Annotated in this window: 86 protein-coding genes, 2 tRNA genes, 1 pseudogene, 1 riboswitch and 1 other annotated feature; of the genes and pseudogenes, 17 read left to right on the forward strand and 72 right to left on the reverse strand. The window is 50.9% G+C overall.

Features of this window, described 5'->3' with window-relative positions; genetic code table 11:
- Window positions 1–199: 199 nt before the first annotated feature.
- Together KQI79_RS12015 and KQI79_RS12020 are read left to right on the forward strand one after the other, a co-directional pair.
- Window positions 200–376 carry a YvrJ family protein gene (locus KQI79_RS12015; RefSeq protein WP_216538483.1) on the forward strand — a complete coding sequence of 59 codons (177 nt, stop codon included), beginning with the start codon at window positions 200–202 and terminating at the stop codon, window positions 374–376.
- Window positions 373–624, forward strand: a complete 252-nt coding sequence (locus KQI79_RS12020; protein WP_216538484.1) for a helix-turn-helix domain-containing protein — start codon at window positions 373–375, stop codon at window positions 622–624. The genes KQI79_RS12015 and KQI79_RS12020 overlap by 4 nt, the downstream gene beginning before the upstream one ends.
- Window positions 625–769: 145 nt before the next feature.
- Here the strand turns inward: KQI79_RS12020 and KQI79_RS12025 are convergent, their stop codons facing one another.
- Together KQI79_RS12025 and KQI79_RS12030 are read right to left on the reverse strand one after the other, a co-directional pair.
- The gene (locus tag KQI79_RS12025; protein WP_216538485.1) at window positions 770–1,561 is read right to left on the reverse strand and encodes a peptidase; all 792 of its coding nucleotides are present in this window, start codon (window positions 1,559–1,561) and stop codon (window positions 770–772) included.
- A gap of 58 nt (window positions 1,562–1,619) precedes the next feature.
- Window positions 1,620–2,006: a hypothetical protein gene (locus KQI79_RS12030; RefSeq protein WP_216538486.1), complete on the reverse strand. Its 387-nt coding sequence runs from the start codon at window positions 2,004–2,006 to the stop codon at window positions 1,620–1,622.
- A gap of 915 nt (window positions 2,007–2,921) precedes the next feature.
- Here KQI79_RS12030 and KQI79_RS12035 point away from each other — a divergent pair.
- Entirely contained in the window at window positions 2,922–4,070 is a 1,149-nt protein-coding gene (locus KQI79_RS12035; RefSeq protein ID WP_216538487.1) for a copper amine oxidase N-terminal domain-containing protein, read from the forward strand.
- 189 nt (window positions 4,071–4,259) lie between these two features.
- Here KQI79_RS12035 and KQI79_RS12040 read toward each other — a convergent pair whose 3' ends face one another.
- Genes KQI79_RS12040 through KQI79_RS12050 form a run of 3 tightly spaced genes read right to left on the reverse strand, consistent with a single transcriptional unit; the run spans window position 4,260 to window position 8,281 of the window.
- Complete coding sequence (locus KQI79_RS12040; protein ID WP_216538488.1) at window positions 4,260–4,925, reverse strand: class II aldolase/adducin family protein; 666 nt, start codon at window positions 4,923–4,925, stop codon at window positions 4,260–4,262.
- Between the two features lie 20 nt (window positions 4,926–4,945).
- A complete protein-coding gene (locus tag KQI79_RS12045) occupies window positions 4,946–6,433 on the reverse strand; it encodes a rhamnulokinase (protein ID WP_367398173.1) in 1,488 nt (495 codons plus the stop codon).
- A 57-nt stretch (window positions 6,434–6,490) separates the two neighbouring features.
- Window positions 6,491–8,281 (reverse strand): L-fucose isomerase, encoded by a 1,791-nt coding sequence (locus KQI79_RS12050; protein ID WP_216538490.1) that lies wholly within the window; start codon window positions 8,279–8,281, stop codon window positions 6,491–6,493.
- Between the two features lie 213 nt (window positions 8,282–8,494).
- On the opposite strand from KQI79_RS12050, the gene KQI79_RS12055 reads away from it, so the two are divergent.
- On the forward strand, window positions 8,495–9,502 hold the full coding sequence (locus KQI79_RS12055; protein ID WP_216538491.1) for a LacI family DNA-binding transcriptional regulator: 1,008 nt from the start codon (window positions 8,495–8,497) through the stop codon (window positions 9,500–9,502).
- Window positions 9,503–9,562: 60 nt separating this feature from the next.
- Here the strand turns inward: KQI79_RS12055 and KQI79_RS12060 are convergent, their stop codons facing one another.
- From KQI79_RS12060 to KQI79_RS12070, 3 genes are all read right to left on the reverse strand, one after another.
- Window positions 9,563–10,567, reverse strand: coding sequence for a globin-coupled sensor protein (locus KQI79_RS12060; protein ID WP_216538492.1), 1,005 nt, complete (start codon window positions 10,565–10,567; stop codon window positions 9,563–9,565).
- 205 nt (window positions 10,568–10,772) lie between these two features.
- Window positions 10,773–11,198, reverse strand: coding sequence for a hypothetical protein (locus KQI79_RS12065; protein ID WP_216538493.1), 426 nt, complete (start codon window positions 11,196–11,198; stop codon window positions 10,773–10,775).
- Window positions 11,199–11,384: 186 nt separating this feature from the next.
- Complete coding sequence (locus KQI79_RS12070) at window positions 11,385–13,280, reverse strand: PrkA family serine protein kinase (RefSeq protein ID WP_216538494.1); 1,896 nt, start codon at window positions 13,278–13,280, stop codon at window positions 11,385–11,387.
- A gap of 181 nt (window positions 13,281–13,461) precedes the next feature.
- Here KQI79_RS12070 and KQI79_RS12075 point away from each other — a divergent pair, with 181 nt between their 5' ends.
- A complete protein-coding gene (locus KQI79_RS12075; RefSeq protein WP_216538495.1) occupies window positions 13,462–14,235 on the forward strand; it encodes a DUF2161 domain-containing phosphodiesterase in 774 nt (257 codons plus the stop codon).
- A 57-nt stretch (window positions 14,236–14,292) separates the two neighbouring features.
- Here the strand turns inward: KQI79_RS12075 and KQI79_RS12080 are convergent, their stop codons facing one another.
- Both KQI79_RS12080 and KQI79_RS12085 read right to left on the reverse strand, forming a co-directional pair.
- Window positions 14,293–15,498 (reverse strand): aminotransferase-like domain-containing protein, encoded by a 1,206-nt coding sequence (locus KQI79_RS12080; protein ID WP_216538559.1) that lies wholly within the window; start codon window positions 15,496–15,498, stop codon window positions 14,293–14,295.
- A gap of 30 nt (window positions 15,499–15,528) precedes the next feature.
- A complete protein-coding gene (locus KQI79_RS12085) occupies window positions 15,529–16,776 on the reverse strand; it encodes an MFS transporter (protein WP_230190757.1) in 1,248 nt (415 codons plus the stop codon).
- Window positions 16,777–17,256: 480 nt separating this feature from the next.
- Between KQI79_RS12085 and KQI79_RS12090 the strand changes: the two genes are divergently transcribed.
- Both KQI79_RS12090 and KQI79_RS12095 read left to right on the forward strand, forming a co-directional pair.
- Window positions 17,257–17,634 (forward strand): hypothetical protein, encoded by a 378-nt coding sequence (locus KQI79_RS12090; protein ID WP_483311382.1) that lies wholly within the window; start codon window positions 17,257–17,259, stop codon window positions 17,632–17,634.
- A complete protein-coding gene (locus tag KQI79_RS12095) occupies window positions 17,631–18,701 on the forward strand; it encodes a phosphodiester glycosidase family protein (protein ID WP_216538496.1) in 1,071 nt (356 codons plus the stop codon). The genes KQI79_RS12090 and KQI79_RS12095 overlap by 4 nt, the downstream gene beginning before the upstream one ends.
- Before the next feature lie 279 nt (window positions 18,702–18,980).
- On the opposite strand, the gene KQI79_RS12100 is transcribed toward KQI79_RS12095, so the two are convergent.
- On the reverse strand, window positions 18,981–19,235 hold the full coding sequence (locus tag KQI79_RS12100) for an AbrB/MazE/SpoVT family DNA-binding domain-containing protein (protein ID WP_216538497.1): 255 nt from the start codon (window positions 19,233–19,235) through the stop codon (window positions 18,981–18,983).
- A gap of 112 nt (window positions 19,236–19,347) precedes the next feature.
- Window positions 19,348–19,815 (reverse strand): tRNA (uridine(34)/cytosine(34)/5-carboxymethylaminomethyluridine(34)-2'-O)-methyltransferase TrmL, encoded by a 468-nt coding sequence (gene trmL / locus KQI79_RS12105; RefSeq protein WP_216538498.1) that lies wholly within the window; start codon window positions 19,813–19,815, stop codon window positions 19,348–19,350.
- Window positions 19,816–20,094: 279 nt separating this feature from the next.
- Between trmL and rsgA the strand changes: the two genes are divergently transcribed.
- Window positions 20,095–21,156 carry a ribosome small subunit-dependent GTPase A gene (rsgA, locus tag KQI79_RS12110; protein WP_216538499.1) on the forward strand — a complete coding sequence of 354 codons (1,062 nt, stop codon included), beginning with the start codon at window positions 20,095–20,097 and terminating at the stop codon, window positions 21,154–21,156.
- 10 nt (window positions 21,157–21,166) lie between these two features.
- A pseudogene (locus KQI79_RS28460) lies at window positions 21,167–21,265 on the forward strand (carboxymuconolactone decarboxylase family protein); the annotation flags it as partial.
- Between the two features lie 68 nt (window positions 21,266–21,333).
- Here the strand turns inward: KQI79_RS28460 and serC are convergent.
- The 17 genes from serC to metA form a co-directional block, all read right to left on the reverse strand.
- A complete protein-coding gene (serC, locus tag KQI79_RS12115) occupies window positions 21,334–22,422 on the reverse strand; it encodes a 3-phosphoserine/phosphohydroxythreonine transaminase (RefSeq protein WP_216538500.1) in 1,089 nt (362 codons plus the stop codon).
- A gap of 167 nt (window positions 22,423–22,589) precedes the next feature.
- Entirely contained in the window at window positions 22,590–23,654 is a 1,065-nt protein-coding gene (aroF, locus tag KQI79_RS12120) for a 3-deoxy-7-phosphoheptulonate synthase (protein WP_216538501.1), read from the reverse strand.
- A 595-nt stretch (window positions 23,655–24,249) separates the two neighbouring features.
- Window positions 24,250–25,197, reverse strand: coding sequence for a 4-hydroxy-3-methylbut-2-enyl diphosphate reductase (locus tag KQI79_RS12125; RefSeq protein WP_216538502.1), 948 nt, complete (start codon window positions 25,195–25,197; stop codon window positions 24,250–24,252).
- Between the two features lie 91 nt (window positions 25,198–25,288).
- Window positions 25,289–26,725 (reverse strand): sensor histidine kinase, encoded by a 1,437-nt coding sequence (locus KQI79_RS12130; RefSeq protein WP_216538503.1) that lies wholly within the window; start codon window positions 26,723–26,725, stop codon window positions 25,289–25,291.
- A 2-nt stretch (window positions 26,726–26,727) separates the two neighbouring features.
- Entirely contained in the window at window positions 26,728–27,420 is a 693-nt protein-coding gene (locus KQI79_RS12135; protein WP_216538504.1) for a response regulator transcription factor, read from the reverse strand.
- An 87-nt stretch (window positions 27,421–27,507) separates the two neighbouring features.
- Entirely contained in the window at window positions 27,508–29,100 is a 1,593-nt protein-coding gene (locus tag KQI79_RS12140) for a S1C family serine protease (protein ID WP_216538505.1), read from the reverse strand.
- Window positions 29,101–29,388: 288 nt separating this feature from the next.
- Window positions 29,389–30,039 carry a response regulator gene (locus tag KQI79_RS12145; protein WP_216538506.1) on the reverse strand — a complete coding sequence of 217 codons (651 nt, stop codon included), beginning with the start codon at window positions 30,037–30,039 and terminating at the stop codon, window positions 29,389–29,391.
- Window positions 30,011–31,069: a sensor histidine kinase gene (locus KQI79_RS12150; RefSeq protein ID WP_216538507.1), complete on the reverse strand. Its 1,059-nt coding sequence runs from the start codon at window positions 31,067–31,069 to the stop codon at window positions 30,011–30,013. The genes KQI79_RS12145 and KQI79_RS12150 overlap by 29 nt, the downstream gene beginning before the upstream one ends.
- Complete coding sequence (gene liaF / locus KQI79_RS12155) at window positions 31,070–31,897, reverse strand: cell wall-active antibiotics response protein LiaF (protein WP_216538508.1); 828 nt, start codon at window positions 31,895–31,897, stop codon at window positions 31,070–31,072.
- 158 nt (window positions 31,898–32,055) lie between these two features.
- A complete protein-coding gene (locus KQI79_RS12160) occupies window positions 32,056–32,193 on the reverse strand; it encodes a hypothetical protein (protein ID WP_216538509.1) in 138 nt (45 codons plus the stop codon).
- Between the two features lie 21 nt (window positions 32,194–32,214).
- Entirely contained in the window at window positions 32,215–32,706 is a 492-nt protein-coding gene (locus KQI79_RS12165) for a 3D domain-containing protein (protein ID WP_253298110.1), read from the reverse strand.
- Window positions 32,707–32,975: 269 nt separating this feature from the next.
- On the reverse strand, window positions 32,976–34,916 hold the full coding sequence (gene thrS / locus KQI79_RS12170) for a threonine--tRNA ligase (protein ID WP_216538510.1): 1,941 nt from the start codon (window positions 34,914–34,916) through the stop codon (window positions 32,976–32,978).
- A 402-nt stretch (window positions 34,917–35,318) separates the two neighbouring features.
- Window positions 35,319–36,245 (reverse strand): putative sporulation protein YtxC, encoded by a 927-nt coding sequence (ytxC, locus tag KQI79_RS12175; RefSeq protein ID WP_216538511.1) that lies wholly within the window; start codon window positions 36,243–36,245, stop codon window positions 35,319–35,321.
- Between the two features lie 186 nt (window positions 36,246–36,431).
- Window positions 36,432–37,565, reverse strand: coding sequence for a cyclic dehypoxanthinyl futalosine synthase (gene mqnC, locus KQI79_RS12180; protein WP_216538512.1), 1,134 nt, complete (start codon window positions 37,563–37,565; stop codon window positions 36,432–36,434).
- 164 nt (window positions 37,566–37,729) lie between these two features.
- Entirely contained in the window at window positions 37,730–38,905 is a 1,176-nt protein-coding gene (locus KQI79_RS12185) for a trans-sulfuration enzyme family protein (RefSeq protein ID WP_216538513.1), read from the reverse strand.
- A 5-nt stretch (window positions 38,906–38,910) separates the two neighbouring features.
- Entirely contained in the window at window positions 38,911–40,080 is a 1,170-nt protein-coding gene (locus KQI79_RS12190; protein WP_216538514.1) for a PLP-dependent transferase, read from the reverse strand.
- A 32-nt stretch (window positions 40,081–40,112) separates the two neighbouring features.
- Window positions 40,113–41,054, reverse strand: a complete 942-nt coding sequence (metA, locus tag KQI79_RS12195) for a homoserine O-acetyltransferase MetA (RefSeq protein WP_216538515.1) — start codon at window positions 41,052–41,054, stop codon at window positions 40,113–40,115.
- Window positions 41,055–41,136: 82 nt separating this feature from the next.
- A riboswitch (SAM riboswitch) is annotated at window positions 41,137–41,245 on the reverse strand.
- Window positions 41,246–41,697: 452 nt separating this feature from the next.
- Between metA and corA the strand changes: the two genes are divergently transcribed.
- On the forward strand, window positions 41,698–42,633 hold the full coding sequence (corA, locus tag KQI79_RS12200) for a magnesium/cobalt transporter CorA (RefSeq protein WP_216538516.1): 936 nt from the start codon (window positions 41,698–41,700) through the stop codon (window positions 42,631–42,633).
- Window positions 42,634–42,743: 110 nt separating this feature from the next.
- Here the strand turns inward: corA and KQI79_RS12205 are convergent, their stop codons facing one another.
- The gene (locus tag KQI79_RS12205) at window positions 42,744–43,751 is read right to left on the reverse strand and encodes an HRDC domain-containing protein (RefSeq protein WP_216538517.1); all 1,008 of its coding nucleotides are present in this window, start codon (window positions 43,749–43,751) and stop codon (window positions 42,744–42,746) included.
- 248 nt (window positions 43,752–43,999) lie between these two features.
- On the opposite strand from KQI79_RS12205, the gene KQI79_RS12210 reads away from it, so the two are divergent.
- Window positions 44,000–44,290: a DUF3055 domain-containing protein gene (locus tag KQI79_RS12210; RefSeq protein WP_216538563.1), complete on the forward strand. Its 291-nt coding sequence runs from the start codon at window positions 44,000–44,002 to the stop codon at window positions 44,288–44,290.
- Window positions 44,291–44,779: 489 nt separating this feature from the next.
- On the opposite strand, the gene KQI79_RS12215 is transcribed toward KQI79_RS12210, so the two are convergent.
- From KQI79_RS12215 to KQI79_RS12275, 13 genes are all read right to left on the reverse strand, one after another.
- Window positions 44,780–45,661, reverse strand: coding sequence for an ROK family protein (locus tag KQI79_RS12215; RefSeq protein WP_253298107.1), 882 nt, complete (start codon window positions 45,659–45,661; stop codon window positions 44,780–44,782).
- A 47-nt stretch (window positions 45,662–45,708) separates the two neighbouring features.
- Window positions 45,709–46,842, reverse strand: a complete 1,134-nt coding sequence (locus tag KQI79_RS12220; protein WP_216538518.1) for a phosphodiester glycosidase family protein — start codon at window positions 46,840–46,842, stop codon at window positions 45,709–45,711.
- Between the two features lie 10 nt (window positions 46,843–46,852).
- On the reverse strand, window positions 46,853–47,731 hold the full coding sequence (locus tag KQI79_RS12225; RefSeq protein WP_216538519.1) for a 5'-3' exonuclease: 879 nt from the start codon (window positions 47,729–47,731) through the stop codon (window positions 46,853–46,855).
- 180 nt (window positions 47,732–47,911) lie between these two features.
- A complete protein-coding gene (locus KQI79_RS12230) occupies window positions 47,912–49,123 on the reverse strand; it encodes an aminotransferase class I/II-fold pyridoxal phosphate-dependent enzyme (protein WP_216538565.1) in 1,212 nt (403 codons plus the stop codon).
- An 8-nt stretch (window positions 49,124–49,131) separates the two neighbouring features.
- Complete coding sequence (locus tag KQI79_RS12235) at window positions 49,132–49,491, reverse strand: arsenate reductase family protein (RefSeq protein ID WP_216538520.1); 360 nt, start codon at window positions 49,489–49,491, stop codon at window positions 49,132–49,134.
- A 12-nt stretch (window positions 49,492–49,503) separates the two neighbouring features.
- Window positions 49,504–50,484 (reverse strand): RluA family pseudouridine synthase, encoded by a 981-nt coding sequence (locus KQI79_RS12240; RefSeq protein WP_216538521.1) that lies wholly within the window; start codon window positions 50,482–50,484, stop codon window positions 49,504–49,506.
- A gap of 41 nt (window positions 50,485–50,525) precedes the next feature.
- Window positions 50,526–51,074, reverse strand: a complete 549-nt coding sequence (locus tag KQI79_RS12245; RefSeq protein ID WP_253298112.1) for a bifunctional adenosylcobinamide kinase/adenosylcobinamide-phosphate guanylyltransferase — start codon at window positions 51,072–51,074, stop codon at window positions 50,526–50,528.
- Between the two features lie 171 nt (window positions 51,075–51,245).
- Window positions 51,246–51,458, reverse strand: a complete 213-nt coding sequence (locus tag KQI79_RS12250; protein WP_230190810.1) for an aspartyl-phosphate phosphatase Spo0E family protein — start codon at window positions 51,456–51,458, stop codon at window positions 51,246–51,248.
- A 120-nt stretch (window positions 51,459–51,578) separates the two neighbouring features.
- The gene (locus tag KQI79_RS12255) at window positions 51,579–52,784 is read right to left on the reverse strand and encodes an aminotransferase class I/II-fold pyridoxal phosphate-dependent enzyme (protein ID WP_216538524.1); all 1,206 of its coding nucleotides are present in this window, start codon (window positions 52,782–52,784) and stop codon (window positions 51,579–51,581) included.
- A gap of 13 nt (window positions 52,785–52,797) precedes the next feature.
- On the reverse strand, window positions 52,798–53,289 hold the full coding sequence (locus tag KQI79_RS12260) for an Lrp/AsnC family transcriptional regulator (RefSeq protein WP_216538525.1): 492 nt from the start codon (window positions 53,287–53,289) through the stop codon (window positions 52,798–52,800).
- A 160-nt stretch (window positions 53,290–53,449) separates the two neighbouring features.
- The gene (locus KQI79_RS12265; protein WP_216538526.1) at window positions 53,450–53,866 is read right to left on the reverse strand and encodes a hypothetical protein; all 417 of its coding nucleotides are present in this window, start codon (window positions 53,864–53,866) and stop codon (window positions 53,450–53,452) included.
- Window positions 53,867–54,005: 139 nt separating this feature from the next.
- Window positions 54,006–54,425, reverse strand: coding sequence for a DUF350 domain-containing protein (locus tag KQI79_RS12270; protein WP_216538527.1), 420 nt, complete (start codon window positions 54,423–54,425; stop codon window positions 54,006–54,008).
- A 22-nt stretch (window positions 54,426–54,447) separates the two neighbouring features.
- A complete protein-coding gene (locus tag KQI79_RS12275; protein ID WP_216538528.1) occupies window positions 54,448–56,811 on the reverse strand; it encodes an endonuclease MutS2 in 2,364 nt (787 codons plus the stop codon).
- A 188-nt stretch (window positions 56,812–56,999) separates the two neighbouring features.
- On the opposite strand from KQI79_RS12275, the gene KQI79_RS12280 reads away from it, so the two are divergent.
- Both KQI79_RS12280 and KQI79_RS12285 read left to right on the forward strand, forming a co-directional pair.
- Window positions 57,000–57,347 carry a phage holin family protein gene (locus KQI79_RS12280; protein WP_216538529.1) on the forward strand — a complete coding sequence of 116 codons (348 nt, stop codon included), beginning with the start codon at window positions 57,000–57,002 and terminating at the stop codon, window positions 57,345–57,347.
- A 156-nt stretch (window positions 57,348–57,503) separates the two neighbouring features.
- On the forward strand, window positions 57,504–58,181 hold the full coding sequence (locus KQI79_RS12285) for an SDR family NAD(P)-dependent oxidoreductase (RefSeq protein WP_216538530.1): 678 nt from the start codon (window positions 57,504–57,506) through the stop codon (window positions 58,179–58,181).
- On the opposite strand, the gene KQI79_RS12290 is transcribed toward KQI79_RS12285, so the two are convergent.
- The 17 genes from KQI79_RS12290 to KQI79_RS12370 form a co-directional block, all read right to left on the reverse strand.
- Complete coding sequence (locus tag KQI79_RS12290) at window positions 58,168–58,668, reverse strand: CvpA family protein (RefSeq protein ID WP_216538531.1); 501 nt, start codon at window positions 58,666–58,668, stop codon at window positions 58,168–58,170. The genes KQI79_RS12285 and KQI79_RS12290 overlap by 14 nt on opposite strands.
- A 78-nt stretch (window positions 58,669–58,746) precedes the next feature.
- Window positions 58,747–60,126 carry a cell division protein ZapA gene (zapA, locus tag KQI79_RS12295; RefSeq protein WP_216538532.1) on the reverse strand — a complete coding sequence of 460 codons (1,380 nt, stop codon included), beginning with the start codon at window positions 60,124–60,126 and terminating at the stop codon, window positions 58,747–58,749.
- 86 nt (window positions 60,127–60,212) lie between these two features.
- Window positions 60,213–62,660, reverse strand: a complete 2,448-nt coding sequence (gene pheT / locus KQI79_RS12300; protein ID WP_216538533.1) for a phenylalanine--tRNA ligase subunit beta — start codon at window positions 62,658–62,660, stop codon at window positions 60,213–60,215.
- Between the two features lie 28 nt (window positions 62,661–62,688).
- On the reverse strand, window positions 62,689–63,723 hold the full coding sequence (gene pheS, locus KQI79_RS12305) for a phenylalanine--tRNA ligase subunit alpha (protein ID WP_216538534.1): 1,035 nt from the start codon (window positions 63,721–63,723) through the stop codon (window positions 62,689–62,691).
- Window positions 63,724–63,816: 93 nt separating this feature from the next.
- Window positions 63,817–64,089: a binding site (T-box leader), on the reverse strand.
- A 330-nt stretch (window positions 64,090–64,419) separates the two neighbouring features.
- Window positions 64,420–64,854, reverse strand: a complete 435-nt coding sequence (locus KQI79_RS12310; protein WP_216538535.1) for a GreA/GreB family elongation factor — start codon at window positions 64,852–64,854, stop codon at window positions 64,420–64,422.
- Between the two features lie 43 nt (window positions 64,855–64,897).
- A complete protein-coding gene (locus KQI79_RS12315; RefSeq protein WP_216538536.1) occupies window positions 64,898–65,083 on the reverse strand; it encodes a cold-inducible protein YdjO-related protein in 186 nt (61 codons plus the stop codon).
- 262 nt (window positions 65,084–65,345) lie between these two features.
- The gene (locus tag KQI79_RS12320; RefSeq protein ID WP_216538537.1) at window positions 65,346–66,212 is read right to left on the reverse strand and encodes a protein phosphatase 2C domain-containing protein; all 867 of its coding nucleotides are present in this window, start codon (window positions 66,210–66,212) and stop codon (window positions 65,346–65,348) included.
- A gap of 31 nt (window positions 66,213–66,243) precedes the next feature.
- Window positions 66,244–67,530 (reverse strand): extracellular solute-binding protein, encoded by a 1,287-nt coding sequence (locus tag KQI79_RS12325; RefSeq protein WP_216538538.1) that lies wholly within the window; start codon window positions 67,528–67,530, stop codon window positions 66,244–66,246.
- A gap of 68 nt (window positions 67,531–67,598) precedes the next feature.
- Window positions 67,599–69,287 carry an ABC transporter permease gene (locus KQI79_RS12330; RefSeq protein ID WP_216538539.1) on the reverse strand — a complete coding sequence of 563 codons (1,689 nt, stop codon included), beginning with the start codon at window positions 69,285–69,287 and terminating at the stop codon, window positions 67,599–67,601.
- Window positions 69,238–70,377: an ABC transporter ATP-binding protein gene (locus KQI79_RS12335; protein WP_216538540.1), complete on the reverse strand. Its 1,140-nt coding sequence runs from the start codon at window positions 70,375–70,377 to the stop codon at window positions 69,238–69,240. The genes KQI79_RS12330 and KQI79_RS12335 overlap by 50 nt, the downstream gene beginning before the upstream one ends.
- Before the next feature lie 103 nt (window positions 70,378–70,480).
- On the reverse strand, window positions 70,481–71,545 hold the full coding sequence (locus KQI79_RS12340; RefSeq protein WP_230190776.1) for an ABC transporter substrate-binding protein: 1,065 nt from the start codon (window positions 71,543–71,545) through the stop codon (window positions 70,481–70,483).
- 674 nt (window positions 71,546–72,219) lie between these two features.
- On the reverse strand, window positions 72,220–73,017 hold the full coding sequence (locus tag KQI79_RS12345) for a response regulator transcription factor (protein WP_216538541.1): 798 nt from the start codon (window positions 73,015–73,017) through the stop codon (window positions 72,220–72,222).
- Window positions 72,992–74,818: a sensor histidine kinase gene (locus tag KQI79_RS12350; protein ID WP_216538542.1), complete on the reverse strand. Its 1,827-nt coding sequence runs from the start codon at window positions 74,816–74,818 to the stop codon at window positions 72,992–72,994. Before KQI79_RS12350 ends, KQI79_RS12345 begins: the two co-directional genes overlap by 26 nt.
- 12 nt (window positions 74,819–74,830) lie before the next feature.
- Complete coding sequence (locus KQI79_RS12355) at window positions 74,831–75,448, reverse strand: NUDIX hydrolase (protein ID WP_216538543.1); 618 nt, start codon at window positions 75,446–75,448, stop codon at window positions 74,831–74,833.
- A 240-nt stretch (window positions 75,449–75,688) separates the two neighbouring features.
- Window positions 75,689–76,639, reverse strand: coding sequence for a metallophosphoesterase family protein (locus KQI79_RS12360; RefSeq protein WP_216538544.1), 951 nt, complete (start codon window positions 76,637–76,639; stop codon window positions 75,689–75,691).
- A 103-nt stretch (window positions 76,640–76,742) separates the two neighbouring features.
- Window positions 76,743–77,510 carry a DeoR/GlpR family DNA-binding transcription regulator gene (locus KQI79_RS12365; protein ID WP_216538545.1) on the reverse strand — a complete coding sequence of 256 codons (768 nt, stop codon included), beginning with the start codon at window positions 77,508–77,510 and terminating at the stop codon, window positions 76,743–76,745.
- A gap of 147 nt (window positions 77,511–77,657) precedes the next feature.
- Window positions 77,658–78,563 (reverse strand): LysR family transcriptional regulator, encoded by a 906-nt coding sequence (locus tag KQI79_RS12370; protein WP_216538546.1) that lies wholly within the window; start codon window positions 78,561–78,563, stop codon window positions 77,658–77,660.
- 142 nt (window positions 78,564–78,705) lie between these two features.
- Between KQI79_RS12370 and KQI79_RS12375 the strand changes: the two genes are divergently transcribed.
- A complete protein-coding gene (locus KQI79_RS12375; RefSeq protein ID WP_216538547.1) occupies window positions 78,706–79,077 on the forward strand; it encodes a CidA/LrgA family protein in 372 nt (123 codons plus the stop codon).
- On the forward strand, window positions 79,074–79,751 hold the full coding sequence (locus KQI79_RS12380) for an LrgB family protein (protein WP_216538548.1): 678 nt from the start codon (window positions 79,074–79,076) through the stop codon (window positions 79,749–79,751). The genes KQI79_RS12375 and KQI79_RS12380 overlap by 4 nt, the downstream gene beginning before the upstream one ends.
- Before the next feature lie 62 nt (window positions 79,752–79,813).
- On the opposite strand, the gene KQI79_RS12385 is transcribed toward KQI79_RS12380, so the two are convergent.
- The 6 genes from KQI79_RS12385 to KQI79_RS12410 form a co-directional block, all read right to left on the reverse strand.
- Window positions 79,814–81,145, reverse strand: coding sequence for an extracellular solute-binding protein (locus KQI79_RS12385; protein WP_216538549.1), 1,332 nt, complete (start codon window positions 81,143–81,145; stop codon window positions 79,814–79,816).
- 37 nt (window positions 81,146–81,182) lie between these two features.
- On the reverse strand, window positions 81,183–82,340 hold the full coding sequence (locus tag KQI79_RS12390) for an efflux RND transporter periplasmic adaptor subunit (protein ID WP_216538567.1): 1,158 nt from the start codon (window positions 82,338–82,340) through the stop codon (window positions 81,183–81,185).
- Window positions 82,341–82,411: 71 nt separating this feature from the next.
- Window positions 82,412–83,245, reverse strand: coding sequence for a carbohydrate ABC transporter permease (locus KQI79_RS12395; RefSeq protein ID WP_216538568.1), 834 nt, complete (start codon window positions 83,243–83,245; stop codon window positions 82,412–82,414).
- Window positions 83,246–83,325: 80 nt separating this feature from the next.
- On the reverse strand, window positions 83,326–84,231 hold the full coding sequence (locus tag KQI79_RS12400) for a carbohydrate ABC transporter permease (protein WP_216538550.1): 906 nt from the start codon (window positions 84,229–84,231) through the stop codon (window positions 83,326–83,328).
- Window positions 84,232–84,332: 101 nt separating this feature from the next.
- Complete coding sequence (locus KQI79_RS12405; RefSeq protein WP_216538551.1) at window positions 84,333–85,445, reverse strand: sensor histidine kinase; 1,113 nt, start codon at window positions 85,443–85,445, stop codon at window positions 84,333–84,335.
- The gene (locus tag KQI79_RS12410) at window positions 85,438–86,136 is read right to left on the reverse strand and encodes a response regulator transcription factor (RefSeq protein ID WP_216538552.1); all 699 of its coding nucleotides are present in this window, start codon (window positions 86,134–86,136) and stop codon (window positions 85,438–85,440) included. Before KQI79_RS12410 ends, KQI79_RS12405 begins: the two co-directional genes overlap by 8 nt.
- A 636-nt stretch (window positions 86,137–86,772) precedes the next feature.
- Here KQI79_RS12410 and KQI79_RS12415 point away from each other — a divergent pair.
- Together KQI79_RS12415 and KQI79_RS12420 are read left to right on the forward strand one after the other, a co-directional pair.
- A tRNA-Pro gene (locus KQI79_RS12415) sits at window positions 86,773–86,849 on the forward strand.
- A gap of 11 nt (window positions 86,850–86,860) precedes the next feature.
- Window positions 86,861–86,934 (forward strand) — tRNA-Gly (locus KQI79_RS12420).
- Between the two features lie 705 nt (window positions 86,935–87,639).
- Here the strand turns inward: KQI79_RS12420 and KQI79_RS12425 are convergent.
- From KQI79_RS12425 to KQI79_RS12450, 6 genes are all read right to left on the reverse strand, one after another.
- A complete protein-coding gene (locus KQI79_RS12425; protein ID WP_216538553.1) occupies window positions 87,640–88,296 on the reverse strand; it encodes a YcnI family copper-binding membrane protein in 657 nt (218 codons plus the stop codon).
- A gap of 118 nt (window positions 88,297–88,414) precedes the next feature.
- Window positions 88,415–89,062, reverse strand: coding sequence for a response regulator (locus KQI79_RS12430; RefSeq protein ID WP_216538554.1), 648 nt, complete (start codon window positions 89,060–89,062; stop codon window positions 88,415–88,417).
- A 17-nt stretch (window positions 89,063–89,079) separates the two neighbouring features.
- On the reverse strand, window positions 89,080–89,901 hold the full coding sequence (locus tag KQI79_RS12435) for a sensor histidine kinase (protein ID WP_216538555.1): 822 nt from the start codon (window positions 89,899–89,901) through the stop codon (window positions 89,080–89,082).
- Window positions 89,901–91,457, reverse strand: a complete 1,557-nt coding sequence (locus tag KQI79_RS12440) for a copper resistance CopC/CopD family protein (protein WP_216538556.1) — start codon at window positions 91,455–91,457, stop codon at window positions 89,901–89,903. Before KQI79_RS12440 ends, KQI79_RS12435 begins: the two co-directional genes overlap by 1 nt.
- Window positions 91,458–91,783: 326 nt before the next feature.
- Entirely contained in the window at window positions 91,784–92,776 is a 993-nt protein-coding gene (locus tag KQI79_RS12445; RefSeq protein WP_216538557.1) for a LacI family DNA-binding transcriptional regulator, read from the reverse strand.
- A gap of 172 nt (window positions 92,777–92,948) precedes the next feature.
- Complete coding sequence (locus KQI79_RS12450) at window positions 92,949–94,634, reverse strand: extracellular solute-binding protein (protein WP_216538558.1); 1,686 nt, start codon at window positions 94,632–94,634, stop codon at window positions 92,949–92,951.
- Window positions 94,635–94,789 lie beyond the last annotated feature (155 nt).

Raw genomic sequence — 94,789 nt, forward strand, 5'->3', positions numbered from 1 at the left:
TTCATGAAAATCACCCAATTCATTAGAAATAAAAAAAGCCTTCTCGGCGATTATTGGGGTGATTTTGAAAAGTCAAGAGGAATGTTTGTTCGCACCCCATGTTTGGGGGTGAAACAATAAAGACCCTAGCTAGGAGGCTAGAGCCTACAACGGAATGTGAATTCCGAGAAGCTTATATATTAAGAAGGGGGTGATTTATTTGGAAAATACACAATTTCTTTCGTATATATTAACTGCTGTTAGTCAGGTTGGATTTCCCATTGTTATTACCGGTTACTTACTTTTTCGTTTTGAAAAAAAACTAGAAGTACTAACAAAAAGCATTTCTCTGTTAACTGACGTTATCATTAAAAAAGGAGAACATAAAAAACTATGAGAAAAAATGATTTGTTCGAACTGGTGCATCTTGCTCAAAACGGTAATCGTGATGCATTATATGAGGTTATTTCAATTTTTCTCCCAGCTATTCGCTCAGCTAGCTATAAGGTTAAATATGATCGTCAGGAAGATCTTATGCAGCATATTTTGGAGGTTGTGATTAAAAAAATATTATCATATGATATGAGTCGAATACCCAATTTTTCAGAATTTTGCGAGAACTTAAAGACTATGAGTAGTAGTTAAAACTTTCTCATGCGATCAAGGCGAACCTGTCATTACGATCATGGAGCGCGAGGAGGAGGGTAACAAATCCTCACCTTCTCACTAGGCTTACATAAATAATAGAAGCCTAAGGCACCCTTAGGCTTCTATTATTGAATTGAAATCATTATTGCTCAATATGAGATTCTGGCAATAATTCATTTTCAATAGTTACTAGCTTGAAAACACCAATTTGTGTTTCCCCATTTACATCATAAAGAGGAATCGTCCGATCAGAAGTTTTGTTTTGTTCTAGGGCTGCTTCAGGCGAATCTACTTCCGGTACTAGATCAGAAGACTTTACATAGCCTGAAATTCCATTTGTCCCAACTGCTAAAATCAAGTCTGGATCAGTATTAGAAGAGACTGCAGACCCATATGTGTCCCCATTGATATTCATAGCATATTTATCCTTAATATAATCAATTTGTTTTGAGTTTTGAATGAAAGTAGCTTCACCTAGTGGAGATTTATAAGCAGTATATTCAGTATATGTACCGTTAGCATTATAAAACATTGCTTTTCCTTGAGAATAAAATTTTTCACCTTTCCATCCAGAAGTTTCTACCGACCATCGCACCGTTGGAGAAGGATTATATTTCATTTCACTAGATTCATATAATTCTCCTTTCTCGTTGTATATACGAGCCTGTGCACCCATATATCCAGCTGGAACATTACCTGATGGGCTACTATCAGATTTATTAATATCAGTCATTGCCCTAATGTTAGCATTACTTCCAGATCCATACACATAGGTAATTGATGTTATATTATAGGAATAACCATTATGAACTCCAGTCGGATACGGGTTTGATTCTGTCCAAGCAAATACACTACTTGTCATCAGAGTCAATGATAATATACCTGCAGCCAACCAAGTCCTTTTTCTTCTAATAACCCCTATTTTTTCTCTCATTTTTTGATTCCTCCAACAGTTTTTTATTAGATTATGTTTAATTAACATTAATCCAATATTAGTGAGAAGTCATACTAAACTCCCCAATAATCGTTTTACCGTCAGATTTATAAATAGGTATTTTGTTGGATTTAGGAGTATTTTGATACTTTAAGGCTTCTTCAGGCGAGTTAAATGATGGATTTAAGTCGGAAGATTTTACATATCCCTTAACTCCATTATCTCCAACAACTTTGATTAAATCTGGTTCTTGTGATACTCCTGGCTCAAATGGACCTTGTCCATAAGTTTGACCTTGATCGTTGACTTCGTAATTCGGAACTTTTTCCTTAATCAAATCTATAAATTCTACCCCGGAAGGTTTTGAAGCAAAAGCAGACGGTACAATAACAATTAAAAACAGTGCCAATAGTAATCCCGCTAGAGATTTCTTTTTCATTTGCATGATGGATACCACCCTCACAGTTGTATTTTTTATCAAAAAATAATCTCCGAAAATTTATATAGTTGAATTCCAATTATTACTTCACACTAACCAATTTTAAAAGTAATATTTTAGGTATAATTACTTTATATTTATATTTAGTAACATTTTACCATCACCAACTTCCAGTGTAAAGGATTTTTTACATTATTATGTGTTATATAAGGTTCGAGGAAGGAGTATTATAACATCCCGCTTTAACTGCACCTATTTAAGGTACTTTTCCTTTTTAGAACTTGCGTACCTTCATAATACTTGCCACCTCCGTCATTTTTTAAGTCCATTCCTCCAACGACCGATATACCCTGGAAGGACCTGACTCGGTTGTATTAGCTCTAACTTTATTGTTCTTCCGTCTTTTAGCGGTTTAATGATTCTACGCTCACGCTGTCCCATGTTCGATTCGTCATTTCATAAAATTCCCCTTTGTTCATTCAATCTACATGTCCCAAATTTCCGGCTCCCTTCTAGGTATATCTACTACTATAACGATCTATCCCAAGCAAACTTGACGAAAAACTTGACGAAACGAGCATGTCAAAATAGCGAATTATCCACATCCCCTTATTAATTTTTAGAATTTTCATTGGAAGGTTGTTTTTTTATGATCGAACTAACTATCAAGCAACAGGGTACACTCCACCACTAAACCATGGAATGTTAAACATAATCAAGTGAGGGCTTATCAAATGAAATATAAAAATAGCTCAAATAATTGGGTTCCCTTTACAACAGGTAGTAAATTAACACAGTAGAATGGCCATTAGGGGTAGCAACCCCTGACGGAGTGGTGTACAATTTGGATAAGTCATATATTGGAAATTTTGACATATATGCATCTTTAAAATAAAAAGTTCATTATTGAGAGGTGTAGTAATGAAAGTGAAAATTATCCTCACATTATTCACTTTTACATTGGTCCTAGCTCTTGGTTATACTGCACACGCGGAAAATCTTCATGACTATTATGAAGATGTAACAGAAGATGACTTAAAAAATAGTATGATTCTTTCTCCTGAAAGCTCCATGGCATTTATTAATGGGCAGAAGGTATCAGCCGTTCGGCCGATTGTTAAAGATGGAAGAACATTAGTACCCCTTCGTTTTATATCTGAAGGATTTGGTGCAAAGGTAGATTTTAATACAAAAAATCAGTCCATTACTATTAAATACGCTAATAAAACCATTTTCTTGAAAATAGGAAAGAACAATATTTCTATAAACGGTAAATCGAGCGAAATGGATGTGGCCGCAAGCATTTACAACAATTCAACGTATATTCCTTTAAGGTATATTGGCGAGGCATTTAATAAAAAAGTAGTCTATTTAAAAAATGCAGAGATTCAACCACATAGTTTGATTATAATTAGGGATGTTAACGCCACGGCGATCGAAAACCTTAATCTTATCCGCGTTTATGAATTACTAAACCAAGGAAAATCCATTGTCTATAGTGACCGTTTTATGGTAGTCATCAAAGAAAACGGTCAATTATTATTAAGCGATGATTTTTATAATTTCAAGCCTTTTATTTACCAGGAATTGATTGAGGATGAAAACTCGGTTCGACTTGGGGACATATGGTTTAATACAGATATGGGCCATTTTTATTTGAATTATGCCTATGCCACAACGCAGGAATTTATTTTATACCGTGTGGATGGAGAAGCGATTACAAGGGTAGCGATTGAAAAAGCACCGATAAAGGCGGTAAAAACATATCTAAACGATATCTATTATTTGACGAGATATGAGCGTGGTATACTCGATGCTCATGAAACAAGCAATTTAAAATTTGCAACGTTTAACAATGGACAATGGTTTTCTGATTATTTAGGCAAGCCTGGATTTTATTATGGCTTTGACACATTAGGTAAGGTCTATGATTGGCAAATTAATGATAACGGCATCTCTACATTTGGCTATCAACGCTCTGGCGATTTAAGCTCTGATGAAAGGAAAAAAACGTTTGGACTTTATAGAATCGAGCTGAAGGGGCATCACCATGAGCTTGTAACGCCATAAAGTAGATGGCTAGTTGAAGTTTTAATTTAGTGTAAAGACACCTCCGTAATATTGGTACTTTACAACCATAACGTTATCTACTAAGAAATATTGCCGATGTTTAATTACAAATTAATAGCTTTTGAATCATTTCCTACCCACAAAAAAAAGCGGCCGGGACTCGTGCTCCCGACCGCTTTTTATCAAGGCTTATTTCATCTTCTGCAACAGTTCCACCCGGTACGCTTCGCTCTCCAGCGAGGCGATTTCCTTATATTCCTCTTCCGTCAGCACCTTCGGATTGCCGACCGATTTGGCGATCAAATAAATTTTGGAGCTCTCCTCCACGACTTCCGTTCTGTAGTAAGCCTCCCGTAAATTTTTGCCGACCGTAACGAGACCGTGGTTTTCCAGAATGATCGACGTAAACTCCGGCACCTTGGCGGCCACGGCGTCCGCGAGCAAATCCGTCGTCGGCAGCACGTACGGCACGAACGTTAAATCGCCGACAAGCGCCGCCTGGTCGGGAAACAAGGTGGGCAGTTCGTTCGCCACAAGGCTTAATGCGATACAATACGGCGGATGCGTATGAACGATCGCCGTCATATCTTGGCGCGCGCGGTAACAGTATAGATGCATCAGAACTTCCGAAGAAGGACGGAACGTCTTATCCAAGATTTCTCCCGTCTTGACCGAGACCGGAACCCATTGGTCCGGCTCGATCTCCTCCAAAGCGAATCCGCTCGGGGAGATATACATCGTATCCCCCCGGATCGCGCTTATGTTGCCGCCGGGGCCGACGACGAGTCCTTTATCGACGATTTTTTTCGCATATTTGCTTAATTCCAATCTTATTTTCACATCTGCGTTTTGCATTTCTGACATCCTTTCTACGATCATAAAGCGATTTGCCGCACGACCGCTTTATACCGTTCGTATCCTTCTTCCCAATGCGCCGCATGTTCCGGTTCGTAGCGGACGATCGGGAAGGAGTTGCGCACCACTTGCCGAATTTCTTCGATCGTGCCGATCTCCCCATGGGCCATCGCTTGAATTAATATATTGCCCGCGGAAGTCGCTTCGACAGGTCCGGCGATAACCGGCCTTCCCGTCGCATTCGCCGTCAATTGGCATAGCAATTCGTTCTGAATGCCGCCCCCTACCATATGAATGACGGGAAGACGATAGCCGACCAGCTCTTCCAATTCGTCCAACGTTTGCCTGTATTTCAGAGCCAAGCTGTCTACGATGCAGCGAATCAGTTCCGCCTTGCTATGCGGAACCCGCTGCCCGGTATCCGAGCAGAAGGCTTGAATCCGCGCGGCCATTCCTCCCGGAGCCATAAACCGGTCGCTGTTCGGATCGACGAAGCAAGCCAGCGGCGTTGCCCGCGCGGCTAGCGACTGCATATCGCCGTAGGACAGCCCGCTTCCCGCGGCATCCCATTCGCGCTTGCATTCCTGCAGCAGCCATAGGCCGGTTATATTTTTCATGAACAATAACTTCCCCGCAGCCCCTCCCTCGTTGGTAAAGGACAACCGGGCCCGATCGTTAATAATCGGAGTATCGCTTTCCACTCCCATCAGCGACCAAGTTCCGCAGCTGATATAAGCGTAAGACGAACTTTCCGCCGGTACGGCGGCCACGGCGGAGGCCGTATCGTGGGAAGCGGTGTTTACGACTTTCATATCGCCTGCAAGCAGTTCCTCCCTTACCTTCTTGTCCAGCGATCCCAAGACAGCGCCCGGGAAAGCGATCGGCGACAGCAAAGACGGCGGGATGTTCAACCGCTCCAGCACTTCCGTCGACCATGTCTTCGAGTAAGGGTCCAATAAACCGCTCGTACTTGCGATGCTGTATTCCGCCGCCTTCTCCCCCGTCAAGAAGTATTGGAACAAATCCGGCGTAAAGAGAAGCGATTCGGCGGCCGCGAGCATCGGCGAAGAACCGCGGATCATCGAGTACAGTTGAAACACGGTATTAATCTGCATCGTTTGAATTCCGGTCAGCGCGTACAGCCGGTCTTCAGGCAATAATTGAAAGACTTGCTCCATGATGCCGTCCGTGCGCGTATCCCGGTAATGATACGGGTTGCCCAGCAAATGGCCGTCCCGATCCAGCAATCCGAAATCGACGCCCCATGTATCTACCGCCAGCGAAGCGGCCGAACCGCCGGTTTCCGCCGCGAAGCGCCGGATGCTTTGCTTCAATTCATGGAACAGTCTCGGAAAGTCCCAGATCAGCCCCGATCCGATGTGCACCGGTTCGTTCTGGAACCTGTGAATTTCCCGAAGCGCCACCTTATTCCCGTCATAGCTCCCGACGACCGCCCGTCCGCTGCTCGCGCCGTAATCGACGGCGAGCATATTGAGCGTTTGACTCACGTTACTCACTCCCATGCATAGTAATGCGCGATCGCGCGATGAACCGCCAGGCTGTTCTTAACGGTACAGCGGTCCGAACGCGGAGCAAGCTCGGAAATCGGCCGATTCAGGCGATTCCGTGCCGAACGATCCCCATACGCGCGGACGGAATAATTGATCATCGGCCACATTATGCATCGCGACAGGAATGCGCAGAATGGAAGCGAGCGTTATCAAATCCGCTCCGATATGGCCGTAGCTGATCGAACCGTGGTTGGAGCCCCAATGGTTCATGACCGAGTACACATCGGTAAAGGCGCCCTTGCCCGTAATATTCGGGGCAAACCAGGTAGTTGGCCAGGTCGGATCCGTCCTTTGATCCAAAATGTCATGCACCTTCTCGGGAAGATCGACCGTGTAGCCTTCCGCAATTTGCAAGACGGGACCGAGCCCCTTCACCAAATTGAGGCGGGACATCGTGACCGGCATGCCGCCTTTGGTCAAGAAATCCGAAGAGAACCCGCCGCCGCGGAAATATTCGACAGATGCCGGTCTCCACGAAGTCGCTTTCAAGCATTTATCCGCTTCTTCCTGCGTAATTTCCCAGAACGGCTTCATGACAGGTTGGCCGTCCCGCGTCTGTTCTCCCGTCCCGTCCAATGTCGCCGGACCGGAATTGATCAAATGAAGGATTCCGCCTGCGGCTTTGCCGCTTAGCGTATGTCCCGTCACTCTTTGCACCGCTTCCGGACTCCAGTACGTTCTTACGTCGGCGAATATTTGCGCCGTATTCGTCAGCAAATACCCGAACAGCATCACGACGCCGTTAAGGCTGTCGTTCTCCGTCGCTACCAAATACGGCGCGCGAATTCCGTTCCAGTCGAACGAGGTGTTAAGCATCGCTTCCATGAAGTCCCCGTTCGGGAAATGATCCGTCCATTGCCGCTGCCCCTGAAAACCGGACAAAATCGCATTATGGCCAAGCGCTTCTTCCCCGAAGCCCAACTCTTCCAATTTCGGGTTGCCTACCATCAAATCTCGGGTAATGATCGTCATCTTCACGACCGTTTCCCAGTCCGCGTCTTTCTTCTCGCGCGACTGCCGCAGATGCGCCGGATTGTTGTCCGGTCCTTCCGCGCAATTCTCCTTAACCCACGCGAGCGCTCTCTCAAGCTCTTCTTTATCGTATATTTCCTCTTCGATTCTGCGAATCAATTCGGAACTGTCGACATATTCGTTGCGCATGCCGAGATATTCTTGGAAAAACGTATCGTTGACGATGGAGCCTGCTATTCCCATCGAGACCGAGCCGATCGAGAGATACGATTTGCCGCGCATCATTGCGGCGGCCAGTCCCGCCTTGGCGAAACGAAGCAATTTGTCCCGCACGTCCGCCGGAATGGAAGTGTCGGAGGAATCTTGCACGTCCTTCCCGTATATCCCGAACGCGGGCAAGCCTTTCTGGGCGTGGCCTGCAAGCACGGCAGCCAAATAAACGGCGCCGGGCCGTTCCGTTCCGTTAAATCCCCAGATGGCCTTCGGCACGAGAGGATCCATATCCATCGTTTCCGTGCCGTAGCACCAGCAAGGAGTCACGGTAATGGATACGCCGACCCCTTCTTTCCGGAATTTGTCCGCCGTCTGGGACGCCTCGGCCACACCGCCGATGCAGCTGTCTGCAACCACGCATTCGACCGGTTCCCCGTTCGGATATCGCAGCGACTCGCTCAACAGCGCGGCCACCGATTGCGCCATCGCCATTGTTTGCGCTTCCAAAGATTCTCTTACCCCTTTGCGCCGTCCGTCAATCGTCGGCCGAATCCCGATTTTCGGAAATCCTTGCTTCCATCTGAAATGCTCGTTTGCCATCTTAACATGCTCCTCCCTATCGATTGATTGTTCGACTTCAATGTAATACAATGATGTTATCGATAACCCTATATACATGAATAATAATTGAATAAATAAAATTAAAACAAACATTATAATAGAGTTACCGATATCCCTAAAATACCAATTCGTTCTTTGTTCGTCAAGAAAAATCTGTTATGATAATGAACAGTACTTTTTAGAGGTGGGTTCATGGTTACGATTTACGATATTGCCAAAAAAGCGAACGTCTCGCCGATGACCGTGTCGCGCGTGCTCAACAATACCGGCCGGATTAGCGAAGCGACGAGAGCCAGAGTGAAAAAGATCATGGAAGAATATAATTATGTCCCGAACTCGATGGCTAGAAGCCTTGTGAAACAAGAAACGAAAATTTTCTCGCTTCTGATCACCGACATTACGAATCCGTTCTATACGACGCTCGCGCGGGGAGCGGAAGACGCCGCCAAACGGTACGGCTATAAAGTGATGTTCAGCAATAGCGATGAAGAGTTGGACAAGGAAAGCGATTATTTGGAGGCAATTCTTTCCACCAAAGTGGACGGCGTATTGTTCGCGCCCTCAGGCGACCGTTCGCTTGAGCATTTGCAAATGCTGCGCAAACATAACATACCCTTCGTCTTGCTGGACCGCGAAGTTCCCGGCATCGAATTCGACGCCGTCGTGGGAGACAGCAAAGAAGGAGCCAAAAACCTCGTCCACCATTTAATCGGTTTAGGGCACCGGAATATCGCCTTTATTAACGGATCGCTCGAAGTGTCGACGGCCAGACTGCGGCAGGAAGGATATGTAGAGGCGCTGATCTTAAACGGCATTTCCGTGAATAACGAGTGGATCATGGAAGCCGGATACAAGCAATTTGACGCGGACGCTTGCGTTGACCGCTTGCTGGCGAACGAAGAGCGGCCGACCGCCATATTTGCCGCCAACAACTTGATTGCCGTACGTGTCATTCGCACGCTGCGCAAACGCGGATTGCTCGTGCCGGACGATATGTCCGTCGTCTGTTTCGACGATTTGGACCCGGATATGGTCGTCGATCCGTTTCTGACGGTGGCGGCGCAGCCGGCTTACGATTTCGGCAGCATCGGCATCGGGCTTCTGATGGAACGAATTCAGGGTGTGGCAGGCAAGGAATGGAGAAAGGTTATTCTTCCTTCCAAACTGATTATCCGCGATTCGGCGCAACCGCCGAAATAACGGAACAACATGAATAACCCCGTCCGGCAACCGGGCGGGGCTAATTTATGTATCAGTTCATTACCTTTCTTGCAATTGTTTGAGATCCGAGGCCACTTTTTCGATCATTTGCACGAAAGCGTGAAGTTCTTCCGAGCTTGCCGCCTGATGGCGCGCATTGACGGAAGTTTGCTCCGATTCTTGCTTAACAGTGACGAGCTTTTCCGAAATTTGCTCCAGCTTCGCTTGAATTTGCTCTTGCGCCTGGCGGGACGTTAGCGCCAATTTTCTCACTTCGTTGGCCACCACTTCGAATCCCCTGCCATGTTCGCCTGCGTGGGCCGCTTCAATGGCGGCATTCAATCCGAGAAGATGCGTTTGATTGGATATATCGCGAATCATGGTGCCCATTTCGTTGATTTCTTCCACTTCCGCGTTCAAGCTTTCAATCAATTCATGCGCATGATCTTGCGATTCCGCCGTCGTAATCGCCGTTTCGGCGATCGATTGCGCGCTTCCATCCAATTCTTCCATCATCGCAGCCAGTTCTTGCACGATTTGATTGATCGCGGTGAGCATATGCTGCTTTTCGTCGACCATCGACTGAATTTTGGCCGTCTCCTTCTCATCGTATGCTTCCAAGACGAGTTGGGAATCAAAGTTAAACATTTTCGTCAACGCGTGAATGATGCTGATCCATTCGTACGGCACTTCGTTTTTTAGCAAATCTGCCGCAATCTCCAAATAGATCATATACATGCCCAAATACCAATTCGTCGTAAGTCCGATCCGGGAATGGACCGCGCCGACGCGAATCCGGTTTTGGATGAACGCTTCGTCGATCGTACCGGAGCATAACGACAGCCAGTATTCGCTTTGCGTATTTTTCAAACGTTCGATCGTGCTGAACCGGTCGATAATGAGCATTAGTTCCGGCTGCTTCTCGATATGGGAGTAAAACCGTTCCACAACTTGATCCACCACTTTTTGAAAAACGGGTTGATGACTGGCAAGCAGCTTCAGATCTTCTTCCGTAATACCCGTATAATCCAATTGCTTTTTGCGCTCCGCAGAGACGTTGATCATTCTACTCTCCCCTTTTCTTAACGCTTTTGCCGTTTCCTATAATCCGTATCCGCTTACAAAGGAAATCCAGCCGCTCTTTTCTTAAATATCGGATCGATCTATCTATTTTGCAATAGAAATCGGAAATATTCAACAAAAAATTGCAATAGCCAAATGAAACGACGTAAAAAAAGGCGCTTCCCAGCGCCTTCTCATTACGATCGAATTAATGGCCCATATAGCCGGTTTGGCTTCCCGTTTGGCTTCCGATCTGGCTTCCGGTTTGGCTGCCCATTGGCGTACGGTATTGGCTGCCGAGTTGGTTATTCATATAGCTGCCGGATTGTGTACCGTAGACGTTAGCAGATTGCATCTGTTGGGAATAGCTCGAAAACGTGTGCTCCAGTTGGTTGCAAATTTGCGAAATTTGCTGCAGCTGTTGGATGGCCGTATGATGTCCTTGCAATACGGACTGAATCGTTTGGACCGCTTGTCTTTCGCGTTGTGCAATCTGCTCCAATTGCACGGCATTTTGCTGCTCTTGCTGCATTAATTGCTGATACGTCTGGCTCGCTTGATTCGTTTGCTGAATCATTTGCCGAACGATGTCCTGGCATTGATGCAATTGCTGATTTCCGCCCATCATATGCATGTCGAATCCTCCTTGGAAATGTAAAATAGGCACCTTGAGTATTGTGCCACGGTACAACGCTTTTCTATGCCTCGCCGCCTTTAGCAAAATATAGAAACAACCGTTGGATCGCGCGCAAAATAAAAACACCCCCTTGCGGGAGTGCGGAGTTGCCGCGATATACTTCACGGCGAATCATCGATGCCGCTATCGGTTTAACAAGCTTCCGACATAGCGGAGCAATTCGTTCGAGCAGACGGGACAATAGCCGTGTTCGTCCATCAAACGTTTCGAGACTTCGTTGATGCGCTTTAATTGCTTCTCGTCCGGCGTTTTGGTCGAGGTCGTAATTTTGACAATATCTTTCAAGTCGGCAAACAGCTTTTTCTCGATTGCTTCCCGCAGCCTGTCATGGTTGTTGTACTCGAATTTGCGGCCTTTGCGCGAATAAGCCGAGATGCGAATCAATATTTCCTCGCGAAACGCTTTCTTCGCGTTTTCCGAAATTCCGATTTGCTCTTCGATCGAACGCATCAGCCTTTCGTCCGGTTCCATCTCTTCATCCGTAAGGGGATCGCGAATTTTGGTCCAATTGCAAAACGCTTCGATATTGTCCAAATAGTTTTCGAACAAGGTCTTGGCCGATTCTTCGAACGAATAGACGAATGCTTTCTGCACTTCTTTTTTGGCCAAGTTATCGAATTCTTTCCGGGCGATCGCTATAAAATTCAAATAACGTTCGCGCTCTTCTTTCGTAATGGAGGCGTGCTGATCCAATCCGTCCTTCAACGCCCGGAGCACGTCGAGCGCGTTGATGCACTGCAAGTCCTGCTTGATGAGCGCGCTGGAAATGCGGTTGATGACATAACGCGGATCGACGCCCGACATACCTTCCTCCACATATTCGCTCTGCATTTCTTTTAAATCCGCTTCCTTATATCCTTCCACTTCCTCGCCGTCGTACATCCGCATTTTTTTGACGAGATCCATCCCCTGTTTTTTCGTCTCCTTCAAGCGGGTTAGGATGGAGAAGATCGCCGCGGCGCGCAGCGCATGCGGAGCGATATGGATATGTTTCATATCGCTTTGCTTGATCAGCTTGGCGTATATTTTCTCTTCCTCGGACACTTTCAAATTGTACGGAATCGGCATGACGATCATGCGCGATTGGAGCGCTTCATTTTTTTTGTTGGCGATGAATGCCTTATATTCCGCCTCGTTCGTATGCGCCACGATTAGTTCATCCGCCGAAATGAGCGCAAATCTGCCTGCCTTGAAATTGCCTTCCTGCGTCAAGGACAGCAAATTCCATAGAAATTTCTCATCGCATTTCAGCATTTCCTGGAATTCCATCAACCCCCGGTTCGCCTTGTTCAATTCCCCGTCAAAACGGTACGCTCTCGGATCGGACTCCGAGCCGTATTCCGTAATGGTGGAAAAATCGATGCTTCCGGTTAAATCGGCAATATCTTGCGATTTCGGATCCGACGGGCTGAACGTTCCGATTCCGATGCGGTTATCTTCGGAGATGAGCACTCGCTCGACCAAGACTTGTTCGATATCCCCGCCGTACTCCGTCTTCAGCCGCATTTGGCAGGAAGGACATAAATTCCCTTCGATTCTTACGCCGAGCTCTTCCTCCACATCCTGCCGCAGCTCATGGGGAATGAGATGAAGCGGCTCCTCCTGCATCGGGCAGCCTTTTATCGCATAGACGGCGCCGCGCTCGGTCCTTGAGAATTGCTCCAAACCGCGCTTCAGCATCGTCACGATGGTCGATTTTCCGCCGCTTACCGGCCCCATCAACAACAAAATGCGTTTGCGGACATCGAGTCTGCGGGCGGCGGAATGAAAGTATTCTTCTACCAATTTTTCAATAGCCCGATCCAAACCGAATATTTCTTTGCGAAAGAAATTGTATTGTTTATGACCGTTGGCCTCTTCCACCCCATAAGAAACGATCATTTCGTGAACTCTGGCGTGGGCGGTCATAGCCGGAGCCGGATTGTCGCGAAGCAGTTCGATATAATCCCGAAACGTTCCCGTCCAAGCTAACCTTTCACTTTCAGCCCGATGTTCCGAAATTCGTTTAAAAATGTCCATCCATCTAACCTCCCATGCTTGACGTTTCCTACTAATATCACCGGCCCTGAGGTTATCGCTGCATTCGATTAATAATAAAGTGTATTACATAACTATGCGAAGTTATTGGATTAGTTGCTCGAAATTTTGAAGCGTATGCTATAATGATGGCATTCATATGTGACGGAAGAGGGGAAGTATCGTGGCCGTTCAACATGAAACGGAGCTGTATGGTCCGATCAAACAATATTTCGAAGGATTCGGCTATGAAGTCAAGGGAGAGGTGCGGCATTGCGATTTGGTCGCCGTTGCGCCGGGGGATGGCGGCGAAGACGACGATATCGTTATCGTTGAAATGAAAAAAACGTTCAATCTCGCCCTGCTGCTGCAAGGGATCGAACGCCTGAAATCAACCGACCAAGTCTATTTGGCCGTCGAACGCAATCGGACAAAGCGCGGCGCCGTAAACCAGCGTTGGTCGGCATTGACGGGGCTATGCCGCAGGCTGGGTCTCGGGCTTATCACCGTAACGTTCTATAAAACGAAAAAACCGTTCGTGGAAGTGCTCTGCAAACCGGAGAACGCCATGAACGGGGCAAGACGGAACAAATATCGCCAATCGCGGCTCATGCTCGAGTTCAAGGAGCGCAGCGGCGATTATAATGTAGGCGGAAGCACGAAGCGCAAGCTCGTAACGGCATACCGCGAGAAGGCGCTGCACGTTGCGGCGCAGCTTCGGGAGCACGGGCAGCTCAGTCCGCGCCGGCTGCGCGATTTAACCGGGATCGGCAGCGCCGCCGCCATTCTGCAGCATAACTATTACGGCTGGTTCGAGCGGGTTTCCCGCGGCGTTTACCGGCTGACGCCGAGCGGCGAGCAGGCGCTCGCGCAATACTCCCACGTCGTGAGCGAGCTTGCGGCTGCGGAGGGCAGCGGCAACCGCCAAGAAGACGGCGGTCCGGAAGAAGTCGAATAAACGATCTTCCCGGGGCCGATTGCCGCTCGCGGCTCATACATAACCTTTCACATCAGGTCAGCTGCGCGCCGTAAATTCCTCCACCGCTTCGCTCAGCAAATTCATTCCCCGCGCCAACTGTTCGCGCGACGAATGCGTGAAATTAAGCCGCATCGTATTCCGCTTCGGTTCCGCCGCGTAGAAATCGGTGCCCGGCACGAACGCGACGCCTTTCGGGACGCTTGCGCGCAGGAGCGCCTCCGCGTCGAGGCCTTCCGGCAGCTCGACCCAAATAAACATGCCGCCCTTCGGCTCGATCCAACGCGCGTCCTGCCACACGTCCTGACGCAGCAAGCCTGCCATCACCTTCATGCGCTCCTCATATTCGTGACGAATCTTCGCAATATGGTCGTCCAGCTTGAAATGTTCCAGGCGGAGCAGTTCGCTTAGTATTTGCTGATCGATCATGCTCGAATGCAAATCGGTCGACTGCTTCGCGCGAGCCATCATTTGAATGACGCGGCGGTCGCCGATCGCCCAACCGGTGCGCAGCGCAGGCGCAACGGTTTTGCTGAACGTGCTCGTATAGACGACGGCGCTGTCTTCCGGCTGTCCGTCCAGCGACAGCAGCGTCGGCACAGGCTCATAATCGCCGAAGCTGATTTCGCCGTACGGATCGTCCTCAACAATTAAGATGTTATTCGCTTTGCATTGCCGAAGCAATTCCTTGCGTCTCTCCAAACTCCAAACTTTCCCCGCCGGATTCGAGAACGTCGGAACGACGTACGCCATTTTCGGCGAGAAACGTTTTATTTTGTCCGCCAAATCGCCAGGATCCATGCCGTCCGCATCGCTCACCACCGGAACAATGCGCGCTCCTCGGAACCGCAATGCCTGCAAACAGGCCAAATACGTAGGGTTTTCCACCAATACCGTATCTCCAGGCTCCAAATATACGCGCGCCAGCAAATCGATCGCCTGCTGCGAACCGGTCGTCAGAATCGTTTCGTCAACGCCCGCTTTCACTTGCTCGGCGGCAGCGAGACGCTCGCCGATTTGCTCCCGCAGCGTCACATATCCTTCGGTCAGCCCATACTGCAGCGCCCCGTTTCCAAGCGCGAAAATGCGCTGCGCCGCTTCCCGAATCGCTTCCGCCGGAAACAGCTCCTCGGCGGGCAATCCGCCCGCAAACGAAATCACCGATCCTCCCTGCGTCAATTTCAAGATTTCGCGCACCGACGAAGCCTTCATTTGCCGAACGCTTTCATTGAATAAATACTGCATGCCGTTCACTTCTCCCTCTCCAATCTGAAATTACTCGCTAATCTCCGTCTTTTCCATAAAAGCAACCGTCGCGAACTGGATCAGCGAAACGGCCAGCAAAATCCACGGGATCGCCCCGGCCTCCAAATTGCTTGCAAACGACAGAAAAATCACGATAGAGCAAATCCGCCCCGTATTCAAAAACGTCTCCCGCAAGATAATCGTTTCGACCCGAACGTTGTCCTTGAGCGGAAGATTGCCGATAATGCGGTACGTATACGCCGAATACGTATTCCCTTGCACCGGATTGAATATCGAGTATAATGCCAAGAAGACAAGCACCGTCCATACCGATGTATGCATAAACAGCAAGAGCGAGCCGAACGTGAAACCGAGCGCAGCCGCCGCCATATATTTGCGGGCCGAATGTTCATTGCCGATACGGGTCAGAACGTAGCTTGACGCGATGACCAATCCTGTCAGGAATACGCCGGTATAGCCGACCAAGCTTTCCTGCTTTAATTCATTATACAATAAAATGTTGGGCAGGAATAACATCGTTCCTTGCAATAAGCCGATCACGAGCCATCCGCACAGCGATTTGAGCCATCTTTTATCCCTTTTCATAATCTTCGGCACCAAATGCAAGTAATATTTGCGGTGCAGCGAAGATTTCGATTTCAAGCGGAAGCTGCCGAGCGCCGTCAAGAAAAACATGACGAACGCAATGCCGAACACGACGACATATCCGTTCAGCCCTTGGCTTAAGCTGATCAGGAAGCCGGCCAATGCGGGCCCGGCCAATCCGGCGAAATTGAAGAGAACCGAATTCATGCCCAAGTATCGAATCCGGTTTCGATTGGTTGAGACGTCGTACATCAACGTCAAATACCCTAGCCAATAAAAGGAATTCGCAATGCCGTTCAGTACGGCGAAGACGGGCATATACTCGACGACTTTCTCCCGCGCGATCAGCACAAGCAAATAAAATAGTACGGTAAAGACGATACCGAGCCGGTAAACGAGCAGCCGGTCTTTCGTCTTGGCGATCCAGCCGCCTAGCATAAAAACAATCGGAGAAACGAAGTACAGAATGATGTTGTACATTCCGTTCACGAAAATATCTTCGGTCAAACGCCATAAATACAAACTTAAAAAGACTCCTGCCATCGAAGCGCCGAGCTGATACAACCCGTGAATGGCAATCGACACTTTCGCTTCCTTTGAAAGCTTCTTATCCGGCGGCAACGGCATGCGGCTTCCGAACAGTTTCGTATTTCTCCAATTGAGAGCAAGCATCTCGCAATATCCCCTTCGCTGCCTGAAGGCAAGCATGTTGTCAAAATCTTAAGGCGATTGTATATCAGCCCCCTGTTTCCCGCAACCTCCTTTTTCACGTCAAATAAAGCGGATTCATAGACATTCGATCCCTTTGCGGGGGTCGGATGCCGTTTTTCACTGCCTGATAAGAAATTGCTTGCAAATGATGCCATTTTGACGAGCCTTGGCGGATCGTGATAAAATATGTAGCTATAAGTGCGTGTTCAAAAAGTCGACTTTTCAGCACCGAGAAGGTTGCGAGAACCCGAAGAAGGAGGAGCGGAGTGTAGGCAAAACCTACATGAGCACCGGACTTCGAGGGTGAACGCAAGATTCGATGTCGAGTTCGCTCCCAGTTCACCTTCGTGATCAAAAGTGGGCTTTTTGAACAACCTCTATAATGTGGAGTTGGGAGTGATAGAATTGGATTCTTCTTTGGAGCCGAATACCGACCAGCAAATGCAACATCGCCGGGCGACAAAGCGGAAAGGTTCCGCCAAAATCTTTTTACTAATATGGGTGTTGATGATTGGCGGCGGCGTACTCGCCACTTATCTATATAGCAATCATATGAAAGAGGAAATGCTGCAAACAATGAAAACGCAAACGGACGAACAAATCGCCGTCATGAGAGCGGATTACGAAAGCCGGATGAATACGATCGCGGGGCAACTGGATACGTTGCAGAGCAAAGTGGACTCATTTAACGAACTTCTTACCTTTACGAAAGATAACGCAAGCGATAAAACCGATAACAGCAATAAGCTGTATACCCAATTGGCCGAAGTGAAGAAGAAGCTCGATCAGCTTCAGAAACAGATGGATTTGTTAAAATGAATGTTTCCGTCAAAGAGGTCAATCGGTTTTTTATGCTTGCAAGCGCCCCGTTTCTAGGCATGCTGTTATTTATGCTGTTCTCTTCGCAGACGCTGCAGATTCGTTACGATCCCGGAGAGCCGGCAACGACCGCTGAATTCGAAGCCAGAGCGGCGCAAATCGCCGGCGATCTGGATGACGCGGCGCAAACGGCGCTTTATGTGTCGGAATCCATCCGCAATATATCGGCGCTCTATCAGAAGACGACGCAAACGATGGCTGCGATCGTCAAAGTTGCCGGCGCGCAAGCCGACCGTCCGGCGAAAATCTATAATGACCGGATCACCTCCAAGCTCGGCAAAGCATCGCAAAAGATCGAGTCGGATAAAATCCGGATGGAATTGTTTTATCTGAATCAAGATACATACAAAGGATACGCGTTAAAGGTAAAATTGAAAGATCCGAAGGCGATGACGATGGCGCTCGGCAAAGATAAGGTCGGCGGCGCGGAAACGACGCTGCAAGCGGTGAAACGGTACGGGGCGGCGGCCGGCATCAACGCGGGCGGCTTTGCCGACGGCAAAGGAAATCGTTATCCGCTCAGCACGACGGTTCTAAACGGGAAATATATCAACGGCGGATTTGAAGCGAGCTATAAAGATTTAAGCTTTGTCGGCTTAAACGAACAGGGCAAATTAATCGGCGGGAAATTCCAATCGCAGCAGCAATTGGACAAGCTGAAGCCGTCGTTTGGGGCGACATTCGTCCCCGTCTTACTGAAAAACGGCGTGAAGCTCGCTATTCCCGACAAATGGAAGTCTTCGCCCAAACGGGCGCCGCGCACCGTCATAGGCAATTATAAGGACGACCAGTTATTAATCATCGTCGCCGACGGCTACGACGAGAAAGGAAAATCGGGAGCAACGCTTGAAGAACTGCAAAATAAACTGAGCAATCTCGGCGTCATCGACGCATATAATTTGGACGGCGGCGGATCTTCCACGCTGATCTTTAACGGCAAAATCGTAAACAAACCGTCCGACGGCAAGCTTCGCCCGGTGCCGACGCATTTTTTGTTTTTCAAATAAGCATCACATAATTGCGGACATCATCGGTAAAAATAGTTCTATGAAAAAGTTCACACAATTATAATTTCCTTCATGGAACATTTTAGGTATAATAGACGTATAGTTGGAGGTGGGCGCATCGTGTCGATCAAATTTATCATTGTATTGCTCGTCATGCTCCTTTTTTTGACGGCCATATTAACATCTTCTTATAACGAAGACAAAACGAAAGGCCTGTAAACAAACGATAATGCAAAAAGCTTCCCCGCGAACCTTGTTGGGGAAGCTTTTTTCGTTGTGCTACGCATGTCTTTGCAGATGATTCATTTCGCCTAAACAGCCGGAGCAAATATGCCGCTCTTTAAATTCGTTCACACTCGTCATCGAGCCGCAAAAAATGCACTTCGGCCGATACCGTTCCAAAATAATGTGATCTCCTTGCACTAAAATCTCTACCGGATCTCCTTCATTCATTTGGTACCTTCTTCGCAACGATTTCGGCAAAACGATGCGCCCTAGTTGATCCACTTTCCTAACTACACCGGCAGGTTTCATAAGTACTGTCACCCCTCTTGTTCGATCTGAATATCGCATACCCTTGAAAACTCTACACCTACTACTTTCGCTGCCGTCTGACAAAATCCTGCTTTTCCGGCAATTTTATCTGTTACGTTTCCGAAAAATTGAAATCAAGCTGGCGCAGCGCTTCATACACGACGATCGCCGCCGAGTTGGACAAATTCAAGGAACGAACTTTGTCCGTCATCGGAATTTTCATGCATGTTTCAGCGTTGGCCGTTATCAATTCCATCGGCAAACCTTTCGTTTCTTTGCCGAACACGAGAAAATCGCCGTCTTGAAATTGAAAATCGCAGTATCGCTTGCTTGCTTTCGTCGTGGCATAAAAAAAGCGGCTACCCGCATACTTTTCTTTCAGCTCCGCAAAGGAGTCATGATACTCAATATGAACCGCGTACCAATAATCCAGGCCCGCCCGCTTTAACGTCGCGTCGTCGGTACGGAAACCGAGCGGCCGCACCAAATGCAGATGCGTTCCCGTCGCTGCGCAAGTTCTGGCGATATTGCCCGTATTCGCGGGAATTTCCGGTTCAACCAATACAATATGCAATGCCATCCGTCTATTCACCTCACATCCTTATTATTATACAACATGTCCTGTGGAATATCGATGCATATGCGTGAACGGGAGGCGATTGAATTTTTTATTGAATGTCCTTATAATATAAGCAATTCGTTGGAAGGAGTGATGTAGTATGAGCAAGACTTATACGATGGATACGATGTCACATGTCGGTGAGGCTGCGGAACTCCTCGATTGAACACCCGGACAATCGGGGACTCTCCGTAGCTTGGCTCAATTTCGCTTTTCAAGCTTTCGGAGGAGGAAACCTGATTGAATTTAAACGATTTAGGCTGGAATACGGCGTTTGCGGACGCATTTGCGCCCTATTCGGAGCAAGGATACAGCGCGGGAAGAGTGGCGCTGGAGCATAAACATTTATATACCGTCTACACGGAACAAGGAGAACTGCTTGCGGAAGTGTCGGGCAAATTCCGGTATAACGCCTACGAGCGCGGGGATTATCCCGCGGTCGGCGACTGGGTCGCGCTCGATGCGCGGCCGGCGGAAGGCAAAGGGACGATCCATGCCGTTCTGCCGCGAATGAGCAAATTTTCGCGCAAAACGGCAGGCCAGACGACGGACGAACAAATCGTCGCCGCCAATATCGATACCGTCTTTTTGGTCAATGCGTTAAATCACGATTTCAACGTGCGCAGAATCGAGCGCTATTTGATTTTAGCTTGGGAAAGCGGAGCCAATCCGGTTATTATTTTAAGCAAAAGCGATTTATGCGACGATCTATACATGCGCAAGGAACAGGTAGAGGCGATCGCTTTCGGCGTACCGATTCATGCGGTCAGTTCTACGGCGGATATCGGCTTCGACGAGCTTGCCCGTTATTTGCAGCCTGGGAAGACGGTCGCGCTGCTCGGTTCGTCCGGCGCAGGCAAATCGTCGATGGTGAACCGGCTCATCGGCCGGGAAATCCAGAAAGTAAGCGAGATTCGTACGGGAGACGACCGCGGACGGCATACGACGACGCATCGCGAATTGTTTCCGCTGCAGAGCGGCGGAATCGTCGTCGATACGCCGGGCATGCGGGAGATCCAGTTATGGGACGCGGAGGAAGGGCTGTCCGATTCCTTCCGCGATATCGAAGAGCTTGCGGCGCAATGCCATTTCAACGATTGCCGCCACGAACGGGAACCGTTATGCGCGGTCAGGGCGGCGCTGGAAGCCGGGCAACTCGATGCGCGCAGATACGCCAATTTTAATAAAATGAAAGCGGAGCTCGCCTACTTGGCGCGCAAAGAGGATACGAAATTGAAATTGTTGGAGAAGGAACGCACGAAACGATTGCATAAATCTTTGAAGCATCAACCGCATCGATGAAATCACCGTCGAAACCGAATTTGTGGACTTGATTATGGCGATCGATGCGATCAACTGCTGGAACCGAAAAGCCGTCTCCACGGGGATGTTCCCCGGTTGTTTCTCATAATATGCCGAAAAGCCGTCAGGGCAGTGCGCCCCGACGGCTTTATTGTATGGATGGACGGCAATTGGCAATTATCCGTTTCGGCGCGCAAAATCCGCCATAAAATCCGCGAGCGCCTTGCAGCTCTCGTAAGGAACGGCATTATAGGCCGAAGCGCGCAAGCCTCCTACGCTGCGATGCCCTTTCAAGCCTACAAAACCTTGCTGCTCCGAATCTTTGATGAATTGCTTCTCCAATGCCTCGCTTTGCAGGCGGAATGTGATGTTCATGATCGAACGGCTGCCCGTTTGCGCGCATCCGCGATAGAAACCTCCGCTTTGATCGATCGCATCGTAAATAAGATTCGCCTTATCCCGGTTTTTACGTTCGACTGCCGTTAATCCGCCTTGTTCCGTCAACCATTTCAAGACAAGATTGACCATATAAATCGAGAATGCAGGCGGCGTATTGTATAGGGAATTGTTGGCATAGTGCGTATCGTAACGAAGCATCGTCGGGACGTTCTTCGGCGATTCGGCAATCAAGTCTTCGCGCGCGATCACGACAGTGACGCCCGACGGGCCGAGATTTTTTTGCGCACCGGCATAGATCATGCCGAATTTGGAGACGTCGACCGGACGGCATAAAATGTCGCTCGACATATCCGCAATCAACGGTACGTCGCCGGTTTCCGGATACTGTTGAAACTGCGTTCCTTCGATCGTCTCGTTGGACGTAATGTGCAAATAGGCGGCGTTATCCGCAATTTCAATCTCGCCCGTTTCCGGAATGCGCATATAGTTGTCCGCTTCGGAGGATGCTGCGATATGGGTCTCGCCGACCAGCTTCGCTTCTTTGATCGCTTTGTTCGCCCAGCTTCCCGTCTTCACATAGCTTGCCGTTTTGCCTTCGGACAGCAGGTTTAACGGTATCATCGCAAATTGCGTGCTCGCCCCGCCCTGCAAGAACAAAATTCGATACCCTTCCGGTATGCCGAACAATTGTTGCAGCAACGTTTGGGCTTCGTTATGCACCTGCTCGTAAATGGCGCCGCGATGAGACATTTCCATAATGGACATTCCCGAATTTTGAAACTCTACAAATTCCGATTGCGCCTTTTGCAATACTTCCAACGGAAGCGCAGCCGGTCCGGCATTGAAGTTAAACGCTCTTTGACTCATATCGTCCTCTCCACCTTGTCTCTATTTTCACAAATTAGATATGGATATGATAGCAATATTCCTATCTTCGTTCAAGTAGTATTTTTACACAAATGCAGCGGATAGAAACGGCAAATTCCCGCTGCCCGGAGCCGGGCCTTTGCGGGAATTTGAAACCGAACGTACGATTATACTTTTTTCCACGTTTGAAACGCTTCGGCCGGCTCTTTCGGAGTATCGAATGTTTTGCCCATCAGAGCGGCGAGCTTCTCCAAATCTTTGAGCAAATTGGCGAATTGGTCCGGGAACAAGGATTGTACCCCGTCTCCCGTCATCGAGTTGTCGGGATCGGTATGCATTTCGATAATCAAGCCGTTCGCTCCGGCCGCCACCGACGCTTTGGACATCGTTTCAACCAATTCCCGGCGGCCCGTACCGTGGCTCGGATCGGAGATGACCGGCAAATGGCTTAATTGCTGCAATACGGGGATGGCCGTCAAATCGAGCGTGTTGCGAGTATACGTTTCGAACGTGCGGATGCCGCGTTCGCACAGCATAACGTTAGGGTTGCCACCGGCAAGAATATATTCGGCCGCATTCAATAGCTCGTCGTACGTAGCGCTGAATCCGCGCTTCAGCAGCACCGGCGCATTCGTTTGCCCGAGCTTGCGCAGCAAGTCGAAGTTCTGCATATTGCGCGTCCCTACTTGCAAAATATCCGCGTATTCCGCGCAAATGTCCACATATTCCGGCGTCATGACTTCCGTGATCGTAAGCAAGCCGTGTTTCTTGCCCGCTTCGGCCATCATGACGAGTCCTTCCACGCCGACGCCTTGGAAGCTGTAAGGGCCGGTTCTCGGCTTGAACGCTCCGCCCCGCAGCACTTGGCCGCCGGCAGCCTTGACCAGGCGGGCGATCTCGTCGATTTGCTCGGGCGATTCGACCGCGCATGGCCCGCCCATGACGGTCAGATTGTTCCCCCCGATTTTCACGCCTTTGATCTCGATAATCGTATCGTCCGGATGGAAATCGCGGCTTGCCAATTTATACGATTTCGATATTTTAATGACGTTCTCCACGTCTTTCATTTGCCGTAAATGCTCGGCCAGCGTCGGCTCCGCTGAGCCGATAATGCCGATGACCGTTCGGTCCGTGCCGCGCGATACATGCGCCTGTACGCCTGCCTTTTCAATGACGCGGACAATTTCCGCCACCCGTTCTTCCGATGTTTTGTTGGATACAATCGCGATCATGTTTAGCTCTCCCCCATGTTTCATAATTAATTCCGGTACAGCGTTTTATGGAACTTGCTTTTTACCGTTCGCTAACTCGCTTAAACGCTTCGACGCTTATACGCTTTTAAGTATTAAAGTAATTATATAAAAAGATGCGTTGAACGTCAACCTGAAATGTTGGAATCGAGAAAAAGGGGCGCAGCGCCGTGTTCCCCTGGAAAGGTCGCGCTGTGGCTCCCGCACGTTGTATGGAGTGTTTTGCTTGCGTTTCAAGCCGATTGTTCTTCAAAACACCCCCTACTGCTGCCAACGCAATGTTGTATAGAATACAACATTTGAGGACGTTTAGAGCGGAAATGGGACGTTATGTTGTAGAAATTACAATATAATCTTTTGAAAATAGTCGAGATGGCTCCCAACCTGCTTCAACTGTTGCACTTTATGCAACATACGCCCGTCCGGTGCGCCTGTTAATCGTTTTATATTGCACTTTATACAACATGCGCGCGATGACGTGGCGGCATATGACTCCGCCAAGGGAACGTTACGCAAATCAAGCCGTCCGCCATGGAGTTCCATTGCGAACGGCTTGCGCTTTGAATTCTAACGTTACTTACTTTGCTTTCTCACGGACCGTCGGAAGCAGCTTCTTCATATTGACCGTTCGGCGTAGTTCCCACGTTTCCGGATTGTCCGGATCGTATTGCTCCAAGTAGGCGATCACTTCTTTCGTGATCGGCGTCGGAGTCGAAGCTCCGGAGGTAACGCCCACTTTGCGCACGCCTTTCAGCCATTCCAAGTTCAATTCCGTAATATCCGCAATCCGGTACGCTTTCACTCCGGCGATTTCTTCGGATACTTGCGCCAAACGGTTGGAATTGTTGCTGCGCGGATCGCCGACGACGATGACCAGATCGGTTTCCTTCGCTTGTTCGGCCACCGCTTCCTGCCTTGTTTGCGTCGCGAGGCAAATTTCGTTATGAATTTCCGCGGTCGGAAACTTCTCGATCAAGCGGTTCATCAAATGCTTGATATCCCATTGGCTCATCGTCGTTTGATTCGTGATGACGATTCGTTCCGTATTTAGCGACAGTTCCGCAATTTCCTGCTCCTTCTCGATGAGATGGACATGCTCGGGCGCAATGCCGATCGCGCCTTCCGGCTCCGGATGCCCTTTTTTCCCGATATAGACGATCTCGTATCCGTCCGCCACCTTGTCGCGGATCAAATCATGGGTTCGCGTCACGTCCGGACATGTCGCGTCGACGGTCGTCAATCCCTTCTCGCGGGCAATCCGCCTTACCTCCGGCGAAACGCCGTGCGCGGTAAAAATGACCGTCCCCCGGTCTACCTGATTCAAGATGTCGAGACGGTTGTTTCCGTCCAGCGTAATGATTCCTTCCCGTTCGAACGCCTCAGTTACGTGGCTGTTATGAACGATCATTCCCAATATATAAATCGGACGCGGCAAATCCAAATTTTTGGCCGTTTGCATAGCGAGCACCATCGCGTCGACAACGCCGTAGCAATAGCCGCGGGGCGTTATTTTGACAACTTCCATCGTCGCACCTGCTTTCTATTAACGAAACTTCCACTATAATAACGATTAACGTGTTCAAAAAGGGGGCTTCTTGAACTTCCTCTATTATAGCCTATTCGAGGGCGGGAAGGGAAGCGATGGGCAGCCACACAATGAACGTCGTGCCTTTCCCGAGCGTCGTCAATACTTCCACGGAACCTTTATGCTCGTCAATAATCCATTTTGCGATCGAAAGCCCGAGCCCGGTGCCCGCAATTTTGCCGCGCGACTCGTCGGCGCGGTAGAAACGGTCGAAAATATGCGGAACCTCCTCGCGATCCATTCCGATTCCCGTATCAGCGATCCGGATCCCGATCTGGTCGCCATGGCGGACCGTATCCATCGTCACACTGCCTTCCGGCGTAAATTTAAAGGCATTTTCGATAAAAATAAACAGCATTTGCTGCAAATATTCTTTCTGCCCGTTCACGAATATCCCTTCCAAACCGGAAAAGTCGCCTGTGATCCATTCCGCCTTCCGCTCTAAAAATTGCGCCCGCCGCGCTACTTCCTCCACGATCGGTTTCAGCTCAAGCTGCTCCATCTCCATCGTAAAACCGGCGTCGGCACGCGCCAGCGCCAGCAAATCGTTCACGAGCCGGCTCATGCGCTTCGCCTCGTCGGCGATATCCCGAATCGCTTCGGCCGACATATGTTTGAGCGTCTCCTCATCCCAACGCGATTCCTGCAGTTGATTCGGTTCCCACATTTTTTCGAGCAGATCGACATTGCCGCGAATCGTCGTGAGCGGCGTACGCAATTCATGCGACGCGTCGGATACGAAGCGGCGCTGCGTCTTGTAAGCATCGTCCAGTTCGTTATAGAACGTCTCCATCCTCGACAGCATGCTATTCACCGTATCCACCAGCCGTCCGATTTCATCGTTCGGCCCTTCCCGCTTAATGCGCACGCTTAAATCGGTGCCGCTCTCGATCTGATTGGCCGCCCGGATAACATTGTCGATCGGTTTCAACGATTTGCGGGCAAGGAATAATCCGAGCGAGAAAGCGATCATAAGCGCCAGGATGGAAACGCCCGTCAATATGTTTTTCAGTTTCGCCAGCAGCAGCTCTTCCTTCACCGACAGCACGCCGATTTGAACGAGTCCGACCACCTGATTGTTCGAAGTGAGCGGCATATTGTAAATGAGGAAAGGTGCGCCCTCCACAGTAACATGTTGAAACGCTTGTACCGCTTTCGAATTTTTTTGCGGATAAGGAAAATGGAACGGTTTCAAATTAGCCGACGTCTGAATGTTGGCATTCAAATAGTTTACCGTCTGCACAAAAAATTCCTGGCTAATGAATTTGCCGACCCGGAGTTCGAACGAACCGTTCCAAAAATCGATATTCACATCGAACGGTCTTTGACTGGCCTGCGCCACGATTTTGGACTTCAAATCGCCGTATATGTTCTGGGCGACAAACCAATAAACGGCGAAGCCGCATACGATAAACGTAAACGCAACAATCGCCGAATACCATAACGTCAAGCGTAAACGAATCGACATCGTTACGAATCTCCCCTCAATACATAGCCCGCACCGCGAATCGTCTGAATGATCCGTTTGCCTCCATGCTCCTCCGTTTTTTGCCGCAGCATCGCGATATAGACTTCCAGCACGTTCGATTCGCCGCTGAAATCGTATCCCCAAATTTTTTCCATAATGATATCTCTGGCCAGCACCCGGTTCGGATTTTGCATCAGCAAATGCAGCAGTTCGAATTCCTTTGTCGTCAATTCGATTTTATGCCCGCCGCGCGTCGCTTCCCGCGTATCGAGATCAAGCGCCAAATCTTCGAACGCAAGTCTGCGGACAGGCGTCTCCGCTGCCGGCTCCGCTTTGCGGCGCAACAATGCGCGCACTCTTGCCAGCAACTCTTCCAGCGCAAACGGCTTGACCAAATAATCGTCCGCGCCGAGATCGAGCCCTTTCACCCGCGACTGCACCTCGTCCTTCGCCGTCAGCATCAAGATCGGCACGGAACTGCCCGCTTCCCTGACCCTGCGGCATACTTCCCATCCGTCAAGCTGCGGCATCATGACATCCAATATCATAATATCCGGCTCGCTCTCCGCGATCAATTTCAATCCTTCGGCGCCGTTGCGCGCCGTTACGACATGATATCCTTCGAACGCCAAACCTCTGCGCAGCATCGAGGTGATTTTCTCGTCGTCGTCGACGACCAATACGTTTGACCGCATCGGACCAACTCCCTTCCTCTCTATAATAGCGAAAAGGAAGCGAAGAAGATATGACTCCCCCGCTTCCCGTCAACACGCTTTTTGCAATTATTGCTCAATCGCGCCGAATTTGTTTTTGTCACCGATCGTCACTTTCAAGTCCATCGTTTTGCCGTCGCGGATAATATGCAGCGTAATTTGTTCGCCGACTTTTTTCGTTTGAATCGTATCGATCAAATCCTGATTCGTTTTATACTTGGTGCCGTCAATGCCTGTAATGATATCGTACGGACGAAGATCCGCATTGTATGCCGGCGATTTGAAATAGACCCGCGATACGATGGAGCCTTCTTTAAAGTCGACTCCCAATTCCTTGGCAATATCCTCAGTCATCGTTGCTAGATCCGCTCCGATGAACGGAACCGGCTCCTTGGGAATCTCTTTGTTCGCCTTGAGCGGCTCGACCACTTCCAGGATCGTTTTCGAAGGAATCGCAAAACCAATGCCTTGCCCTTGCGCGCTAACGGCAACGTTCATGCCGATCACTTCGCCGTTCGTATTGAGCAGCGGGCCGCCGGAGTTGCCCGGATTGATCGAAGCGTCCGTTTGCAGCAAATTTTTGTAATTGCGGTTTTTACGGGCTTCCTGATCCGGAATGCTGATTTTGCGGTCTTTCGCGCTTAATACCCCGGCCGTCACCGTATGGTCGAATCCGAGCGGATTCCCGATCGCAACGACCCAATCGCCGACTTGGATTTGGTCCGAATCGCCCAAGTTAACGGAAGGAAAATCTTTATCCCCTTCAATTTTCAGTACGGCCAAGTCCAGATCGAAGTTGGATCCGAGCAGTTTCGCCGTAAACGGCTCTTTGTAATCCTGCAGCGTCACTTTGATCGAGTCCGCATTTCCGATCACATGCTGGTTCGTCAATATATAGCCGCTTTTATCGAAAATGAACCCCGAGCCGATACCGACTTGAACCAACGAATCGTTCTTGCCGCTATCTCCGTTATCCGACTGGCCGGGGTAATTATCTCCGAAAAATTGCCGGAAAAACGGATCGTCAAAAAACGGATTGTTCGAGAAGCTCCGCCCGCCGCTGCTTTGCTTCTGGAACGTCTCGATCAGTACGACCGCCGGACTCGCCTGCTTCGCAATCGCCGCTACGTTGCCCGGTTTGTCGATCGTAAGACCGCTCGGATTGGCGCTCGCCGTCACGGCGTTCTCGCCGTTGCCGTTGCCGTTCGGCAAAGCCGTCTCGCCCGGAGTGAACCAGTTGCCGCGATCGGCGGCAAACATGAGCGTACCGACAACAAGCATTCCGGCCAAAAACGAAGCGACGATCGATTTAAACGGCGACTTCGCTTTGCCGCTGTACTGCCAATTGGGGTTCACTTGCCCCGGCGCCGGATATCCTCCGTGATTGGCGCCGCCGTTTCCCGCGGGGGCGGAAGAGTTGTAATAGGACCGCACCGGAATCGAGCGAATCGGCTCGGGCGGCGTTATATCCACATCGGACGTTTCGCCGTCTCCGGAAACCGATTTCGTTGCCTGAGGCGACTCCGGTTGAACGGACTTGAACGGTCCGTAAGAATAGTAATAGGATGGTCTTTCCTGTTCCTCTTCTTTCGCAGGCTCTTGGTCTAGGTCTTTATGATTATGAAATAAACCTTGTTCATCATTGCGTTTGTCTTCGCTCATCACGAAAACCTCCTTCAACATCGACTATATCTTCTTTACAATGATTATCATGTACTATAAACCTTAAACCAACCTTAAAAATGAGTAAAAAGAAAATAAAAGTGCGTGTTCAAAAAGTCGACTTTTCAGCACCGAGAAGGCTGCGAGAACCCGAAGAAGGAGGAGCGCAGTGTAGGCAAAACCTACATGAGCACCGGACTTCGAGGGTGAACGCAAGATTCGATGTCGAGTTCGCTCCCAGTTCATCTCCGTGATCAAAAAGGGGCTTTTTGAACAACCTCTAAAAAGCTATTCTACCCAGCCTTTGCGGTGCGCATAGATGGCAAGCTGCGTCCTGTCCTCCAGCTCGCATTTCATCAATAAATTGCTGACATGCGTTTTCACCGTCTTAATGCTGATATGGAGTTCTTCGGCAATATCTTTATTCGTTTTCCCTTCCGCGATCAAGAGCAGCACTTCTTTTTCCCTATCGGTAAGACCTTCGTCCTCCCCTTTGGCCGTTCGGGACCGTAGGCCCCGCGACAACGCCTGCGATACGTCCCCCGTCATGACCGGCATGTTGCGGTAAGCGCCTTGCAATGCGTAGATCAGCTCTTCCGCGGACACCGTTTTGAGCACATAGCTGACGGCTCCCGCCTCGATCGCTTCGACAACTTGCTCATCTTCCAAAAAGCTGGTCAAAATGACGATCCGCATATTCGGAAACTGTTCCATGATCGCCTTCGTCGCTTCAACGCCGTTCATCTTCGGCATCATCAAGTCCATCAGAATGACGTCGGGCAATCCGTCGTCAAATCCCTTCCGCAACGCGGCCAATGCTTCTTCTCCGTCTCCCGCCTCGCCGATCACTTTACATTTCGGCTCCAACATCAAATAGGTGCGAAGTCCCATACGCACCATCTCATGATCGTCAACGATCATGACTTTCATCTGTTCCATGTCCGTCTCGCTCCTCCTCGAATTTAGGGATATGCACGCGAATGGTCGTTCCCGCGCCGGGTTTGCTAATAATTTCGGCATCTCCGCCTAATTTCTCCGCTCGTTCGCGCATCGTGGACAAACCGTATGAGCCGGTTTTGTTCTCCATTTGTTGAAAGCCTTGCCCGTCGTCGCTAATAATTAACGAATATTGGCTGCCCCGCTCCGTCAACGACAAACTGACATGTTTCGCCGAAGCGTGCTTGACGATATTGGCCATCGCTTCCTGGATAATAAGAAATAACTGATGCTCCTTCCCTTCCGACATTTCCCCTTGCAGGTCGATATCTTTCTTGCCCTGCAATCCGTTCTGGCGGCAATAATCGGGAAACCAACGGTCGAGCGCTTCGGCCAGCGTCTTGTCCTCCAATTCGAGCGGGCGGAGCTGGGCGATCAAGCCGCGCATTTGCTTTTGCGCCAAATACGACATATTGATCAATTGCGCAAGCACCGCTTTAGCCCGATCCATATCCAGATCGAGCACCTTCGGCAAAGACGAGGCGGACATATGAATCGCGAACAAATGCTGGCTTACCGTATCGTGCAAATCTCTTGCCAGCCGCTTGCGTTCTTCCAGCACAGCCGTTTCCGCTGTTTTCTCCAGCTCCAACGCCTCTTGCTCGCCCAATTTTTGCAGCAATTTCATCTTCTTCTCCATCGAATCTACCATCGCGTTAAATTCATAGTATAGCCACGAAAAGGTAGGATCGTCCGAAGGGGGAATCCGTTCGGACAAATTCCCCTTGGATACTTGAAGCATGCTCAGATGAAGCGTGTCGATCCGGCGTTGAATCGCCCGCGAGACCACATAACCGATAAAGACGTTCAAAATGACGATTCCGAGCAAGTAATAGATCCAAGCATGGGATTGGAAAAGTTCATCATACCATTTCAACCAACCGACGAATAAGGCCGCAATAGTCAGAACGCTTGACAAAGCGAAATATAGCAGCAATCTCCATTTCGTGCTTTTCAATATCCGTGTGATCATCTATCCTACCCTGCTCACTTTCACGTCGCCGATAAAGGTGCTGACAATGATCCGCACTTTTTTGCCGGCTTCCATGTAGTAAGGCGTTTCCGATTGCACGCTTCGCATAAAGCCTCCTTGCGATTGATCCAGCACCTTCACATCTCCGATAAAAGCGCTGGAGGAGACCGTAACGCCGACTTCCACATCGTTCGGAACGAATACTTTGACATCGCATATAAACGCTGAAATATTCACTTTTGTTTCGCCGTAAGGAATTTGCGCTTTCGTTAAATCAAGCACGGTGTCACCGATGAAATGGGAAATGTTCATCGGCCGCAACTCCCAATAATCCTGCCCCATGTGGACCTCGCCGATAAAGCCCGATTTGTTGATCGCTTTCGAATCCCATCCCCAATCGGTCCAATCGTCATGATGACTTTGGTGATGAGGATCGTCGCCGATCGGCGGCATGGACGAATCGTAATGCCGCTCTCTTGAGCGCGGTTTCAGCAGCACATATAATCCTATGAGAATCAATCCCGCCGGAATGATATATTTAATCATATCCCCGATCGAAAAGGTGTACCAACCCAAATTTTGTCCGAGAAAATAACATCCGATCGCAATCATGATGAAACCGAATAGGGAAATGGAGCGGTTGTTAGGGTGCCTGCCCGTCCCGACGAGATTGCATAACCCGATTACGATCAAAATAACCGGCCAAAACGTTCTAATCAAATCTCCTATGCTGAATGGGAGAATGCCCATTTGCCGCAATAGAAACAGTACGCCAATGCCGACAAGAAACAGTCCTCCGATCAGCCTGGAAAAAATATTTGAATTCATCTGCAACGCCCTCCGCTTGATAAACATCTTTCATTATATACAGTGTAAAGGTTGTTCAAGCAAAAAGACAGCGCCCCGGGGTTGAACTGTAAATCGGTCTCGAGACCGATTTACAAAAAGAGAGGGCATATCGTCGTTATGCCCTCTCGTCTGACAATTTATTTATTATTGTTACGTTCCGCCGTACGCCCCGCCCGTTTCGCGGCGGCATTCGTAGAAGCGGCGTCAGCCTCTTCCGCAAATTCCGCGTTAAATTTTTGGTTCACGCCCATTTTCGTATTTTTATTTTTAGCCATTTGCGCTCACCTCCACGGATATTATGCGGCGTCTTTTGGCGTTTTATGCGTAATGAAGGCTTCCTTGACCTGTTCGACCAGTTCCTCGGTCACTTTGCCGTCGCCGCGCTTCAGCACTTGGACGTTGACCGTTTTTTTGCCCCATTCTTTATATACTTGCTTCGTCGTATTATAGTAAAGATCGATTTTTTTGCCTTTAATGGCCGAGCCCGTATCGGCGACGATTCCGTAGCCGTAGCCTGGAATATAAAGAATCGTTCCCATCGGAAACACTTTCGGATCGGCGGCAATTGTCGAAATGCCCGCTTGATCGCGCCTTACTTTAATGCCCGAATACGTAATGCCGTATTCCGGATGGCCCGGTTTTTTCCCCGTCGATTCCACGCCTGCGGTATAACCGGTTGCAACGACTTTCACCGTCTCCAACACTTGATCCTGGCTCGGCGCGCTCACCGTCGTCGATTGCGGCTCCTTAGGCTTTTCTTTAACCTCCGGCGCTTCTTGCGCAATCATAAGATGGTTGCGGATATCGGATGTGTAATACGTTTCCTGAAATTTCTGTTGTTTCAAATATGAAACGACATCCGGCGGCAAACTTTGCGAATAGACGCGGCTTTCCGCCATTCCGAACATCGCAACCGCAACGGCCGCGATCACAACGATCAAGATTCGCCTCGGCAAATCGCAACATTTGGTTATCATATGGATACCTCCCCCTTATTGCGAAGGATGTCCAGGGATAACGCAAATTATACGCCGGGGCGAAATTTTTTATCTATTCCTTAGAAAATGCTGTGCGTGCGGATTTCTTCGGACAACTCGGCGATCGTCTCCTCGACCGGCTTCATGCCAATATCGCCCTGGCCCCGTTTTCGCACGGAAACGGAGCCCGCGTTCTGCTCGTTCTCGCCCACAATGAACATGTAAGGCACTTTCTCCAACTGGCCTTCGCGAATTTTGTAGCCGAGCTTTTCGTTCCGCAAATCGGCTTCTACGCGAATGCCCGCTTCTTTCAACCGCTCTTCGACCCGCTTCGCATAATCGTCGAACGCCATCGAAACCGGGAGCACCTTCGCTTGAACCGGAGCAAGCCAAAGCGGCAGCGCGCCGGCGAAGTTCTCCAGCAAAAAGGCGGTCATCCGCTCCATTGTGCTAACGATGCCGCGGTGGATCACGACAGGACGATGTTTCTGACCGTCATCGCCGACATATTCCAATTCGAACCGCTCCGGAAGCAGGAAATCAAGCTGCGCGGTGGAAAGCGTTTCTTCCTTGCCGAGCGCGGTGCGAATTTGCACGTCCAGCTTCGGGCCGTAGAACGCCGCCTCTCCTTCCGCCTCGAAGAACGGAAGCTCCAATTCCTCGACGACCTCGCGCAGCATCCGCTGCGACATTTCCCACATCTCGTCGTTTTGAAAATATTTTTCCGTATCTTGCGGATCGCGGTAAGACAACCGGAAACGGTAATCTTGAATGCCGAAATCTTCATATACTGTCCGGATCAGATTGACGACGCGGGCGAATTCTTCTTTGATCTGATCGGGACGGCAAAAGATATGCGCGTCGTTCAGCGTCATCGCGCGCACGCGATGCAAGCCCGTAAGCGCGCCGGACATTTCATAGCGATGCATCGTGCCGAGCTCCGCAATTCGGATCGGCAAGTCGCGGTAGCTTCGCATTTCGCTCTTGAACACCATCATATGATGCGGGCAGTTCATCGGGCGAAGCACCAATTCCTCGTTGTCCATGACCATGGTCGGGAACATATCTTCCTGATAATGATCCCAATGTCCCGATGTTTTGTATAATTCGACATTGGCCAGAACCGGGGTATATACGTGCTGGTATCCGAGACGTTCTTCCAAATCGACGATATAACGTTCCAGCGTGCGCCGAAGCTTCGCGCCGTTCGGCAGCCATAGCGGCAAGCCTTGTCCCACTTCGCGCGAGAAGCCGAATATTTTCAGTTCTTTGCCAAGCTTGCGATGATCCCGTTTTTTCGCTTCCTCCAAAAAATGCAAATGCTGTTCCAACTCGGATTTTTTCGCAAAGGCCGTTCCATAAATCCGCTGAAGCATTTTGTTCTTCGAATCGCCCCGCCAATAAGCGCCGGCTACGCTAAGAAGCTTGAACGCTTTGATCCGGCCGGTCGAAGGCAAATGCGGCCCGCGGCACAGATCGAAGAATTCCCCTTGATCGTACATAGTAATGACGGAATCTTCCGGCAAATCGCGAATTAGCTCCAGCTTTAAGTGATCTTGAAGCTCCGTATAAATGCGGAGCGCCTCCTCGCGGCTGACGACTCTGCGGCGGATCGGCAAATTTTCCTGCACAATCTTCTCCATTTCTTTCTCGATCTTCGCCAAGTCTTCGGGATTGAGCGAATGCTCCATATCGATATCGTAATAAAACCCGTCTTCGATGACCGGACCGATGCCGAGCTTGACGGCCTGATTGCCGTAAATCCGTTTGATCGCTTGCGCCATCAAATGCGCCGTACTATGACGGTATACTTCCAAACCGTCCTTTGAATCGAGCGTTACGATTTCGACCGCGGCGTCTTCCGTAAGCGGCGTATATAAATCGACCGTTTTACCGTTTATTTTTCCTGCGATCGCATTTTTCTTCAAGCCGCTGCTAATCGAGCCGGCTACGTCCTCAATGGTGCTTCCGCTCTCGTATTCCCGCACCGCGCCGTCCGGCAAAGTAACTTTAACTGACATGGATTTAACCTCCTCAACGTAGTGAAAGGACCTTGAAAAACAATCCTCCCTGTAGTCGCTTGAACGCAAAAAAACCCGTCCCGCAAAGGGACGAGTTGTCGACTCGTGGTTCCACCCTAATTCGATCCGGCGCTGTCCTGCAGCGGCATCGGATCCTTAAGCGCATTCGGTAACGGGAATGAATCGGCACGCCTTACTGCTCTTTCGCCCGCGGCAATCCATCCGCCTGGCGCGCAAGGTTCAAACGTGCAGCTACAAAGGGGTAAACCGCCGGCGGTTACTGGAGGAAATTGCAGCCTACGTTTCCTCTCTCTGGACAGACCGAAGGGCGATTCGTTTCTTTGTCAACGCTGTTCAAGCTCCATATAATATCAGTTATTATAAATCCATTTGCGCCGGCGGTCAAGTGCATTGATCCTGGTGCTGCTTGTCGGTATGCAAATACGGCGCGCAGTCCGAGCAATACACGCATACTTGGACCCTGTTCTCGAATATTTGCCGAATCGTTTGAATGACCTGCTCTTCGGGATGGCGCGTATGAATATAAATGTTTTGCGGCGAAACGGAAATGAGCGTGCTGACGATCATATCCTCCATCTCCAGCTCTTGATCGGGGAGCTCGATCACGATTCCTTCCGTTTGCGTCGTTTCGATTTGAACCATATGCTCGTTGAGCAATTCGAATTGATGTCCGCCTTTATGCATCAAATGCGCGACCGGAATTTTCGTTTCCTGCAAATACACGAAATATTTCAAGAGTGCGATAAATTCGTGGTATTGCTGGTCCAATATATATTCGTCCACGGCATATTCGACGATTTCGCGCAGCTCTTTCGCATACTGTTCCATCCGAAAATGAATAAATCCGTCCAAATGCACTTTCGTATGCTTATCGCGAAAATATTGCAGAAACGAAGAGGCTACCGTTCTTTTCCGGCGATCCCGGTTTTCGTACTCGCTCATTTCGAGATCCGTCCCATTCAACAAACGCATACAGTACTCCTCGACTTGCTCTACCGCATCTGTTCCTTCGAAGCGGCATTGTTTCGCGATCATTTTCCGCAGCAGCATGCTTTCCTTTTCCTTCAAGACGTATTCCGCCAACGCATTTGCCGCTTTTTTATATATTTCTTCCGTACCGGAATCGCCGTTTGCATCGGATGAAGGTCCGTAACAGATGAAATTCGTTTCACCCGCTCGCGTCGCGAAACGAAAGTGGACTCCTTCCTCTTCTGTATGTAAATCGTCGAATTCACGGGTGAAGCAATCGTATAATTTGGAAATGTCTCTCGCGGAAGTTTCCGTCATCGATACTGTAAAAAGTTCCATGGACTCACTCCTCAACGTTTGGTATATCCGTTAACGCGATTTCTTTGATGCCTTATTCAGTATATGGGGTTTCCGAAACAGATATACGACGATGAATTTGGAAACTCCGCCGCAAGAAACAGGAAAAAACCCCGGAAAGCGTCAAGCTATCCAGGGTTAAAAGCGTAATCTAATCCGTCGAACTATTTAATTTTGCATGACGAAATCGCGCTCGACCTTCGCATTCTCGTCAAAGATTCGCAATATATTATATTTGGTATCGCGCTGCGCCGGCGTTTTCCCCGCTTCGCGGATGATTTGCAACGTCGAACCGATGTTGACTTTATGCGTTGCCCCGGCCGCGGATACGACATTCTCTTCGATCATCGTGCTGCCGAAGTCGTTGCAGCCGTAAGACAACGTTAATTTGCCGATTTCCGGCCCCATCGTAACCCAGGAAGATTGGAAATTCGGGATATTGTCAAGCGTAATGCGGCTGATCGCGAGCGTCTTCAAATATTCTTCCGGCGTCGCGCGCTCGACCCGAATATTGGTGTTATCGGGTTGGAACGTCCACGGGATGAATGCCAGGAACCCGGCGGACGGGTATTTATTCGCAATGCATTCGTCCTGCGCCTCGCGGACGCGCAGCAAATGCAGCGCACGCTCTTCCATCGATTCTCCGAATCCGATGACCATTGTGGCCGTCGTATTCATGCCGATTTTATGCGCCGTTTGCATAACGTCCATCCAATCGCGCCAGGAGCCTTTTAATTTGCTTATTTTGCTGCGCGTGCGGTCGTCCAATATTTCCGCTCCGCCGCCCGGCAACGAATCGAGTCCCGCTTCGTGAAGCTCGCGAATGACTTCTTCCAGCGACAAACCGTCGGATACCTCTTTCATCTTCAAAATTTCCGCGGGAGAAAAGGAATGCATCGTAATATCGAACCGTTTCTTAATTTCCCGCAGCAAATTCGTATAGTAGCTGAACGGCAAATTCGGGTTGGTTCCGCCTTGCATCAATATTTCCGTTCCGTTCACGTCGATCGTTTCTTGTATTTTTTGGAAAATCGTCTCATCCGGCAATACATAGCCTTCCTCATGCCCCGGACGACGATAAAATGCGCAAAAGCGGCAATATACGTCGCAAATGTTGGTGTAATTAATATTTCGGCCGATAACGAACGTCGTTATCGGTTCGGGATGCCATCGCTTCATGACTTCGTTGGCGACATGGCCCATTTTCTCGACTTGATCCGATTCGAACAGCGCGATACATTCCTCCAGGCCGATCCGTTCCCCTTGCAAAGCTTTATCCAGTATACGATCTATCGAACCCATCGTAGTATAGCATCTCCCTTGTTATGAATTTTACAATATACGAATTCCGTCCGTTTGTTTCATCGTAACATAATTTGCAAAGAAAAACAGCACCTTTCGGCGCTGTCGCTTATCGAAAAAATGCAAGGTTCCTGCGCGGACTTCCTTGAAATCCTTATACAAGATCAATCTTGCAGCGCTTGGGATAAATCGTCGATCAAATCGCCGATATGCTCCAATCCTACCGAAAACCGCAGCAATCCGTCGCCGATCCCCCGCTCCAACCGAACTTCGCGCGGCATCGCCGCATGAGACATCATCGCCGGGTAGGACAAGATGCTTTCCACCGCGCCCAAGCTAACGGCAACAAGCGGAATCTGCACTTTGCCGAGCACTTGCTTCGCCTTCTCTCCCGATCCGACGTCGAAGGACACGACGGCCCCGTAGCCGGACGATTGCTTCTCGTGAATGGCCCGTCCCGGGTGATCTTCCAATCCCGGATAGTATACTTTGACGATATTCGGATGTTCCGTAAGCCAAGCCGCCAGCTTGCGGGCGCTCTCTTCCGAATGAGCCATACGGGCTTCGAGCGTTTTCATCCCTCGCATAAGGAGCCACGACTCCTGTACGCTGAGCACCGTCCCCATCCCGTTCTGCAGCTGCTTCAGCCGGCGGCCGAGGGACTCGCTGCCGGCGACGGCCAGCCCGGCCAGCACATCGCTATGGCCGCCTAGAAATTTGGTCGCGCTATGCAGCACGATGTCGACGCCGAGCTCGATCGGCCGTTGATGATACGGTGTCATGAACGTATTGTCGAGCAGCGTGAGCAGCCCATGCGATTTCGCCCATGTTGCGACCGCTTCGATATCTGTAATTTTCAACGTAGGATTGGACGGCGTTTCCAGGAAGACCGCTTTCGTATTCGGTTGCAAAGCCGCCTTCACCCGGTCGAGATCCGTCATATCGACAAACGTCGTTGCAATGTTCATTCGATTCAAAATCGTCGTCAGAAAACGGTAAGTCCCCCCGTAAACGTCTTCCGTCACAATGACATGATCGCCGCTGGAAAACAACATGAACGCCGTTGAAATGGCCGCCATGCCCGAAGCGAACGCGAAACCGCCCGCCCCTCCTTCCAAAACGGCAATGTATTGCTCCAAAGCGTCCCTCGTAGGATTGCCGGAACGGGAATAGTCGAACGGGGGCGGATCGTTAATGTCGCGATGATGAAATGTCGACGCTTGATATATCGGCACGCTGGACGCGCCGGTCGCCCCGTCGATCTCCCCGCCGAAATGCAACAGCCGGGTTGCGAAGCTGCGCTGCCGATCCGAAGTTTGCTTCTTGTTCTGATCTGTCATATCGTCTATTCTCCTTCGATTTCCCGTCTTGCCGCTTCGATCGCCCGGCCAAGATCTTGAATGAGGTCGTCTACATGTTCGATGCCTACGGAAAAACGCAGCAAACGATCGTCGACGCCTACTTTTTCCCGTATTTCGGGCGGAATGTCGGCATGCGTTTGCACGGCCGGATAAGTCATAAGCGATTCGACGCCGCCCAAGCTTTCCGCAAAGGCGATTAAACGAATATGGCGCAGTATCGGCTCGATATACCGTTTATCTTTCATTTTGAACGAGAAGATGCCGGTGTTGCCGGAAGATTGCTTGTTCTGCACCTCGTAACCGGGATGATCCGGCAGCGCGGGATAATACACTTGTTCCACTTGCGGATGCTCCCGCAAATAGTCGGCAATGCGGAGCGCGTTATATTGATGCCTTTCCATCCGCAAAGCCAGCGTTTTCATGCCCCGCATCAATTGATAGGAATCGGAAGGGCCCAACACCGCGCCGATCGAGTTGTGCAGAAACGCCATTTGTTCGGATAACGACTGTCCTTTCGTCACAATTATGCCTGCCAACACATCGTTATGGCCGCCCAAATATTTACTCGCGCTGTGTATGACGATATCCGCGCCGAGTTCTAGCGGACGCTGGAAGAAAGGCGTCAGAAGCGTATTGTCCACAATGGTGAGAATTTGCTTTTTGCGGGCCCATGCCGCCACCGCCCCGATATCGGTAATCATCATAAGCGGGTTCGTCGGAGTCTCGATCAGCACCGCTTTCGTATTCGGCAAACAGCTCGCCTCGAGCGCGTCGAAATCGTTCGTATCCACATAAGTGGCCGTTACGCCGAACCGGCTCATCACGCGTTCCAACAAGCGGTAGGTTCCTCCGTATAAATCGAGGGAAACGATCAGGTGATCGCCTTGCCCGAACAATGCGAATATCGTCTGCAGCGCCGCCATCCCGGAGCTGCAAGCGAATCCCGCGTCTCCGCGCTCCAAATCCGCAATCGCTTCCTCCAGCACCGCGCGGGTCGGATTTTTCGTGCGGGAATAATCGAATCCCGTGCTTTCTCCCAACCGCGGATGCCGAAAGGCAGTCGCTTGATAGATGGGAAAGTTAACGGCCCCGGTTGCCGGTTCGTTTACGGAGCCGATTTGCGCCAAGCGGCTCTCTATTTTTAAATCTGACATAGGATGGTGCTCCCCCCGATCGTGGTATTCGCTCAAATCCAAGCGCCGTAGTCGACTTCGACTCCCGCATTCAGATCGTATGGCGTTTCTTGATAGACATAGTAGTTCAGCCAATTCGAGAACAACAGGTTTGCATGCGACCGCCAAGTGGAAAGCGGCGGCTTTGTCGGATCGTCGTCCGGATAATAATTTTTCGGAACCGCAATTGGAAGCCCTTTGCTAACGTCGCGGTCATACTCCCATTTTAAAGTACAAGGATCGTATTCGGAATGGCCTGTGACGAAAATTTGTTTGCCGTCTTTCGTCGCGGCGATATAGACGCCCGCTTCTTCGGATTCCGACAGAATTTCCAGCGACTCGACCGATTCGATGTCCTCTTTGCGCACTTCCGTATGCCGCGACTGCGGCACGTAGAAAATGTCGTCAAAACCGCGCAGCAGCTTGACGTTCTGCTTATTGACCGTATGGGCGAACACGCCGAAGCATTTTTCCGCGAGCGGATATTTCCGAATTCCGTAATGGTAGTACAGCCCCGCTTGGGAAGCCCAACATATGTGCATGGTCGAAGTAACGTTCGACTTGCTCCATTCGAGAATTTCTTTTAATTCTTCCCAATAATTCACTTCTTCGAACTCCATTTGTTCGACCGGCGCCCCGGTGACGATCATCCCGTCAAACCGCAAATGGCGGATCTCATCAAACGTTTTATAAAAGGTTTCCAAATGTTCGGCCGACGTGTTTTTCGACTTATGCGACTTCGGATGAAGCAGCACAAATTCCACCTGCAGCGGCGTATTGCCGATTAAGCGCAATATTTGCGTTTCGGTCGTTTCTTTCGTAGGCATCAAATTTAAAATAGCAATGCGCAAAGGCCGTATATCTTGATGGTATGCCCGCGATTCATCCATAACGAAAATATTTTCTTGAATCAACACTTCTTTGGCCGGAAGCGAATCCGGAATTTTGATCGGCATAAAGCTCACTCCTTTGTCTCAAATATAAAATGAGAAAAACCTTTCTCATACGAGAAAGGTTGTCATGTTCGTTCATGAGCCTTTCTCATCTGTCAGAAGCTACGCTTCCGCAAGAATTAGCACCGTACTATACTTAATAGCCGGTTGCCGGGTTTCATTGGGCTAGTCCCTCCACCTACTCTTGATAAGAATTGCTATGCAATATTCAGTTAATTTTAATAACTACTTTAATCGAAATACAGGCGGCAGTCAAGACTTTTTCGAGCATCCGGCGTGCGAACGATTCGGCCTTGCAAACCGCCGCACATTTTGCCGGCGGACGCCATAATTTATGATAGGTCGGCGTCATGATTTTGTCTTGAAACATCAATGGACGCGCGTTATACTAAACAAGTGCTTGAATAACGAAATGGAGAGGTGAAGCCGGAATGGATGGCGATCCGAGGCCGAAAGGGGTTCGCAACTTCCCGCAACTGCATAGGAACGAAGTCAGCGTTCGATGTCTGACGTCCGGTGGAACGAACCGTTATCGTTATTGCTTGCATATTCGGTAAACCGCGGCGTTATATTCGCATGCCTGATTTCTTCCTCTGCTCTTGCGCGCAATGCAAGCAGTAAGGCAATCGAAGAGGAGTGAAATCGGATGAAAATACGTTTGGTACACGACGGCGCGTTTACATTGATCGATAACATCCATCAAGCGTTGGATGCGCCGAGTCAAGGTTTTTACTGGATTGACGCCGACGTCGACGATCTTGTCGTTTTGCAGCCGTTGTTCGGCATGCATGATTTGGCGGTGGAGGATTGTTTAAGCGAAGAAGAACAACGCCCGAAAATCGAAATTCATGAGAGCCATTATTTTATCGTCATAAACAGCATTCGTTTTGACGATGAGGAAATTTTCCTGCGCGCGCTGAATATATTTCTGGGCAGGCATTACATCATTACCGTTACAAAGCAAAAAATCAACGAGCTTCGAGCGGTCAAACCGCTGCTCTGGGAACAAGAAGTCGACAAGCCCGACCGGTTCTTGTATCATCTCGTCGACCTGGTCGTAGACAACTACTTTTCCGTCGGCGATCGGATCGAAGTCCGGATCGAGAATTTGGAAGAAGATATATTGATGCATACGAAGAAAACGCATCTGAATGAAATTATCGGATTGCGAAGCGAAATTTTATGGTTGAAAAAAGTGCTTAACCCGCAAAAAGAAGTGATCGCTACATTAAATAAGAAAGATTTGAAATTGATTGACGACGAGTTGCAAAAATATTTCAGCGACATTTACGAAAACGCGGTCAAAATCTCGGAAACATTCGAGACGTACCGCGACTTGATGAGCAACTTGCGCGAAGCTTACCAATCGAGCATCGCGAACCGCGCCAACGATATTATGCGCGTATTCACCGCGATGACCGTCATCTTCCTGCCCCTAACGATTATAACGGGCATATACGGGATGAATTTCGACAATATGCCGGAGCTTCATTGGAATTTCAGCTACTACGTTGTACTAGGCTTCATGCTGACGTTAGGCCTCGGCATGTTCTATATATTTCGCAAGAAGGATTGGTTGTAAAAGGCTATCAGCCGATATATCGGCTGATCTCGGATAAGGCCGTCCCCATCGGCAAGTTGAACCGCCGCCAGGGGACGGCCTTATGCCGGCTTATGCCGGTATGAATGGCGCTACACCGCCTGTTTCACCGCTTCGCCTTGGCGCCGGAAACGAAGCCGCAGCAAGCGAATCCGCTCATATAACAAATCGATATTGTCCGCTTTCATAATATCGTCTCCGTACGCTTGCAATAAGACAGGCTTTACATATTTATCGCCCCTCGTTTGCATCGCCTCCCAGATCAAAGCCTGTTCTTCCGCCGGCATATCCCGAAGCTCGCGTTCGATCACCGGTTCTACATCGTAGCCGTCCCGTTCAAGCTCTTCCAGCATTTGCACCAATTCGCGGCGCTGCATGCCGCACTGTTCTTGCAGTTCCGCAATGGACCGGCCTTGCTGGACCCCCTCGAGAAGGCGGCGACGCCCGGTTAGCTTGTCCATTTCCTGCTTATATTTCACTTCCTTCTGCTTGTACAGCCACTGCGTAAATTCCAGCGGATCGAGTTTCTCCTTCACCCAATCGAGCGGAAAACGATGCTCGCGCGGTACCTCTTTCGTAATTTCGATAATGCCCGTTCCGTACAATTCGACTTTGTTCTCGCCGAAACCGGGGATTTGCAGCAATTCCTCCGGCGTTTGCGGAATAAACGTGCCGATTAAGCGCAGCATTCGATTGGTGGCGACGAAATAAGGGGCTTTCTTCACGGCGGCGGCCTGCGAACGCCTCCATTGGGTCAACGCCGTATACAGCGCTTCGTTCGGATTCAAATCGCTATAGCATGCGAGCATTTGCGCGCCGTACATTTTCGACGTTTTGTCCGTACGGTCGTCCAACATCCCGTCAATAACCGGCGAATATCCTTCTCCAAGCTTCACCGCGATTCCATGGCGAAATACCGACAGAAGCTCTTGCCAAGATCCCCCCTCGTACCACACGGTTTGCTCCGCATGGCCGTCCGGTTTCGGCTCGTCCCAGAACAAATGCCACTCACCGTGCCGTTCGCAGATCGACACCTGAGCCGTAACGATCCGGTCGTGCTCCGTCCGTTTCTCCAAACTGTTCAAAAACACAATATTCATACTGCTTGCTCCTCCTTTATTATCGTTTGAAAAAATTCCGGACAAACAAAAAACACCCCTCCTACGTCATGTAAGAGAGGTGCTTCCCCCGTCCGATTTTTCAATTACCCTTATTATACCATGCAACCGCTTCCTGTCAATCCTCCATCGAAAACTTCCGTCATGCCTCTTCGGATTGGCATCGCAGAAGGTTTATAATATAATGAGTACGAATCTACGAAACCTTAAAGGAGCTTAATGCGATGTCCATGCTGGAATTTGATTTTTTATCCGATCATACGGAAGATACGTCCACCCGATTCGTTACCTTTATCGGAAACAGCTATAAACGATTCGATCTGGCCATTACGAAAACGAACCGCTTCTACGGCAAACAACTGGTGGTCGATCTGCAAAACGGAATTACGGCCATTATCGGGCCTGACGACTTGGAAGAAGAAGGCTATTTGGAGCATGTGTATAAATTATCCGAGGAAGAAGCGGCAGAATTGCGCGAATTTTTATCCCAAATCGTCGGAACGGTCAATTTTACGGATTGATTGAAGCGCAAGGCGAAGGTTCGGTCGTTTAACGGGGTATCGCTTCGACCGAAGCGATTCGCTTTCGTCCGATGCGGCCGGCCTTGGCAGCGGATGAATGCGCCGCTCCCCTTTTGTCGAAATCCCCGTCGTTCAGACGGGGTTTTTATCGTTTCCGGGCTGGGGAAGGAACGCTTCCAATCCGGCGGCATTGCTTCGATTCTTAGTCGGATGAAGCGCTCGTTATCCAACATGATAGCGCAGCCCCCTGCGTCTCCCCCTATCTCGAAATAGCTCCGAAATCCGGCGTTATCTGCGACTCGATCGCCGAATCCGGTCATTAAAAGGAAAAACCGGAGCTAGCCCATAGCAGATTCGCCAATTCATGAAATCCGCACGAAATTAACTCCGTAAAATACCGCAAAATCTCACTTTCCACTCGACGAGAACAAAATAACTCCAAGTTTTACCGTTAAATAAAAGGTTCGTTCCTTATGCGTACGTCGGGCGCTATTGTTCAAGGAGCGTCTGTCTGGCCAGCGCGAGCCCGCCGCATAAGCCGGCGTTGTCCCCCAGTTTCGGCGGAACGATATATTGATCGATCCGTTCCAAAATGGCGGCATGATGCACATAACCGTTCAACAGATGCTGCACTTTCGTATGGATGAGGGGGAACATTTGCTCCTGCTTCATGACGCCGCCCCCCATGACGATAATTTCCGGCGACAGCATCAATATGCTGTTCATGAGCGCCTGCGCCAAATAATCGGCTTCCATCTCCCATGCGGGATGATCCAAGCCGAGTTCGAACCCTTTCTTGCCCCAACGCTGCTCGATCGCCGGCCCTGCCGCCACGCCTTCCAGGCAATCGCGATGATACGGGCACTTGCCCTCATATGTATCGTCCGGATGACGGCGCACAAGAATATGTCCCATCTCCGGATGCGATAAACCGTGCAGCAGGCGGCCTTCCACAATCATCCCCGCCCCGATTCCCGTGCCAACCGTAATGTACATACAGCTATCGTGACCTTGCGCCGCCCCCCAAGTCCATTCGCCCAAGGCGGCGACGTTAACGTCCGTATCGAAGCCGATCGGAACGGAAATCCGCTCTTGCAGCGCACCGAGGAAATTGTAATGTCCCCAATGCGGTTTCGGCGTACTCGTTACATAACCGTAAGTCGGGCTGTTCTTCTTCGGATCGATCGGACCGAACGATCCTACGCCAAGCGCCGCGATGTCTTTCCCGTCGAAATAATCGAATACCCGGCCGATCGTCTCTTCCGGCGTTGTGGTCGGAAAGCTGATCCGGTCGAGCACTTTGCCGTCATCCGTCCCGATTCCGCACACGAATTTCGTTCCGCCCGCTTCAATTGCTCCTAGAATGCTCATGTACCTGTTCTCCTCCTATTGTCATATCCGAACCTTCGTCATATCCGCTATTTCGATTCGTTTTTCCCGAACACCAACGCGTTGCCGATCAAGCGTCCGGGAGCGGTTACCGTTTTGCCGTCGGCAAACAGTCCGGACGAAGCTCCGCCGTCCAAATTCATCGCTTGCTGAGCTCCAAGCTTCAGCATAATTTCCGCCCATTGCTTCATCGTAGCGCCGCCGACGGTCGCCAGTACGACGCTGCCGTCCTTCTTCACGGCGATACCGCTGCGCGCCCCGCCGTCCGTTACTATTTTGGAAGACGTGAAGCCTTCTTCCTTCGGATTAACGGCCAGTTTCCCGTCCTTCACAAGACGCGGGCCGGCTCCGATCGCCGTCGTTACGTTTTCCCAAGGAATTTCTTCTCCCTTAAGATTTTGATAGCTTACTTTATATTCAACGGTAGATCCGACCTCGAACCGGTCCGCCATCGAAGCTTCCACACCGACGAACACGAGCACGTAGCCGTTTTTCGGAATAGCGGCATTTTCATTATTCGTCACCTTGGTAACGACGCCGTCCTCGACGACAACGGCGTTGCCGAATTTGAAACCGATATTCGCGCCTCGCTTGGGCGTAAATAAGATGGCGCCGTTTCCGTTCTCCTTGGGCGTACGGTTCACAAAGTAGACGTACCAACTCGCCTTCTTCTCCGCAGGCGAAGTTACCGTTCCCGATATTTTGATCCGCAAATGATCCATAAGAACGTTGCCGTCATCGGTAAAGCCGACCGCCGTTCCCGTATTGCCGATATGTTCGACCTGTCCGTTCGCTATGATCGTTCCCCACGGTTCGGGGGCGCCGCCGTACGCTTCGAAATACGTTCCGTTAATTCCGAACCGCGCGCCGGATAATTTGACGATATCTTTTAAATGCCCCGTTTTGCCGACCACATGATTGGGCAGTCCGACGCTTGCCTGCATTTCCTTGGGCAGCGTTACGGTTTGTACGGTAAACGTGCGCTTGCCCACCGTTACTTTTTTCGTTTCCACTTTCGGTTGGAAGGACAGTTTCGCTTGCGCTGCCGCCTGTTTCGTCTCCTGCTTCGCGTTCTGTTTCCGCGGCGTTTCCGCGGCGAATGCCGTAGACGCGCATAATAGACTGAATATAGCGATCGCTGCCGCCCATTTTATTGTTGTCATAACGATTCTGCTACACCTCAATCAATTTTTGTAAGCTCTCCATTTCAAGTTCTTCGAACTTGCGTCTGATTTCGCCATGGTCCACGTTGAAAAAACACGATTCCAGATCGCATTGTACCGGCGCGTCGCAACGGATCCGCGCCAAATCGCGCGATAGATGGAGCATGTCCAAATCGCTCTCGATCTTCGTCCGAACCGATTTGCTGAGCTGATCGAGATTGCTCAAAATGCCTTCGATCGACTCGAACTGCTGTATCAGCTTCAACGCCGTTTTCTCCCCGATGCCGCGCACGCCGGGATAATTGTCGCTCGTGTCGCCCATAAGCCCTTTCAAATCGACGATTTGCCGCGGCGTCAGCTGCTTCTCCTCCATTAACGATTCCACGCCATACACCATATAGTTGCCATGGCCTTTCTTCATAATGATGACGCGGATTCGCTCGTCGATCAATTGCAGCATGTCGTGATCGCCCGTCAAGATCAGCACTTCCATTTGCGGAGCGTACAATCTGGCCAACGTGCCGATGCAATCGTCCGCTTCATAGCCTTCGATGCCGACATTCGGAATGCCGAAGCTTTCCATCACTTCTTTGATCAAACTGAACTGGGGAATTAATTCGTCCGGCGCTTCCGCCCGGTTCGCCTTATAATCGTCGAATTTATCCGTCCGGAACGTCCTGCCGCCCATATCCCAGCAGCAGGCGATATGCGTCGGCTTGAACTTGCCGACCGCGTCCCAGAAATAGCGGATAAATCCATGCACCGCATTCGTCGGGACGCCGGCGCGCGTCTTCCGTATGTATCCGCCGTAAGCCGTCGCGTAGTACGCCCGAAACAGAAGGGCCATTCCGTCCACAAGCAGCAATCGCCGTTCATTCGTTTCGTTCACTCGAACTCTCTCCCAACATTGTTAACTCTAAAAAATTCGCAAAACATAGGCTAGAAGTCTAGTATATCATAATTTATAGCGGAAACAGCATGATAGAATCGGCAGCCATGCTCCAAATAACGGTAAGCCGCGAAGGGGAAGAGAACATGGCGAACATCCGGTACTGACCGAAGCTTAACTCTACCGGTCGCGCAAAAATTGTCCGATCCGCTCCACCGCCTCCAGCAATCGTTCTTCCTCCTGAACGAGCGCGATTCTAACATAGCCTTCGCCTTCCTTGCCGAAGGCGTCGCCGGGCACAACGGCCACACCCGCCCGTTCCAGCAAATCCCGCGCGAATTGGCGGGAAGACCGCTCATCCGGAATCGGAGCCCAAATAAACATCGTCGCCTTCGGGTTCGGCACGTTCCACCCGATGCTGCGCATGCCCGCGACGAGCGCGTCTCTCCTCGCTTCATATACGCCCGCCGCCGAGCCGTCCGGCCCGCTTCCGCCGGACGCGGAGGAAGACGCTTCCATTCTTGCGATATCGTCGCGCAGCGCCTTGACGCCGGCAGCCTGCACCGCCGCGAACACGCCGAAATCGATCCCGTTCTTCAGCGCGGCGATCGCATCGAGGACGTCCGCGTTGCCGACGGCGAACCCCAGCCTTACGCCTGCCATATGAAAGCTCTTCGACAACGAGTGAAGCTCGATGCTTATTTCTTTGGCTCCCTCGATTTCGAGAATGCTCGTCGGATGGAAGCCGTCGAACGCCAATTCCGAATAGGCCAAATCATGCACGATAAGCAGACCGGACTTGCGCGCGAAAGCGACCAAATCTCCAAAAAAAGCACGGTCCGCCACCGCCGCGGTCGGGTTGCCGGGATAGTTCAGCAATATATATTTCGCGCGCTCCGCCGTTTCTTGCGGTATTTGATCCAATTGCGGCAGAAAGCCGTTTGCCGCGCGAAGCGGCACATAGTAAGGCCGGACCCCGGCTACCGCCAATGCCGCCGCATATATCGGATAACCCGGATCGGGCACGATCGCCGTATCGCCCGGGTCGGTCAAAGCGAGCGCCAAATGGGCGAGGCCGTCCTGCGAGCCCATCAGCGCCAACACTTCGCGCTCCGGGTCCAGGCTGGCGCCAAAGCGCCGCTTGTACCATTCGGCCGCTGCGGCGCGAAACTCCCGGCTGCCGCGCGAGCCCGGATAGCCGTAGTTCTCCGGATCGCGCGCCGCTTCCGAGAGCGCGTCCATAATCCTCGCGGATGGAGGACGGTCGGGACTGCCGATGGACAAATCGATCACGTCGATTCCCCGGGCGCGCGCCGCTTCTTTCCATTGCGCCACTTCGGCGAATATGCCGCTCGCCATTCGGTTCAAGCGGGAGGAGCGCAATTGTTTCATTCTCGAAGTCAAGTCCATTGGCGTTCGTACTCCTCCGGTTTATATCCGACGGTTACCCGCTTCCCGTCGGTTACGAGCGGGCGTTTGATCAGCATGCCGTTAGAGGAAAGCAGGCGTATTTTTTCCTCTTCGGATAGGTTCGGCAGCTTGTCCTTGAGCTGCAACGCTTTATATACTTCGCCCGATGTATTAAAAAACTTTTTAATATCCAATCCGCTGATTCGAATGATTTCCGTTAATTCGGAAGGAGTCGGCGTTTCTTCGACAATATGGCGCAATTCCAGCGTTTTCCCTTTATTTTGCAACCACTTCACCGCACTGCGGCATGTACTGCATTTCGGATATTGGTATACGGTCAAATGACTCATCTCTTCACTCCATTAACATATGATTTCGTCTTGGCCTGCGGACAATATTCGGCGCAGACGCCGCATGTCTTGCGGCAAATCCGCCGTAAACCGAATGTCGCGCCGCGTGATCGGATGAATGAATCCGATGCTGCATGCATGCAGCGCATGCCGGTCGATCAAACCGTCCAAAGAAGCCATTCGCTTCGCCCGTCCATCCTCCGCCAGCCTGTCGGCATCCCATGTCTTGTACATTTTGTCGCCGATAAGCGGGCATCCGATATGTCGCATATGTACGCGTATTTGATGCGTTCTCCCCGTTTCAAGCCGCAATCCGACCAAAGAAGCATGCGAATAGGCTTCCTTCGTCTCATAATGCGTCACCGCCGCATAGCCGTCCGCGGTCACGATTCTCACATGCGGATTGCCGGGATCGCGATCGATCGGACCGGTTACGACGCCTTGCGGCTGCTCAGGATGTCCGTGTACGAGAGCGACGTATTCCTTCAACACGGCCCCGTCTATCATTTGCTCGGAAATATGCTGATGTACGTAGGGATTTTTGGCGATAACAAGCACGCCGCTCGTCTCCTGATCCAGACGGTGGACGGGTCGAAACCGGTATTTCTCGCCGCGTTCCGCCCAATAATGCACAACTCCGTTCGCAAGCGTATCCACGTAATGGCCGTGGGTCGGGTGAACGATCCTGCCCGCTTCTTTATTGACAACGAGCAAATGCTCATCTTCATATATGATTTCGAAATCGATCGGCTGCGCCAATATATCTTCCGACGTTTCCCGCTCCATGCGAATTTGCACGCAATCTCCCGCGGCGACGCGAACGCTAATATAACGGCGTTCTCCGTTGACGGTAATGCCCCGTTCCGTCAATTTCAGGCGGGAAAGCAGTTTGCGCGACACCTTCAGCCGCTTTTGCAAAATCGTCTTTAATAAAAATCCGTCCTCTTCCGGCGGAACCGAATAAGAGATCGGATCGTAATAATCGTTCGTCATGATCGTTCTCCGTAAGCATATTTTGTGTGGAACCGGTACAGTTAGCGGCTGCGCATGCGTTTCAGCTCGACGGGAATGCCTGAGGTCAGCAGAAACAACTCGGCGCATTCCGCGGCAAGCCGCCGGTTGACCGCAGCTGCGGTATGGAAAAAAGCGGACTTCTCCGGCAGCGGATCGTCCCATCCGCCATAAAGTTCGTTGGAAACGACAACGATCATCCCTTGAAACGACATAACCGCCTCGATCATCGCTTCCGCCCGCGCCGACAGTTCGGCTTCCAACGTCGAAACGAGCGCATGGATGCGCGACAAATGCCGGTACTCCTCATAAAGCCACGACGCAATGCTATCGACGACGACAACCCGCCGCTGCGCGCGATAAATATTCGATTCCCGGTTGATTTGATCGATAACGTGCGGCAACTCGAGCCCGGCATGCATTACTTTCCATAGGAAACCGTTCGGAGCGGAACGTTCGGCTTCTCCATTCGGCTCACGGGTCGCGATATAAATGCCTTCTCTTCCCAAACCTGCAGCGTAGCGAAGCGCAAAATCCGTTTTTCCGCTGCCGATCCCGCCCGTTACCATCATCAGCAAATCGAACCCCTCCATCGTCAATTATTTTGGAACGGCTTCTCGCACGCGTCGTTATCATCGTTCTTTTAAACAATATAACATAAATGCGGAAATCAAAAAAAGAAGAAGGTTCCGGCGGAACCTTCCTCGGGAAGTCTATCGTTCGAACGATTGCCTAGCGTTAGCTTATTTTCTCGGATTATTTCTCATATATTCATTTATCTTCAAATCCAGCAGACTGCTTATCTGTATGACGGTGTCCGACGTGAAGGATTGTTCTTGCAATACCATTTGTTCCATTTGAATACGCAAAAACTGAATTTCGTCTTCCAGAGTAACCGCTGACGAAGATGACTTATTTGCATCACTTATGAGCAAATCATTTTCTACACAAATCAACACGATCCCCCCCCGGAGTAAAAATTGCCCGCCAAAATCCAATTATAGCATTTCAAAAAGACAACAAAAAGGAAAATATATGCTATATTATAACAAAATAATCCTATGATTGGTACCTTATTATAAATTATTTCTCACTTTATCCATGAATTTCCCAATTCTTTCCAAAGATTCGTTTAATTGGGAGATCGAAGTCGCATACGAGCAGCGCAAAAATCCTTCTCCGCCCAAACCGAACACATCGCCCGGCACCGCCGCCACTTTCGCTTCTTCCAACAACCGATTCGCGAATTGTTCCGAGGTCATGCCGCTCGCTTGAATCGAAGGGAAAGCATAAAACGCCCCTTGCGGCTCATGGCATTCCAGGCCGATCTCGCGGAATCCTTTCACGACGAGACGCCGGCGCTGGTTGTACGATTCGATCATCCGGTCCTTCTCTTCCATCCCGTTGCGGAGCGCCTCCAATGCGGCGACTTGCCCCATGACCGGAGCGCACATGACGGTATACTGATGAATTTTCAACATGGCGGAAATCAAATCGGGATGTCCGCAAGCGTATCCCATACGCCAGCCGGTCATCGCGAACGCTTTGGAAAATCCGCTGACGAGAATCGTCCGATCTTTCATCCCCGGCACCGAAGCGACGCTGACATGTTTCCGGTCGTATGTCAATTCGGCGTAAATTTCGTCGGAAATGACGATCAAATCGTGCTCTTCGACGACTTTCGCGATCGGAAGCAAATCTTCGTAAGACATAATGGCGCCCGTCGGATTGCTCGGGTAACATAAAATTAAAATTTTGGAGCGCGGCGTCAATTTCGCTTTTAACGATTCGGCCGTGAGCTTGAACTCGTCTTTCGCGAACGTTTCAATGCCTACCACTTTGCCGCCGCCGATCGACGCAATCGGCGAATAGGATATATAGGACGGCTCGGGAATCAATATTTCGTCTCCCGGCGCAATGAGCGCGCGCAACGCCAAATCGATCGCTTCGCTGCCGCCGACCGTAACCATAATTTCCTTCGCCGGATCGTATGTCACTTTGAATTGATGATGCAAGTAGTTTCCAATTTCTTCACGCAATTCGATGAGCCCGGCGTTCGACGTATATTTCGTCATCCCCCGTTCAAGCGAATACACGCACGCTTCGCGCACATGCCAAGGCGTACAAAAATCCGGTTCGCCAACACCTAACGAAATGATGTCCTTGTCTTTGCTCGCGCTCACCAAATCGAAAAACTTGCGGATACCCGACGGGGGAATGTCGCGAACGAGCGGAGACAGATAGGAGTTCATTGACGTTTGTTTTTCTTCATTTTTAATCATGGCGCAACTTCCTTTACGGCGAGATCAACAGACGGTGATCATCTTCGCGTTGTTCGAAAATAATGCCGTCCTGTTTATATTTTTTAAGAATGAAATGCGTTTTGGTCGATAACACGGATTCGATCGGAGACAGTTTGTCGGATACGAAACTTGCAACTTCCCGCAAACTTTTCCCTTCCACTTCGACGAGCAGATCGTAAGCGCCCGACATGAGGTATACGGATTTCACTTGCGGAAACAGGTAGATGCGTTCGGCTATTCCTTCGAATCCGCGGCCGCGTTCGGGCGTAATTTGCACTTCGATCAGAGCCGTCACTTTATCGTCTTCCACTTTGCTCCAGTTGACGACCGTCGCATACTTGACGATGACATGTTCCTCTTCCATTTCCGCAATCGCCGCCTTCACTTCCGCTTCGGACACGCCGAGCAGCGTAGAGATCAGTTCCGCATCTCTTCTGGAATCCTCTTTAAGAATATCCAGAATTTTCATTTTGAGTTCATTCATACCCCATACCTCCAAAGAACCATAATAATAATAATACAACGAATTTGCGCGATGTGCCAACCGAAATGCTGCTTTTTCACCTTCGAACTTGTACGAAAAACCGTTCTCGCGGGCAGTCCGCTTAAACGGTTTTCGAATTGGCATTGATGGTGAACGGATATTAACGGATCAATCTTTGGATCATCCGCTGCCGATCTTCGTCCGACAGGACGGTATTGACTTGGAAGCAGCCCGGGCATACATAGACATGAAGCCGGAATGGCGCTTCCAACACCGGTTGGCCCAATGAAGCGGGGACATTCGGCTTAAACGAGTCGGCCCGAACCGTCTGTTCTCCCGCCAGCAGCATATATTCCCGGCAATAGATGCATTCCGGCGCTTCCTGCTGCGAATCGAGCACTTTTTCGACCGAAGCTTCGAATACCTCGGAATCGTTCTCGTCCGCGTTCTCGTCAATTTGAATTTGCAGCGTGCGGTAGCCTGTCAGCTCGTTGTTGCAATGAGGACATTCTTCTTCGGGACCGAGTTCTTCATCCCATACAATTTCCGTTTGACACCAGGGACAAATGGTATTCATCACATATCATTCCTTTATTTTGTTCTATCATTCAATATTGATCCAAAAAATAATGCCGGCCGCGAACACGATAATAGCCAGTGCGAATAACGATCCCCACAAGTATTTCATGCCTGTCCCCCCATATCAACGCTTAATATTAAGATAAACCCGCTCCGATAATATAAGATAGCGAAATCGAAATCATCATGGCGATAAAGCCGACGGCGCGATTGTCTTTTTGAATTTCATGGTCGATACGAAACACGGGCGTTACAAATTCGAACATAAAGTATGCGACTAAAAGCAGGACAAAGCCGAAGGATGCCCAGATCAACGACTCGTAAATCGAATCGCTGGCGGTAATGCAAAAGCGAAAAATGTTGCAAATTCCGAATATTTTCCCCCCGGTGGCCATGGCGACAGCCATGTTGCCCTTTTTAATTTCGTCCCAGCAGCGATACTTGGTCACAAATTCGAAACAATACAAAAACACGATGAGCGCCAAGACGGCAACCGAAAAATAAGCGACCATTCCGAAATACGGATTGGCGAGCAGCGTTTCCAAATCGACTTCCACCCTGTTTCACTCCCCCGTTCCATCACTTTAATTCGACAACGGTTACCCCCGCGCCGCCTTCGCCGTAATTCCCCAAACGGTAAGATTTAATATGCCGATGCTTGCGCAAATAATCTTGAATGCCCGTGCGCAGCACTCCCGTGCCTTTTCCGTGAATAATATACACCTGCCCGAGATTGGACAGAAACGCTTCGTCGATAAACCGATCCGCCTCGATGAGCGCTTCTTCCAAATTCGAACCGCGCAAATCCAGCTCCGAACGGACATGCTCGTCGCGCGAACGTTTCACGCTGGCGACATGACGCTGTTGCTGAACTTTGGCCGGCGCCTGCTGCACAAGCTCCAAATCGTTCAAACTGACCTTCATTTTCATAATGCCCATTTGCACGATCGCCTCGCCGGACCCGGCCAATTCGACGACATGCCCCTTTTGATTCAAGCTGTACACGACAACTTCGTCGCCGGCTTCGATGTTCCGCGTTTGCTTCGCGCCGGGGCGAACCGTCTTCGCGCGTCGTTCGTTCGGCTCCGCCTCGTCAAGCTGCTTGCGCGCGGCGATCAGTTTATGCTCCTTGACGGAGGCGCCTTCTTCCTTCGCCAATTTGCGCAAATCGGCGATAATTTGCTCCGCTTCGCTCCGCGCCTTGGCGATGACGTCGCGCGCTTCTTGTTCCGCTTTGGCGAGCATTTTGTCGCGCTGCTGCTCGAATCGATCCCGTTCCCGCTCGACTTGCTGACGGAGCGTTTCCAGTTCTTGGCGGAGACGCTGCGCCGTTTCGCGTTCGGCTTCGGCGGTAAGCCGGTTCTCTTCGAGCGAAGCGATCATGCTCTCGACGCGCAAATCCTCTTCCTTCACTTCGCCCTTCGCTCTTTCGATCATTTGCTGCGGCAAACCGAGCCGTTCGGCGATGGCGAACGCATTGCTTCGTCCCGGCACGCCGACGAGCAACCGATATGTCGGGCTTAACGTTTGGATATCGAATTCCATGCTGGCGTTAATAACGCCCTTGCGCTCATAAGCGTACGCTTTCAGTTCGCTGTAATGGGTAGTCGCCACCATGCGGCAGCCCAAGCTGTGAATATGTTCCATAATGGCGATCGCAAGCGCCGAGCCTTCCGCCGGATCCGTACCGGCTCCCAATTCGTCGAGCAGCACCAGGCTTTTCCCCGTCATTTGCCGCAATATGTTAATGATGTTCGTCATATGGCTTGAAAAGGTGCTCAAATTTTGCTCGATGCTCTGCTCGTCGCCGATATCGGCGTAAATCGCATCGAATACGCAACATTGGCTGCCGTCTTCGGCAGGAATGAACAAGCCTGACATCGCCATTAAACTAAGCAAGCCGATCGTTTTCAAGGTCACCGTTTTCCCGCCGGTATTCGGTCCGGTCACAATAATCGACGTATAGGAATTGCCCAGCTCGACGTCGAGCGGAACGACTTTGTCGGTCGCGATCAACGGATGGCGTCCTTTGCGCAATTTAAGAAATCCGCGGTCGTTCATGCGCGGAAAGGAGGCCTTCATTTCATGCGCCAGCCTTGCCTTCGCGAATATAAAGTCAAGCTGGGCGAGTATATCGACATCGTAGAGCAGCATTTCCGTTTGCTCGCCGGCAAGCGAAGACAAGCGATGCAATATTTTTTCGATTTCCCGCTCTTCCTTCAACTTCGCCTCGCGCAGTTTATTGTTCATGGCAACGATCGATTCCGGCTCGATGAACAAGGTTGCGCCCGAACCGGATTGATCGTGTACGATGCCCCCGAAATGGGAACGATATTCTTGTTTCACCGGAATGACGAATCGGTCGTTGCGGATCGTAATCAGTTGCTCTTGCAGCATTTTCGCGACCGAATTCGAACGGATCATTTGCTCCAATTTCTCGCGGATTCGAACTTCGCCTGTCCGAAGCTCGCGCCGGATCGCGGCCAGCTCGCTGCTGGCATTGTCCATCACTTCGGCTTGATCGTCGATGCATGCTTTAATCGCATCCTCGAGCGGCTTCTGTTCGGATATTTGCTCGCTGAGCGCATCCAGCAAAGGAACGGGATCCTCTTCATGGATATTGGCGATAAACCGTTTCAAGCGACGGCCGCCGTAAATCGTATTCGCGATATCCAACAGCTCGTGCGTGTTCAACATTCCGCCGATTCGCGCCCGCTGCAACGCGGAACGTATGTCAGCGATGCCGCCGAACGGGGCCCCGCCCTTCAAGCGATCGACTTTATACGCTTCGTCCGTCGCTTGCAGACGGCGCTTTACGTCTTCGAGATTGCCGCTTGGGCGAAGAGATTCCGCGTATTCCTTGCCGAGACTCGTCACGGCGTGATAAGCCAATTTATTTAAAATTTTGGAAAATTCCATTGTTTTTAATATTTTGTCGTCCAAAACGATAACAACTCCCCTCGTTGTTATTATATCCGAACCAATAAGGTTTAGCTATTCCACTCCTTACGAATCCTTCCACTAATAGAAGTTTGGCCTTCGGGTACAATAATGGTTGAATCGAGTCTTACTCATCAGTTCACGAACCTTTGCAAGAGCGGAGGAATATCGATCTTAAGGAGGAATTTCACATGACTTTTCTGAGACATGTCGTTCGTTTCGTTGTCTCAGCAATTGTGCTCATGGTGGTCGGATGGCTCGTTCCGGCATTTCATGTCGGCGGATTTTGGAGCGCCTTGGTGCTGGCCCTTGTCATCGCTTTGTTCGGCTGGATCATCGAAGGCATATTCGGCAAAAAAGTAACGCCGTTCGGTCGAGGCATCGTCGGCTTTCTAGCGAGTGCGCTCGTCATTTGGGTCGCGCAGTTCTTCGTCGGCGGGGTCAGCGTTTCGATTATCGGAGCCATTCTGGCCGCTTTGGTAATCGGGATTATCGACTTGTTCATCCCCATCAGCACCCCGTACGAAGCCGGACGTTAATCTTTCGTTTACGATGCCGGCAATCGCCAGGATCCCCCTGCTTCACGATGCAGGGGAATTTTTTTTGTTTTATGCCCCTTTTACGGCGCAAACCCTCTTTCCATAAAAGCCAAAGTCTGGTATATTGAATTAAATACCAGTAAGGAGGTCGGAATTATGGGTGATGTGCAAACTAAAGTTGCCATCGTTACCGGAGCCGGAACCGGACTCGGTAAAGCGGCGGCGATTGCTTTGGCGAAAGAAGGGGCGAACGTCGTCGCCATTGGACGAAGGCTGCCGAAAATAACGGAGACGGTGCAAGAAATCGACTATTTCGGCGGAAGCGCAATCGCCGTCAGGGCCGACGTGTCGGTCGAGTCGGATGTGAGGCATGCGGTGGAAACCGCCCTTGCGGGCTATCATCGAGTCGATATTCTTGTCAACAATGCCGCCGTGTTGGATATCGCGAATATATTCGATACGGAGCCCGACGAATGGCGGCGTCAAATCGACGTCAATTTGACCGGTCCGTTCCTCATGACCAAAGCCGCGCTTCCGATCATGCGACGGCAGAAATACGGCCGCATCGTCAACATTACGTCGTCTCTTGCCGCGAACGGCGCCGGCGGCTACGGCGCTTACAGCGCCGCGAAAGCCGGTTTGGAATCGCTCACCCGCACGGTCGCCGACGAAGAATCGAACTATAACATACTAGCCAATCTATTCGATCCCGGCATGATCAAGTCGGAAATGCACGGCACCGGGAAAGACCCGGCAACCGTAGCGGCGGAAATCGTCCGGCTGGCTTCGCTTCCGGTTTACGGTTTCTCGGGCGAGAAAATTATTTATTCGTAATATGCTCGACAAACTGCAACGTTGCCGCGACAAGATCCGGGAACAACCGCACCACCTGACCCGCCGCCCATGAGCCGCTCAAGAGCGTTTGAATGTTCGGCGATTCGAACAAGCGCATAATAAAGACAATGAAGGCAATCAATACGCAGCTTTCGACGAAAGCAAGCAAAGCTCCGCACCATCGATTCAATCGATGAATGCCCGGAGCTTTTGCAATCACGGTCAATATTTTGCCCACGATCGTCAAGCCGAATTTCGCGAGAACGAACAAACCGATAAACGCGAGAACGTCGGCAAACGTCGCGTTCAAACGAATCGTTCGCTGCAGCCATGGGGCTACGTCGTCGTAATACATCACCGCCGCGATAAAGGCGATGAATATCCCGAATACGGAAATGAGCGAATGAACGAATCCGCGAATATAGCCGTAAATGCAAGCCGCAACGACGACCCCGAATATCATTAAATCCAATGTATTAAAAGTCACTCTGCTCCCCTTCGTTCCTGTCCAATCCATGTTCTAAACGAAACGCCCGCGGCCATCGCGAAAGAAGGCGACGAAACGTCATCGATCTTGTTCAATCAGCTCGATCCACTCGTTATATTCGTTCTGCAGCTTGGAGTATTCCTCCTGCAGTTGGCTGTACGCTTCCGACGTTTCCTTCGCTTTCTCCGTCTCCATCTCATGTTCCACTTGCAATAGACGGTATTGATGCGATACAAGTTCGAATTGTTCTTTTAAAGAATCGAGCTCCTCGTTCGCGGCGTCCAGACGCTGCTTCAACGAGCCGTATTCCGATTCGGCTTTCGCCTGCAGCGCTTCATATCTTTCGTTGGAACGTTGTTCCAAGGCGTCGTACTTTTCCTTTTCGCTCCGTTTCAACGCTTCATATTGTTTTTGCGCTTCTGTCTTCATCCGATCCCGCTCCTGCGCGGAACTCCGCTCCAACTGCTCATACCGTTCCCTTGAAGTCCGTTCGAGTTCCTCGTACTGTTCCTTGGAACGCAACTCCAAATCCGCGGACTGCTCCTGAGCGGCCAATTCCAATTCGGACAATTTTTGTTTCCATTGTTTGTCCAAAGCCGCCAATTGTTCCTGCGACCGTTTCTGCAATTCTTCATATTGATCTTGCGAGCGCTGCTCCAACTCGGAATATTGTTCTTGCGAACGTTTTTCCAGCTCTTCGTACTGCGCTTTCGACCGTTTTTCCAACGCGTCGTACTTCGCCAAATGTTCGTTGGAGCGCCGCTTCCATTGTTCCACCAATTCCTTCAGCCGTGCTTCTTCCGCTTTCCAGCCGCTCTCGCGCTGCTGCAGCTTCTCATTATGTTCCTTCAACGATTGCTGGCTCTGCTTCGTTTTGTGAAGTTCGTCCTGCAAACGGCTATGATTGGATTCCAGCAGCTTGCAACGTTCCTTCGTCTTATTCGACTGCGATCTCGCCTCTTCCAGCTGGCGTTCCAGTTCTCCGACGCGAGCTTTCAATTGGCTTGTTTGTCCTGCGGCAGCTTGTTCGCCTTCGCGCGCTTGCGCAAGCGACCGCTGCAGTTCGGCCGTTTGGGCCGTTTGGCCTTTCAATTTATCGTCCTGTTTCGCCATCGCTTCCCGCTGTTGCTCCAATTCGGCGCGCAGCCGGCCCAGTTCCTGCTGCAGCCGCTCGTTCTCCGCTTGGACGGCCTGAAGCTGCTGCTGTTCGTGCTTGCTGCGCATCGCTTGTTCCGCTTGCTCCTGCTTGCTTCGCATCACTTGCTCGGCCATATGCACGGCCGCAAGTACGGCGATGCGAGGCATATCCAGCCGCGAATTGCTTTTCGCAATTTGATGCATATGTTCGTCGACATATGCCGCTACATTTTTTACATAATCCGTGCTAGAGGCTCCGACAAGCTTATATTGTGATCCATATATATCAACGGTGACTCGTGTTCGGTCTGTTGCTGCCATGGCCGCGCCCTCCTTCAATTCGTCTACGAATACAGCCACATCGATTCGTCTAGTAAACATTTCGATGCGGCTGTACCGTTTTCCTGCTATTTTCTTAATTCTGCGGCAAAAGTTTGCTCCAAATTCGCCACGATCTGGCTATTGATTTCATTCACCTCTTCATCGGTCAGCGTACGCTCCGGATGGCGGTATACGAGTGAGATCGCCACGCTCTTCTTGCCGGCTCCGAGCTTCTCGCCCGTATAGACGTCGAATACATGCACCGATTCAAGCAAATCGCCGGCGGTCTCCTTCGCCGTTTGCACGACTTGGCCGACTTCGATCTCTTGCGCCAGCACGATCGCGAGGTCGCGTTCGACCGACGGATAGCGCGGCAGCGCCCGGTATTCGATCGAGAAATCGGCGGCGGCGTACAGCGGCTCGAGCGCGATTTCGAACACGTACGTATCGCCCAAATCTTTCGCATGCTGCAATTCCGGATGAATTTGGCCGATCGTTCCCAAATATTGTTCTTCGCCTTGCCCGGTCAAGTATACGGATGCCGAGCGTCCGGGGTGGAACCCTTGCGGTTTGTTCGCTTCGTAGCGAACCCGATCGGCGATGCCCAGATAAGCGAATACTGCATCCAAAATGCCTTTCAAATCGAAGAAATCGCAAGGCTCCGCTTTGACGTTCCACTGAGCGGCTTCGCGGCGGCCCGCGAGCAATAGAGCCAGCATCGGATTTTCCTGCGGCAATTTCGTTAAGGCCGCTTCTTCGGTGGCGAAGCTGTGCCCGATTTCAAAGATGGCGATATCTTCTTGCTTGCGGTTGCGATTGTAAGCGGCGATATCGAGCAAATTCGGCAGCAGGCTGGTGCGCAATACGCTCCGCTCCTCGCTCATCGGCATCGCGACGCGGATCGGCCGCAGCGTCTCGGAAGCTGCCGCGAATAACCCCGTATGGCCCGGATGCGTAAAGGAATAGCTGATGACTTCCTGAATGCCGCCGCTAGTCAGCAATTCGCGCAACGCGCGTCTAATTTTTTGCTCTTTCGTATATCCCCCCGGCGTCGTCGCGCCTTCGATCGGCGTTGTCGGAATCCGGTCGTAGCCGTATAAACGCGCAACTTCTTCGATCAAGTCGACGTCAAGCGCGATGTCTCCGCGGCGTTTCGGGACGCTCACTTCCAATACGCCGCCGTCCAGTTCTTCATATTCAAACTGCAGCCTTTCCAAGATCGATTTCACTTCCGCGAGCGTAAACGACGTGCCGAGATGCCGGTTTACTTTATCCAAGGCGACGCGAACGATGGTCGGCTCCGGCAACGAAACGACCGCTTCCACAATGCCTCCGGCCACCGCCCCGCCGGCGTAGCGTTCCATCAATGAGGCGGCGCGGTTCAAAGCGGGAACGACCGCTTCCGGATTGACTTCTTTCTCGAAGCGGGCGCTGGCTTCGGAGCGCAATCCGAGCTGACGCGACGTCTTGCGAATCGTTCCGCCGTCGAATTTGGCCGATTCCAGCACAATGTTCACCGTCGCATCCGTCACTTCCGAATTGGCGCCGCCCATCACGCCGGCCAGCCCGACCGGCTTCTCGCCGTCGGTAATTAACAGCATATGCGGCTCCAGCTTGCGTTCCTGATCGTCGAGCGTAACGAGCGTCTCGCCTGCGCGGGCGAGACGGACGTCGATTTGTCCGCCGGCCAATCGGTCGGCGTCGAACGCATGCAGCGGTTGACCGTACTCAAGCATTACATAGTTCGTGATGTCTACAATATTATTGATCGGGCGTACGCCCGCCGCGATCAGCCGGTTTTGCATCCATTGCGGAGACGGGCCGATCTTCACGCCGGCGATGTACCGCGCCGTATATCGGCTGCATTGCTCGCGTGCCGTAATGGTAACGCGAACGCGGTCGCTTGCCCGCACGGGGCTCTCCGTCATGTCCTTGTCCGGTTGCGGCAGCTTTACATCGCGTCCCAGAATCGCCCCAACCTCATAAGCGACGCCGATCATGCTCAAGCAATCCGAGCGGTTAGGCGTCAGATCGAGTTCCAGCACGTCGTCGCCGAGCGCAAGCACGTCGATGATCGATGCGCCGATTTCCGTATTGTCCGGCAGCACAAGAATGCCTTCCTGCTGTTCCTTGGGCAGCAGCTTGTCGTTCATGCCCAGTTCTTTCGCCGAGCAGATCATTCCTTGCGACTCCACGCCGCGCAGCTTCGCCTTCTTGATTTGCAATCCGCCGGGCAGAGCCGCTCCGACCAATGCGACCGGCACTTTCTGTCCTGCCGCCACGTTTTTCGCGCCGCAAACGATTTGCAGTTCTTCGCCCGTACCCGCGTCCACGGTACATACGTTCAACTTGTCCGCATCCGGATGTTTTTCCTTCGTCTTTACGTAACCGGCAACAACTTGGGTTACGCCTTGATTCCGATGTTCGACAACGTCGATTTCGATGCCGGCCTGCCTAATTTTATCCGCCAGTTCCTCGGCCGTTACGCCGCTTAAATCGATATATTCAGACAACCATTGATAGGATACTTTCATCGTACGCTCACTTCCTTTTATTCATGAATTATATGCGCGCAAATTGGGACAAGAAACGCAGATCGTTCGTATACAGATGGCGAATATCGTCGATGCCGTATTTCAGCATCGCGATCCGGTCCGGCCCCATGCCGAAAGCGAAGCCGCTGTACACTTCCGGGTCGTACCCGCCTTTGCGCAGCACTTCCGGATGAACCATGCCGGAACCTAATATTTCAAGCCAGCCGGTATGTTTGCAGATGCGGCAGCCGCTGCCCCCGCATTTCGCGCAAGTGACATCCACCTCGGCGCTCGGTTCGGTAAACGGGAAGAAGCTCGGACGCAAACGAATTTGCGTATTTGGGCCGAACATTTCGCGCACGAATTGAAGCAGCGTTCCTTTCAAGTCGCTCATGCGAATGTTTTTGTCGATCACCAAACCTTCGATTTGATAAAATTGGAACGAATGCGTCGCATCGTCGTCGTCGCGGCGGTACACTTTCCCCGGGCAAATGATTTTCACAGGCACTTCGCCTTTCATCGCTTCCATCGTGCGAATCTGTACCGGCGAAGTTTGCGTACGCATCAAAATTTCTTCCGAAATATAGAACGAATCTTGCATATCGCGCGCAGGATGGTTTTTCGGCAAGTTCAACGCTTCGAAATTGTAATAATCCTGCTCCACTTCCGGGCCTTCCGCGATTTTGTATCCCATGCCGATAAAAATATCTTCGATTTCATGGATCACCTTCTGAAGCGGATGCATCGCTCCGACACGCATCGGTCTGCCAGGCAGCGTCACATCGACCGTTTCCGCCTGCAGCCTCTTTTCCGTTTCTTCTTTCAAAAAGCGTTCCTGATGGGCCGAAATCACTTGTTCGATCGCCGCGCGCACCTCGTTGGCCACCTGGCCGATGATCGGGCGTTCTTCCGCGCTGAGCCCGCCCATGCCGCGCAGCACTTCCGTCAATTCTCCCTTTTTGCCAAGATATTTCACCCGCAAATCGTTCAATTGCTGCGGATCGTCGACTTGCTGCAATTTTGCGAGCGCTTCGGCTTTTAATGCTTCCAGTCTTTCCTTCATGAATCGATCTCCTCCTTCGTTCTGCTGTGCAACATGTTCCGTCTTGTTCCGTCATTCCTGTCTGCCGTCGCAACAAAAAAGGCCTTTTCTCCCGTAAGGGACGAAAAGACCGTGGTACCACCCTTGTTAGAGAATCGCCGTACCTCCGCCGCAGGAAATATGCGAACAAAACCATTTGCGGCGCGCCAATTCTCTCACTCGATCGATTAACGGCTCGAAACCGGTATCCTCTACTTCGGCGTTGCCGGTTCAAGGAACTGCTCCGGAGCGAACTTCGGCAGCCTGATTCTGTAGAGACGCTCTCAATCTGCGGCATCTCCTCCCTGTATAGAGGCGCTGCTTACTCTTCTCCATCGTTGCATTTGAATAGTGTATACGTTACAAGCTATTATATGCAAACCTAAGCTAGATTGCAAGCGTATTACCCCGGTGCAGCCGCTTGCCGCAAGAGCGGATCTTCTTCCGCCGGCGGGAACGACCGGGAACCGGGATTCGTATTGTACAAAGTATAACATTTGCGCCCCTTTCCTCGCGGCAATGATGCTAATGTTGTAAAATGTGCAACGTTCCAGGTCGATTCGGGCGGAATTGCCGCTTTTCATTGCGGTTTTGTTGCACAATATGCAGCATAGCGCCCCGTTCCGCCCTTCCGCCATTCAACATGTTGTATATCGTACATCTTGCGCAGCGCGGCAATTATGTCCGGGCTTCGAATTCGATCTGTTCGATCCGGATCGGAAGCTTGCCGTTAGGAACTTCAATCGTCACCGTCTCATCCTTTCCGGCAAGCAGCAATTGCGAACCCATCGGCGACAGAAAGGAAATGCCCCCGCCGTCAATATTCGCTTGATCCGGAAAACAAATCGTAAGCGTATCGGTTCCTCCCGTATCCAAATCGCAAATCGTAACGGTACTGCCGATGACGACTATATCGGTCGACCGCAGCCCGCTCTCCCCGGTCTCCTCAATAAGCTGTTGCACCCGTGACGTATACCGGGACAGCAAGGAGTCGGTCTTCGCGCGGGCCGGATGCTCGGGCTGCGGATAATGCGTATCGATAAACTCCAATTTCCTTTCTTTAAAATAGGAGAGTTGTTCCTTTAAATAGCGGACGATATCGTTATCTTTCATACAGATAATCCTTCTTTCGCAATAATACTTTCCAATCGGTTCGTTACATTTGCGGCAGCATCTTAACGCCGCGCTCCATCGGAGAACCGCATAACGGGCAGTCAAGCTCCTCCGGTTTCTCGTCAAACGTAAATTCCGCGCGCATCCAACCGTTGCAAGCCGCATGCGTGCAAATCCACACATCGGTTTCCGTTTCGGAAGGCCGTTGCTTTTCTTTCTTACGGTACATCGCTAAATCTCCTTGTTGTAAGCGTTTTCTGTAGTGTATTGTCCCAAATAGCAAAAACCATCGCATCACCGTCCCGTTTGATTTTCACCATTTAATGTAAATTGCAATAAATATGCACGAAGGCATCCCGCCCAGTAAGGGCGGAATGCCTCGTTTCATTCAGATTATCATTTTAGGAATGATTTGTCAACGTTTCCTCATGTCTCCACAAGCGACCTTCTCATTTGCTGAAATGTTGACTTTTTGAACTCGCAAGTTATCGTTACTCGAACGTCAATAATACGCCCGTCTTATCGTCGGATTTTTTAAATCTCGGGTAACGCTGGCATTCCGGATCGGACTCCTCCAAATCGATCAGCCATTCGGCGTATCCGCGAAGCGACTTGTCCCGAATGAGCCGCACCAACGTCTCCATCCCCGCCGCTCGCTCCGCCTCCGAAAGCTCGTAGCCTGCCGGCAAGAACAGGCCGTCCGTCACAATGAGCAGCCCCGACAATTGAATGCGGCTGATCCGGCCGTACTCGAGAAACTCGGCCAGTTCCGGTTCCCCGCTGAGCACCGCATACCCGTCCAACGTATTCATCGTTCTTTTATTATACAAAATCGTCGGTTCGACCAGTTTGCGCAATTGTTCGCGCGTCGTCATTCCTTGCTTGACGCCGTCTTCCCACATCCGTTTCGTTTGCTGGTCGATATGATCGACCTGATCGTAGGAAACGGTGCGAATGGAGCCGTCTTTATAAAACGCGGCAATCATGCAATCGCCCGCTTGCGCGTATTCGATATTGTTCTCCCCGATGCGTACGGCCGCCACGCCCGTCGTCCATAGATCTTCCTTCCGCGCGACGTCGATGCCGTGCTCCGCCATCTCCTCCCGCAACCGGGCATTGGCCCGCAATACCGCGCTATGCAGCGGGACGCTGTCCAGATCGCTTGCCGCCAAACGTTCCAATTCCCGCTTGACCAGTTGCGACGCCAAATATCCTCCGGTTTCGCCGTTCGGGCCGCGGAAAGGCCTAAGCGACGTCGCGCCGTCCAGCACGCCGAACAAACGAACCGATTCGTTCATAATTAAAGCGTCTTCGTTCCACTCGTTGCTCCCCTTTATCGTCAACGTTTCCACCTTCACGAGTGAATTCCCCCTTTATTGTGCCACTATTTCAGTCATGGGCGGCGGCGCCCGGCATTAACGGGCCGTATTCCGCCATTCGATGCGCATAAGGCGCAAGCTCCAGTTCGGCGTTCGACTCAAGCTTTTCCGTTATTTCCGCCAGCCGCTCCCATCGTTCCATATCGTCCGCGCTCGGGAACATGCTGGCGAAATCCCGTTGCAGCCGGATCACCGTACGTTCCCTTGGCCCCAGCGCTTCATCCAGAGCCATACGATCGATCGCGGCAAGCCGGGAAGGAATCTTCCCCGTTCGCTGAAGCATGCCAAGCTGCGCGTCGATGTTCGTCATATATTCCATCAGCCGAAGCGCCAGCCGTTCCTGTTCCGGCAATGCCCGCAGCATGGCTAGTCCGCTCGCGTTCGGCGTCCACTGCTGTCCCTCGAACAATGGGAAAGGCAAAACGCCGTATTGAAATTTTCCGCCGATATACCGGTCGAGCAGCGGCATTTTGCGTGACGAGCTAATCAGCATGCCGACATCGCCGTCGATAAAATCGCTCAGCGCAAAATGATGTTGAAGCGGCTTCATCACTTCGTCCTCGAACACGAACTGCTGCCACATCCGAAACGCCCTTAACCAGCTGTCTTCGCCGCGCGGCGAAGGCGCGCTTCCCGCCCAGTTCAATAAATACCACGGCGTATCGGAATCGACCGCAAGGCCCCAATGTTCGACGATGCCGTCGCCGTTTATGTCTACCGTCAGCTTCTTCGCCGCTTGCGTCATGCCGTAGACGTTCGACACGAACGAAGAAGGATTGAGATCGGCATGTCTCGCCATGTCGCCGTTATAATAAATGACCGGAACTTCCCCGCCGACAGGGAGAGCCCACCGGTATTGATTATACGTGAACGGGGCGAGCATCGCGGGATGAAATCCGCGCCACGCGTCCGCCCCGAACCGGTCGTCCAACTGCGCCAGCATGCCGCTGTCCGCCAGTTGGGCCAGTCCGTACATCCCGCCGATTTCGGCGAGTTGAGGCGCCGCGTTCGCGGAAATGGCCGCGCTCAATTCTTCGTACAACTGCCCCGCCGAACGAAATACTCTTACTTCCGCATGGAATTCCGGATTTTCGGCTTCAAATTCGTTGATGTACTCGACCAGTTCCTTCGTATAAATCCAACATTCGATCGAGACGGGCGCTCCCGTTTCTTGCTCGGCCACCCGATTCGGCGTTTGCAGCAGCCATACGCTTACAATCGCCAGCGCCGCGAGCGCCGTACCAAGCGCCAGTCCGATGAACCGTTTCTTTCTGCCTTTCGGCCGGATTGCTTGCATCAGTTTCCCCCCGGATCCATCCGTTCTGCGCCTATTATACCGCAAAACCGGCGTTCCGGCTTCAGCCGCTATACTTGCAAATCTTTTTTGCCGGTCAGCTTATTGGCAATCAACAGCGAGATGAGCGTGGAAATCGATAAGATAGAAGCGAGCGCCGCCCCCGTGCCGTAATTGGATGTAAACACTTCGCTATAGATAGTCACCGATATGGTCGCGGTCGCGCCGTAATAAAGGACGATCGTCGAGCTTAGTTCGTTAATCGTCGTGACCCAGCTCAGTATGGCTCCCGATAATACGCCGGGAATCATGAGCCGGCCCGTCGTCTTGAAGAAGGTCTTCATCGGCGGAACGCCAAGACTGATGGAAGCTTCCTCCACCCCGCGATCCAATCCTTGCAAAATAGCGGTGCTGGAGCGGATCGTATACGGCAGCTTCCGCACGACATAGGCGACGACGAGAATGATCCACGTGCCCGTCAATACGAGGGGCGGTTTATTGAACGCAATAATTAAGCTGATCCCGAGCACCGTTCCCGGCATGACGTAAGGAATCATAATTAATCCGTCCAGCGTTGCCGTTAGCTTGGAAGAGCGGCGGACAAGCACGTAAGCCAGCAGCATGCCGAACACGATCATAATGACGATCGCGATCAACGAGAAACTGTACGTGTTTATAATCGCCCGCGGCACCCGGTACAAAATTTCTCTGTAGCTATCGAGACTGAAGCCGCGATGGAATACCGGGCCTTTCGTTTTAATGAACGAAGTCACGATGACGGTCGCCTGCGGAATCATCGAAACGCAGACAACGAGCAACGCTCCGATCGTAATCAAAATGCGCGGCGTCTTGCGCAATTTCACCACTTTCGGCGTTCTCATGCCGGACATGGCGTAATTTTTGCGCGACACGAAATAGCGCTGCAAGAATAAGATCGTGGTAGAGCATAGGATCAAAACGACGCTGAGCGTACTGGCCATCGCCGGGTTGCCGCCCATTTCGCTAATGAACTGCTCGTAAGCGAGAATCGGGAGCACTTTGAACCCTTGGCCAAGCAGCATCGGCGTGCCGAAATCGGCAAACGATGCCATAAACACCATAAGCGCGCCCGCGGACAAGGTCGGGAAGATGAGCGGCAGCGTAATGCTCCATAAACGCCGGAAGCTGGAACGGCCGAGACTCTCCGCCGCCTCCTCGAGCGAGGTGTCGATCGTCTTCAGCGCCCCCGAAACGTATAAATAAATATGCGGATAAAATTGCAGCGTGAAGACGAATACGATGCCTTGCCAGCCGTACACCGAGCCGAACGGAATGCCGATATCGTTCAAGAAGCGGGTAATAAACCCGTTGTTGCCGAGCATCAAAATCCACGAATAGGCGCCGATAAACGGCGGGGAAAGCAGCGACATGATGATTAAAATATTGATGAGCCCTTTGCAGGCGATATTATACCGGGTCGTCACGTAAGCCATCGGCACCCCGATCAAAATCGCGAACACGGTCGCAAGCCCGGATACCATAAAGCTGTTAAGCAAGGCGCTGCGGAAATATTTCAACCTGAAAAAGTCGGCGTAGTTCGAAAAGGAAAATTTGCCGTCCTCGTTGTACAAGCTGGAAAAAAACAGGCTGAACAGCGGGTAAATGACGAATGCAAAGAAAAAAATGTAGCCGATTAAAATGATAAAGGTCCAGAAATCCCACTTGCGCAGACTAAGCCTTTTCAGTAGCGGCGATGGGCCGGTTCGCGCCGTTTGCTGCACTGTAAAGCACCTCCTGCCCGTTCGAGTCGAAAATAACCGCCTTCTCCAAGTTCAAATTGACATTGACCCGCTGTTTGGCCCGCAGCAGCGAATCGGGCTCGATCGCGTGCTGTTGGATGTCCAGTACGCTGCCGTCCGCGAGTTTCACCAGATAGCTGACCTTTTCCCCCAAATACGTAACGTCCGCGATTTCCCCGAGCAAATCGCCTTCGTTCTGCGCGCGATCGGGCGAAATCGAGATTTTCTCCGGACGGATCGAGAGCAGCACGTCGCCCTCGTAGCGCCGGTTCAACCGTACGTGAAAATCGCGGTTCGCCACACTGATCTTCGTCGCTCCGGTCGAGGCGTCGCAACCGTTCCCGCGCGCTTCCATAAAATTGGACGTGCCGATAAAATTGGCCACGAATCGGTTTTGCGGGAAGGAATAAATGTTCTGCGGCGTGTCAATTTGCTGAATGACCCCTTCGCTCATGACCGCGATCCGATCCGAGACGGCCAGCGCCTCCTCTTGATCATGCGTGACGTAGATCGTTGTAATGTTCAATTCCTTCTGCAAATTGCGGATGTCGGAACGCATCTTAATTCTCAGCTTCGCATCCAAATTGGACAGCGGTTCGTCCATTAAGAGCAGCCCCGGCCGAATGACGATCGCGCGCGCCAAAGCGATCCGCTGCTGTTGGCCTCCGCTCATATTCGACGGAATCCGGTCGCGCAAATGGCTGAGTTCGACCAATTCCAGCGCTTCCATCACCCGTTTTTCGATTTCTTGTTTGCCGACTTTGCGCGCGCGCAAGCCATAAGCGACATTATCGAATACCGTCATATGCGGGAAGATAGCGTAGTTCTGAAATACCATGCCGATATTCCGCTTGTACGTCGGAACATGGTTTATTTTCTGCTCGCCGAACCATATGTCCCCTTCTTCCTGCTGATAAAAACCGGCAATCGTGCGCAGCAGCGTCGTTTTGCCGCAGCCGCTCGGCCCGAGCAGCGTAAAAAATTCGCCCGCCTCGATCGTAAAATGTGCGTCGTTGACGGCTTTCTGCTCGCCGAAATATTTACTGACGTGGTCAAATCTAATTTTCTGCACGTCTATCATCCCTCCAGCCTTCTGATCGGATTGTTTCTTAGATGCGGAAAAGGGGAGATGCCTTGTCGGCTTGCATTCCGCCAGGCATCTCTTTAGGCATCGCTTATTCTTGTCCGGTTACGATTCTGTTGAATTTTTTGATCAACTCGTCTTTATTGGCAGCCGCCCAGTCGAAATCGTAATTGACCAGCTTCATTTCGCTAATGGCCGGAATGCCTTCAATCGGCTCGGCGTCTTTCCGCACCGAACGGCGCTTGAATTCCTTCTGGATGAGCGATTGAACGTCTTTGCCTACGAGGAAATCGATAAATTGCTTCGCTTCCTCCATGTTTTTCGCGCCTTTAATAATCGCAGCCCCGTCAGGTACGGCCGACGTTCCTTCTTCCGGATACATGATGCCTACCGGCGCGCCGCCTTCAACGTAACGCAGCGCCGCTTCCTCGAGCGTCACCCCGACCGGGAATTCCTTGTCCGCTACCCCTTTATATACCATGCCGGAGGAGGACAACAGCTTGCCGTCGATGTTCTCCACGAATTTCTTCACATAATTCCAGCCTTGATCGCCGTCCTTGCCGAATGCGGTCAGCATCGTTACCAACTGCGTATAGGAAGAGCCCGATTTCGCCGGATCGACGAAGGCGATTTTTCCTTTCCATTTGGCATCCAGCAAATCCATCCAGCTTTTCGGCACTTCGTCCTCTTTCACCAGTTCCTTGTTATACATAATGACCATCGGCAATGCGGCGAACGGCGTCCAGTGCTGCGAGCTGCCGATTTGCTCCGGCTGCAAATTGTCGAATTCGGACGTTTTGTACGGTTCGAAGTATTGCTTGTACGCTTCAAGCGAATCGGCGCCTCCGGCCCAGAATACGTCGCCGAGCGGATTCGCTTCTTCCGCCTGCACCCGTTTCAAGAGCTCGCCCGTTCCGCCGGAAATGAGCTGCACTTCAATGCCGGTTCGATCTTGGAATTCCTTGACGATCGGATTGTTGACCTCCGCCGCGTTCGGCGAATAGATCGTAATTTTCCCTTTCGATTTGGCCGCCTCGCCGCTACCCGATTCGCCTCCGGCTTCGTTGCTTCCCGCTCCTCCCGAACCGCCGCAGCCCGCAAGAGCCAATGCGATAATGAGCAGTGCGATCACGCCTGACATGACTCGTTTTTTCATCTCTGTTACCCCTCTCTGAATGTCTTTAACAATTACTGAATTCACTATAAACCCAGTATGAAGCGCTTTCAATGTGACGATTTTGCGAAAATCGTTTAAAAAATTGACATAGGTGTCCGGGACGCGTTACTCGAATCCATCGACGTAAAATTGCATTTGCAAGGCTAGTTTTTGCCGCAACCGCGGACAGAGGATCCCTTATTCGGCGAAAATTCCCCCGTTTCGGTCTTGAACCACTGGCTTTGTTGCATTAACTTCTACCGCCCTGCTCCCCAAGTTCGCGGACACAGGAGACGCTAATTGCGCCAACAGCCGAAAATAGTCGGATTCGATGCGTGCGCGGCTCGTTTCGTACGATTTTTCGTATACCTTTGCAGGATCAGGGCTCAAATCGGCGAGTATGTATGAAATTTCGAACTAAGTCGATGGATTGGAAGTGTGAGCCGCTTGTTTTGTACGATTTTTCGCATACCTGAGCAGGATTATACTTGAACAGGCCTTGTTACTCCGCCTGATCGATGCGGCAAAGGAAGGTCGTTTATGGATCGGGAATCATAAAAAAACTGCACTATCGCATTTTCTCCATCCGTCTCGTCGAGCGACGCGGAAAAAGCTGCGATGGTGCAGGCATAAAATACATGATTCATCATCCGCCTTGCGCGGACTGCAGCGTGTCACGTTTGCTGCAACTGCTTGCGAAATTCCGTGGGCGTTTCGCCGGTTACTTTGCGGAAAATTTGGCTGAAATAGCGCGAATCCTGATAACCTACCCTTTCCGATACTTCGTAAATTTTCAGGCTGAGATCGGCGAGCAGCGGCTTCGCCTTCTCCACGCGGATTTTCGTCAAATATTCGACAAAGTTCAGCCCGGTCTGCTTCTTGAACTGACGGCAGAAATGGCCTTCGCTCATATGCACGATCGAGGCCACCTCCTGCAGCGATATATCCTCGTCATAATGCCGTTCCAAATAGTCGTCGATGGCGCTGAAATCGTATTTTTCCTTAAGCTGCAAAGCGGGCGGCTCCTGTTCTTCCGTGCCGTTCAGCATCGCGATTTGCCATTCGAGCCGTTTCATATGGTCCACTTTGCGCCGCTCTTCCGCAATCTCGCCCGTTATGCGGCGTATAATTTTCATCAACTCGTCCGGATCGGTCGGCTTCAAAATATAATCCGCCGCGCCGACTTTAATCGCCTTTTGCGCGTATGCGAACTCGCCGAACCCTGTCAGGAAGACGATTTTCACTTGCGGATAATGGCGCGACACTTGCGTCGCCAAATCCAGCCCGTCGCAGCCGGGCATTCGAATATCGGTCAGCAAAATATCGGGCGCGCTGCATTCGATTTGCTCCCAAGCGCCGATGCCGTCCTCCGCTTCTCCGACAATTTCGCAATCGAACGATTCCCACGGAATCGTCCGTCTCAATCCTTCCCGGATGACCCATTCGTCATCCGCTATGACGATTCGATACATGTTCTCCCTCCTCCGCGCTATTCAAAACGGGTATTTCGATTTGCACCGTCGTTCCTTGCTGCGGCGCGCTGTCGATGGAAAGCCGATAATTTCGGCCGAAATAGAGAAGCAGCCTCTTCCGCACATTTTCGAGCCCGATCCCCGTCTTCTCTGGATGATCCGAAGCGTACCCGCCGCTCATAATCCGTTCGGCCGTTCCCGGGTACATTCCGATTCCGTCGTCGCGAACGACGAACCGGATGCGGTCGCCGATTTTGGCCACATGGATATCCAGCTTCCCTTTGCCGACTTTCATTTCCAAGCCGTGGGTAATCGCATTTTCGATGATCGGCTGAAGCAGCAATTTCAGCGTATACAACGATTCGAGGCTCGGATCGAGATCGAATGTCACTTCATACTTGTCGCGGTACCGGATTTGCTGAATGACCAAATAATTGCGGATTTGCCTCATATCTTCGCCGAGCGGAATAAAAGGCCCGTCCTTGCGGATGCTGAACCGCAGCAGTTCGCCAAGCGAAATCGCCGTGCGGCTAATATCGTCCACCTTGTAAATGCGTGCCATCCAGTTGATCGAATCGAGCGTATTGTACAAAAAATGGGGATTGAATTGCGCTTGCACCGCCTTCAATTCCGCCTGCTGCACCATAAGCTGCTTCTCGTACACTTCGTTGATCAGCAATTTGATTTGCTGCAGCATATTGTTGAAGCTTTGCCCGAGCTGCCCGATTTCGTCGTCGTAACGGGACGGGAACATGACGTTCATGTTGCCGCTTTCAACCTGGCGCATGAGCGAGCGCAATTTGCGGAGCGGCTGCGTCAATGTGCGCGAAATTAAATAAGCAATCCCGAAAAATACGATCACTTCCAGAACGATGACCGCGACCGTTAAATTGCGGATGCTGAGGCTGTCTTTCGTTACGGCCGCAACCGGCACCTTGCTGATCAATTTAAAGCCCGTCGCTTCCGACGTATCGTAAATGATCATCGACGAATCGCCCGACGGCTCCTTGACATTGAAGAAGCCTTTTTTGCCTTCCAGCACTTTGGGCAGGAAGCTTTCGTTCAGCTTCGTGCCGACTTGCTGTTTCGACGGAATGCTGGATATCGTATACCCGTTTCTGTCCAGCAGAAACACTTGTCCGCCCGGGTATAAATGGGCTTTATTGTATTTGTCGGCCAGCGCCGGCTCCATAATATCGATCACTAAATAGCCGAGCGGCTGGTTGGTGTCGATTTTTTTGATCAATCTGCCCGAACTGAGCACGACGCCGAAGTCGTCGATTTTCTTCATCGCGTAATGCGTATCCCATACGACATTGCCTTCGGCTAATCGCGCTTTGCGGAACAACCCCCAGTTCGGGTTAAATTCCGCGTACGGATTCGGCAGCAAATCGCCCGTAAAATACCGGTCCCCGTTCAATCCGAGCAAATAAATTTCAATATCCCAATTTTTGAACCCGAGAAACGATTCGAGAATGCGGTTCATTTTTTTCTCGTCTTCGTACTTTTCGACAAGGCTGCGGTTCGGATCTTTCGCAAGCACCTCTTGAATGTCGGAGCTTCCGTATATATACATCGAAAGCTGCTCGATATCCCGGACGAAATAATTGAGGCTGAAATTGACTTGCGATAAATTTTCCAACACCGTTTGATATACTTTTTCCTGGATAACATTCGACGATTTGTAGTATGAAAACGTGCCGAGTAGCGCCAGCGGAATGACGGAAAGAAGCAGAAACAGCACGATCAGCTTGTTTTGCAAGTTGATCCCGTTCACGTATCGCTGCAGTTTGGCCAGCATCGTTGCCTCTCCTTAATCGAGCAAAACGGGGGCGTCCGGACGATGCCAAAATTCGAACATGCGTCCGATCTGTCCGATCGTATTCCGTTCCGTCGAAAGTTCCGGCAGCTCGTCCGGACCGAAGAAGCCGACGCCGCTCGTCTCGACCCCTTGGCTGGCTTCTCCGCCGGTAATGTCGCAGCGGATAAATACTTTGTATACATGATACGGCGAAGGCGGGTGCGGATGGCATTTTTTATCAAGAATGCCGAGCAGGCGAACCGGCTTGACGTCGAATCCGGATTCTTCGCGCACTTCCTTGACGGCAACCTCCGCCGGCGTCAGTCCGATATCGGCCCAGCCGCCCGGCAGCGACCAAGCTCCGTCGATTTTCTCCCGCACGAGCAGCAGTTTGCCCTCCCGGAACACGACCGCGCGAATATCGACTTTCGGCGTCGCATAGCCCGTTTCATTTGCGAACAGATCCGGGATTCGCTCGAATGGCGTATCCGTATAGGCCGCCATCATCTCCACGCTAAGCTGCCTGAGCTCTTCATACCGCTCCAGGTCGTACACGTCTTTGCCGTATGTTAATCCGATTTGCGCGATGCTTTGTATTTTTTTGGCCCATGCCAACCATTGATGTTCCATCCTCTTCCTCCTCGCTCGTTCAACCGCTAATGTAATTGTTACTATATCATTATTGAAACCGGATTCACAACGGTTACTTTTGCGTATGAACCAACCGACGTTTGAGCAATGGGAGGGCCGCCGGAGTTGTACTGCAACAACGAACGATAACGAAAACGGACTTGCAGAGGCTGCTATAACGCAGTCTGCAAGTCCGTACCGTATCCATCATTGCCGCTCACGCGGCGTCCGTATTGTCGCTTACCCACAAGGACGGTGCTCGGGCTGCTTGGTCACCTTCGAGCCGTCTTCCAGCCGGAGCCAAGTATCGAAATCGCGCTCGCCTTCCTTCATTCGGATCATCCGCGCCCCGCGCGGAAATCCTTCGCGCCCGTACGTATTAAATCCGGTTGCCCGGCCGTAACATAGTCGAATGCCGTGCAGCGTACCGGTATAGTCGTTAATATGGTCATGCCCGACAAACGTGCCCATCACATCGCCCATTTCGACCATCGCCGCGAACAATCCGCTGTTGACCGGCGGACAGCATACTTCCTCATACTTATGCCCGTAGCATGTCTGGCTTTCCCATACCTCGCGGTATTCGGGCAGCGGGATATGGAGAAAGGCGAGCGCCGACAGCGGCCGGCCTCCATTGACGTTCGTTAAATGGCGGGATTCCCGTTCGTACCAGCCGATTTGATCGCGACGAATCCAGTCGTACCCTTCCACATGGGACAAGGCGGACAAATTGCCGGAATCGAAAAAGTAAAGCGCCGCTCCGACGTTTCCTTCGCCATCCCGCACATGCAGAATGTAATTGCCGACGCCGCTGACAGCCGCGGGTCCCGGTTCGGCAACCGCGTATTCGAATCCCGCCGCGACCTCCATCAGCTCCTGTCTTGTAATCTGCGCTTCGGTGTCGTGATTGCCGAACACCACCGCCCATGGCGTGCGGCTTTCTTCCACAGCCGATACGGCGGCGCGGAACGACTCCCGCGGATCGCGGCATCTGCCCGCGGAGATGACGTCTCCGGAAAATACGACCAGATCGGGCCGCTCCTCCCGCAATACTAGCTGCATCAAAGCGAGGGAGCGCGCATTCTCCTCTTCGCTGTTCAAGCCCGGCTCCCCCCAGTCGTTCCAATGAACGTCCGTAAATTGCGCGATCGTAAACGTACCGCTCTCGCGGAACGTAAAAGCATGTTTCATCACAGCCCTTCCCCTTCCGTTTCATTCTTCTTCGTTGTTGCCCGCGCCGTCCCGCTCCCCTTCAAGCGGAAGCGAAGTCAATCCTCATCCCGCTTCCGCCTCTTTACGCCAGTGCGATTTCAATTTGCTTCCGCCGCAAATGCTCGATCCATTCCTCGGGACATTGCCGGCCGATGATCATCATCGAAACTTCCTGCAAATCCGCGATTTTCGCAAAAGCCGACGCCCCCAGCTTGGAATGGTCCGCGAGCACGATCGCTTCTTCCGCACGTTCCATCATTTTGCGGGACACGCTCGCTTCCTTCAAATCATAGTCCGTAATCCCGTCGACCAGCGAAATACCTCCGACCGAAATAAAAGCTTTATGTACCTTCAACTGCTCGAGCAAGCGTTCCGTTAACGCCCCTCCCGCGGATTGCAAGGATACGTCGATCTCGCCTCCGGCGAAAATGACGCGTCCCGGAAAGCGTTCCATAGCCAACATCATGGCCGACACGGAATGGGTCACGATCGTGACGTCCGGCCGCTCGTGCAAATGGCGGATCACCTCGATCGTCGTGGTGCCGTTGTCGATCATAATCGTCTCTCCGTCCTTCACCAGGCCGGCGGCCAACTTGCCGATCGCTTCCTTCTCCTCGCGATTCGTTTGCATTCTTTGCAAATACGGCAGCTCCGCCGCATGCATTCGCGCCTTTACGGCCCCGCCGTATACTTTCTTGAGCAGCCCTTCCTTCTCCAAGCGGTCCAAATCGCGGCGGATCGTTTCCGACGAGACGTTCAGACGTTCTGCGAGATGCGGCACCCGTACCTTCTCGTCCTGCGTCAGCAGCTGCAAAATCGTTTTTTTCCGTTCTTCAAAAGTTAAGGACATCCTATCCCCCATACATCACCGGAATCGAAACGAACAGAACTCTTTCGTCGATCCTGTCGTTTCACTATCATATTAAGGTTGATTCATGACGAATGTCAATGATTTTTTGTTTGTTTTATGTGTTTTTATGACCGATGTTGTTGTTTATCATTCTTCTTGCGTTGGTTGCGGCAAGCAAAATGTAGTACGCGCAAATCGGAGCCACTCGCGTCCCGCAAACGACAAATACCGGTCTTTGGACCATATCATCGCCAAATTCCATGAAATCGCCGGAGCTTCGAGCTTCGCCGCAGCGATCCGGCCGGGATCGAGCTTGCGGCAAATCGTCTGCGGCAGCAGCGCCACGCCGAGTCCGACCGCGACCATCTCGCTAATAAAATCCCATTGGGAGCTGCTATAAGCAATGTTAGGGCGAAAACCGGCGCGAATGCACGCCGTCGTAATCATCTCGTGCAAAGCGAAATCTTCGCGGTACATGATGAACGGCTCGTCGCGCAATTCCTCCAGCCGCACGGACTCGCGTCCCGCCAACCGATGATCTGGATGCAGAACAAGCTTGAGGTCGTCCACCACAAACGGCAGCACTTCGAACTGCGCTTCATTGACCGGCAGCACCGCCACCCCGATATCGAGCGAGCCGTTCTCCACTTCCCGCTCGATCGTTCGTCCCCCTTCTTCGATCAGGCGAATGCGAATGCCCGGGTACAACCGGTGAAATTCGGCGATGACCGCAGGGAAGAAAGGCGCGCCGGTCATCGGAGGAATGCCGATGCGGATCGTCCCTTTCCGCATTTCCATCACATCCGCCAGTTCGGAAGCCAAATGATCGAAGGAATGCACGATTTGCTGCGCTTGCACTAGAATCGCCCGGCCCGCGTCCGTTAATTCGATATGTTTGGTGGAACGGTCGAACAATAAGACGCCCAATTCCTCTTCGACCGCCTTAATCATTTTGCTGATCGTCGGCTGCGTCACATGCAGCGTTTCCGCCGCTTTCGTAAAGCTTCGATATTTCGCGACCTCCAGAAAATAGTTTAAATGCCGGATATCCATTCGAGCGTTTCCTCCTAAAACAAGATAAACATCTGATCTTGTATCCGTGATTTATAGATAAAAAGCATAAATATCATTCAATATATGTATTTTACCTATTCTGAAGCGCGAAGTATACTCAATATCGAGAGGAGTATTCAACATGTGGAAAATCGCCAAAATCATCGGGCAGCTTGGACTTCTGACCGGTTTAACTTTACTTGGCAACGTCATATCCGAATATTTCGGCTTGCCGATTCCCGGCAGCATCATCGGCCTCGGCATCCTGTTCGCCTTGCTGCAACTGAAATGGATCCGGCTTGAATGGATCGAGCAAGGAGCCGATTGGCTGCTTTCCAAACTGCTATTGTTTTTCATACCTTCCGTCGTCGGCATCGTTCAGTACCAACAATTGATCGCTTCTTCCGTCCTCCGGCTTATTATGGTGATCGGTCTCAGCACCTTTGCCGTGATGGCATGCACCGGGCTGCTTGCCGAGTTCATCTCGCGCAAAAAAGGGAGGGAGACCGCATGATCGCCATCGCTTGTCTGCTTCTTACCGTCGGCATTTATTGGGGAACGGACCGGTTGTATCAACGTTTCAAACGAACGTATCTGTCTCCGGTCATCATTGTGCCGGTTCTATTGATTGCCGGTCTCCTCGCATTCCGCGTCCCGTTCGAATCGTACCATGCCGGCACGCAGGTATTGACCGATCTGCTCGGACCGGCAACTGTTGCGTTTGCCGTGCCGTTGTACAAATATTTTCAATTGCTCAAAAAACATGCTCTGGAAATGATATCGAGCGTCCTGTTCGGTTCCTTCGTTGCGATCGTCACTTCCGTGCTGCTGGCCGAGTGGATGCAAATGGACGCCCAATTGATCGAAAGCATGGCTCCGCGCTCGATTACGACGCCGATCGCGATGAACGTTTCGCAATCGCTTGGCGGCATCCCTGCGATAACGGCCGTATTCGTTATTATGACAGGCATTATCGGCGTCGTGATCGGCCCGCCCATGATCCGGCTGTTCCGCCTTCGAAGCAGCGTGTCGCGGGGGCTGCTGCTCGGCATGGGGGCGCACGGCATCGGAACGACGAGAGCGTTCGAATTCGGCCGCATCGAGGGAGTGATGGCAAGCCTGGCCATGATCATGGGCGCCTTGTTCACGCTCGGAATGATTCGCGGCGTGCTGGGACTGATGATGTGAAGCGCCTCGAACCGGATCGGTTCGAGGCGCATTGCCCGAGCTACGCTTCTCGACTGCCCTTTCTACTCGTTTAAGTAGGTTGTCACCCGGTTCTGAATCAGCTTCGCTGCTTCCTCGGCAGTCTTTTGTCCGTTGAAAAACGGTTTGGCTTCCTCTTCGATCATGGGAACAATTTTAGGATCGTAGTTCATATAGTGATCTGCCGCGTTGATGATCTCCTGGATTTGGGCAAATTGTTCGTTCGGCACGTTGATTGCTTTCCCATCTGGAAGCTTGAACGTTCCATTCTTCATTTGCTCCTTGATGTCGTTCAGCTTCTTCTCATTCACAGATTTATGCAATGAAATTCCATCTTGCAAGGATTGCACTTCTTCGGATAACAAGAAGGAAACAAATTTCCATGCCTCCTCCTTGACTAACGATTTGGCTGAAATCGCAAACTCGAATGAAGGTGTGATTGTTACACCGTTTTGTCCTTCCGCATGCGGCTTTTGCAGCAGTTTCGGATTCGAGAAGAATTGATACGGAATATTGATCAAGTCGGCCGGCGAGTAAAAATAGGTATTGTAGAACAATTGTTTACCCGCTTCCGCTTGATTGGCAGTCATCACCTTCTCGTCATACCATTTTTTTAATTGTTGCATAGTTTCCACGAATGAGGGAGAGTCGAAGTTTGCCTTCTTCGCCGCACTGTCAACGAACTGTTCGAAATGATCAAAAACCGTTTCATAAAGGATTCGTTCCGGCGGGGTGCCTGCCAAAGCGAAGCCGCTCTCGCCTGCCTGCTGCTTCAGTGTTCTGGAGATCTCCCCGAACTCCTTCCAGCCCCAGATCTTATCGTCCGCTTTCACGCTTGCGTTTGCGAGAATGTCTCCGTCTCCCACGAACGCCTCCAGGTAAAATCCGGATGGCATCGCATATAAGCCGCCATGCGCCTTCTTCGCCGCTTCCAAAACGTTCGTTTGCAACTCGCTCTTATTCAATGTACTGTCTTGTTCCAATAAATCTTCCATGTTCAGGAGAAACTGTTTGCTTATATATTCTTTGAGAGGCAAGCCGCCTATTTCGATAATATCCGCGCCTTTTCCAGATAGCAGTGCCGTATTCGTCGTTTTTTGGTACTTTTCGAAATCGCCAACCGTCCACTCTTCCCCCGCTTGTTGCTTATAAGATATGATTTGCAGGTCGATCTCCGGGTATTTCTCTTCAAACTTTTTCTTTACGGTCTGGTAAAATTCGTCCGGTTGCAGGATCGTCAAAGTAAGGACGGTTTTCCCATCCGACTTGACCGGTTTCCCTTGGTTCTTCTCTTCCCCGCTGCCTCCGGAACTGCATGCCGTCATTGCGATCATCATCATACCAATGAATACCATCCATAGCCTTTTTTTCGTCATATGAGTTCCACTCCTCTACTATATCGAATCTATTTTTCTATTGCAGACGAACACGATCGCCGTCCTGCAATGGTTCGCTGCTCTCCACAACAATGAGCTCCCCTTCAAAGAGGCTGCCCGATTGAATCATCGTTTCCTTGTCATTCGTTTCACTCGAATCAAGCTTGAATTTACGCGCAACGAAGACATTGCCCAATGCGCCCCGCTGCTCATCAATTTTATACACAAACATGCCCTCCCGATCCTGATGAATCGCCGCATTGGAAATGACGAATCCCTCTTGGTTCGAGCGCTTCTCGAGTTTGACCCATGCCTGCTCCCCCCCCTTCAGTTCGGCATCAATTACCTTGATGCGAAGAACCTTCTGAGGAATGGTCCGGATCTTGCCCGAATCCAAACTCGATGAATTGTCGGTACGCGGTTCCGCATTCGCCATTTCATCAATCGTGCCGTCGACGATACGGGTCTGTTGTTCTTGGGAGGTATTGACCTGGACTTCGATCTTTTCCCCAATCGATATCCCTAAGCCGGATAACAGCTTGGCATCAGCGGTCATTTCAAACCGGTAACCCAAACGATCGTTTGCAATCAGAACATCTCCTTCTCCAGACGCTAATCCTTCAACCGCGTTGATTTTCGTAATCATCCCGTCGAACGGAGCCGTCAGTTCCTTCTGGCTTGCCAGTCGGTCTCTCAATTCGTCAATTTTACGTTCCTGCACGCCCAGATCAAGCTTGCGCGTTTCGATCTCGCGTTTTACATTGCGAATCTCGAGTTCGTCCCCTTCCATCGTTGCCTGGATGAACTGATCTTGCGTATTTTGCAGCTCGATTTTCTGCTTTTCCAAATGGGTGACCTCATCCTGCAATTCTCGCTCGGCAGATTTGCTGTCATAGAGGATCAGCTTTTGCCCCTTCTTCACATGGTCTCCTTCTTTTACGAGAATCTTCCGGATCTTCCAGCCGTCAGGATTCGATAGTTTCTCCTCGCCAACCGGGTACAAGATGCCGCTGCCTTCGAGCGTATGTACAAGACTTCCGTTTACCGCCTTTTCCGTTCTCACCTTCGGCATTGTCAGCGACTGCAACGTGTTGCCGAATAACGTCAAAATCGCCAGCAACCCTATAAAAGCTATGAATGCGACTTGAATGTTTCGTTTGCGCCTTCGATCGGCCGTCTCATTTTGTAACTCCATGTCCACGTCTTTCACCTCCTAACCGCTTATGCTTCAGCGAAATTCGCCTCGTTGGCATCCGCTCTGCAAACCTACCCCTTGATGCCGGACAGTTGAATGCCTTCGATAAAATACGTTTCCGCGTATAGAAACAACAGCACCATCGGAGTCATGTAAAGGATCGATGCAGCGAAAGCGACACCCTGCTCGCCCTCGTTGATCCTCGATAAATAAACGGATAGCGGCTGCTTGAACGAATCGTCCAGAAAAATAAGCGGCTGCTCTACCATGTTCCAATAATCGACGAATAACAGGATCACAAGCGCGGCTATGCCCGGTTTGATCATAGGGACGATGATCGTAGAGAAAATCCGTAAATGACCGGCACCGTCAAGCTTAGCTGCTTCGATATAGGCATACGGAATATGCAGCATGAACTGGCGCAGCATAAACACGCCGAAAGCCGCGAATATGCCGGGCCATATAATAGCCCCCGGGCTGTTCAGCAACCCCAATGTATCCGCCATCATGTAATTTGGCACGAGCGTCACTTGGAACGGCATGAGCATCGATAAGAGATAGACAATGAACAGCGTATCGCGGCCGCGAAAATGAAGCTTGGAGAGCGCATAGGCGGCAAACGCCGCTACAAGGGTCTGACCTGCGATGATCGGCACCACCATAAACGCCGAATTCCAGAACATCATTAAAAATTTCGGACTGTTTACCAGCACTTTGCCGTACTGCTCCAAAGAGACTTGATCCGGCAGCAATTTTAAATTAACAAATGGATTGGCTGTCCCTGCAGCCGCTTCGCTCGCTTTCCCGATGGGCCCGTAATTGATTCCAATTTCCAGTTCCGTCATAAGCGAATTTGTAAAAGTGATCACGATCGGGAATAATAACAGGACCGCAATAGCGCCCATGACGACCGTTAACGCGCTTTTTTGCAAACCTTTTGTTTTTCGCAAACCTTTGGTCACTTGCAATCGCTCTTTCCTCCCCCCTATTCCATGAACTGCCGATACCGGCGTTCCAGCGCAAACAAACCCATGACGAGCAGAAGAATACAGCCAACCATCAAAGTCGCCGCCGCGGTCAGCTTCTGAATGTCCAACGACGCGAACATGTTGTTCATATAATGCTGCAGCATATAGATGCTGTCATGCGGATAATCGCCTGCGATCAAATACGTTTCCCGAAATACTTTAAACGAATTAATGATCGACATCATGACGACAAAGAACATGGTGGACGTGAGATAGACCAGCGTAATGCTGCCAAACTGCCGTAAGCGCCCCGCGCCTTCCACTTGAGCGGTTTCATAATAATCCTTCGGAATTTGCTGTAGTCCCGCCAAAAATAAAATCACGTTATAGCCGATGTTCTTCCATAGATAAACGACAATCACCACCATTCGAGCGGTATCGCTTTTCATCCAATCCACGCGTTCCAATCCGAACTGAGTTAGCCAAGCGTTCAAGGAGCCGTTCCAATCAAACAGCATTTGCCAGATCAGAATAATCGAGGCGACGGGAACGACAAGCGGCAGCACATAGGAAGTTCTGAACCATTTTCGGAAATAAACATTTTTATTCAGCAGCATCGCCAAGCCTAGCGACAGCACAATCATAACGGGCACACTAACCGCGGTGAAATAAAACGTATTCGACGCCGCCTTTCGGAACGAAGCGCTCGCAAGCAGTTCGCGATAATTGTCCACCCCGACAAAATGACCGTCTATCGTACTGTCCATAAAGGAGTAAAGTACGCCCATGGCAAACGGAATAAGATAGAACAGTGCAAATCCCGCTCCGCTTGGGGCGAGAAACAGCCATGCCGCCGCCGTGTCTCTGCGGAACCATTTTTTCGTCTTCATTGCGAATCCATGCCAAAAAACCCACTTCTTCATTCTTCATTTCCTCCTGCCCTCATTCATAGAGAATAGGACGAAATGTTTAAAAAAAGAAGTGGGGTATTTTTAAAATATTCCTTAAATGGTCGGCACAACCGTTACTCGGGACGTTCGGATTCGCCGTTTTCCCAAGGCAGGCGAACTTCAAAGAGCGTACGAATGACGTCGCTTTGAGCCGAAATGGCGCCTTGATGCTGCCCGACGATATTTTTCGCAATGAACAATCCTAGTCCGGTACTGCCTTCACGATACGTTCGCGATTGGTCGCCGGTATAGAACATATCGAAAATATGCGGCAACTCGTCCGGGGGAATGCAATCGCCGTAATTGACCACTTGAACGACCGCATCCGCTTCATCGATATGGCAATGAATATCGATAAACTGGCCGTCTTTGCCATAGCGGACGGCATTCGTCAGCAAATTTTCAAATACGCGCGCCAATAGCTCGCCGTCGGCCTGAATCGTGATATCCGGGGTAATATGCAGTCGCGTCGTTAAACGGTTTTTCTCAAAAAGAGGGTATAATTCCTCGGTTAATTGGGTAAGAAGCTCGCTAAGATCAATCGGTTTCTTATCGACGGTAAGCTTGCCGTAATTCATGCGGGTAACTTCGAATAATTCGTCGATTAGCTTCTCCAAGCGTTGCGACTTGGCGAAGGCAATGCTCGTGTAATGTTTCGTTTGTTCCGGAGTCAGCCGGTCGTCCCGAAGAATGAAATCCAAATACCCGATGACGGAGGTCAACGGCGTACGCAAATCATGCGCCAAATTCAAAACCAACTGCTCCTTGCTGCTCTCCGCAAAATCTCCTCTTTCCAACGCCAGCCGCAATTTTTCGCTTGCCAAATTAATATCTCTGGCAATATCGCCGAATTCGTCTTTGGTCGGAATCGAGACGCGACTGTCAAAATCGCCGTTCGCAAGCTGATGAATGCCGCCCGAGATAACCTGGAAATACGTCGCATACCGTTTAGTGAAGAGAAAGAAAAATAAAATCGCGAGCGGAATGAAAATAATTAAAAAGGAATTAACGTCCCCTACTTCTCTTATGAAATAACGGACTTTGGTCAACGGATCTTCAACCTTCGTCGTATGATAATAGAGTTGAAGAATTTTATAAATGATGTAGGTTATGATACCGGAACAGACCATGCTTAAGCCGAACAGCAATATCATTTTGGAGCGAAAACTTCGAATCAATTTAGCCATTGAACGTATAACCTACTCCCCAAACGGTTTTGATCAGCTTGTCTTTTCGCGTATCTTCGCCGAGTTTTTTCCGCAAAGAACGAATATGCACCATCACCGTATTGCCGCCGCCTTCGTAATAGGCCTCGCCCCATACTTGCTGAAAAATATGCTCCGAGCTGAATACTTTCTTGGGGTAACCGGCCAGCAGCGCCAAAATGTCAAACTCTTTCTGCGTCAGCTCGACAGGTTTGCCGTAAAGATAAACCGTCCGTTCTTCGGGATAAATGATCAATCCTCCCGCCTCCAGGGTAGATTTATTCCCCTGCGCCTGTTGATTGAACTGCATGGAACGCCTCAATTGGGCATTCACGCGGGCGACCAATTCCATCGGGTTGAACGGTTTGGTCACATAATCGTCCGCGCCTCTGATCAACCCCGCGATTTTATCGAGATCGGTCGCTTTGGCGCTCAAGAAAATAATAGGCATATAATAATGCTCCCGAATTTGCCTAATCGCTTCATAGCCGTCCAAATTCGGCATCATAATGTCCAATATCGCCAAATCGACGGAATGCGCCTTCACCGCCTGCACGGCTTCCAGCCCATCGGCTGCTTTTATGCAACGGTACCCTTCCTTTTGCAGATGCAACTCGATCAAATCGGCAATTTCCGTCTCATCGTCGGCTATTAAAATCGTGATCGACTTCATTTCTTTCCACTCCCTGTGTTAACCTTATCGCTATTATATCGCTTTGTCCGATATTTTGAAAATGAGGCGGCGGATGATGCGCCCTTGCCGCCTTTGCCTTTAATTTGCTCCAATTTCTGGCGTTAATTTATGCCTTCCCTACTGTGATGCCGAATTAGATGGAAATACTACCGTTAATCATTGGCAAATCGACCGAATCGCCCCACATGCTTGAAATTAACGCCGCATTCTACCGCTAGACTTCCAATTCCCGTTCATTCCAACAAATTAACGCCAGGAAATCCAGCTAATTCATTTGGTTGCGGGCTGTTTGAACGGTTCCCGTACCGCATCCCGCCGCTGACGCGCGAATTTCTTCAAACGTATGGCTAAAACGAAGCTCGGATCTATTAAACTTTTTCGGCCTTCTGTCGAAATCCCCTTCGTTCAGACTGACTCAAGATAAGATCGCAGATCGCATCCAATACCAGAAGAGCTCATTGTTTGAACCTTTGACTTTCTGAATGAGAGAGATACTGACAAAGGGAGATCAGGAAATGCAGGATTGGAGTGAATGTAATAATATACCAGTTGCAAAAGGAACGAGTACGTGATATATTATTTCTTGTCGCTGTTAACGGCGGAAAACAAATACTTCGGGACGTAGCTCAGCTTGGTAGAGCACCTGGTTTGGGACCAGGGGGTCGCATGTTCAAATCGTGTCGTCCCGACCATTTTAGTATTTGCGGGTGTAGTTCAATGGTAGAACTCCAGCCTTCCAAGCTGGTAGCGTGGGTTCGATTCCCATCACCCGCTCCATACATAAAGCATGCCACCTCCGGGTGGTTTTTTTTAATTGGCGGTTGTGTGGGGTGAGAACCCGCGCGTGTGGGGGCGACCGTCCGTGCATGCCTCATTGGAGCAGCCCCAATAGGACGAGCGTCAACATCTCCCTCTTTTCCGCGAGCCGGAGGCTCGCATTTCCATCGAGATGTTGAGGATTCCCATCACCCGCTCAGGTATATGAGAAAGCTGGGTATGATGTACAATATACAACATTTAGCACCCTATCTATAGGAAAACAACGCCTATGTTGTATTTTTTACAACAATTCGAGGGCAGATGGGGGGCGTTAACCCGTTATATTTGCGATTTTGTTGTACATTGTGCAACATAACCTACGATTCGACCCTTCCTGTCCCAAAAATGTTGTACTCCGTACAACATGTGTGACCACCAGCCAAGAAATTTCCCTTATGAATGCGAGACAATCAACAAAGTCGACCACCTTTTTGAAAAGTCGGCGAGATATTGACGAAAACGAGACAAATTTTTCCTAAACTAGCGGTTGTGTATGCGGGATCCCACGCATGTGGGGACGACCGTCTGGCGAAGCAGATGCAACCTCCTGAACGAACGGGATTTCGACAGAAGGCGAAGAAAAACATCATATAGAGGCAGGTATGGTAGAAAAAGAAAACAGGCCGCCATCCCCGCAAACGCGTAAAAGACGGCCGATCCGAGTTAATTTTTCGCTTTTTTGAATAATAAGATGATCAAATTGATTACACTTAATATCATCGAGGCAATACCGAAGCTAAGGGCAAGAATCGAATTTCTGGCCGAATTGTCGATCGGCGCTTCCTCATCGGCTGCAGCCGCCTCGCCCGCTGCAGCGGCGTCAACGCCCCCGCCGTGCCCGTCGCCATGGCCTGTCGCTTTCCCGTTTACGCTCGTCACCGAGGCGGGAGTCTCCGAATCTTCCGCGCCGGTCCACTCGACGACGCTGCCGTCCTCATAGGTTTGATAAGCTTTCCAGACGATCTGCGCAGCATCGTCGGCCACTTTGCCCTGCATATTGAACTCGACGAATTCGCCGTCCTGAATGCCGGCGCCTGTGCTTGTCCAAGTAATGCTCGTTACTGTGCCGGATTCGTCTTTCTCCATTTCATAGTTCCAATCCGGTTTCGGCTCGACGCGGGATATGGCCGCTGTCTCCGGAATTCTCACTTGCACCTTCACTGTCGCGATATCCTTCTCATTCGGAACGCGTACCGTAAATTTCTCGTAAGCACCCTGCTTCGTTTCTTGCGGGTACACGACAACATGCGCGCTTGCCGCACCGGCGAACAGCAGCATAGATACGAGCAGCAACGGCATTGCCACGAACCATTTTTTCATATGAACCCAATCCTCTCTCCACTTTGTCTTATCCAAAAGTATATAACACGAAGCCGCCGCTTGCATGACTCAACAGGGCTACGGTCGTTCACCATTTCAACAATAACTTGTTTCCATTTCAATTTACGATTAGACCGTTTTCCAATGCATACCGTGTCAACTGCACGCGATTGTCCAAATGCAGTTTTTGCAAAATATTTTTCAGATGATTTTTGACGGTATGCTCGGAAATGGTGAGCCGTTCGGCAATTTCGCGATTCGACTCGCCTTTCGCCACGCGCTCCAATATTTCCCTTTCCCTAGACGTTAGCGGCGTGGAGACGGGCATCTTCGTCGTTTCTTTCCTTGAAAACTCCTGCAAAATGCGAAAAGCAAGCTCTTTGGACATCGGCGCTTCGTCGATTGCGATCGCCCGCAAATACTCATGCCACGCGGAAGGCCGCAAATTTTTCAGCAAATAGCCTTGCGCCCCTTTTTTCAACGCTTCGAACAGATGGGTAATGTCGTCGGAGACGGTCACCATGACGATTTTCACGTAAGGAAATTGCTCTTTAATCCGTTTCGTCGCCTGCAGCCCGTCCATTTCCGGCATGGAAATGTCCATCAATATTAAATCGGGCATATATTGTTCCGTCAACGCAATCGCCTCAAGGCCGTTCACCCCTTCGGCAACGACTTCAAACATCGGATCGACCGACAAAATGTCGCGCATCCCTTCTCTCGCATGCGCATGATCGTCAACGATAATGACGCGAAATGAATCCATCCCCGCTCCTCCTCGTTTCATTTGCAAATTTCAACGATCGTTCTATCCCCGCTTCGTTTTATGTCAAGCTTCCACCCCATTAGCTGCGTCCGGCTCCGCATCATGACCAGCCCATACCTCCCTTTCGCCTGAAACGGATCTCCGGCAAAACCGATTCCGTCGTCTTCAATGAGGCAGCGGAACTGTTCCCCTTCCGATTCGCCGACAACCCGCACCGTCGTGGCTTGGGCGTGCTTTTGGACATTGATGAGCGCCTCGCGCAAGCATGCGAATAATTCGATTTTCTCTTTGGAAGTAAACTTGTCTTCCGACATCCGCCAATCGACGATGACATCGAATCCCGTATCCTGCTTATATTCTTCAAGCATCGTCATTACCGATTGCGACCAGGGCATGTCGGAAACAGCCGGTTCCGTTCGCAAATTCCCAATCGCTTGCCGAACGTCATCGTATACATGGCGCACCGTTTGCCGCAATTTGTCCATCCGGAGATCCCGTTCCTCGGCCGTCTCGGAAGCTTCCAACTGATCCAGCTTCACCGACAGCATGAACAAAGATTGGGAGATCCCGTCATGCAACTCCTGCGCCAGCTTCTCCCGCTCTTTCAGCGCCGCTTTCTCCCGTTGTTCGCGCTGCAGCCTCTCTTGCGTATCTTCCAGCAGCCCAAACAAGCGGCGCATAATCGTAATCGTCACCAGAAACACGAGAACGACCGCCAAGAAGTTCCCCAAATCCATGGAAATATAGGGGAGAAGAAAGGAATGCCGCGCATATTCCCAAAGCGCGATTGTGACCGTCGGCACCCAAAGGATCAAACATTTAATTTGTTTATATGACATCAGTATATCCGGAACTCCTTACGTTTCACATATTCATTGTCATCGGCGTCCATAATGCGCAATTCGACTTGCCAGCGGCCGGGGAATGCCATATAAGGACCTTTGCTGTCGTATGAATATTTCACGAATCCTTCAAACTCGTCCAATTCCCTATCTTCGTATGGGGCTAGCGGCACGTCGATCGCGCCTGCTTCCGGGCGGTCAAGCGGTTTTAAGCGGAACGTCACCCGTTTGGGCGTGCCGCTTTGTTCGGGAAGCCATACTTTGGCGATAAAGCGATTGTCCCCCGGCGCGTTCGGCGTAATCTTGATCGTCGTATGCAATTCGTCGCCCATCTCATGCCATAGCAGCGTTTCATTGGCCGGCAGCGGGCTGAAATACGTAAAGATGGCTGCGATCAATACGATGGCACTTAGCCATGCCGCATCGATGCGAAGCAGCAAACCGGAAACCGGATTCCCGCGGCGCACGCGGCGGCGAAGCAAATATCCGGTCGCAATGACAAGCAGCACCAGAGCTGTTTTGACGATCAGGAATTTCCCCCAGGCCGTCAGCAATAAATAGCTAAGATCAGGCAAAAATGCAAACGTAGACAAGACGCCCGTCACCGTTAACGCGATCATCGACCAAACGGCCGCATTCGAGAATTGCTGCGCGAACGGCTGCAGCGGTTCGCTCCGAGTCCGCCATAGCGCGAACAATAACATGAGGCCGCCGGCCCAAATCGAAGCGGCAAGCAAATGTACGCCGTTCAGCGCCATCGTATACGCCGGCTGTTCAAACGCGGCGCTATGGCCGCTCCAGCATTTGGCGCCGAGCAGCAGCACGGCCCAAAGCGCGGTCAACCAGCGGCCGCGCATCCAAACGGCAAAGCCTGCGAGCCCGAGCGCGAACGAAGCGAGCCAAGACAAGCCGATCTTCGTGCTTAGGAACAGCTTCAGCCAATCCCCGATCGGTTGTCCTGCAAGCAAGCTGCTGCCCTGAAAATAAATATAGACGACCAGCGCCGCCAAGTGGAGCGGCAACATATATTTGCCTGCCTGGCGAAGCAATCGGGTCCATGCTTCCGTCCCGCCGCGACGCAGAGCGTGCCATAGCGCCGTCCCGGCCACCGCCAGCAGCAGGGCGTAGTAGAAAACCCGCGAAGCGTAGAACAAAAACTGTTCCAACGTTAGCGCCCCGTCCGATTCGCCGTGACCGTGGCCGCCGTGGCCCGCGTGCCCGGTTTGTCCGCCGGGAACGAACGTCGTCGCGTCGATCCGCTTGTCCGGTTCGCCGACCGTAAACACATAAGCGCCCGAAACCGGATGGCCGTCAGCGGAAATGACGCGGTAGCTTACCGTATATACGCCGTCTTCCAATGCAGGAAGAGACAGCCGCAACGTCTTGCGGTCTTCGCTCGGCTCCGGTTCCGCTGCCGCCGCCGGTTTCCCGTTCGAATCCAGCAGCGTAAGCGAAGCGACATCCGCCTCGATCCTCTCGTTGAATTGAAGCTCGATGGCCGGCGGAGCCTCTTGGAGCCGCTCATTCGCATCCGGAACCATGCGCTCGATCACGGCATGAGCTTGCGCGGCAACCGGCCGAAGGCAGAGAGAGAATATGAATATCCCAAGAACGGCCAGCAACCATAAAGTAGATCGTTTTGGAAATGAACATGTATGACAAATATCATTGCGCATTGGCTAATCATTCGCTTTCCAGCAAGTTTTACAACCAGTTTACTATAATCTATCGCAAAAATGCACGCCGCTTCCGATTGTTCACAATAACGCCTTCTTCCATTCCAAACGTTCGATCTGTCGTCCCAAAAGGAAAAACCGCCCTCCTACGATTGCAAGGAAAGCGGATAAAGGATAAAGAGTGTTCGGATGTCGTCATCATGTTACATGCGCGGCGCTGCCGTTGAATTGCGGACAATCAGCTTGGGCTCGAGCTTGACCGTTTTGCTGCGTATCGCATTGCCGTTGATTTGCTTCATTAGTAAGTCGACGGCCGTCCGCCCGATCTGTACCGTAGGCTGCTTCACGGTCGTAAGATGCGGGTGCAGCGCAGAGGCGAAATACTGATCGTCGTATCCGACGACGGATACATGATCCGGCACGCGAATGCCCTCCTGCATCAAAGCATTGATCAATCCGACTGCCATGTTGTCGTCGCATGCGAAAACGGCGGTCGGCAGACGGTCGGCTTCCATCCATTTGCGCCCGATTAGATAACCGTCGTCCATCGCGAACGCGCCCTGTTCGATCGCGAAAGGCTGCAAGCCGGCTTCCCGCAACGCTTGCCTATAACCTTTCTCCCGTTCGACCGAACTTAAGAAATATTCCGGACCTCGTATATGCGCGATTTTCGTATGTCCCAATTCGATTAAATGCCGGGTGGCATCGTAACCTCCTTGAAAATTATTGACGATCACATTGAAGACGGATGGAATGATCTTCTGATTGTCGATCAGTACAAACGGAATTTTGCGCTTCGTTAATTCGACCACATACTGCTCTTCCTTAATAGGGGATAAAATGATCAGCCCGTCCACTCGATCTTCTTGAATCAAGTAATGTTCTTCGTTTTCCAAGCCCGGGGATACGGAAAGCGCCAAATAATAGCCATGCGCCTCCAACGTATTTGTAACTTCATTCACAACCTCATCCAAGAAGGAGTCTTGCAACGTCGTTACGATCAGGCCGATAATGCGCGTTTTTCCCTTCGCCAAGCTTCTTGCAGCCGCATTCGGATGGTAATTCAATTCTCTCATCGCATCCAGCACTTTTTGTCTGTTTTTCTCCCGTACCGACGAGGAATTGTTCAAAACACGCGATACGGTAACTACCGACAATCCGGACTTTTTCGCTACATCGAAAATGCTAACTCTCATCGTCCTCGCCCCTATAGACCTTTAAATAACACGGTAGGTTGATTTCACTTGCCGATCCTTTACATTCTATAACGATCCCACAATACGAGACTTGCCGTTCATAATGAGAAGAAACGAGGGATACTATTAAAATCATAGCATTCCCTCGCCATTTCTTAAAGCTAATAAACGATTAGCGGCCTAGCGCTTTCAAATTTTCTTTCCATTTTTTGTCGTAGTATTCCAACAGTTTGTCGTAGCCGGACTTAACGGAGTCGGCATGAGCCTTATCCAAAATGTCGAGAACCTCTTGGTCCGTCTTGGCGGTCAACGCTTGCGATCTTACTTTCAGCCAAATATCCTTGACGCGCTGGTAGATGATGCCTTCCTCGGATTCCGGCATCGGAGCCAGGTTGACGAACTCGGTCGCATCGCTTTGCGTTTTCCACGTCACTTCCGATTGCCAACGCGTAGCCCAGTTGCGGTCATTCTCATCCAGCGTTGATTCGTATTTCGTTTTGACGTTATCGACATACACCGTATTGCCGACCCAAGTAATGTTGGTCGTTTCGCCTTGCAGCTTGGCAAGTTCATCTTTCTCCGTTACATATTTTTCCGTAAATTTCGGCGTAATTCCGTCCTCTTCCCATCCGTCCCAGAATCTTCCTTCCGGTCCCCACATCAACAATGTTTGCCCTTCCGGACCGGTATACCAGTCAAGGAATGCGAAAACGGCTTCCGGATCTTTGGCGCTCGTCGTAATGACCGCGACGTTCCATCCAAGCACGTTATAGCTTCCCGGATAAATCTTGTTCTTATCCAAGCCTTCTTTATAAATCGGCCAAATCATAAAGTATCCTGCATCCGGATCCTTTTTGGACAGTTCCGCATCGGCAGGCATCGCGAATTTCATCGGATCGGAGCTCGCCAATACAGCTACGCGCCCGTTCATCACCTTCTCGGTAATTTTGTCTTCCGTTTGCGTAAACGCATCTTGCGTCATTAATTTCTCACGGAACAATTTGGCGGCGTATACCGTCGCTTCGCGGAACGGCTCATCCAAAAATATGGATGTCATTTTATCGCCGTCCGGCACGAAGAAATGTCTTGTATAACTGCGGTTGTTTTCTTTAAAAGCGGAATAAAGCTGGTCGATGCCGTTGCCTTCTTTCGCCGTGGTCGTTTCGAACGGAATGACATTCGGGTACTTTTCTTTTACTAATTTGAGGTAATTATACAAATCGTCGGTCGTTTCCAACTTAGGCGAACCTAGTTCTTTGTAAATTTTCTTGTTGACGGCATAGCCGGCGTTTCCGTTCGGCTGGTTCGTGTACCAGTTCGGGAATTGGTACAATTTGCCGTCCTCGGAGCGAAGCATTTTCAACGTATCTTCCCCGAGCCATTTTTTCAAGTTCGGATATTTCTCCATATAATCGTCCAGCGGGACAAGCATGCCCGCTTCGCGCAGCCGCTCCACATCCGCTCCGCGTTCGGTCCATATAATATCGGGCAACTGTCCTGCCACTATCATCGTTTGCAGCTTCTTCTCGGCTTCGTTGCCGGATTGGATCGGTTTAATATTCACTTTCAAATTTTCTTTAATCCATTTGGAAGCTTCGTCCTTGCCCCAAGGAGGCGTCGAATACCAGTCGTAGTGTCCGTAAAAAGAAATCTCAAGCGGCTCTTTCCCGAGCGGATACAGGTCGCTGGCTTCCTCTTGCTGTTGTCCTTGCCCTTCGTTCGTCTGCTCTTGCCCTGTCTGGGGCGTCGGTTCCGCCGGCCCCTGCGAAGTGCCCCCGCCCCCGCTGCATCCTACGATAAGCGACAAGGCCACGATCGCGGATAGGACGCCAAGAATCCATTTTTTCTTACCCTTCATGTTCATACCTTTCCCCTTTCACCTCATTTAATTTATCCTAAATTTCGAAAGTACCGTTCATTGAAAACATAAAAAAGTGCCCAAATCTTTGGTAGAATGGTGTTTGTCGAGAACACTACACCCAAAGAGAGGAGCACCTTTTAGGTGAAGTCTAC

Source organism: Paenibacillus sp. MSJ-34, from assembly GCF_018918005.1.
Lineage (GTDB): Bacteria > Bacillota > Bacilli > Paenibacillales > Paenibacillaceae > MSJ-34.

What these genes read in the sequence shown, in the direction of transcription:
- metA (WP_216538515.1), bottom strand. Translation starts at nt 41,054, where the DNA reads ATGCCGATCAAAATTCCGGATTCGCTTCCGGCCAAAGAAGTGTTGATT.
- KQI79_RS12135 (WP_216538504.1), bottom strand. Translation starts at nt 27,420, where the DNA reads ATGCGGTCAAACGTATTGGTCGTCGACGACGACGAGAAAATCACCTCG.
- KQI79_RS12235 (WP_216538520.1), bottom strand. Translation starts at nt 49,491, where the DNA reads ATGAGTCATTTGACCGTATACCAATATCCGAAATGCAGTACATGCCGC.
- KQI79_RS12365 (WP_216538545.1), bottom strand. Translation starts at nt 77,510, where the DNA reads ATGTCCTTAACTTTTGAAGAACGGAAAAAAACGATTTTGCAGCTGCTG.
- KQI79_RS12230 (WP_216538565.1), bottom strand. Translation starts at nt 49,123, where the DNA reads ATGAAACAATTGCGCTCCTCCCGCTTGAACCGAATGGCGAGCGGCATA.
- KQI79_RS12285 (WP_216538530.1), top strand. Translation starts at nt 57,504, where the DNA reads ATGGGTGATGTGCAAACTAAAGTTGCCATCGTTACCGGAGCCGGAACC.
- KQI79_RS12185 (WP_216538513.1), bottom strand. Translation starts at nt 38,905, where the DNA reads ATGACAGATCAGAACAAGAAGCAAACTTCGGATCGGCAGCGCAGCTTC.
- KQI79_RS12220 (WP_216538518.1), bottom strand. Translation starts at nt 46,842, where the DNA reads ATGACAACAATAAAATGGGCGGCAGCGATCGCTATATTCAGTCTATTA.
- KQI79_RS12355 (WP_216538543.1), bottom strand. Translation starts at nt 75,448, where the DNA reads ATGGAACATCAATGGTTGGCATGGGCCAAAAAAATACAAAGCATCGCG.
- KQI79_RS12435 (WP_216538555.1), bottom strand. Translation starts at nt 89,901, where the DNA reads ATGTCATATAAACAAATTAAATGTTTGATCCTTTGGGTGCCGACGGTC.
- KQI79_RS12385 (WP_216538549.1), bottom strand. Translation starts at nt 81,145, where the DNA reads ATGACGAAAAAAAGGCTATGGATGGTATTCATTGGTATGATGATGATC.
- KQI79_RS12210 (WP_216538563.1), top strand. Translation starts at nt 44,000, where the DNA reads ATGCTGGAATTTGATTTTTTATCCGATCATACGGAAGATACGTCCACC.
- thrS (WP_216538510.1), bottom strand. Translation starts at nt 34,916, where the DNA reads ATGTCAGTTAAAGTTACTTTGCCGGACGGCGCGGTGCGGGAATACGAG.
- trmL (WP_216538498.1), bottom strand. Translation starts at nt 19,815, where the DNA reads ATGGCATTGCATATTGTATTGGTTGAACCGGAAATTCCCGCGAATACG.
- KQI79_RS12165 (WP_253298110.1), bottom strand. Translation starts at nt 32,706, where the DNA reads ATGATTGCGCAAGAAGCGCCGGAGGTTAAAGAAAAGCCTAAGGAGCCG.
- KQI79_RS12400 (WP_216538550.1), bottom strand. Translation starts at nt 84,231, where the DNA reads ATGAAGAAGTGGGTTTTTTGGCATGGATTCGCAATGAAGACGAAAAAA.
- aroF (WP_216538501.1), bottom strand. Translation starts at nt 23,654, where the DNA reads ATGATCGCGATTGTATCCAACAAAACATCGGAAGAACGGGTGGCGGAA.
- KQI79_RS12085 (WP_230190757.1), bottom strand. Translation starts at nt 16,776, where the DNA reads ATGCTTGCTCTCAATTGGAGAAATACGAAACTGTTCGGAAGCCGCATG.
- pheS (WP_216538534.1), bottom strand. Translation starts at nt 63,723, where the DNA reads ATGAAGGAAAGACTGGAAGCATTAAAAGCCGAAGCGCTCGCAAAATTG.
- KQI79_RS12040 (WP_216538488.1), bottom strand. Translation starts at nt 4,925, where the DNA reads ATGCAAAACGCAGATGTGAAAATAAGATTGGAATTAAGCAAATATGCG.
- KQI79_RS12350 (WP_216538542.1), bottom strand. Translation starts at nt 74,818, where the DNA reads ATGCTGGCCAAACTGCAGCGATACGTGAACGGGATCAACTTGCAAAAC.
- KQI79_RS12130 (WP_216538503.1), bottom strand. Translation starts at nt 26,725, where the DNA reads ATGTCGATTCGTTTACGCTTGACGTTATGGTATTCGGCGATTGTTGCG.
- KQI79_RS12405 (WP_216538551.1), bottom strand. Translation starts at nt 85,445, where the DNA reads ATGGCTAAATTGATTCGAAGTTTTCGCTCCAAAATGATATTGCTGTTC.
- KQI79_RS12315 (WP_216538536.1), bottom strand. Translation starts at nt 65,083, where the DNA reads ATGTACCGTAAGAAAGAAAAGCAACGGCCTTCCGAAACGGAAACCGAT.
- KQI79_RS12340 (WP_230190776.1), bottom strand. Translation starts at nt 71,545, where the DNA reads ATGAAAAAACGAGTCATGTCAGGCGTGATCGCACTGCTCATTATCGCA.
- KQI79_RS12240 (WP_216538521.1), bottom strand. Translation starts at nt 50,484, where the DNA reads ATGACGAACGATTATTACGATCCGATCTCTTATTCGGTTCCGCCGGAA.
- KQI79_RS12280 (WP_216538529.1), top strand. Translation starts at nt 57,000, where the DNA reads ATGACTTTTCTGAGACATGTCGTTCGTTTCGTTGTCTCAGCAATTGTG.
- KQI79_RS12425 (WP_216538553.1), bottom strand. Translation starts at nt 88,296, where the DNA reads ATGAAAAAATGGTTCGTGGCAATGCCGTTGCTGCTCGTATCTATGCTG.
- KQI79_RS12160 (WP_216538509.1), bottom strand. Translation starts at nt 32,193, where the DNA reads ATGGCTAAAAATAAAAATACGAAAATGGGCGTGAACCAAAAATTTAAC.
- KQI79_RS12055 (WP_216538491.1), top strand. Translation starts at nt 8,495, where the DNA reads ATGGTTACGATTTACGATATTGCCAAAAAAGCGAACGTCTCGCCGATG.
- KQI79_RS12140 (WP_216538505.1), bottom strand. Translation starts at nt 29,100, where the DNA reads ATGAGCGAAGACAAACGCAATGATGAACAAGGTTTATTTCATAATCAT.
- pheT (WP_216538533.1), bottom strand. Translation starts at nt 62,660, where the DNA reads ATGAAAGTATCCTATCAATGGTTGTCTGAATATATCGATTTAAGCGGC.
- KQI79_RS12345 (WP_216538541.1), bottom strand. Translation starts at nt 73,017, where the DNA reads ATGTATCGAATCGTCATAGCGGATGACGAATGGGTCATCCGGGAAGGA.
- corA (WP_216538516.1), top strand. Translation starts at nt 41,698, where the DNA reads ATGAAAATACGTTTGGTACACGACGGCGCGTTTACATTGATCGATAAC.
- liaF (WP_216538508.1), bottom strand. Translation starts at nt 31,897, where the DNA reads ATGAATTCAAATATTTTTTCCAGGCTGATCGGAGGACTGTTTCTTGTC.
- KQI79_RS12310 (WP_216538535.1), bottom strand. Translation starts at nt 64,854, where the DNA reads ATGAAAGATAACGATATCGTCCGCTATTTAAAGGAACAACTCTCCTAT.
- KQI79_RS12395 (WP_216538568.1), bottom strand. Translation starts at nt 83,245, where the DNA reads ATGGGCGCTATTGCGGTCCTGTTATTATTCCCGATCGTGATCACTTTT.
- ytxC (WP_216538511.1), bottom strand. Translation starts at nt 36,245, where the DNA reads ATGGAACTTTTTACAGTATCGATGACGGAAACTTCCGCGAGAGACATT.
- KQI79_RS12260 (WP_216538525.1), bottom strand. Translation starts at nt 53,289, where the DNA reads ATGAATGAACTCAAAATGAAAATTCTGGATATTCTTAAAGAGGATTCC.
- KQI79_RS12360 (WP_216538544.1), bottom strand. Translation starts at nt 76,639, where the DNA reads ATGAAACATGCTTTTACGTTCCGCGAGAGCGGTACGTTTACGATCGCG.
- zapA (WP_216538532.1), bottom strand. Translation starts at nt 60,126, where the DNA reads ATGGCAGCAACAGACCGAACACGAGTCACCGTTGATATATATGGATCA.
- KQI79_RS12430 (WP_216538554.1), bottom strand. Translation starts at nt 89,062, where the DNA reads ATGGATTCATTTCGCGTCATTATCGTTGACGATCATGCGCATGCGAGA.
- KQI79_RS12445 (WP_216538557.1), bottom strand. Translation starts at nt 92,776, where the DNA reads ATGAGAGTTAGCATTTTCGATGTAGCGAAAAAGTCCGGATTGTCGGTA.
- KQI79_RS12095 (WP_216538496.1), top strand. Translation starts at nt 17,631, where the DNA reads ATGAATGTTTCCGTCAAAGAGGTCAATCGGTTTTTTATGCTTGCAAGC.
- KQI79_RS12380 (WP_216538548.1), top strand. Translation starts at nt 79,074, where the DNA reads ATGATCGCCATCGCTTGTCTGCTTCTTACCGTCGGCATTTATTGGGGA.
- KQI79_RS12325 (WP_216538538.1), bottom strand. Translation starts at nt 67,530, where the DNA reads ATGCAAGCAATCCGGCCGAAAGGCAGAAAGAAACGGTTCATCGGACTG.
- KQI79_RS12125 (WP_216538502.1), bottom strand. Translation starts at nt 25,197, where the DNA reads ATGGAAGTTGTCAAAATAACGCCCCGCGGCTATTGCTACGGCGTTGTC.
- KQI79_RS12370 (WP_216538546.1), bottom strand. Translation starts at nt 78,563, where the DNA reads ATGGATATCCGGCATTTAAACTATTTTCTGGAGGTCGCGAAATATCGA.
- KQI79_RS12390 (WP_216538567.1), bottom strand. Translation starts at nt 82,340, where the DNA reads ATGGAGTTACAAAATGAGACGGCCGATCGAAGGCGCAAACGAAACATT.
- KQI79_RS12025 (WP_216538485.1), bottom strand. Translation starts at nt 1,561, where the DNA reads ATGAGAGAAAAAATAGGGGTTATTAGAAGAAAAAGGACTTGGTTGGCT.
- KQI79_RS12035 (WP_216538487.1), top strand. Translation starts at nt 2,922, where the DNA reads ATGAAAGTGAAAATTATCCTCACATTATTCACTTTTACATTGGTCCTA.
- mqnC (WP_216538512.1), bottom strand. Translation starts at nt 37,565, where the DNA reads ATGGGTTCGATAGATCGTATACTGGATAAAGCTTTGCAAGGGGAACGG.
- KQI79_RS12150 (WP_216538507.1), bottom strand. Translation starts at nt 31,069, where the DNA reads ATGATCACACGGATATTGAAAAGCACGAAATGGAGATTGCTGCTATAT.
- KQI79_RS12080 (WP_216538559.1), bottom strand. Translation starts at nt 15,498, where the DNA reads ATGCAGTATTTATTCAATGAAAGCGTTCGGCAAATGAAGGCTTCGTCG.
- KQI79_RS12050 (WP_216538490.1), bottom strand. Translation starts at nt 8,281, where the DNA reads ATGGCAAACGAGCATTTCAGATGGAAGCAAGGATTTCCGAAAATCGGG.
- KQI79_RS12060 (WP_216538492.1), bottom strand. Translation starts at nt 10,567, where the DNA reads ATGATCAACGTCTCTGCGGAGCGCAAAAAGCAATTGGATTATACGGGT.
- KQI79_RS12215 (WP_253298107.1), bottom strand. Translation starts at nt 45,661, where the DNA reads ATGAGCATTCTAGGAGCAATTGAAGCGGGCGGAACGAAATTCGTGTGC.
- KQI79_RS12090 (WP_483311382.1), top strand. Translation starts at nt 17,257, where the DNA reads ATGCAACATCGCCGGGCGACAAAGCGGAAAGGTTCCGCCAAAATCTTT.
- KQI79_RS12145 (WP_216538506.1), bottom strand. Translation starts at nt 30,039, where the DNA reads ATGGAACAGATGAAAGTCATGATCGTTGACGATCATGAGATGGTGCGT.
- KQI79_RS12065 (WP_216538493.1), bottom strand. Translation starts at nt 11,198, where the DNA reads ATGCATATGATGGGCGGAAATCAGCAATTGCATCAATGCCAGGACATC.
- KQI79_RS12100 (WP_216538497.1), bottom strand. Translation starts at nt 19,235, where the DNA reads ATGAAACCTGCCGGTGTAGTTAGGAAAGTGGATCAACTAGGGCGCATC.
- KQI79_RS12255 (WP_216538524.1), bottom strand. Translation starts at nt 52,784, where the DNA reads ATGATTAAAAATGAAGAAAAACAAACGTCAATGAACTCCTATCTGTCT.
- KQI79_RS12190 (WP_216538514.1), bottom strand. Translation starts at nt 40,080, where the DNA reads ATGTCAGATTTAAAAATAGAGAGCCGCTTGGCGCAAATCGGCTCCGTA.
- serC (WP_216538500.1), bottom strand. Translation starts at nt 22,422, where the DNA reads ATGAGTCAAAGAGCGTTTAACTTCAATGCCGGACCGGCTGCGCTTCCG.
- KQI79_RS12265 (WP_216538526.1), bottom strand. Translation starts at nt 53,866, where the DNA reads ATGAATACCATTTGTCCCTGGTGTCAAACGGAAATTGTATGGGATGAA.
- KQI79_RS12375 (WP_216538547.1), top strand. Translation starts at nt 78,706, where the DNA reads ATGTGGAAAATCGCCAAAATCATCGGGCAGCTTGGACTTCTGACCGGT.
- KQI79_RS12030 (WP_216538486.1), bottom strand. Translation starts at nt 2,006, where the DNA reads ATGCAAATGAAAAAGAAATCTCTAGCGGGATTACTATTGGCACTGTTT.
- KQI79_RS12245 (WP_253298112.1), bottom strand. Translation starts at nt 51,074, where the DNA reads ATGATGGTAACGGGCGGGATCGGCAGCGGAAAAACGGATTTTGCGCTT.
- KQI79_RS12205 (WP_216538517.1), bottom strand. Translation starts at nt 43,751, where the DNA reads ATGAATATTGTGTTTTTGAACAGTTTGGAGAAACGGACGGAGCACGAC.
- KQI79_RS12070 (WP_216538494.1), bottom strand. Translation starts at nt 13,280, where the DNA reads ATGGACATTTTTAAACGAATTTCGGAACATCGGGCTGAAAGTGAAAGG.
- KQI79_RS12410 (WP_216538552.1), bottom strand. Translation starts at nt 86,136, where the DNA reads ATGAAGTCGATCACGATTTTAATAGCCGACGATGAGACGGAAATTGCC.
- KQI79_RS12020 (WP_216538484.1), top strand. Translation starts at nt 373, where the DNA reads ATGAGAAAAAATGATTTGTTCGAACTGGTGCATCTTGCTCAAAACGGT.
- KQI79_RS12450 (WP_216538558.1), bottom strand. Translation starts at nt 94,634, where the DNA reads ATGAAGGGTAAGAAAAAATGGATTCTTGGCGTCCTATCCGCGATCGTG.